Origin of the sequence: Cellulomonas palmilytica, from assembly GCF_021590045.1 — a bacterium.
Lineage (GTDB): Bacteria > Actinomycetota > Actinomycetes > Actinomycetales > Cellulomonadaceae > Cellulomonas > Cellulomonas palmilytica.
Map to the genome: position 1 here is coordinate 227,077 of NZ_CP062221.1, position 115,343 is coordinate 342,419.

At 73.0% G+C, this 115,343-nt stretch carries 99 protein-coding genes, 1 tRNA gene, 1 pseudogene and 1 other annotated feature (2 of these 102 only partly in view); of the genes and pseudogenes, 52 read left to right on the forward strand and 49 right to left on the reverse strand.

Annotation, left to right across the window (positions count from 1 at the left end):
* Both F1D97_RS01190 and F1D97_RS01195 read left to right on the forward strand, forming a co-directional pair.
* On the forward strand, positions 1-246 hold the 3' portion of the coding sequence (locus tag F1D97_RS01190) for a type II toxin-antitoxin system VapB family antitoxin (protein ID WP_236123447.1). 51 nt of this gene lie to the left of the window's left edge; 246 of the gene's 297 nt are visible here — the last part of the coding sequence; the start codon falls outside the window, past its left edge; the stop codon is at positions 244-246.
* On the forward strand, positions 243-854 hold the full coding sequence (locus F1D97_RS01195) for a LytR C-terminal domain-containing protein (protein ID WP_236121925.1): 612 nt from the start codon (positions 243-245) through the stop codon (positions 852-854). Before F1D97_RS01190 ends, F1D97_RS01195 begins: the two co-directional genes overlap by 4 nt.
* A 97-nt stretch (positions 855-951) precedes the next feature.
* Here F1D97_RS01195 and F1D97_RS01200 read toward each other — a convergent pair whose 3' ends face one another.
* The gene (locus tag F1D97_RS01200; protein ID WP_236121926.1) at positions 952-2,310 is read right to left on the reverse strand and encodes a uracil-xanthine permease family protein; all 1,359 of its coding nucleotides are present in this window, start codon (positions 2,308-2,310) and stop codon (positions 952-954) included.
* Between the two features lie 232 nt (positions 2,311-2,542).
* Between F1D97_RS01200 and F1D97_RS01205 the strand changes: the two genes are divergently transcribed.
* Complete coding sequence (locus F1D97_RS01205; protein WP_236121927.1) at positions 2,543-2,683, forward strand: hypothetical protein; 141 nt, start codon at positions 2,543-2,545, stop codon at positions 2,681-2,683.
* Positions 2,684-2,810: 127 nt separating this feature from the next.
* On the forward strand, positions 2,811-4,115 hold the full coding sequence (locus tag F1D97_RS01210) for a glycosyltransferase 87 family protein (RefSeq protein ID WP_236121928.1): 1,305 nt from the start codon (positions 2,811-2,813) through the stop codon (positions 4,113-4,115).
* On the opposite strand, the gene F1D97_RS01215 is transcribed toward F1D97_RS01210, so the two are convergent.
* From F1D97_RS01215 to F1D97_RS01225, 3 genes are all read right to left on the reverse strand, one after another.
* Positions 4,103-5,038: an LLM class F420-dependent oxidoreductase gene (locus F1D97_RS01215; RefSeq protein WP_236121929.1), complete on the reverse strand. Its 936-nt coding sequence runs from the start codon at positions 5,036-5,038 to the stop codon at positions 4,103-4,105. The two genes, F1D97_RS01210 and F1D97_RS01215, sit on opposite strands and share 13 nt — an antisense overlap.
* Positions 5,039-5,262: 224 nt before the next feature.
* The gene (locus F1D97_RS01220; RefSeq protein WP_236121930.1) at positions 5,263-6,222 is read right to left on the reverse strand and encodes an Fpg/Nei family DNA glycosylase; all 960 of its coding nucleotides are present in this window, start codon (positions 6,220-6,222) and stop codon (positions 5,263-5,265) included.
* A gap of 235 nt (positions 6,223-6,457) precedes the next feature.
* Entirely contained in the window at positions 6,458-8,350 is a 1,893-nt protein-coding gene (locus F1D97_RS01225) for an AAA family ATPase (RefSeq protein WP_236121931.1), read from the reverse strand.
* 288 nt (positions 8,351-8,638) lie between these two features.
* On the opposite strand from F1D97_RS01225, the gene F1D97_RS01230 reads away from it, so the two are divergent.
* The 5 genes from F1D97_RS01230 (at position 8,639) to F1D97_RS01250 (ending at position 13,521) form a co-directional block, all read left to right on the forward strand.
* Positions 8,639-9,553, forward strand: a complete 915-nt coding sequence (locus F1D97_RS01230) for a L,D-transpeptidase (protein WP_236121932.1) — start codon at positions 8,639-8,641, stop codon at positions 9,551-9,553.
* An 87-nt stretch (positions 9,554-9,640) separates the two neighbouring features.
* Entirely contained in the window at positions 9,641-10,144 is a 504-nt protein-coding gene (locus tag F1D97_RS01235) for a hypothetical protein (RefSeq protein ID WP_236121933.1), read from the forward strand.
* A gap of 389 nt (positions 10,145-10,533) precedes the next feature.
* Complete coding sequence (locus F1D97_RS01240) at positions 10,534-11,028, forward strand: hypothetical protein (RefSeq protein WP_236121934.1); 495 nt, start codon at positions 10,534-10,536, stop codon at positions 11,026-11,028.
* 115 nt (positions 11,029-11,143) lie between these two features.
* The gene (locus tag F1D97_RS01245) at positions 11,144-11,857 is read left to right on the forward strand and encodes a carbon-nitrogen hydrolase family protein (RefSeq protein ID WP_236121935.1); all 714 of its coding nucleotides are present in this window, start codon (positions 11,144-11,146) and stop codon (positions 11,855-11,857) included.
* A gap of 185 nt (positions 11,858-12,042) precedes the next feature.
* The gene (locus tag F1D97_RS01250) at positions 12,043-13,521 is read left to right on the forward strand and encodes an NAD-dependent succinate-semialdehyde dehydrogenase (protein WP_236121936.1); all 1,479 of its coding nucleotides are present in this window, start codon (positions 12,043-12,045) and stop codon (positions 13,519-13,521) included.
* A gap of 149 nt (positions 13,522-13,670) precedes the next feature.
* Here F1D97_RS01250 and F1D97_RS01255 read toward each other — a convergent pair whose 3' ends face one another.
* Positions 13,671-14,264: a TetR/AcrR family transcriptional regulator gene (locus F1D97_RS01255; RefSeq protein WP_236121937.1), complete on the reverse strand. Its 594-nt coding sequence runs from the start codon at positions 14,262-14,264 to the stop codon at positions 13,671-13,673.
* Positions 14,265-14,519: 255 nt separating this feature from the next.
* Between F1D97_RS01255 and F1D97_RS01260 the strand changes: the two genes are divergently transcribed.
* On the forward strand, positions 14,520-16,022 hold the full coding sequence (locus F1D97_RS01260; RefSeq protein ID WP_236121938.1) for an MFS transporter: 1,503 nt from the start codon (positions 14,520-14,522) through the stop codon (positions 16,020-16,022).
* Between the two features lie 308 nt (positions 16,023-16,330).
* Positions 16,331-16,708, forward strand: coding sequence for a hypothetical protein (locus tag F1D97_RS01265; RefSeq protein ID WP_236121939.1), 378 nt, complete (start codon positions 16,331-16,333; stop codon positions 16,706-16,708).
* Positions 16,709-16,835: 127 nt separating this feature from the next.
* Here the strand turns inward: F1D97_RS01265 and F1D97_RS01270 are convergent.
* A tRNA-Ser gene (locus F1D97_RS01270) sits at positions 16,836-16,925 on the reverse strand.
* A gap of 120 nt (positions 16,926-17,045) precedes the next feature.
* Here F1D97_RS01270 and F1D97_RS01275 point away from each other — a divergent pair.
* Together F1D97_RS01275 and F1D97_RS01280 are read left to right on the forward strand one after the other, a co-directional pair.
* On the forward strand, positions 17,046-17,951 hold the full coding sequence (locus F1D97_RS01275) for an NAD-dependent protein deacetylase (RefSeq protein WP_396022547.1): 906 nt from the start codon (positions 17,046-17,048) through the stop codon (positions 17,949-17,951).
* Positions 17,952-18,141: 190 nt separating this feature from the next.
* Positions 18,142-18,825 carry a VOC family protein gene (locus F1D97_RS01280; RefSeq protein WP_236121940.1) on the forward strand — a complete coding sequence of 228 codons (684 nt, stop codon included), beginning with the start codon at positions 18,142-18,144 and terminating at the stop codon, positions 18,823-18,825.
* A gap of 12 nt (positions 18,826-18,837) precedes the next feature.
* Here F1D97_RS01280 and F1D97_RS01285 read toward each other — a convergent pair whose 3' ends face one another.
* A complete protein-coding gene (locus tag F1D97_RS01285; RefSeq protein WP_236123449.1) occupies positions 18,838-19,275 on the reverse strand; it encodes a nucleoside deaminase in 438 nt (145 codons plus the stop codon).
* A gap of 128 nt (positions 19,276-19,403) precedes the next feature.
* On the opposite strand from F1D97_RS01285, the gene upp reads away from it, so the two are divergent.
* Together upp and F1D97_RS01295 are read left to right on the forward strand one after the other, a co-directional pair.
* Positions 19,404-20,039 (forward strand): uracil phosphoribosyltransferase, encoded by a 636-nt coding sequence (gene upp, locus F1D97_RS01290; protein ID WP_236121941.1) that lies wholly within the window; start codon positions 19,404-19,406, stop codon positions 20,037-20,039.
* Between the two features lie 90 nt (positions 20,040-20,129).
* Positions 20,130-20,795 (forward strand): NAD(P)H-binding protein, encoded by a 666-nt coding sequence (locus tag F1D97_RS01295; protein ID WP_236121942.1) that lies wholly within the window; start codon positions 20,130-20,132, stop codon positions 20,793-20,795.
* A 51-nt stretch (positions 20,796-20,846) separates the two neighbouring features.
* On the opposite strand, the gene F1D97_RS01300 is transcribed toward F1D97_RS01295, so the two are convergent.
* Positions 20,847-24,836, reverse strand: a complete 3,990-nt coding sequence (locus F1D97_RS01300; protein WP_236121943.1) for a sigma-70 family RNA polymerase sigma factor — start codon at positions 24,834-24,836, stop codon at positions 20,847-20,849.
* 143 nt (positions 24,837-24,979) lie between these two features.
* On the opposite strand from F1D97_RS01300, the gene F1D97_RS01305 reads away from it, so the two are divergent.
* Positions 24,980-25,735, forward strand: coding sequence for a hypothetical protein (locus tag F1D97_RS01305; RefSeq protein ID WP_236121944.1), 756 nt, complete (start codon positions 24,980-24,982; stop codon positions 25,733-25,735).
* Positions 25,736-25,928: 193 nt separating this feature from the next.
* Positions 25,929-26,825, forward strand: coding sequence for a phosphotransferase family protein (locus F1D97_RS01310; RefSeq protein WP_236121945.1), 897 nt, complete (start codon positions 25,929-25,931; stop codon positions 26,823-26,825).
* A 131-nt stretch (positions 26,826-26,956) separates the two neighbouring features.
* Here F1D97_RS01310 and F1D97_RS01315 read toward each other — a convergent pair whose 3' ends face one another.
* The gene (locus F1D97_RS01315) at positions 26,957-27,256 is read right to left on the reverse strand and encodes a DUF1540 domain-containing protein (RefSeq protein WP_236121946.1); all 300 of its coding nucleotides are present in this window, start codon (positions 27,254-27,256) and stop codon (positions 26,957-26,959) included.
* Between the two features lie 183 nt (positions 27,257-27,439).
* Complete coding sequence (locus F1D97_RS01320; RefSeq protein WP_236121947.1) at positions 27,440-28,072, reverse strand: GNAT family N-acetyltransferase; 633 nt, start codon at positions 28,070-28,072, stop codon at positions 27,440-27,442.
* Between the two features lie 354 nt (positions 28,073-28,426).
* Between F1D97_RS01320 and F1D97_RS01325 the strand changes: the two genes are divergently transcribed.
* The 5 genes from F1D97_RS01325 (at position 28,427) to F1D97_RS01345 (ending at position 33,377) form a co-directional block, all read left to right on the forward strand.
* Complete coding sequence (locus F1D97_RS01325) at positions 28,427-28,873, forward strand: hypothetical protein (protein WP_236121948.1); 447 nt, start codon at positions 28,427-28,429, stop codon at positions 28,871-28,873.
* 246 nt (positions 28,874-29,119) lie between these two features.
* Positions 29,120-31,315: an RNA polymerase recycling motor ATPase HelR gene (gene helR, locus F1D97_RS01330; protein ID WP_236121949.1), complete on the forward strand. Its 2,196-nt coding sequence runs from the start codon at positions 29,120-29,122 to the stop codon at positions 31,313-31,315.
* A 17-nt stretch (positions 31,316-31,332) separates the two neighbouring features.
* A complete protein-coding gene (locus tag F1D97_RS01335; protein ID WP_236121950.1) occupies positions 31,333-31,914 on the forward strand; it encodes a TetR/AcrR family transcriptional regulator in 582 nt (193 codons plus the stop codon).
* A gap of 64 nt (positions 31,915-31,978) precedes the next feature.
* The gene (locus tag F1D97_RS01340; RefSeq protein WP_236121951.1) at positions 31,979-32,821 is read left to right on the forward strand and encodes an alpha/beta fold hydrolase; all 843 of its coding nucleotides are present in this window, start codon (positions 31,979-31,981) and stop codon (positions 32,819-32,821) included.
* Positions 32,814-33,377 (forward strand): TetR-like C-terminal domain-containing protein, encoded by a 564-nt coding sequence (locus F1D97_RS01345; RefSeq protein WP_236121952.1) that lies wholly within the window; start codon positions 32,814-32,816, stop codon positions 33,375-33,377. The genes F1D97_RS01340 and F1D97_RS01345 overlap by 8 nt, the downstream gene beginning before the upstream one ends.
* On the opposite strand, the gene F1D97_RS01350 is transcribed toward F1D97_RS01345, so the two are convergent.
* From F1D97_RS01350 to F1D97_RS01370, 5 genes are all read right to left on the reverse strand, one after another.
* Complete coding sequence (locus F1D97_RS01350; protein WP_094181131.1) at positions 33,364-34,365, reverse strand: sugar phosphate isomerase/epimerase family protein; 1,002 nt, start codon at positions 34,363-34,365, stop codon at positions 33,364-33,366. The genes F1D97_RS01345 and F1D97_RS01350 overlap by 14 nt on opposite strands.
* Positions 34,362-35,552 (reverse strand): Gfo/Idh/MocA family protein, encoded by a 1,191-nt coding sequence (locus F1D97_RS01355; RefSeq protein ID WP_094182350.1) that lies wholly within the window; start codon positions 35,550-35,552, stop codon positions 34,362-34,364. The genes F1D97_RS01350 and F1D97_RS01355 overlap by 4 nt, the downstream gene beginning before the upstream one ends.
* Positions 35,553-35,619: 67 nt before the next feature.
* On the reverse strand, positions 35,620-36,672 hold the full coding sequence (locus tag F1D97_RS01360) for a substrate-binding domain-containing protein (RefSeq protein WP_094181132.1): 1,053 nt from the start codon (positions 36,670-36,672) through the stop codon (positions 35,620-35,622).
* Positions 36,673-36,761: 89 nt separating this feature from the next.
* On the reverse strand, positions 36,762-37,808 hold the full coding sequence (locus tag F1D97_RS01365) for an ABC transporter permease (RefSeq protein WP_236121953.1): 1,047 nt from the start codon (positions 37,806-37,808) through the stop codon (positions 36,762-36,764).
* Positions 37,805-39,328, reverse strand: a complete 1,524-nt coding sequence (locus F1D97_RS01370) for a sugar ABC transporter ATP-binding protein (RefSeq protein WP_198303442.1) — start codon at positions 39,326-39,328, stop codon at positions 37,805-37,807. The genes F1D97_RS01365 and F1D97_RS01370 overlap by 4 nt, the downstream gene beginning before the upstream one ends.
* 151 nt (positions 39,329-39,479) lie before the next feature.
* Between F1D97_RS01370 and F1D97_RS01375 the strand changes: the two genes are divergently transcribed.
* The 5 genes and pseudogenes from F1D97_RS01375 (at position 39,480) to F1D97_RS01390 (ending at position 43,962) form a co-directional block, all read left to right on the forward strand.
* A complete protein-coding gene (locus F1D97_RS01375) occupies positions 39,480-40,661 on the forward strand; it encodes an ROK family transcriptional regulator (protein WP_236121954.1) in 1,182 nt (393 codons plus the stop codon).
* Between the two features lie 114 nt (positions 40,662-40,775).
* The gene (locus F1D97_RS01380; RefSeq protein ID WP_236121955.1) at positions 40,776-41,210 is read left to right on the forward strand and encodes a VOC family protein; all 435 of its coding nucleotides are present in this window, start codon (positions 40,776-40,778) and stop codon (positions 41,208-41,210) included.
* Positions 41,211-41,216: 6 nt separating this feature from the next.
* Positions 41,217-41,867, forward strand: a complete 651-nt coding sequence (locus tag F1D97_RS01385; protein ID WP_236121956.1) for a winged helix-turn-helix transcriptional regulator — start codon at positions 41,217-41,219, stop codon at positions 41,865-41,867.
* Positions 41,868-42,030: 163 nt separating this feature from the next.
* Entirely contained in the window at positions 42,031-42,384 is a 354-nt protein-coding gene (locus F1D97_RS17515; RefSeq protein WP_396022548.1) for a nucleotidyltransferase domain-containing protein, read from the forward strand.
* Positions 42,385-42,723: 339 nt separating this feature from the next.
* Positions 42,724-43,962, forward strand: a pseudogene (locus F1D97_RS01390) (IS3 family transposase).
* Positions 43,002-43,115 (forward strand) — a sequence feature (AL1L pseudoknot). (Overlaps the previous pseudogene by 114 nt.)
* Positions 43,963-44,047: 85 nt before the next feature.
* Here F1D97_RS01390 and F1D97_RS01395 read toward each other — a convergent pair.
* From F1D97_RS01395 to F1D97_RS01425, 7 genes are all read right to left on the reverse strand, one after another.
* Positions 44,048-44,416 carry a hypothetical protein gene (locus F1D97_RS01395; protein ID WP_236121957.1) on the reverse strand — a complete coding sequence of 123 codons (369 nt, stop codon included), beginning with the start codon at positions 44,414-44,416 and terminating at the stop codon, positions 44,048-44,050.
* A 1-nt stretch (position 44,417) separates the two neighbouring features.
* The gene (locus tag F1D97_RS01400) at positions 44,418-45,995 is read right to left on the reverse strand and encodes a Hint domain-containing protein (RefSeq protein WP_236121958.1); all 1,578 of its coding nucleotides are present in this window, start codon (positions 45,993-45,995) and stop codon (positions 44,418-44,420) included.
* A gap of 328 nt (positions 45,996-46,323) precedes the next feature.
* Positions 46,324-47,559, reverse strand: a complete 1,236-nt coding sequence (locus F1D97_RS01405) for a transposase (protein WP_236121959.1) — start codon at positions 47,557-47,559, stop codon at positions 46,324-46,326.
* Positions 47,560-47,635: 76 nt separating this feature from the next.
* Positions 47,636-48,529 (reverse strand): glycosyltransferase, encoded by an 894-nt coding sequence (locus F1D97_RS01410; protein WP_236121960.1) that lies wholly within the window; start codon positions 48,527-48,529, stop codon positions 47,636-47,638.
* Positions 48,530-48,544: 15 nt separating this feature from the next.
* On the reverse strand, positions 48,545-49,783 hold the full coding sequence (locus tag F1D97_RS01415; protein WP_236121961.1) for an MFS transporter: 1,239 nt from the start codon (positions 49,781-49,783) through the stop codon (positions 48,545-48,547).
* 91 nt (positions 49,784-49,874) lie between these two features.
* A complete protein-coding gene (locus tag F1D97_RS01420) occupies positions 49,875-50,435 on the reverse strand; it encodes an NADPH-dependent FMN reductase (protein ID WP_236121962.1) in 561 nt (186 codons plus the stop codon).
* 36 nt (positions 50,436-50,471) lie between these two features.
* Entirely contained in the window at positions 50,472-51,530 is a 1,059-nt protein-coding gene (locus tag F1D97_RS01425; protein ID WP_236121963.1) for a LacI family DNA-binding transcriptional regulator, read from the reverse strand.
* Positions 51,531-51,778: 248 nt separating this feature from the next.
* Between F1D97_RS01425 and F1D97_RS01430 the strand changes: the two genes are divergently transcribed.
* The gene (locus tag F1D97_RS01430) at positions 51,779-52,921 is read left to right on the forward strand and encodes a glycosyltransferase (RefSeq protein ID WP_236121964.1); all 1,143 of its coding nucleotides are present in this window, start codon (positions 51,779-51,781) and stop codon (positions 52,919-52,921) included.
* Here the strand turns inward: F1D97_RS01430 and F1D97_RS01435 are convergent.
* From F1D97_RS01435 to F1D97_RS01450, 4 genes are read right to left on the reverse strand one after another with little or no spacing between them, the layout of a single operon-like run.
* Complete coding sequence (locus F1D97_RS01435) at positions 52,859-54,868, reverse strand: chorismate-binding protein (RefSeq protein WP_236121965.1); 2,010 nt, start codon at positions 54,866-54,868, stop codon at positions 52,859-52,861. The two genes, F1D97_RS01430 and F1D97_RS01435, sit on opposite strands and share 63 nt — an antisense overlap.
* Positions 54,865-55,488 (reverse strand): isochorismatase family protein, encoded by a 624-nt coding sequence (locus F1D97_RS01440; RefSeq protein ID WP_236121966.1) that lies wholly within the window; start codon positions 55,486-55,488, stop codon positions 54,865-54,867. The genes F1D97_RS01435 and F1D97_RS01440 overlap by 4 nt, the downstream gene beginning before the upstream one ends.
* Position 55,489: 1 nt before the next feature.
* Positions 55,490-57,031: a class I adenylate-forming enzyme family protein gene (locus tag F1D97_RS01445; protein ID WP_236121967.1), complete on the reverse strand. Its 1,542-nt coding sequence runs from the start codon at positions 57,029-57,031 to the stop codon at positions 55,490-55,492.
* Complete coding sequence (locus F1D97_RS01450) at positions 57,028-57,585, reverse strand: SRPBCC family protein (RefSeq protein ID WP_236121968.1); 558 nt, start codon at positions 57,583-57,585, stop codon at positions 57,028-57,030. Before F1D97_RS01450 ends, F1D97_RS01445 begins: the two co-directional genes overlap by 4 nt.
* 176 nt (positions 57,586-57,761) lie before the next feature.
* On the opposite strand from F1D97_RS01450, the gene F1D97_RS01455 reads away from it, so the two are divergent.
* Both F1D97_RS01455 and F1D97_RS01460 read left to right on the forward strand, forming a co-directional pair.
* Complete coding sequence (locus F1D97_RS01455) at positions 57,762-58,787, forward strand: zinc-binding dehydrogenase (RefSeq protein WP_236121969.1); 1,026 nt, start codon at positions 57,762-57,764, stop codon at positions 58,785-58,787.
* 93 nt (positions 58,788-58,880) lie between these two features.
* A complete protein-coding gene (locus F1D97_RS01460) occupies positions 58,881-59,957 on the forward strand; it encodes a DUF7910 domain-containing protein (protein WP_236121970.1) in 1,077 nt (358 codons plus the stop codon).
* Here the strand turns inward: F1D97_RS01460 and F1D97_RS01465 are convergent.
* The 6 genes from F1D97_RS01465 to F1D97_RS01490 all read right to left on the reverse strand — a co-directional run bounded on the left by F1D97_RS01465 (position 59,938) and on the right by F1D97_RS01490 (position 66,133).
* Positions 59,938-60,690 (reverse strand): phosphatase PAP2 family protein, encoded by a 753-nt coding sequence (locus F1D97_RS01465; RefSeq protein ID WP_236121971.1) that lies wholly within the window; start codon positions 60,688-60,690, stop codon positions 59,938-59,940. The genes F1D97_RS01460 and F1D97_RS01465 overlap by 20 nt on opposite strands.
* A gap of 250 nt (positions 60,691-60,940) precedes the next feature.
* Entirely contained in the window at positions 60,941-61,921 is a 981-nt protein-coding gene (nrdF, locus tag F1D97_RS01470) for a class 1b ribonucleoside-diphosphate reductase subunit beta (RefSeq protein WP_236121972.1), read from the reverse strand.
* 50 nt (positions 61,922-61,971) lie between these two features.
* Complete coding sequence (nrdE, locus tag F1D97_RS01475; protein ID WP_236121973.1) at positions 61,972-64,053, reverse strand: class 1b ribonucleoside-diphosphate reductase subunit alpha; 2,082 nt, start codon at positions 64,051-64,053, stop codon at positions 61,972-61,974.
* A gap of 35 nt (positions 64,054-64,088) precedes the next feature.
* The gene (gene nrdI / locus F1D97_RS01480; protein WP_236121974.1) at positions 64,089-64,505 is read right to left on the reverse strand and encodes a class Ib ribonucleoside-diphosphate reductase assembly flavoprotein NrdI; all 417 of its coding nucleotides are present in this window, start codon (positions 64,503-64,505) and stop codon (positions 64,089-64,091) included.
* Positions 64,506-64,589: 84 nt separating this feature from the next.
* Positions 64,590-64,838 carry a glutaredoxin-like protein NrdH gene (gene nrdH, locus F1D97_RS01485; RefSeq protein WP_236121975.1) on the reverse strand — a complete coding sequence of 83 codons (249 nt, stop codon included), beginning with the start codon at positions 64,836-64,838 and terminating at the stop codon, positions 64,590-64,592.
* A gap of 419 nt (positions 64,839-65,257) precedes the next feature.
* Positions 65,258-66,133 carry an SDR family oxidoreductase gene (locus F1D97_RS01490; protein WP_236121976.1) on the reverse strand — a complete coding sequence of 292 codons (876 nt, stop codon included), beginning with the start codon at positions 66,131-66,133 and terminating at the stop codon, positions 65,258-65,260.
* Positions 66,134-66,166: 33 nt separating this feature from the next.
* On the opposite strand from F1D97_RS01490, the gene F1D97_RS01495 reads away from it, so the two are divergent.
* Positions 66,167-69,601: an AfsR/SARP family transcriptional regulator gene (locus F1D97_RS01495; RefSeq protein ID WP_236121977.1), complete on the forward strand. Its 3,435-nt coding sequence runs from the start codon at positions 66,167-66,169 to the stop codon at positions 69,599-69,601.
* A gap of 3 nt (positions 69,602-69,604) precedes the next feature.
* Here F1D97_RS01495 and F1D97_RS01500 read toward each other — a convergent pair whose 3' ends face one another.
* From F1D97_RS01500 to F1D97_RS01520, 5 genes are all read right to left on the reverse strand, one after another.
* On the reverse strand, positions 69,605-70,435 hold the full coding sequence (locus F1D97_RS01500; protein ID WP_236121978.1) for an ABC transporter permease: 831 nt from the start codon (positions 70,433-70,435) through the stop codon (positions 69,605-69,607).
* The gene (locus F1D97_RS01505; protein WP_236121979.1) at positions 70,432-71,415 is read right to left on the reverse strand and encodes an ATP-binding cassette domain-containing protein; all 984 of its coding nucleotides are present in this window, start codon (positions 71,413-71,415) and stop codon (positions 70,432-70,434) included. The genes F1D97_RS01500 and F1D97_RS01505 overlap by 4 nt, the downstream gene beginning before the upstream one ends.
* 90 nt (positions 71,416-71,505) lie before the next feature.
* Positions 71,506-71,772, reverse strand: a complete 267-nt coding sequence (locus tag F1D97_RS01510) for a hypothetical protein (protein ID WP_236121980.1) — start codon at positions 71,770-71,772, stop codon at positions 71,506-71,508.
* Between the two features lie 68 nt (positions 71,773-71,840).
* A complete protein-coding gene (locus F1D97_RS01515) occupies positions 71,841-74,117 on the reverse strand; it encodes a SpoIIE family protein phosphatase (RefSeq protein ID WP_236121981.1) in 2,277 nt (758 codons plus the stop codon).
* A gap of 57 nt (positions 74,118-74,174) precedes the next feature.
* Positions 74,175-75,446 (reverse strand): MFS transporter, encoded by a 1,272-nt coding sequence (locus F1D97_RS01520; RefSeq protein WP_236121982.1) that lies wholly within the window; start codon positions 75,444-75,446, stop codon positions 74,175-74,177.
* 70 nt (positions 75,447-75,516) lie between these two features.
* Between F1D97_RS01520 and F1D97_RS01525 the strand changes: the two genes are divergently transcribed.
* The gene (locus F1D97_RS01525; RefSeq protein WP_236121983.1) at positions 75,517-76,527 is read left to right on the forward strand and encodes a GlxA family transcriptional regulator; all 1,011 of its coding nucleotides are present in this window, start codon (positions 75,517-75,519) and stop codon (positions 76,525-76,527) included.
* Between the two features lie 105 nt (positions 76,528-76,632).
* Here F1D97_RS01525 and F1D97_RS01530 read toward each other — a convergent pair whose 3' ends face one another.
* The 5 genes from F1D97_RS01530 to dnaK all read right to left on the reverse strand — a co-directional run bounded on the left by F1D97_RS01530 (position 76,633) and on the right by dnaK (position 82,378).
* Complete coding sequence (locus tag F1D97_RS01530) at positions 76,633-78,228, reverse strand: FGGY family carbohydrate kinase (protein WP_236121984.1); 1,596 nt, start codon at positions 78,226-78,228, stop codon at positions 76,633-76,635.
* A 123-nt stretch (positions 78,229-78,351) separates the two neighbouring features.
* Entirely contained in the window at positions 78,352-78,762 is a 411-nt protein-coding gene (locus F1D97_RS01535; protein WP_236123450.1) for a heat shock protein transcriptional repressor HspR, read from the reverse strand.
* A gap of 124 nt (positions 78,763-78,886) precedes the next feature.
* On the reverse strand, positions 78,887-79,855 hold the full coding sequence (locus F1D97_RS01540) for a DnaJ C-terminal domain-containing protein (protein WP_236121985.1): 969 nt from the start codon (positions 79,853-79,855) through the stop codon (positions 78,887-78,889).
* A 40-nt stretch (positions 79,856-79,895) separates the two neighbouring features.
* Positions 79,896-80,525 carry a nucleotide exchange factor GrpE gene (locus tag F1D97_RS01545; RefSeq protein WP_236121986.1) on the reverse strand — a complete coding sequence of 210 codons (630 nt, stop codon included), beginning with the start codon at positions 80,523-80,525 and terminating at the stop codon, positions 79,896-79,898.
* Positions 80,522-82,378: a molecular chaperone DnaK gene (gene dnaK / locus F1D97_RS01550; protein ID WP_236121987.1), complete on the reverse strand. Its 1,857-nt coding sequence runs from the start codon at positions 82,376-82,378 to the stop codon at positions 80,522-80,524. Before dnaK ends, F1D97_RS01545 begins: the two co-directional genes overlap by 4 nt.
* Positions 82,379-82,696: 318 nt before the next feature.
* Between dnaK and F1D97_RS01555 the strand changes: the two genes are divergently transcribed.
* Genes F1D97_RS01555 through F1D97_RS01565 form a run of 3 tightly spaced genes read left to right on the forward strand, consistent with a single transcriptional unit; the run spans position 82,697 to position 83,909 of the window.
* The gene (locus F1D97_RS01555; protein WP_236121988.1) at positions 82,697-83,221 is read left to right on the forward strand and encodes an SUKH-4 family immunity protein; all 525 of its coding nucleotides are present in this window, start codon (positions 82,697-82,699) and stop codon (positions 83,219-83,221) included.
* Positions 83,167-83,625: a nucleotidyltransferase domain-containing protein gene (locus F1D97_RS01560; RefSeq protein ID WP_236121989.1), complete on the forward strand. Its 459-nt coding sequence runs from the start codon at positions 83,167-83,169 to the stop codon at positions 83,623-83,625. Before F1D97_RS01555 ends, F1D97_RS01560 begins: the two co-directional genes overlap by 55 nt.
* On the forward strand, positions 83,622-83,909 hold the full coding sequence (locus F1D97_RS01565) for a HepT-like ribonuclease domain-containing protein (protein ID WP_236121990.1): 288 nt from the start codon (positions 83,622-83,624) through the stop codon (positions 83,907-83,909). Before F1D97_RS01560 ends, F1D97_RS01565 begins: the two co-directional genes overlap by 4 nt.
* A 172-nt stretch (positions 83,910-84,081) precedes the next feature.
* Here F1D97_RS01565 and F1D97_RS01570 read toward each other — a convergent pair whose 3' ends face one another.
* The gene (locus tag F1D97_RS01570) at positions 84,082-84,609 is read right to left on the reverse strand and encodes a hypothetical protein (protein WP_236121991.1); all 528 of its coding nucleotides are present in this window, start codon (positions 84,607-84,609) and stop codon (positions 84,082-84,084) included.
* A 975-nt stretch (positions 84,610-85,584) separates the two neighbouring features.
* On the opposite strand from F1D97_RS01570, the gene F1D97_RS01575 reads away from it, so the two are divergent.
* From F1D97_RS01575 to F1D97_RS01600, 6 genes are all read left to right on the forward strand, one after another.
* The gene (locus tag F1D97_RS01575) at positions 85,585-87,651 is read left to right on the forward strand and encodes a hypothetical protein (protein WP_236121992.1); all 2,067 of its coding nucleotides are present in this window, start codon (positions 85,585-85,587) and stop codon (positions 87,649-87,651) included.
* Entirely contained in the window at positions 87,648-88,577 is a 930-nt protein-coding gene (locus F1D97_RS01580; protein WP_236121993.1) for a hypothetical protein, read from the forward strand. The genes F1D97_RS01575 and F1D97_RS01580 overlap by 4 nt, the downstream gene beginning before the upstream one ends.
* Before the next feature lie 29 nt (positions 88,578-88,606).
* Complete coding sequence (locus F1D97_RS01585) at positions 88,607-94,081, forward strand: DEAD/DEAH box helicase (protein WP_236121994.1); 5,475 nt, start codon at positions 88,607-88,609, stop codon at positions 94,079-94,081.
* Positions 94,082-94,232: 151 nt separating this feature from the next.
* Complete coding sequence (locus F1D97_RS01590; RefSeq protein ID WP_236121995.1) at positions 94,233-95,066, forward strand: CRISPR-associated protein Cas4; 834 nt, start codon at positions 94,233-94,235, stop codon at positions 95,064-95,066.
* Between the two features lie 51 nt (positions 95,067-95,117).
* The gene (locus F1D97_RS01595; protein ID WP_236121996.1) at positions 95,118-95,813 is read left to right on the forward strand and encodes an HNH endonuclease; all 696 of its coding nucleotides are present in this window, start codon (positions 95,118-95,120) and stop codon (positions 95,811-95,813) included.
* Positions 95,814-95,865: 52 nt separating this feature from the next.
* Complete coding sequence (locus tag F1D97_RS01600) at positions 95,866-96,252, forward strand: very short patch repair endonuclease (protein ID WP_236121997.1); 387 nt, start codon at positions 95,866-95,868, stop codon at positions 96,250-96,252.
* Here the strand turns inward: F1D97_RS01600 and F1D97_RS01605 are convergent.
* Complete coding sequence (locus F1D97_RS01605) at positions 96,245-97,525, reverse strand: DNA cytosine methyltransferase (protein ID WP_236121998.1); 1,281 nt, start codon at positions 97,523-97,525, stop codon at positions 96,245-96,247. The two genes, F1D97_RS01600 and F1D97_RS01605, sit on opposite strands and share 8 nt — an antisense overlap.
* Positions 97,526-98,166: 641 nt before the next feature.
* Between F1D97_RS01605 and F1D97_RS01610 the strand changes: the two genes are divergently transcribed.
* From F1D97_RS01610 to F1D97_RS01620, 3 genes are all read left to right on the forward strand, one after another.
* Positions 98,167-100,050 carry a DUF2075 domain-containing protein gene (locus F1D97_RS01610; protein ID WP_236121999.1) on the forward strand — a complete coding sequence of 628 codons (1,884 nt, stop codon included), beginning with the start codon at positions 98,167-98,169 and terminating at the stop codon, positions 100,048-100,050.
* A 183-nt stretch (positions 100,051-100,233) separates the two neighbouring features.
* Positions 100,234-100,494 carry a hypothetical protein gene (locus F1D97_RS17520; RefSeq protein ID WP_396022575.1) on the forward strand — a complete coding sequence of 87 codons (261 nt, stop codon included), beginning with the start codon at positions 100,234-100,236 and terminating at the stop codon, positions 100,492-100,494.
* A complete protein-coding gene (locus F1D97_RS01620) occupies positions 100,446-100,592 on the forward strand; it encodes a hypothetical protein (protein WP_236122001.1) in 147 nt (48 codons plus the stop codon). Before F1D97_RS17520 ends, F1D97_RS01620 begins: the two co-directional genes overlap by 49 nt.
* A gap of 218 nt (positions 100,593-100,810) precedes the next feature.
* Here the strand turns inward: F1D97_RS01620 and pdxH are convergent, their stop codons facing one another.
* A complete protein-coding gene (gene pdxH / locus F1D97_RS01625; protein ID WP_236122002.1) occupies positions 100,811-101,479 on the reverse strand; it encodes a pyridoxamine 5'-phosphate oxidase in 669 nt (222 codons plus the stop codon).
* A gap of 15 nt (positions 101,480-101,494) precedes the next feature.
* The gene (locus F1D97_RS01630) at positions 101,495-102,010 is read right to left on the reverse strand and encodes a MarR family winged helix-turn-helix transcriptional regulator (protein WP_236122003.1); all 516 of its coding nucleotides are present in this window, start codon (positions 102,008-102,010) and stop codon (positions 101,495-101,497) included.
* A gap of 58 nt (positions 102,011-102,068) precedes the next feature.
* Between F1D97_RS01630 and F1D97_RS01635 the strand changes: the two genes are divergently transcribed.
* Complete coding sequence (locus F1D97_RS01635) at positions 102,069-102,950, forward strand: alpha/beta fold hydrolase (protein ID WP_236122004.1); 882 nt, start codon at positions 102,069-102,071, stop codon at positions 102,948-102,950.
* Between the two features lie 138 nt (positions 102,951-103,088).
* Here F1D97_RS01635 and F1D97_RS01640 read toward each other — a convergent pair whose 3' ends face one another.
* Complete coding sequence (locus F1D97_RS01640) at positions 103,089-104,768, reverse strand: cellulose binding domain-containing protein (RefSeq protein WP_236122005.1); 1,680 nt, start codon at positions 104,766-104,768, stop codon at positions 103,089-103,091.
* Between the two features lie 380 nt (positions 104,769-105,148).
* On the opposite strand from F1D97_RS01640, the gene F1D97_RS01645 reads away from it, so the two are divergent.
* The 3 genes from F1D97_RS01645 (at position 105,149) to F1D97_RS01655 (ending at position 110,376) form a co-directional block, all read left to right on the forward strand.
* Positions 105,149-106,354 (forward strand): RICIN domain-containing protein, encoded by a 1,206-nt coding sequence (locus F1D97_RS01645; RefSeq protein WP_236122006.1) that lies wholly within the window; start codon positions 105,149-105,151, stop codon positions 106,352-106,354.
* A 91-nt stretch (positions 106,355-106,445) separates the two neighbouring features.
* A complete protein-coding gene (locus tag F1D97_RS01650; RefSeq protein WP_236122007.1) occupies positions 106,446-106,808 on the forward strand; it encodes a hypothetical protein in 363 nt (120 codons plus the stop codon).
* Positions 106,809-107,007: 199 nt separating this feature from the next.
* Positions 107,008-110,376 carry a glycoside hydrolase family 3 N-terminal domain-containing protein gene (locus F1D97_RS01655; protein ID WP_236122008.1) on the forward strand — a complete coding sequence of 1,123 codons (3,369 nt, stop codon included), beginning with the start codon at positions 107,008-107,010 and terminating at the stop codon, positions 110,374-110,376.
* Positions 110,377-110,449: 73 nt separating this feature from the next.
* On the opposite strand, the gene F1D97_RS01660 is transcribed toward F1D97_RS01655, so the two are convergent.
* Positions 110,450-111,409, reverse strand: coding sequence for an AraC family transcriptional regulator (locus F1D97_RS01660; RefSeq protein ID WP_236122009.1), 960 nt, complete (start codon positions 111,407-111,409; stop codon positions 110,450-110,452).
* A gap of 176 nt (positions 111,410-111,585) precedes the next feature.
* On the opposite strand from F1D97_RS01660, the gene F1D97_RS01665 reads away from it, so the two are divergent.
* The 3 genes from F1D97_RS01665 to F1D97_RS01675 all read left to right on the forward strand — a co-directional run bounded on the left by F1D97_RS01665 (position 111,586) and on the right by F1D97_RS01675 (position 114,234).
* Positions 111,586-112,185 carry a class I SAM-dependent methyltransferase gene (locus tag F1D97_RS01665; protein WP_236122010.1) on the forward strand — a complete coding sequence of 200 codons (600 nt, stop codon included), beginning with the start codon at positions 111,586-111,588 and terminating at the stop codon, positions 112,183-112,185.
* Positions 112,186-112,303: 118 nt separating this feature from the next.
* Positions 112,304-113,293: a type IV toxin-antitoxin system AbiEi family antitoxin domain-containing protein gene (locus F1D97_RS01670; protein ID WP_236122011.1), complete on the forward strand. Its 990-nt coding sequence runs from the start codon at positions 112,304-112,306 to the stop codon at positions 113,291-113,293.
* Positions 113,290-114,234 (forward strand): nucleotidyl transferase AbiEii/AbiGii toxin family protein, encoded by a 945-nt coding sequence (locus tag F1D97_RS01675; RefSeq protein WP_236122012.1) that lies wholly within the window; start codon positions 113,290-113,292, stop codon positions 114,232-114,234. The genes F1D97_RS01670 and F1D97_RS01675 overlap by 4 nt, the downstream gene beginning before the upstream one ends.
* A gap of 146 nt (positions 114,235-114,380) precedes the next feature.
* Here the strand turns inward: F1D97_RS01675 and F1D97_RS01680 are convergent, their stop codons facing one another.
* A complete protein-coding gene (locus tag F1D97_RS01680; RefSeq protein ID WP_236122013.1) occupies positions 114,381-114,965 on the reverse strand; it encodes a TetR/AcrR family transcriptional regulator in 585 nt (194 codons plus the stop codon).
* A gap of 90 nt (positions 114,966-115,055) precedes the next feature.
* On the opposite strand from F1D97_RS01680, the gene F1D97_RS01685 reads away from it, so the two are divergent.
* Positions 115,056-115,343 carry the 5' portion of an anthrone oxygenase family protein gene (locus tag F1D97_RS01685; RefSeq protein ID WP_236122014.1) on the forward strand. The gene runs 153 nt beyond the window's last position, so 288 of the gene's 441 nt are visible here — the first part of the coding sequence; the start codon lies at positions 115,056-115,058; its stop codon lies beyond the right edge, outside the window.

A 115,343-nucleotide genomic window follows, 5' to 3' on the forward strand; every position in this document is an offset into this window, starting at 1 on the left:
GAGACGGCGAAGCAGTGGGCCGAGGTCCCGCCGCGCCAGGTGCGTCTCGACGAGCTCGTCACGACGAAGCGGACGCTGGACCTCGACGCGCTGCTCGCGGAGGACTCCACGTTCTACGGCGACCTGTTCGCGCACGTCGTGCAGTACAAGGGGATCCTGTACCTCGAGGACGGGCTGCACCGTGCCGTGCGCGCGGCCCTGCAGCAGCGTCCTGTTCTCCACGCGCGGGTGCTGGTGATCGAGTGAGCGACGCGGACCGCGCCCGGGCCCTGCGCCGGCGCCACATGCACGAGCGGCAGGCCGTGATCTTCGGCGTGCTGCTCGCGGCCCTGGCCGTGGTCGGCCTGGGTTCGGCGGCCGTGTACACGGGGAGCCTGAGCCTGCCGTTCATGGAGCAGGAGTTCGAGGCGGAGCCCACGCCGAGTGCGACGACGCGCAGCTACCCGTGCCCGCCGGACGGTGCACTGCCGGTGGCGTACGGCGAGGTCACCGTCAACGTGTACAACTCGACGTCGACCGCGGGCCTCGCGGCCGCGACTCTGAAGGCGTTCACGGACCGCGGGTTCGTCGGCGGCGAGGCGGACAACCAGCCGACGTACGCGGGCACGGTGCGCATCGCGTTCGGGCAGTCCGGCATCGCGTCGGCGTACACGGTCGCGGCGCACGTGCCGAAGGCGGAGTTCGTGCTCGACGGCCGCAAGGGTCCGGAGATCGACGTGGTCCTCGGCACGGAGTTCAAGGCGCTCGTGCCGGCCGACGAGGTCGGGCTCGACCCGGAGAAGCCGCTCGAGGCCCCCAAGGGCTGCACGAAGGTGCCGGCGGCGGGCGCGACGAGCGCGGCGCCCAAGAGCTGACCCCACGACGAGACGAAGGGGCCGGTCCCGACATGGACCGGCCCCTTCGTCGTACCGGGCGTCAGTGTCGTACCGGGTGTCAGTGTCGTACCGGGCGTCAGTGCGCGGCGACCTCGTCACCGGCGGGGGCCGAGGCAGGCGACGCCGGCTCGACGGACGTCCCGCGCCACCGGGCCACGAGGCGCATCAGGTGGTACACGCCGATCGCGGTCGCGGTGCCGAGCGCGATGCCCTCGAACCGCAGGTCACCCGCCACCCACGTGTAGTCCGCGATGCCGACGACCAGCGCGATCGCCGCGGGCGTGAGGTTCACCGGGTTGGAGAAGTCGACCTTGTTCTGGATCCAGATGCGCGCGCCGAGCAGGCCGATCATGCCGTAGAGCAGGGTCGCGGCACCGCCGATGACGCCCTGCGGCACGGTCGCGATCGCGGCACCGAACCGCGGCGACATCGACAGCAGGAGGGCGGTGAAGCCCGCGACCCAGTACGCGGCGGTCGAGTACACGCGCGTCGCGGCCATGACGCCGATGTTCTCCGCGTACGTCGTCGTGCCGGAACCGCCGCCGAGGCCCGCGAGGCTCGTGGCGACGCCGTCGGCGAGCAGCGCGCGGCCGGTCACCGGGTCGAGGTCGCGGCCCGTCATCGCGGTGACGGACTTGAGGTGGCCGATGTTCTCGGCGACGAGCACGAGCACCACCGGCAGGAACAGCCCGAGCGTCCCGACCTCGATCTTCGGTGTCACGAACTCGGGCAGGCCGATCAGCGGGGCGTCGCGCAGCGCGTCGAAGTCGACCTCGCCGCGGAAGATCGCGAACACGTACCCGATGACGACGCCCAGCAGGATCGACAGGCGGCCGAGGATTCCGCGGAACAGCACGGTGCACAGGACGATCGCCCCGAGCGTCACGAGCGCGGTCAGCGGCGCCGACCGGAACCCGCTGTCCTCGGTCTTGCCCCACGCCGCAGGCGCGAGGTTGAAGCCGATGAGCGCGACGATCGTGCCCGTCACAACGGGCGGCATCGTCACCTCGATCCACCGGGTCCCGACGACGTGCACGACGACGCCGACGAGCGCGAGCGCCAGACCGGTGACGAGGATGCCGCCCACCGCGACCTGCTGCCCGCCGCTGGCGGACGCGGCCGCGATCGGGGCGAGGAACGCGAAGCTCGACCCCAGGTAGCTCGGCACCCGGTTGCCCGTGATGACGAGGAACGCGAGCGTGCCGACCGCGGAGAAGAACAGCGTCGTCTGCGGCGAGAACTGCGTGATCAGCGGCACCAGGAACGTCGCGCCGAACATCGCGACGACGTGCTGCATGCCGATGCCGATGGTCCGCGGCCACGAGAGCCGCTCGTCGGGCGCGACCACCTCGCCCGGCGGGATCGAGCGCCCGTCGCCGTGCACCTTCCAGCCGCCCAGCCCGAGCGCGTTCCTGACCTTGGCCACCACCGCCACGTCGTCCTCCTGTCGGCCCGACACCCGGGCGTCACCACGAGCGGTCGGGCGACCGCTCGCCCCCGGGGAGAAACGTAGTGGTCGGGCTCGTCGCGCGGGGTCCGGATCCGCGTGCCATCTTCGTGGGGTAACGTCCGCATCGACTCGGGAGGCCGAGATGTCCGAGAACGACCCGACCTTCACCCCGCCCACGCCTGGCCGTGTCGTCCCTGGTGGTCGACCTGACCCGGTGGTGAGCACGGCGCCGACCGCGGCTCCGGCCCCCGACGGCAAGCCGGACGAGGACGTCGACGAGATCATCACGGAGGCGCGCCCCGTGGTGCTCCCGCCCGGGGGTCCCCAGACGGGCGTCGTCGTCCCTCCGGTGAAGTAACCACCCACGCCCCGCCGGTCCGGCGGGGCCGACCGAACCGGAGGCCCCGCTGCACCGCCTGCTGCGCTCCTCGCTGCCCGTCTGGGTCGCGTTCCTGCTGGTCCACGCCTGGTTGCTGGTCCTGGGGGTGTACCTGCGCCCCGTCGAGACGTTCTGGGACCTCGACCTGTACCGCTGGTGGATGTGGCTGGGCGTCAACGAGGGTGTGTGGCCCGTGCTCGACGAGCCGTGGGTCTACCCCGCGGGCGCGATCGTGCCGATGTTCGTCGCCGCGCTCGGCGGGACGGGGTACGGGACGGCGTTCCCGCTCACGTGGAGCCTGCTCGTCACCGCCCTGAACGCGGCGGGGCTGGTGGCGCTGCTGCACGCGCCGCGGGTCGTGGGGCATCGCCGCATCGAGCGCACGACGACGGGCGCGTGGTGGTGGGTCGCGTTCACCGCGCTGCTGGGGCCGGTCGCGATGGGCCGGCTCGACGCGGTCGTCGCGCCCGTGGTGATCCTCGCGCTCCTGGTCGCGCTGCGGCACCCGCGGCTCGCGTCGGTGCTGCTGACCGTGGGCGCGTGGGTCAAGGCCGCGCCCGGCGCCCTGCTGCTCGCGCTCGTCGTCGTGGTGCGCCGGCCGTGGCGCGAGGTCGTGCTGCCGGCCGCGCTCGTGTGCGCGGGCGTCGTCGCGCTGGTGCTCGCCGGTGGGGGGCGCGAGCACCTGCTGTCGTTCCTGTCCGAGCAGGGCGAGCGCGGGCTGCAGATCGAGGCGGTCGGCGCGACACCGTGGATGCTCGCGAGCCTGGTCTCGTCGGACCTGACCGTCGAGCTCAACGCCGAGCTGGTGACGTGGGAGGTGCGCGGGCCCGGTGCGCAGGGCGTCTCGGACACCCTGGGTGTGCTGTTCGTGCTGGGCCTCGCCGCCGCGGGCGGGTTCCTGTGGTGGTGCGCACGGCGCCTCGGTCCGCGGCTGTGGTCCGACGACACCGCGCGCGCCCAGCTCCTGCTGCGCGGGGCGCTGCTCGTCGCGACGCTGCTCATCGTCCTGAACAAGGTCGGCTCGCCGCAGTACGTCGGGTGGGTCGCGCCGCCGGTCGCGGCCGCGCTCGGGCTGCGCCTGCCGGGGTGGCGGCGCACGGCGTGGCTGGTGGCGGGCATCGCGGGCGCCACGCAGCTCGTCTTCCCGTGGGTCTACACGCAGATCACGTACGGCGACCTCGCCGCGACCGCGCTTCTCGCGGCGCGCAACGTCGCGCTCGTCGTGCTCGCGGTGGTGACGGTGGTCGCGCTCGTGCGGGACGCGCACGACGAGACCACGGCCGACGACGAGGCCGACGACCAGACCGACGACGAGACCGACGACGGGGCCGACGACGAGGGCGAGGCGCTGGTGCCCGAGCCCGAGTCCGAGCCGGCGCTCGGGCACCAGCGGGACGCTCAGCCGAGCTGAGGCGCGACCTCGCTCGCGACCAGCTCGAGGTGGTCGAGGTCCGCCAGGTCCAGCACCTGCAGGTACACGCGACGCGCGCCCAGCCCGCGCAGCCACTCCAGCCGCTCGACGACCTGATCCGGCGTGCCGGCGAGCCCGTGCTCGCGCAGTTCCGCGGGCTCGCGGCCGATCGCCGCGGCACGGCGCTCGAACTCCTGCTCGTCCTTGCCGACGCACAGCACGAGCGCCGCGGACAGCACCAGGTCGTCCGCGGGGCGGCCGATCTCGTCGCACGCGGCGCGGGCCCGCGCGAACTTCGTCTCGATCGTGTCGAGCTCCGGGAACGCGAGGTTGAACTCGCTCGCGAACCGGGCCGCGAGCGCGGGCGTGCGCGTCGGGCCGTTGCCGCCGACGATCACCGGCACGCCCGGCTTGCCGTGCACCTGCTGCGTGGGCTTCGGCAGCGCCGGGGAGTCCGTGAGCGTGTAGTGCTCACCGGCGAACGAGTACGACCCGCCGACCTCGGTGCCCCACAGCCCCGTGACGATCTCGAGCTGCTCCTCGAGCAGACCGAACCGCTTCGCCGGGAACGGGATGCCGTACGCCGTGTGCTCCTGCTCGAACCAGCCCGTGCCCAGGCCCAGCTCGACGCGGCCGCCGGACATCTGGTCGACCTGCGCGACCTGGATCGCCAGGATTCCCGGGTAGCGGTACGTCACCGACGAGACCAGCGTGCCGAGCCGGATGCGGCTGGTCTCGCGCGCGAGGCCCGCGAGCGTCGTCCACGCGTCCGTCGGGCCAGGCAGGCCGGGCGTGCCCATGCCGAGGTAGTGGTCGGAGCGGAAGAAGGCGTCGAACCCGAGGTCCTCCGTCGCGCGCGCGACGCGGAGCAGGTCGTCGTAGGTGGCCCCCTGCTGGGGCTCGGTGAAGACACGAAGTTCCATACCCGCATCATCCCTGCTCGAGTTGCTCCACCCAACCGACCCCTCCCGCACGAGACCGCCATCGCTCCGGGAATGGCCGGCCGAAGCCGGAGCAACGGCGGGGTCGACCCCAACCCTCCCGACGACCCGGGGGTTGCTCCGGGAATGGCCGGCCGGAGCCGGAGGAAGGGCGGGGTCGACGGGGATCGACGGGGGTGGACCGGGGGTCGACGGGGGTCGTCGGGTCAGGGGCGGGTCTGGCAGCGGGGGCAGCGGTAGAGCTTGCGGGCCGCCATGTCCTCGACGACGACGGGCGTGCCGCACACGCGGCACGGCTCACCGGCCCGCCCGTACACCCAGTGCCGCAGCGTCCGGTCGGTCAGCGCGGCCCGGCGCTCGTCGGGCGTGAGGTCCTCGCGCGTGAGCATCACGCCCGTCGCGATCCCGTCCGGGAGCAGCAGTGCCCAGTCGTCCCACAGCGCGCGGGCGACCTCCGCGGGGACCTGCCTGCCCGGCGTCCACGGGTCGAGGCGCGCGCGGAACAGCAGCTCCGCGCGGTAGATGTTCCCGATCCCCGCGACGACCGACTGGTCCATGAGCAGCTGCCCCACCGCCACCCCACGGGCCCGCAGCCGCCGGACCATCTCCGTGCCCGCGGCGTCCAGGTCGGTCTCGCTCGCCGGGTCGGGCCCGAGCCTCGCGACGACCGCCGCGGCCTCCTCGGGATCCAGCACCTCGCACGCCGACGGCCCGCGCAGGTCCGCCACGGTCGCGTCCGAGGCGAGCCGGACACGCACCTGGCCGACCGGCTCGGGCGGGAACGGGCCCTCGTCGTGCGGCACGCCCGCGACCAGGCCGCCCTCGTCGGCGGGCGACTCGCGCTCGTCCTCCCCCATGCGCACCGCACGGCGCAGTCGCGGCGCACCGAGCGACCCCCACGCGGCCTCGCCCGGGACCAGCGGCGACAGCCGGCCGTAGAAGTCCCACGCCCCGTAGAGCCCGAGGTGCACGCGCAGCACGTCGCCCGACGAGAACTCGCAGAACAGGTGCTTCCCCACGGCCGACGCACGTTCCATGACGTGACCGTCGAGCCGCGCGGCACCGGCCGCGAACCGCCCCTGCGGCGAGCTCACGGCCAACGGCTTCCCGACGAGGTCGAGCGTCAGCTGCCGCGCGATGCGGTGAACGGTATGACCCTCGGGCACCCCCGCAGGCTACCGACCCGGCAGCCCACCCCGACTCCACCCCGCGCGGGGGTCAGGTGGGGCGCGGGTCAGGTCGGGCGGCGGCGGACCGGGCGGGGGTTCGTCGGGCTGCGCAGCGGGTCCCTGCGCGGGGCCGGTGACGTACCGGCGGGCTCGTGGCGTGCGGGCATGACGACTCCTGGCGGGCGGGGCGGGCGACGGGGGCGGGCGGCGGGGCGGGGTGGCAGGGCGGGGATCAGGCCGCCGGGGGGCGGTTCATGCGGCCGGCCACGGCCGCCGCGAGCACCGGACGGGACGCGCGGACCTCGGCCTGGGTCTGGGCGCGCTCCAGCACGTCCGTGATCTCCGGGCCGATGAGCTCGTGCCGCTCGAGCAGCGCGTCGCGCAGCGCCTCGACGAGGTGCCGGTTGCGGGACAGCAGGCGCCGGACGGTCGAGCGCGCGTCGTCCAGCACGCCCTCGAGCTGCTCGCGCGACGCGGCGTCGGCGAGCACCGCGGACACGAGGTCCCGGTCCACGGCGAGGAACGACACGAGCGAGCCGGTCATGCCGGCGGCGCCGACCATCTGTGCGGCGGTCCGGGTCGCGGCCGCGAGGTCGCTCGCCGGGCCCGTCGTCGTCTGCCCGAAGAACAGCTCCTCGGCGACCCACCCGCCCATCGCGATCTGCACGAGCGCCTGCAGGTCGTACTGCGAGTGCGTCCACACCTCCTCGCAGTCGGTGTGCGCGAGCAGGCCGAGCGCCTCGCCGCGGCGGATGATCGTCAGGACCTCGAGCGTGCGGTTCGGCGCGACGAGCCACGCGACGGTCGCGTGCCCGGCCTCGTGCGTCGCGATGAGCTCCTGCTCGGCCACGGTGTAGCGCACGGGCTGGCCGATCCCGACCATCTCGGTGATGCGCGCCTGCTCGACGTCCTCGAACGACATGGTCACCGATCCGCGGCGCAGCGCGTTGACGAGCGCCTCGTCGAGCAGGTGCTCGATCATCACGGGCGTCCAGCCGTTGGTCGCGGCGGCGATCCGGTCCCGCAGGCCCGGCTCGTCGAGCCCGACCTCGTGCGAGCGCCTCGCGAGGAAGTGGTCGACGAGCGCGCGGCGGCCGTGCGCGTCGGGCGTGGAGAACGTCAGGTGCCGGTCGAAGCGCCCGGGGCGCAGCAGCGCGGGGTCGAGCGAGTCGGCGCGGTTGGTCGCGGCGATCAGCAGGATCGGCGCGCGGCCGGGCCGACGCTGCTTGATCTGCTGGTGCGCGGGCAGGAACAGGTTGATGGCCGCGACCGCCCGGTTGTACAGCTTGTCGCCGCCCGTGGGCTCGTCGAACGACTGCATCTGCACCAGGAGCTCGTTGACCACGCCGCCCGTGCCCTCGGACACCACGGCGTTCGTCGTCGTCCCCCCGACGCCCGGCAGCCGCACCGCGGGCGACTGGACGCACGCGGACGCCGCCGACAGCCCCGCGGGCATCCCGGACGCGCCGAGCATCCCGCCGCGGCGCAGCGCGATCGCGTCGATCTCCTCGATGAAGCCGATCGCCCCGCCCTCGCGGCGCGCGGTGCGGCGCAGCGCCTTGAAGTACGCGCGGATCTTGCGGGCCGTCGCGCCGTAGTACATCGACTGGAACGACGTCGCGGACACGAACAGGAACGGCACGCCCGCCTCGGCGGCCATCGCCTTCGCCGTCATGGTCTTGCCGGTGCCGGGCAGCCCCTCGAACAGCAGGCCGCGCCGCGGGGTGCCGCCCATCTGGTCGGCGAACCGGCGGTGCGTCTGGAACAGGTCGATCGAGCGGCGCACGTCCTCCTTGACGGGGTCGATGCCGATGACGTCGTCGAGGCGCACGTCCACCTGCTCCGGCCGGTACACGAGGTGCGGCGAGCGCGACGTCCCGACGGTCGTGAGGACGACGAGCAGCAGCATCAGGACGAAGAACACGACGATCGTCACGAGGAACGGGTCCATCGCCGGCAGCTGCGGCAGCAGCGGCCAGCCCTGCAGCGACGCGACGACCACCCAGGCCTCGGCGGCGAGCAGCACGGCCGCGAGCCGGTAGAACCGGCGTCGGCGCATCCGCTCGCGCTCGATCGCGATGTCGTGCGCGCCCTGGCGGATCGGTGACTGCAGCTCGTCGGCCACGAGGGGCTCCTCTCGGGGGGCGCGCACGGCGGGCACGCGGTCAGGGACGGTGCGCGCGGCACCGCGTGCGCCCATCGTCGAGCGGGTGAAAGACCTTCGCAATACGCGACAATTCGGACCACCCGTTCGGCCTAGACCCAGGTCGGCGGCCCGGGCGTTCCGTGCGGGCCGCGGGTGGAGCACGATGGACGGACCCCGGGACGAACCGGACGACGAGCTCGGCGGCAGCCCCGGTGACGCGTCCGGTGACGCGTCCGGCGACGAGTCCGGCGACGACGAGGAGGGCGCATGAGGCCGACGGCGACGCGACGCCTGCGACGCCCGGGCGCGGCCGCGGCGCTCGCCGGCACGCTCGTCGTCGGGTCGACCCTCGGCCTCGGCGGCTGCGCGACCCCCGAGGCGCCCGCCGAGACCGCGACGCCGCGCGCGGTCGTCGTGCGCGACGACGTCGCCGTCGCCAAGTCCGCGGTCCCCGACCCCGCCCCGCTCCCCGACCTGTCGACGCTGACGACCGTCGACCCCCTGCACGTCGTCGACGGCCTGCCCGGGCTCGACGGCCTCGACCAGCTCGAGAACGACGACCCCACGCTCGGCCGTTGGCGCACCGCGACGCTCCTGCGGGACACCGCCGCGTACGACGCACCCGCCGGCACCCCGGTCGGCGTGCTGCCGGCGCTCACGCTGCGCGTCCCGACGGTCGTGCCCGTGGTCGACACCCGGGCGGGCTGGCTGCGGGTCATGGTCGCCGCGCGCGGCGCGTGGCCGTCGCGGGACCCGACGCGCGTCAACCAGCGCACCGCGTGGGTGCGCACCGCGGACACGCTGCCGTCCGGCACGGACTGGCGCCTGGAGGTCGACACCGCCGCGCAGACGCTCACGGTCGACGACGGCGCCGGCCCGGTCACGCACCCCGTGATCGCGACGGGCTCGGCCTCCCGCCCCACACCGCCCGGCCCGCAGTTCGTCGTCGGGACGTTCTGGGAGGACCCCGGGTCGACGACCCCGCGCGTCGTCCTGCTGTCCTCGCAGAGCGAGACGATGGACGCGTACGACACGCGCACGCGCACGTCGGCCACCGCGTTCCACACCACGACGCTGCGTGGGCGCGGTGAGGTGTCGAACGGCTGCGTCCGGGTGTCCGACGAGGTGCTGGACGTCCTGTGGCGCACGGTGCCGCCGGGCACGCTCGTCGTCGTCCGCTGACCTGCGAGAGGCCCGGCGGCTCACGGCGCCGCGCGGATTGCGGCGGCTCGTCCGGCGCTCGTCGGCGTCGGCTCCTAGGGTGTGGCTGTGCGCACGGACGTCGCGACCCAGCTCCGTCGGCAGCTCGCCGCGCACCGCGCCTCCGAGCTGCTGTACGGCGCCGTCGTGAGCGCCTCGGTGCTCGCGGTCGCGAGCGTGCACAGCGACCAGGCCGACCGGGTGGCGCTTGCGACGATCGGCGTCGCGATCATCTACTGGCTCACGCACGTGTACGTCGACGCGATCGGCGGGCGCTTCCTCGACCCGGACCACGCGACCCTGTGGCGGCTGCGGCACGCGGTCTCGACGAACTGGGCGGTGCTGGTCGGCGCCGCGCCTCCCGTGCTCGTGTACCTGCTGGGCCGGGCCGTCGGGCTCGGGGTCGCCACCGCCGGGTGGGTCGCGATGTGGTCGGCGGTCGTGCTGCTCATGGTCGCCGGCGGCATCGCGGGGCACCGGGCGGGTGCGCGCGGGCGGGCCCTGGTCGCGGAGGTGGCCGTCTGCGGGTCGCTGGGCGTCGTCGTGATCGCGCTGAAGTACCTGCTCCATTGACCGCGTCCCGGACGGACCGGGTGAAAAGCCGCGCGAGCCCGTCCGCATCGTCGCAGGTAGAAGCGCTATCCCGACGAGCGAGGGCTGCGGGCAGCCCGTTGACACCCTCATGAGGCCGTGGAAATCATCGGCTCGTCGCGGCACGCCGCGACCCCGGTGACGGTCCACCCGACCGCGCCGTGCGCAGGGGCGCACCCGCCCGCGCGCAGCATGGGAGCGCAACCACGGCGCTCGTCGTCCCGCTCCCACCCCTGACGTCCGTGCGCCGCCGGTGCACGTGCGCCCGTCGACCCCCCGTACCGACGGCCTGCTTCTGCGCGCCCGCGCAGGAGGTCCCGCACGACGACGACGTCGTGCTCGACACGAAGGAGGACGCCACCGTGCGTTCCATGTTCAGAAGGTCCGTCGCGGTCCTGGCCGCACTGCTGGTCGCCGGGGTCGCGATCGCCGCCCCGAGCTCCGCCGCCAACGCCCCGCAGCCGCCCGGACCGGTCCCCACCAAGACCGTCACCCAGACCCAGAAGGTGCTCGTCCAGCGCTACACCGTGCCCACGCTGTACGGCTCGCACGAGGCCTGCGGCCGCGCGTGGCCGGGCTGGAAGTACCAGGGCGCGTGGACGGACTACACGTGCACGCAGGTCGGCATGTGGGACTGGCAGCTGAAGCTCTACGAGTACCGCACGGAGCAGGTCGAGGTGCAGGTGCCGATGGTCTGGCAGGTCGTGCAGACCTCGTGGGTCGGCTCGGCGTCCTCGATCCCGAGCTGCGAGAGCCGGGGCAGGCAGGCGCTCGCCGCGGCGGGCGCGCCGTGGAACGGCTACTCGTGCGGCAGCGCCGCACCGAGCGTGTGGAACATCTGGCTGACGAGGTCCGACTGGGTCTGAGCCCAGCAGGTCGGGGCCCGGGGCGCGTCGCGTCCCGGGCCCCGACCCCGTCCGCCCTGGTGAACCTGCTGCGACGCCGTTCTCGGCGGGCGGCAGCCGGAGTACGGTCGGCGCTGTGCTGACCGAACGAGCACCGTCCCTGTCCGTCGCGGTCGCGCAGCCCGTCGTCACCGCGGGTGACCTGCGCGCCACCGTCGCGGCGCACGCCGACGCCGTGCGCGCGTCCGGCGCCCGGCTCGTCGTGTTCCCCGAGATGTCCCTCACCGGCTACGACCTGGACGCGCCCGCGGTCGACCTGGCCGACGACGCGCTCGCGCCGCTCGTCGCCGCGTGCCACGAGACGGGCGCGGTCGCGCTCGTCGGCGCGCCGGTCGCCGAGGGCGAGCGCGAGTCGATCGCGATGCTGCGGTTCGACGCGGACGGCGTGCGGGTCGTCTACCGCAAGGTGTGGCTGCACGGCTCCGAGTCGCAGCGGTTCACGCCCGGACCCGGCGCGGCCACGACGGACGTGGACGGGTGGCGCGTGGGGCTCGCGATCTGCCGCGACACCGGCCAGAGCCGGCACACCGCGCAGGTCGCGCGGCTCGGCGTGGACCTCGTCGCGGCGGGCGTGGTCGACCTGCCCGAGGACCTGGAGGAGTGCCGCGCCCGCGCGTTCGTCATCGCGCGCACGACGGGCGCCCCGGTCGCGGTGGCGAGCTTCGCCGGGCCCACGGGCGGCGGCTTCGACGAGACCGCGGGCTGCTCGTCCGTCCACGACGCCCGCGGCGAGCTCGTGACGGAGACGGGACCCACCCCCGGCACCCTGACGACCGCGACCCTGACCTGACGCCCGACTCCGGGTCGCGTGCGGGTGGAGAAGCGCTCACCTGGCGAGCGTTTCTCCACCCGGTGGCATCCTGCCGCGACCCGCCGTGCCGGGGCGCGCGGGGCGTGGCACCCTCGCGGGGGCGGGCCTTGGCGCGCGGGTCACGACGAGCCTGCGGTCGGGCCGCCGGAGACGGAGGAGCCCGCATGACGGAGAACCCTGGCCGCGAGGCCGACCTGCTCGGGCGGGTCCCCGACGGCCTGCTCATCGGCGGGCGGTGGCGCCCCGCGTCCGACGGCGCCACGTTTACCGTCCACGACCCGAGCGACGGCTCGGTCGTCAAGGAGATCGCGTCCGCGACCGCCGCCGACGGCACCGCTGCGCTCGACGCCGCAGCCGAGGCGTTCCCCGCGTGGGCCGCCACGCCAGCCCGTGAGCGCGCCGAGGTCCTGCGGCGTGCGTTCGACCTGCTGCAGGAGCGCGCGGACGACGTCGCGCTCCTCATGACCGTCGAGATGGGCAAGCCGCTGGCCGAGTCGCGCGGCGAGGTGGCGTACGGCGGGGAGTTCCTGCGCTGGTTCTCCGAGCAGGCCACGCACGTCCAGGGCCGCTACGGCGCGAACCCCGAGGGCACCGGCCGCATGATCGTGTCGCAGCACCCGGTCGGCCCGTGCTTCCTCATCACGCCGTGGAACTTCCCGCTGGCCATGGCCACGCGCAAGATCGCGCCGGCGCTCGCGGCCGGGTGCACGGTCGTCGTGAAGCCCGCGTCCCTCACGCCGCTCACCACGCTGTTCTTCGCGCAGCTCCTGCTGGACGCGGGCGTCCCGGCGGGCGTCGTCAACGTCGTCACGACGAAGCGGACCGGCCCAGTCTCCGAGGCGATCCTGAGCGACCCGCGCCTGCGCAAGCTCTCGTTCACGGGCTCGACGGAGGTCGGGCAGCAGCTCCTGGCGCAGGCCGCGCCCGGCGTGCTGCGCACGTCGATGGAGCTCGGCGGCAACGCGCCGTTCGTCGTGTTCGACGACGCGGACCTCGACACGGCCGTCGACGGCGCGATCGCCGCGAAGTTCCGCAACATCGGCCAGGCCTGCACGGCCGCCAACCGGTTCCTCGTGCACCGCTCGGTCGCGGACGAGTTCGCGCGCCGGGTCACCGAGCGCGTCACAGCGTTCCGCACCGGACGCGGCACCGAGGAGGGCGTGACGATCGGCCCGCTCATCGACGACCGCGCGGTGTCGAAGGCCGCGGACCTGGTCGACGACGCCGTCTCGCGCGGCGCGCGGGTGCTCACCGGCGGCACGCGGCTGGACCGCCCCGGCTCGTTCTACGCCGCGACCGTCCTGGCCGACGTCCGGCCCGGCTCCGCGCTGCTGCGCGAGGAGATCTTCGGTCCCGTGCTCGCGATCGTCCCGTTCGACGACGAGGACGAGGCCGTGCGCCTCGCCAACGACACCGAGTACGGGCTCGTGTCCTACGTGTTCACCGAGAACCTGGCGCGCGGGCAGCGCATGGTCGAGCGCCTCGAGACCGGGATGATGGGGCTCAACGTGGGCGTCGTGTCGAACGCCGCGGCGCCGTTCGGCGGCTGGAAGCACTCGGGCCTCGGCCGCGAGGGCGGCGCGGAGGGCATCCACGAGTACCTCCAGACCAAGTACACCCTGACCCCCGACCCCTTCGCCTGACCACCGCGCGCCGGTGCCGGGCTGGTCCCCTGGTCGCACATCCCCCGCCAGGTCGTGCGTTTCTCGCCAACTCGTGCGTTGCTCTGCACGACTTGGCGAGAAACGCACGACTTCACGACGAACTCACGCCCGACCCGGGCGAGTGCGGGTCAGGCGGGGGTGGGGGCGGACCAGCGCAGGCCGTCGAGGACCAGGCGCAGGATGCGCACCGTGCTCTCGCGGTCAGCGGTCTCGGTGCCCGCGAGGCACACGCCGCTCACGGCGCGCAGCAGGTCGACCGCGTCGACGTCCGTGCGGATCGCGCCCTGCTCCTGGGCGGCGACGACGAGCCGTGACGTGGCGGCCAGCATCCGCTCGCGCCCCTCGGCGAACACCTGCTGGACGTCCGGACCGAGCCCGGCCTTGAGCGCCGCGGCCATGCCGCGCTTGCGGATCACGTAGTCGACGAACGACAGCACCCAGTCGTCGAGCGCCTCCGCAGCGGGCCGCTCGGCGAGCAGCTCGTCGGCGTGCGCGACGAACGCGTCGAGGCTCGAGCGGTAGACGGCGGCGATGAGGTCGAGCCTCGTCGGGAAGTGCCGGTAGAGCGTGCCGATGCCGACGCCGGCCTCCTTGGCGACGTCCTCCAGGGAGACCTCGGTGCCGTGCGCGTCGAACGCGGCGCCCGCGACCTCGAGGATCTTGGCGCGGTTGCGTGCGGCGTCCGCGCGCAGGGGGCGTGCGGTCGTGGTCTGGTCGTCCACCGGACCCTCCTCGCTCGTCCGCGCCGGTCTCGTCGTCGTGCTGGTCGTTCTCGTCGTGCCGGTCGTTCTCGTCGTGCTGGTCGTTCTCGTGGTGCTCGTCGTGCTCGTCCGCCGTGCGCGTGCCGTCGTCGTCGGACGACATGCTCCCACGGGGTCGCGAACAACACTGTTGCGAAAGCGGAGGCATCCTCCGTATAGTCATATCCGGAGGCGGGTTCCGCTTCTGCTCCCATCCTAACCCCGCGGAGGTCCGCCATGATCGCGCCCGCGTCCCCTGCTCGTCGCACCGCCGCCCGCACCCGCCCAGCCTCGTCCGCGCTCGTCCTCGCGGCGATCCTCACCACCCAGCTCATGCTCGTGCTGGACATGACGATCGTGAACGTCGCCCTGCCGGACCTGCAGTCCGCGCTCGGCTTCACCCCTGCCGGCCTGTCCTGGGTCCTCAGTGCCTACACGCTCGCGTTCGGCGGGCTCCTGCTGCTCGGCGCCCGCACCGGCGACGTGCTCGGCCGGCGCCGCGTGCTCGTCGCGGGCATCGCCGTGTTCACCGTCGCGTCGCTCGTCGGCGGGCTCGCGGCCACCCCTGGCGTGCTGCTCGCCGCACGCGCCGCCCAGGGCATCGGCGCCGCGTTCGCCGCACCGTCCGCGCTCGCGCTGCTCATGGCCCGCTTCCCCGAGGGCGCCGAACGCGCCCGCGCACTGGGCTACTTCTCCGCCGTCTCCATCGGCGGGTCCGCGATCGGGCTCATCGCCGGCGGCATCGTCACCCAGTGGGCGTCGTGGCGGTGGGTCATGTTCGTCAACGTGCCCATCGGCCTCGCGCTCGTCGCGCTCGTGCGCGCCGTGCTGCCCGAGACGCCGCGCAACCCCGGGCGCTTCGACCTCGTCGGCGCGGCCACCTCGACCGTCGGCATGACCGCGCTCGTCTACGGGTTCGTCGAGGCCGCCGAGGACGGCTGGGGTGCCACCACCACGCTCGTCTCGTTCGCCGTCGGCGCCGTGCTGCTCACCGCGTTCGTGCTCACCGAGCTGCGCGCACCCTCGCCCATCACCCCGCTGCGGCTGTTCGCCGACCGCACGCGCTCCGCCGCGCTCGGCGGGCGACTGCTCCTCATGGCCGCGATGATCGGGCTGTTCTTCTTCCTCACGCAGTTCCTGCAGGACGTCCTCGGCTACACCCCGCTCGCCACCGGCGTCGCGTTCCTGCCCATCACCGTCATGCTGCTCGTCGCGTCGCAGGCCAGCGCGCGGCTCATGCAGCGCATCGGCAACCGGCCGCTGCTCGTCGTCGGGCTCACGCTCACGACCACCGCGCTCCTGCTGCTCTCGCGCATCGACGCCGGCACCGACTACCCGCAGATCCTCGTCTCGCTCGTGCTGTTCGGCCTCGGCAACGGGCTCGCGTTCGTGCCGCTCACCGCCGCCGGCCTGCAGGACGTCGACCCGCGCGACGCCGGCGCGGCCTCCGGGCTGGTCAACGCCTCGCAGCAGATCGGCGGGGCGCTCGGGCTCGCGGTGCTCGTGACCGTCGCCGAAGCGGCGGCACGGGCGGCCACGCCCGTCGGTTCGACCGCGGCCGAGGTGGCCCGCAACGCGTTCGTCGCCGGGGCGCAGCAGGCGTTCCTCGTCGGCGCTGGACTGACCGCCGCGACCGTCGTCCTGCTCGCCGCGCTCGTCCGACCGCCCCGCCAGGCACCCGTGGTCGTCGAGCCGGTCGTCGACCCCGTCGACACCCCCGAGCTCGTCCTCGCGGACTGACGTGCCGACGACGAAGGCCCCGACCGTGGCGCAGCGGCCGGGGCTCTCGTCGTCCTCGGAGCGCCTCCACGCCCGCGTATCCCCCGCTCGCCCGGCCGCTCCTGCGAGACGCACGCACCCAGCACCCCGACACACCGGTGGGGGTTCCCCTACCCCCGGTTGGGGTGGTCCCCCGATGGTGGCGCACAGCCGCCGGGAACCACGCTGGTGCGTGCAGGGATCGATGCAGGTCCCGCCGCCGACACACGCCGTGACCTGCATCGATCCGTGCCCACGCACCGCGACCCGCACCGACCGGAGGAGACCCGATGTCCCAGCTCAGCCAGCCGACCTCGCGCGTCGTGCTCGCCGGTGCGGGGCGTGCTCAGCGGCGGCCCGCCCGCCTGTCCGCTTTCGCCGGGGTGTGCGCCGTCGTCGCGGGCACCGTGATCGCCGTCCCCTCCGTCGCCGCCGCGGGCGACCGCACCCCCGCGCCGGACGGCGACCGGACGACGTCCCGGCCCGCGGTCGTCCAGCAGGCCGACGTGCAGGAGCCCGGCCGACAGCAGCCCGCCGTGCAGCAGCCCGCCGCGCACCGGCCCACCGTGAACCAGCCCGCCGTGCACCAGCCAGCGTCGCACCGCCCGGCCGTCCAGCAGGCCGCGCCCCACCCGGACGGCGACGACCGTCCGCTCCTGACGCCGTGAACGGGTGGAGAAGCGCTCGCCTGGCGAGCGCTTCTCCACCCGTTGACCCGACCCGCCCCGCTGAGCCGAACCCGGACATGACGAAGGGCCCCACCGGCGCAGGTGACTGCGGGTGGGGCCCTTCGGCTGGCGGTAGCGGTGGGATTTGAACCCACGGTGGACTTTCACCCACACACGCTTTCGAGGCGTGCTCCTTAGGCCGCTCGGACACGCTACCTCGGTGCAGAAGGGTACCCGCTCGGGGCCGATGCTCCGAATCCGTCCCAGATCCGGTGCACGCCCGGTCCGTGCCCGGTCCGCCGCGAGCCCGCCGGTGCGGCGACGTACCGTGGGCGGGGTGACGACCCGCTCGACCCGCTACGCGGCACCGCGCACCGAGCGCCCGGACGAGCCCCGGCCGGCCGCGGGGACGCTCGCGGACGTCGTCGCGCTGCTGCGCGGCAAGCGGCTCACCGTGCTCACGGGCGCGGGGGTGTCCACGGACTCCGGCATCCCCGACTACCGCGGCCCGGACTCCCCGCCGCGCAACCCGATGACGTTCCAGCAGTTCGTCGGCGACGAGGCGTTCCGCCGGCACTACTGGGCGCGCAACCACGTGGGCTGGCGCCACGTGCACCGCACGAGCCCCAACCTGGGGCACCGGGCGCTCGCGGCGATGGAGGCGCGGCGCGTCGTCGTGGGGGTCATCACGCAGAACGTGGACCTGCTGCACGAGGACGCGGGCTCGCGCAACGTCATCGACCTGCACGGGCGGTACGACCGCGTGGTGTGCCTGTCCTGCGGGCACGTGATCTCCCGCGCGCACCTGGCCGAGCGGCTCGAGGAGCTGAACCCCGGCTTCGTTGAGTCGGTGGGCGCGGTGGGTGACGTGGAGATCGCGCCGGACGCCGACGCGGTCGTCGAGCGGACCAGCGGGTTCGTCGTCGCGGGCTGCGAGGTGTGCGGCGGGATGCTCAAGCCGGACATCGTGTACTTCGGCGAGACGGTGCCGCGTGAGCGCGTCGAGCGCGCGTACGCGATGGTCGACGCCGGGGACGCGCTGCTCGTCGCGGGGTCGTCGCTGACGGTGCAGTCGGGGCTGCGGTTCGTGCGGCACGCCGTCAAGGCCGGCAGGCCGGTCGTCGTCGTGAACCGCGGCGCGACGCGCGGCGACCGGCTCGCGACGATCACGCTCGAGGCCGGCACGTCCGAGACGCTCGCGGCGCTCAGCGACCGGCTGCCGACGCCGCGGGCGACGTCCTGACGACCTGCGGGTGTCGGGGCCTGGGTCTAGCGTCGCCCTGGGGGAGACGACGAGGGGCGGGCGAGCATGAACGAGCAGTCGAGAGCACGGTCGTGAGCGGGCGGACATGAGCGGGCGGACATGAGCGGGCGGACATGAGCGGGCGGACATGAGCGGGCGGACATGAGCGGGCGGTCATGAGCGGGCGGCCATGAGCGAGCGAGGGTGGCGGGCGTTCCTCGCCGCGGACGGCGTCGACGACTGGGTGGTGCTGCACGGCGGTGCGGCGGCCGTGTTCCGCGTGCCGACGCTCGCGGACGCCGCACGGCTGGCGAGCGCGATCGCCGACGTGCCGGACATCGAGGGCGTCGGCGTGCACCTCGGGATCAGCGACGGGCGGCTCAGCGTGCGGCTCACGCGGGACCTGTGGCTCCTCGACGACGAGCACGTCGACCTCGCGCGCGCGATCTCCGCGGTGGCCCGCGCGCACGGGGCCACGCCGGACCGTGGCGCCGTGCAGGAGGTGCAGCTCGCGATCGCGGCCAAGGCCGCGGCCCTCGACGTCGACTTCTGGCGTGCGGTCCTCGGGTACGACGAGGCGTCCGACGACAACGGCGTCGACCCGCTCGGGCACGGCTCGTCGGTGTGGATGCAGGAGCTCGACGAGTCCAAGCTGCTGCGCCACGCGATGCACGTCGACGTGTCCGTCGCGCGCGAGCACGCCCGGGCGCGCGTCGAGGCGGCGCTCGCGGCGGGCGGACGCGTCGTCGTGGACGCGGAGGCGCCCGCGACGTGGATCCTGTCCGACCGCGCCGGGAACCGCGTGTGCATCGCGTCGTGGCCCGACGGCGCCGAGCCCGCGACACCGCCGCAGTCCGAGGACCCCGTCGTCTGACCGCGCGGTGCGTCAGGCCTCGCGGTGCAGCTCGAAGAAGTGCCGCAGCAGCGCGCCGCACTCCTGCTCGCGCACGCCGCCGATCACCTCGACCCGGTGGTTGAGCCGGCGGTCGCGCACCACGTCCCACTGCGAGCCGCACGCGCCCGCCTTGGGGTCCCATGCGCCGAGGACGAGCCGCGGGATGCGCGCGAGCACCGTCGCGCCCGCGCACATCAGGCACGGTTCGAGGGTCACGACGAGGGTGCAGTCGTCGAGGCGCCACCGCCCGAGCGTCTCGGCCGCCGCGCGCAGCGCCTGGACCTCCGCGTGCCCGGTCGGGTCGGCGTCGGCCTCACGCACGTTGCGTCCACGCCCGACGACCGTGCCGTGGGTGTCGACGACGACCGCCCCCACGGGGACGTCACCGGTCGCGACCGCGCGCCGCGCCTCGTCGAGCGCGACGCCCATCGCCCACTCGTCGGCGACGTCCACCGGCCGGCCCCTGTCCACGCAGCCATGATGTCGCACGCGGGCCGGCGAGACGGATGTCCGTGGGTCCCGGCACGGCCGGGTCTACCGGCTAGTAGCCTCAGGGCATGCGCCTGCACGTCGCCGACCACCCCCTCGTCGCCCACAAGCTCGCCGTCCTGCGCGACGAGAAGACGGAGTCGCCGACGTTCCGGCTGCTCGTCGACGAGCTCGTCACGCTCCTCGCCTACGAGGCGACGCGCGACGTGCGCACCGAGCAGGTCGAGATCACGACGCCCGTCGCGACGACCCTGGGCACCAAGCTCGCGTCGCCGCGCCCGCTGGTCGTGCCGATCCTGCGCGCGGGGCTCGGGATGCTCGACGGCATGACGCGCCTGCTGCCGTCGGCCGAGGTCGGGTTCCTCGGGATGCAGCGCGACGAGGAGACGCTCGAGGCGATCACGTACGCCAACCGGCTCCCGGAGGACCTCTCGGGTCGCCAGTGCTTCCTGCTCGACCCGATGCTCGCCACGGGCGGCACGCTCGTCGCGGCCATCGACTACCTGCTGCAGCGCGGCGCGCGTGACGTCACCGCGGTCTGCCTGATCGCGGCGCCCGAGGGCGTCAAGGTCGTCGAGGACTTCGTGGGCGACCGCGCGGACGTGCAGGTCGTCGTGGCGGCGGTCGACGAGCGACTGAACGAGAAGGCGTACATCGTCCCTGGCCTGGGCGACGCGGGCGATCGTCTGTACGGCGTCGTCTGACCGGACGGACCGAAGCGCCACCCGGACGTGTGACCTGCAGGACCGCCGCAGCGGTCGCCGGAGCGGGAGTCGTTGCCTACCGTGGGCGGCATGCGTGTGGTGGTGGCCGGCGGCCACGGGAAGGTCGCCCGGCACCTGTCCCGGGCGCTGTCCGCGCGCGGTGACGTGCCCGTCGCGCTGATCCGGTCCCTCGACCAGGTGGACGCCGTCACGAGCGACGGCGCCGAGGCGGTGGTCCTGGACCTGGAGCGCTGCAACGTCGAGGACGTCGCGGGTGCGATCGCGGGCGCGGACGCCGTGGTGTTCGCGGCGGGGGCGGGACCGGGCAGCGGTGCGCGGCGCAAGGACACCGTCGACCGTGCGGCGGCGGTGCTGCTCGCGGACGCGGCGGAGCAGGCGGGCGTGCGGCGGTACGTGCTGGTGTCGTCGATGGGCGTCGACGAGCGCGCGCCCGAGGGCGCGGACGACGTGTTCGCGGCCTACCTGCACGCGAAGGCGGCGAGCGAGCAGGACCTGCGCGGCCGTGACCTGGACTGGACGATCCTGCGGCCGGGGCGCCTGACGGACGACGAGCCGACGGGGCACGTGCAGCTCGAGCAGGACGTGGAGCGTGGGAGCGTGCCGCGCGCGGACGTGGCCGCGGTGCTCGCGGCGCTGCTGGCGACACCCGAGTCGGCGGGGCTCACGCTCGAGCTCGTGTCGGGCGTGGTGCCGGTGGAGGCGGCGGTGGTCGCCGCGACCGAGCGCACGGACTGACCGAACCGACCGTCCGGGCCGTCCGGGTCGACCGAGCGGACCTACCGCTGCCTAACCGACGTTCTCGGTGCGCAGCGTGATAGCGCCGACGAGGTACTGGTCGCCGCTGGTGCTGGGCGTGAGCGAGGAGACCTCGCACGGGAGCGTCGCGGGGGCGAAACCCTTGGCGTCGATGCCGAGCGACGACGCGTGCGACCAGCCGACCGCTGACGAGTCGAACGCGTTCTCGGCGCTGCCGGGCGTGCCGTCGTACCGCAGCGGCGTGAGGTCGGTGGTCGCCGCGGTGCACAGGCCGCCGAGGCGCAGCCGGTCGCCGCTGAGCGTCCGGTCGCCCTCCCACCCGACGACGCCGACCCGCGCCTTCGAACCGGCAGGCGCGGCGAACCGGAACGCGGCGGGCTCCGCGGCCGTGCCGACCCACAGCGACCCGTCGTAGACGGTCACGCGGGCGTCGCCCGGCGCGGAGTACACGACGACGAGCGACCAGCCGCCGTAGTAGGTCGGGTCCGAGTCCTTGCGCGTCGTGCTCACGGCCATGTCGGCGAGGGACCACGTCCCGCCGCCTCGCGCGCGCACGAGGTCGGTGACGTCGGCGAACGTCGAGTAGTACTCGCGGTACTGCCCGTCGGTGCGCCGGGTGCTCTCGCCGTGGACGGGGGCGTACGCGCCGCCCGGGCCGCGCACGAGCGCGCGCTCGACCGGTGCGCTCCATCCGTCGCCGCTGCCGCGCACGGCGGACCAGTACAGCCCGGCGAACGCGATCTCGCGCCCCTGGGGGACGAGCACCGTGGTGCTCGACGAGACCGGGACCGTGGCGCGCGGCCCGCTCGGCGGCGCCTGGTCGACGGGCTTCATCTCCTGCGAGTTGTTGTCCCGCTTGCCGCTGAGCGCCTCCTGGCACTCCTTGCGTCCCGGGTCGCACGAGAGCACCGCGGCACCGGCCTCGGTCACGTCCCATCCGCCGGTCGTCGTCGTGAAGCGCTGCGCGAGCCCGCCGGACCGACCGGGCACGGCGGCGGTCCCGGTCACCGGCTCGTCGAGACCGACGGCGGTCGCCGAGAGCTTCACCGTCCCGGTCGCGGAGTACGTCGAGCGCACCGGGAGCAGGACCTCGCCCGTCTCGCCCGCCCCGAGCACGGGCCAGGTGCACTCGACCGTGCGCCCCTTCGGGTCGACCGTGCACTCGTCGGGCACGGTCACGCCACCGGTCTCGTGCACGACGAGGTTGCCCGGCAGGGTCGCGCGCAGGAGGACCTGCGCCGCGTCGGCCGCGAGCTCGTCGTCGTCGGTCACGAGCACGCCGAACGCGAGCTGCCCGAGGTCGCCGGACTGCAGCACGACGTCCGCGGAACGCACCTCGAGTCCCGGTGCCCGGCCCCGCACCTCGACCGTCGTGCTCGCGCCGTCGGCGTCGTCGGCGGACGCGGCGACGACGACCGCGCCGAGCGCGCCCACGGCTCCGGGCTCGGCGACGAGCGGCAGCCCGACGGTCACGCTCTCGTCCGCGGCGAGGCCCGGGCCGGTGCACCGCACGCGCGGCCCGTCGACGGCGCAGCTCCAGCCGTCGAACTGCCCGCCCCAGGTGAGGCCCTGCGGCAGCGTCACGTCGAGGGTGACCGCGTCGGCCGGCAGGTCGCCGGTGTTCCGCACGGCGACGTCGGTGACGCTCGTGTGGCCGCCTGCCACGGTCAGCGCCGTCGGCTCGGCCGTGAGGGCGAGGGTCGCGGGTTCCTGCAGCGTGACGGGGACCCCCGAGCGGGCCGACGACGCGGGCGCGGGACTCAGCAGCACCTCGACGGGAGCGGCGGTGGCGTCACGTGTCGCGCGCAGACCGACGGTCAGCGGCACCTGCCCGCGGCCCGGCAGCCCGTCGCGCGTGCACACCACGGTCGCGCCCGGCTCGCAGGCCCACCCCGGGGACGCGACCGACCCGGTCCACGTGAGGCCGTCCGGCAGCACGAGCTCGGCGCGCGCCCGGTCGCCCGCGGAGCGGCCCGCGTTGCGCAGGTCGAACGTCACGTCCCGCACCCGGCCCGCGACGAGCGCGAGCGACTCCTGCGCGGACGCGACCGCGAGACGCGCGGGGCTGGGCGTCACGTGCACCGCGAGCGGCGGCGGCCGGTAGTCGACGTCGACGCCCGTCACGACGAGCTCGATCTGCGCGTCGTCGGCGTCGAACGCCTCGTCGACGACCACGCGCACGACGAGCCGCGCGGCCCCGCCCGCGGCGAGCGACGGCAGCTCGCAGCTCGCGCGGCGCGTCTGCGCGCCGCGGCACGTCCAGTCGGCCTGCGCGGCGTCCTGGGCCGTGGCCTGCGACAGGGCCTGGACGCTGTCGCGCAGCGCCGCGACCGTGGCGCTGCCGCCCGTGGCCACAGCACCGGCGACCGCAGGGCCCGTGGACCGGACCGGTGCCGCGGCGGCGACCTCGCGCACGCCCTCCAGGGACACCCCCTCGGGCAGGAGCAGGTCGGCGCTCAGGTCGGTCGCGGGACGGCCGCCGGTGTTGCGCAGCGTGATCGCGAGGTCCTGCGGACCGACGCCCGCGGCGAGCACGAGCCCGCCCGCGGGCAGCGCGACGACCACCTCGGGTGCGCGCGGCGGCGGCGTGGGCTCCTCGGGCTCGGGCGACGGCTCGGTGGTCGGCCCGGTGGACGGCTCGCTCGTCGGCTCGGCGGTCGGCTCCGACGTGGGCTCGCCCGTCGGGTCGGGTGTCGGGTCGGTCGTGAGCCCGGGCGCGGGCTCGTCGGGGAAGACCCCGGGCGGCAGCGGCACGCCGGGGTCGGCGGGCTCGGTCGGGTCGGACGACGAGGTCGGCGTCGGCTCGTCGGTCGGGCCGGCGGACGCGCTGGTCGTCGGCTCGGCCTCGGTCGGCGTGGCGGTGGCGGTCGCGACGGGAGGCTCCGCCTCGAGCACCTTGGGGTCGGCACCCAGGCCGAGCACCACGGCTGCGGCCACTGCGGCGACGGCGACGGCACCCGCGACGGTCGCGACGACGGCCGCGGGCACGCTCGCGAGGAACGCCGCGACCCCGCCTGCGCCGGCGGCCGCACCACCACCGGTGAGCGCCGCGACACCGCCGCCGGCGGCGCCGGCTCCGGCGCCGCCCTCGAGCTCGGCGAGGTGACCGGACCCGGCGGCACCCGTACCCGCGGCGGCTCCGGCACCCGCGGCACCGGCCGCACCGGCCGCCCCGGCGGCGGCCGCACCCAGCGGCAGCGTGTGCGCCAGCGCCCCGAGCCCCGCGAGGCCGAGCACGAGGGGCGCGACGACCGCGCGCAGCCCGTGGTTGACGTCCCCGAGCTCGAGGACGAGCGCGCGGCACTCGTCGCAGTCCTCGAGGTGCGTGGCGACCTTGGTGCTCTCGCGCGTGCCCAGCCCGCCGCGCACGTACGCGCCGAGCGAGCCGGCCACCGCGCGGCACCCCTCGTCGAGCGGGTCGCGCAGGTGCTGCTGCAGGTAGGCCTGCCGCAGGCCCTCGCGCGCGCGGTACGCGAGCGCCGCGACGCCGTTGGCGGTCAGCCCGAGCGCGGGGGCGATCTCGGCGGGCGGCAGGCCCTCGACCTCGGTGTGCCACAGCACGGCCTGCCACCGCTCGGGCAGGGAGTGGAAGGCGCGAGCGACGACGCCGCGCTCGAAGCCCTCGAGCGCGGGCTCCTCCGCGGTGCCCGCGAGCGCCGTCCCGGCCTCGAGGGTCGCGAGGTCGTCGGTCGGCTGCACGCGCCGCGCGCCCTCGCGCCGCACGCCCGCGGTGCGCCGGACGACCGTGAACAGGTAGGCCCGGAACGCCTCGTCGGGACCGTTGCCGTTGCGCAGCGCGGAGTAGACGGCGGTGAACGCGTCCGCGACGACGTCGTCGGCGTCCGCGGCGCTGTCCGTGTACTGCCGCGCGACGACGGCCGCGGCGGCCGCGTGACGTTCGTAGAGCGCGGCGAAGCCCGACTCGTCGCCTGCGCGCACCGCGGAGATGAGCTCCGCGTCGCTGCGCACGACAGCCGCCTGCGCCTCCACCTCGACCTCGTCCCGGCTTGCTCGTGGCACGGTTGATCCGCGCGAAATCGGTACCAGGGTGACATATCGGCCCGACACACAGGAAACAGTCGAGTCACCCGCTCGATGCGCCCACCGGGTGAAAACACCCAGAAGTGCCGTCACACCTGCACCAGGAGCCGCTCTCATCCGGCGTGACGACCGAGACCGGACCTCTGCTGCCCACCCAGCCGTCGCGTCTGCTCGAGCGCTGGCGCCGCGAGAGCGTCGCCTCCGTGTGGCGCCGTCCCTCCGACTGGTACCACCCCGCCGTCGACGAGGTGGCGATCGCGCTGCTGCTCGACGACGACCCCGTGCCCGCCGCCGCGCGCCTCGGCGGCGCCCGCGGTGAGGCGGGCGTCGGGATCGCCGAGACGATCGACGACCTGGCGTGCCTGTACCGCACGACGTCGCGCCCCGAGCCGCCCCTGGACGTGCTCCGCGCCCTGTGCACGGGGTGGGCGGACGCGCAGGCCGGTGGAGTCACGATGCCGCTGGGTCTCGACGCGGGGTCGGGCCTGCCGTCCGCCGACTACCTGCGGCTTCGCCTCATGGAGTGCTATCCCGACGACGTCCCGACGGGCCGGCTGCTCGTCGTCGACGTGGCGGCGGGCGTGCCCGACGCGCTGAGCCGGCTCGCCAGGTCCGCGGCGGTGGGCGCCGCGCTGCGCGAGGTGTTCGGGCCGGCGCGCGCGATGGCGAGCATCGGCGGGGGCGCGTTCGTCGTGCTCGTGGGCGACGACGAGAGCACCGACGAGCCGGTGGCGCGTCTGCGTCGGCGCGCGGACGAGCGCGTCGTGGCGCTGCGTGTCGAGGGCGTGACGCGACGCCCCCTGCGCTGCTGGGTCGAGCCGCTGCCCCCGACGCACGAGTGCGCGGTGCGCCGTCTCGCGCAGCTCGCGCGCCCCTGACCGCGGCGTGCGTCGGTGCCCCTGCCTCGACGCGCGCCGCTTCACCCCATCGAGCGACACCCGGACGGAGGATCCGACGAGAGTTACTCACGAGTAGGCCGTTCGTCCCGATGTCACGCGATCTGCCCGGCGTGTCGCGGATCGGGGGGATCTCGACGGGTGCAAACCGGCGCGGCGGGGTTACTTTCGATGCATGACCCCGTCCGGAATCGCCGCCTCGCACGACCCAGCACCTCAGGGCTCGGAGCGCTCCGACGACCCCCCGGCGCCCGCCGGCGCCCCGGCCGCGCCGCACGGTTCGCTGCCGCAACCACATGGTCTGCACGCGGCCCCGCGCACGCCGCTACGCACCCCCGGACCGGTCCCCTCGGCCGACGTCCTGACCCTCGACGACCCGGGCCCGGTGCTCGCGTCGGGCTCGAGCGCCGACGTGTACGCGCTGGACGAGGACTACGTGCTGCGCCGCTACCGCTGCGGCCAGGACGCGACGTCCGAGGCCCGGCTCCTGCAGCACGTGTCCGCGCACGGGTTCCCGGTGCCGGCGGTGTTCGTCGCGCAGGGCCCGAACCTGCTCATGGAGCGGCTGCACGGGCCGACGCTCCTGCAGGCCCTCGCCGCGGGTGAGATCTCGATCGCCGACGGCTCCCAGCTGCTCGTCGACCTGCACGAGCGCCTGCACCAGATCCCCGCCCCTCAGGACGTGCCGCACGACGAGACGCGGTGGCCGCACCTCTCCGCCGGGCCGGTCGTCGCGCACCTGGACCTGCACCCCGGCAACGTCGTGCTCTCGGACACCCACGGCCCGTCGGTCGTCGACTGGGCGAACGCCCGCGCCGCGACGCCGGAGCTCGACGTCGCGCTCACCGCGCTGATGATCTCCGAGGTCGCCGTCGACGCCGGGGGCGACTACTCGCACGCCGCGCGCGCTTTCCTCGCGGCGTTCCTCGCGCGCAGCCCGGTCTCACCGGTGCCGGCGCTCGACGCGGCCGCCGAGGTCCGCCGGACCGACCCCGGCCTGCTCACGGGCGAGAAGGAGCTCGTCGGCGACGCCGCGGACCTGGTGCGCGAGCTGGTGCGCGTCGCGTCCTGACGCCCGACCCGCAGCCGACCCGCACGCTCGTCGTACCCCGTCCCGCCCGAGCCCTCTCGGGCCGCCCGCTCAGCGCGGCGCCCGCCACGGAGCGACTCCGGGCGGGCGGCGGCGTCCGTGGCCGGCTGACGTCAGCGCGGCGCGAACGTCAGGCAGTCGGCGATGTCATGGCCGCTGCCCACGCGGATCGAGTCCGCGGTGCACTCGAGGTGCGAGTTGTGCGAGCAGTCCTGGCGCTGGCACGCGCCGACGTGGCTGAGCACCTTGTCCAGCCCGCCCTTGACCGTCAGCGGGATGAACGTCGCGCACTGGGCGTCGCCGCCGGTACCGCCGACGGTGATGGCAGCCGCGTGGCAGTGCGAGTGGTCGTTGTACGAGCAGCCGGCCACCGAGCACTCGGCGATCGCTGGCAGCTCCATGAGCTCGGTCATGTCACGCCTCCCGGGTGGGCCGTCGAGAACCTTGCGAGATGCAGAGCCGAGGGCTCCTTCCTCGACGGTAGACCCGCCCGCGCTCTCGCGCCAGCATGACGGCTCGAGCAACATCGCAGGTCAGGGGCGGTTTTTGCGCACAGCGGTGTTGCGTAAAGCTCAACGGGCAGGCGGACCGCGAGGTCAGCGCGCTGCGGCCGGCCCGGCCGCCTCGGCCGGGGGGCGCCACATGGCGGTCGGGCGGGCCGCGTGCACGCCGCGGATCTCACCGCGGGCCTCGAACCCGTGGCGGACGTAGAGCGCGCGGTTGCGGGGCGTCGAGGACTCCAGGTACGCGCCGTGGCCGTGGTCGTCGACGTGCCGCAGCCGGTGCGCCAGCAGCCGCGAGCCCACGCCCGTCCCGCGGTGGGCGGCCCGCACGCCGATCTCGCCGAGGTACCAGTGCGGCTCGTCGGGCCGGTGTCGCGACAGCGCCTTCCAGCCCCGCAGCGCGAGCGGGAGCCGCAGCGGGCCGAGCGCCTGCAGGAAGCCGGGCGTCTCGCGGAGCAGTGCGCGCAGGCTCGCGCCGCGCGCCTCGGGGCGCTCCCACACCGCGGCGCCGAGGATCCGGCCCGAGCGGTCGCGTGCGACGTCGACCTCGATGCCGTCCGGGTCCTCCGCGCGCAGCAGCGCGGAGTACAGGGCGGTCGCCCGGTCGCAGCGGCCGTCGGCGGTGCCGATCATCCCGACCACGACGGGGTCGTCGGCGAACGCCTCGCCGAGCACGGCCGCGACCGCCGGGATCTCGTCGCGCGTGGCCGCACCGACGTCGAACATCCGCTGATCTCCCCTCCTGGACGACTGTCCAATCGTCTCGGGCGGCGGTTCGTCCGGCATGGGCCCTCGGTCCCTTTCGACCGACCTCCGCACGTCCACCCCCTCCCCTCACCACCCCTTCACAGACCCCCGACGACCCCGCGGTTGCTCCGGGAATGGCCGGCCGGAGCCGGAGGAACGGCTGGGTCGGCAGGACGGCGGTTGGCGAGGTCGTCGTTGCTCCGGGAATGGCCGGTCGGAGCCGGAGGAACGACGGGGTCGGTGGGTGGGACGGGGGTACGGGTGGGGGTGGACGGGGGCCGTCGGTGGCGGGGCGGCGACGTAGGGTGGGACGTCGTGGCTACCTTCTCCGGCGTGACGCGCCAGCACGTCCTCCAGGCGATCGCGGAGTACGACTCCCGCGGTCGTGACGGCTTCCTCGGGGTCTACGGCTACGCGCCGACGCCGGGCTACGCGATCGTGCACGAGGGCTCGAGCTACGACCTGCCGGCGGTCCTCGGGGTCGCGCACCGCTTCGCCACGGGGCGTCTGGCACCGTCCGACGAGGTCGTCGGCAGCATCGGGTCCGCGGCGGCGATCCTGCGCAAGCGTGGGTTCGAGGTCACGGAGCCGGGCGGCTCGTCGGCGGCCGGGGCACGCTCGTCGTCGCGCACCACGACGCGTGCGCCCCGCGCACCACGCACGACGACCCCGCGGGCCACCCCCACGCGCCGCACCGCGGCCCCCGAGCCCGTCGCGGCCATCTGCCCGACGTGCTCGATGACGCTGCCCGCGACGGGCGTGTGCGACTACTGCGCCTGACCCGCACGGGCGGTGGCGTGCCCGACGTGACACGCCGGAGTGTCCCGCCGGACTGGATAGGCCGGACTTGGCGGGCCGGACCTGACGGGCCGGGCACGACGAGGGAGAGCATCCGTGCGGTGCTCTCCCTCTTCAACGTATAGAGCACAGGGGGTCTTGCGGCAAGGCCCCCGTCGAGGCGGATGATCGGCGCTCGTCGCGCCCGCCGAGCCGTCCCCGGGCGCCGTGAACCCCCGGGAGCCGAGCGTGCCCACCCTTCCCCTGACCGTCTTCGACGTCCCCCACGCCGCCAAGTCCGAGCCGCGCCTGATCGCCGACGACGACGCGCACCTGGCGCGCGTCGCGGCGCGGCTCGAGCAGCAGGTCGCCGAGCTCACCGACCGCCTGGCGGAGGCCCGGCGCGCGCCGGGTGGGTCGGGCACCGCGGCGCTGGAGCGTGACCAGGAGGTGCACCGGCTCTCGGCGCGGCTGCGGACCCTGCGCCGGTACGGGCTGGACCTGTGCCTCGGGCGCACGCTGGCCGCGGACGGGCAGGCGGTGTACGTGGGCCGGGTGGGGCTGACGGACGCCGACGACACGCGCCTGCTCGTGGACTGGCGGTCCCCCACGGCGGAGCCGTTCTTCGCGGCGACGCCCGCGCGGCCGATGGGGGCGGTCGCGCGGCGCCGGTACCGGTGGACGCGCGGGCGGGTCACGGACTACTGGGACGAGGTCCTGGTGCCGGACGCGGTGCCGGCGGGCAGGGTCGCGCCGGACGACGACTCGGCGCTGCTCGTGTCGCTCGGGGCGAGCCGGTCCGCGCGGATGCGGGACGTGCTGACGACGATCCAGGCGGACCAGGACGCGATCGTCCGCGCGGGGTCGGCGGGCCCGCTCGTCGTCGACGGCGGTCCGGGCACGGGCAAGACGGTCGTGGCGCTGCACCGCGCGGCGTACCTGCTGTACGCGGACCCGCGGCTGGGGCACCGGCGCGGCGGGCTGCTGTTCGTCGGGCCGCACGAGCCGTACCTCGACTACGTGTCGGACGTGCTGCCGAGCCTGGGTGAGGACGGGGTGCGCACGTGCACGCTGCGGGACCTGGTGCCCGAGGGCGCGGCGGCCGTCCCCGAGGCCGACCCGCGGGTCGCGCGGCTCAAGGGTTCGCGCGCGCTCGTCGAGGCCGTCGAGCCGGCGGTGCGGTTCTCGGAGCGCCCGCCGACGACGAGCCTGCTCGTCGAGACCCCGTGGGCGGACGTGCCGGTCACGCCCGCAGACTGGGCGGACGCGTTCGCGGCGCCCGAGGACGGCACGCCGCACAACGAGGCGCGCGACGACGTGCTCGCCGAGCTCGTGGAGATCCTCGCGGCCAAGGTGGACGACGTGCCCGCGGACCGGGTGCGTGCGGCGCTCGCGGCGGACGCGGACCTGCTGCACGCGCTGAACCGCGCGTGGCCGCTGATCGAGCCGACGGACCTCGTCGCGGACCTGTGGTCGGTGCCGGCGTACCTGCGGCTGTGCGCGCCGTCGCTGACACCCGACGAGGTGGCGCTGCTGCAGCGCACGGACCCGACCGCGTGGACGGTCGCGGACCTGCCGCTGCTCGACGCGGCCCGGGCACGGCTCGGCGACGCGACGGCGTCCAGTCGGCGCCGGGCGGCGGCGGCGTGTGCGGCCGCGGACCGGGCGACGATGGCCGAGGTGGTGGACCACCTCGTCGCGAGCGACGACTCCGAGCTGCAGGTCATGACGATGCTGCGGGTCGACGACCTGCGCGACGCGCTCGTGGACCGCGCGGCGCTGCCGCAGGCGCCCGTCGACCCGTTCGCGGGGCCGTTCGCGCACGTCGTCGTCGACGAGGCGCAGGAGCTGACCGACGCCGAGTGGCTGATGCTCGCGCGACGGTGCCCGTCGCGGTCGATGACGGTGGTCGGGGACCGGGCGCAGGCGCGGCGGGGGTTCGCCGAGCCGTGGCAGGAGCGGCTGGAGCGCGTGGGGCTGGGCGGGGCGAGGCTCGCGACGCTGGGCGTCAACTACCGCACGCCCGCGGAGGTCATGGCGGCCGCGGAGCCGGTGATCCGCGCGGTGCTGCCCGACGCGAACGTCCCGACGTCGATCCGCAGCACGCGCCGGCCGGTGGAGCACGGGTCGGTCGACGAGCTGACGGCGGTCCTGACGGGCTGGCTGAGGCGGCACGAGGGGGTGGCGTGCGTGATCGGGGCGCCGGCGCCCGCACTGCCGGGCACGCTGCGCGGCGTGCTCGCCGACCGGGTCCGCGCGCTCACGCCGCGGACCGCCAAGGGGCTGGAGTTCGACCTCGTCGTGCTGGTCGACCCGGGCGCGTGGGGCGACGGGGACGACGAGGTCGCGACCGCGGTCGACCGCTACGTCGCGATGACCCGCGCGACGCACACGCTCGTCGTCCTGACACCCGCGAGCGCGCCGGCGGGTGGGCGGAGCCGGTGAGCGCTAACGTCCGCCTCATGTCCCCCAGGAACGACGCCGCGCGCAACCACGCGCGGCTCGTCGAGGCCGCCGCGACCGTGTTCCGCCGGGACGGGGTCGACGCGCCGCTCGACACGGTCGCCGTCCAGGCGGGCGTCGGGCGCGCCACGCTGTACCGGCACTTCCCCGACCGCGGTTCGCTGCTCGCGGCGGTGCTGCACGACCGGATCGCCACCCTGGAGCGCTACGAGGCCGAGCGCGGCGGGCCGGACCTGCTGGAGCGGCTCGTCGTGGAGATGTGCTGGTACATGGCGGACATGCACGGGCTGATGACGGCGATCGAGGCGTCGGTGATCGACGACGTGCACCTCGCGGAGGTCACCGAGCGGTCGAACGCGCTGCTCTCGCGCGCGCTGGCCCAGGCGGTCGCGACCGGGGTGGTGCGCGAGGGCACGACGCTCGAGGACGTCCTCCTGGTCGCGGTCATGGCCGGCGCGCTGATGACGAACCCGCTGACGACCGAGGACGACGTGTCGCGCGCACTGGCGATCTGCTTCAACGGTCTGCGCCGGGGTGCGCAGACGCACGAGCTGCCCGCTCCGGAGCTGCGCGCGGAGTGACCGCTTGACGAGTTCGGCTAATGCCCGTAGCTTTAGGGCTAACGACATTAGCCAAGGAGACGTCATGACCCACCAGCTCAGCGTCGACGGCGGGACCCTCGCCTACGACGTCGCCGGCACCGGGCCGCTCGTCGTGCTCGCGCACGGCATGGGCGACTCGCGCGCCGCCTACCGGTTCGTCGCGCCCCGCCTCGTCGCGGCGGGCTACCGCGTCGCGAGCCTCGACCTGCGCGGCTGCGGCGAGTCCAGCGCCGACTGGCCCGACTACTCCCGCACCGCCGTGGCCGGCGACCTGCTGGCCCTCGTGCGCCACCTGGGTGGCCCCGCGGTCCTCGTCGGGCACTCGCTCGCAGGCGGCGCCGTGACGATCGCCGCCGCGCAGGCGCCCGACCTCGTCGCGGGCGTCGTCGAGCTCGCGCCGTTCACGCGCCGCCAGACGACGAGCCTGCGCGACCTGCGCGTCGCCCGGTACCGCCGCGGCATGACGCGCCTGGCCCTGACCGCCGCGCTCGGCTCGGTCACGTGGTGGCACTGGTACCTCGACCTGGCCTACCCCACCAGGCCCGCCGACTGGGCCGAGCACCTGCGCCGCAACGCCGACGAGCTGCGCCGCCCGGGCCGGATGCGCGCGTTGCGGCGCATGGGCTCGTCCAGCCCGGCCGACGCGGGCGAGCACCTGGGCCGCCTGACCCGCCCCGCGCTCGTCGTCGCCGGGACGCTCGACCCCGACTGGGCGGACCCGCGCGCCGAGGCGGAGGCCGTCGTCGCGGCCATGCCCGACGGGATCGGCCAGGTCGCGGTCATCGAGGGCGCCGGGCACTACCCGCACACTCAGCTGCCCGACGAGACGCTCGCGCTGCTGCTGCCGTTCCTCGCCAGCACGCTCGCGGGACAGCCGCGTGCCTAGGGCGGGGCTCGACCCGGACGTCGTCGTCGCGGCCGCCGCGGACCTGGCCGACGAGGTCGGCCTGCCGGACGTCACCATGAGCCTGCTCGCGCAGCGCCTGGGCGTGCGCGCACCGTCGCTCTACAAGCACGTCGAGGGGCAGGCCGACCTCCAGCGCCGCATCGCGACACTCGCCTTGACGGAGCTCGGCGCGGCCCTGCGGGACGCCCTGCAGGGCCGTTCGGGACGCGACGCGCTCGCCGCCGCCGCGCACACGCTGCGCCGGTACGCCGCCGCGCACCCCGGCAGGTACGCGGCGACGGTCCGGGTGGACGCCGACGAGACGGAGGCGCCGCTGGTGGCCGCGGGCGACCGCGTGCTCGAGTCGCTCGCGGCCGCCGTCGCGGCCTACCCGGTGGACCCGGCCGACACCGTGCACGTGCTGCGCATGGTCCGCAGCCTGTTCCACGGCTTCGCCGTCATCGAGGCCGCCGGCGGGTTCCAGCTCGACACCGACCGGAACGCGAGCGTCGAGTGGTTCGTCGACTTCGTCGACCGGGGGCTCAGCGGGCGCTGAACGCCGCGTCGAACGCCGCCGCGGGCGCGTCGAACGCGTTGCGCCGCACGAACTCCAGCGCCTCCGGCGCGCCGACGAGGCGGTCCATCCCGGCGTCCTCCCACTCCACCGAGATGGGCCCGTCGTAGCCGATCGAGTTGAGCGCGCGGAACGCCGCCTCCCACGGCACGTCCCCGCGACCCGTCGACACGAAGTCCCACCCGCGGCGCAGGTCCGCCCACGGCAGGTGCGAGCCGAGGCGGCCGTTGCGGCCGTTGCCGAGCCGGAGCTTCACGTCCTTGCAGTCGACGTGGTAGATCCGGTCGCGGTGCTCGAGGATGAAGTCCACCGGGTCGAGGTCCTGCCACATGAAGTGGCTCGGGTCCCAGTTGAGCCCGAACGCCTCGCGGTGGCCGATCGCCTCGAGCGTGCGCTGCGTCGTCCAGTAGTCGTACGCGATCTCCGAGGGGTGGACCTCGTGCGCGAACCGCACGCCCACCTCGTCGTACACGTCGAGGATCGGGTTCCACCGGTCCGCGAAGTCCTGGTAGCCCGCGTCCACCATCTCGGCCGAGGCCGGCGGGAACATCGCGACGTACTTCCAGATCGACGAGCCCGTGAACCCGACGACCGTCTTCACACCCAGCTTCGCGGCCAGGCGCGCGGTGTGCTTCATCTCCTCCGCGGCCCGCTGCCGCACGCCCTCGGGGTCGCCGTCGCCCCACACCACGTCGGGCAGGATGTCGCGGTGCCGCTGGTCGATCGGGTCGTCGCACACGGCCTGGCCCTTGAGGTGGTTGGAGATCGCCCACACCTTGAGGCCGTAGCGCTCCAGAATCGCGAGGCGGTCGGCGACGTAGTCGTCGTCGTCCCAGCGCCACGGGTCCAGGTGGTCGCCCCAGCACGCGATCTCGAGGCCGTCGTAGCCCCAGCCGGACGCGAGCCGCGCCACCTCCTCGAACGGCAGGTCGGCCCACTGGCCGGTGAACAGGGTGACGGGGCGGGTCATCGCACATCCTCCTGAGACGTCGGGACGGGGGTCCAGCGGGACTCGTCGGCGGCGGACCGCTCGACGGCGTCCAGGACGAGCTGCACCTGCAGCCCGTCGGCGAACGTGGGCCGCGGGTGCTCGCCCGCGACGATGCCGCGCACCAGGTCCACGGCCTGGTGCGTGAACGCGTGCTCGTAGCCCAGGCCGTGGCCCGCAGGCCACCACGCCGCGACGTACGCGTGCTCGGGCTCGGTCACGACGATGCGGCGGAACCCGGCCGTCGCGGCGGGCTCGGTCGCGTCGAAGAAGTGCAGGACGTTCATGTCCTCGAAGTCGAACGCGAGCGACCCGGTCGAGCCGTTGACCTCCAGGCGGATCGCGTTCTTGCGGCCGTACGCGAAGCGCGTCGCCTCGAACGTCGCCAGGCCACCGCCCGACAGCCGGCCGAGGAACGCCGCGGCGTCGTCCACGGTCACGGGTCCGGTCGCGCCGCTCCCCGACGACGCCCCGGACAGGCCCGTGAACTCGTCGGCCACCGGACGCTCGTGCACGAACGTCTCGAGGACCGCGCTCACGCCCGTCACCGACTCGCCCGTGATGAACTGCGCGAGGTCGACCACGTGCGCGCCGATGTCCCCGAGCGCACCCGACCCGGCCTTCTGCCGGTCGAGCCGCCAGGACAACGGCACCTGCGGGTCCGCGATCCAGTCCTGCAGGTACTGCGCACGCACGTGCCGCACCTGCCCGATCCGCCCGTCGACGACGAGCTGCCGCGCGAGCTGGATCGCCGGCACGCGGCGGTACGTGAAGCCGACCATCGCCACCAGGTCGGGACGCGCCGCGGCGGCGGCCGCCATGACCCGCGCGTCCTCGACGGTGTTGGCGAGCGGCTTCTCGCACAGGACGTGCTTGCCGGCCTCCAGCGCCGCCACGGCGATCTGGGGGTGCGTGTCGCCCGGCGTGCAGACGTCCACCAGGTCGACGTCGTCGTGCCCGACGAGCGCGCGCCAGTCGGTCACCGCCGCACGCCACCCCAGCCGCTCGGCCGCCGCGCGCACCTTCGTCTCGTCACGCCCCGCGACCACCGCCATGTCGACCTCCGCCGGCAGGTCGAAGAAGCGCGGTGCGGTCCGCCACGCGTGCGAGTGGGCGGCCCCCATGAAGGCGTAGCCCACCATCCCCACGCCCAGGCGCGGTCGTCGCATCTCGGTCACGTCCCCTCCTCGGGACCCGGGTGGGGCGACCGTCGGGCCGCCCCACCCGGTGTGGTTCTCAGGACTCGAAGGCCGTCGGCAGGTACTGGTCGACGTTCGCCTTGGTGACGACGGGCGCGTACAGCTGGATGGTGCGCGGCACCTCCACCTCGACGAGGTCGCTCATCGACTTGCCCTGCACCAGGAGCCGGGCGAGCTTGATGCCGTCGGCCGCCTGCGTGGACGGGTAGACGACCGTCGCCTTGAGCACGGAGTCGTCGGCCTTGATGGCCTCCATGACGTTCTTCGAGCCCGCACCGCCGACCATGAAGAACTCGTCGCGGCCCGCGGCCTCGATCGCCGCGAGCACGCCGACGCCCTGGTCGTCGTCGTGGTTCCAGATCGCGTCGAGCTGCGGCGCGGCCTGCAGCAGGTTCGCCGCGGCGGCCTCGCCGCCCTGGACCGTGAAGTCCGCGGCGACCCGGTTGTCGACCTTGAGGCCGCACTCCGCGAGCGCGTCGGCGAAGCCCTGGCTGCGGTCCTGCGTGAGCGGCAGCGAGTCGATGCCGGCGATCTCCGCGACCTTCGCGCCCGCCTTGCCGCCGAGCTGCTCGCAGATGTACCGGCCCGCGCTGATGCCCATGCCGTAGTTGTCGCCGAGCACGGTGGTGCGGGCGGCGGTCGGGTCGTCGAACTCACGGTCGACGTTCACGACGACGATGCCCGCCTGCATGGCCTTGATGGCCACCTCGGTGAGCGCCGCGCCGTCGAACGGCAGCAGGACGATCGCGTCGACCTTGTCGTTGATGAACTGCTCGACCTGGCTGATCTGCAGGTTCACGTCGTTCGTGCCGTCGGCGACCTTGAGGTCGATGTCGTCGTACTGCGCGGCGAGGTCCTTCGCGGACTTCGTGATCGAGCCCATCCAGCCGTGGTCCGCGGCCGGGGCGGAGAAGCCGATGACGACCGTGTCGCCCTTCTCGTCGTTCTCGCCGGCCGCGACCGGAGCGGCCTGCGTGTCGTCGTCGGACTTCGTGGGCTCGTTGGACGTGCAGCCGGTGACGAGCAGCGACGCGGCGGCGAGCGCCCCGGCGGCGGCGAGCCAGCGACGACGGCTCTTGCGTGCGGACATGACGATCCTCCTTGATCGGTGGTGCGCGAGTGACGTGCCGGAGTCGGGACCGGCGGGTGCGGGGGTGTTCTCGTCGTGGCGAGGGGCGGCTACGTGCCGGCCCGGGAACGGTCGGCGAGCCGCTGCTGCAGCAGGACGGCGCCGACGATGATCGCGCCCTTGAACACGGACTGGGCGGAGATCGACAGGTTGTTCTGCGTGAACACGTTCGTCAGCGTCGTGAAGATCAGGACGCCGAAGACGGTGCCGACGATGCTGCCGCGGCCACCCGCCAGGAGCGTGCCGCCGACGACGACGGCCGCGATCGCGTCGAGCTCGTAGAGCATCCCGTTGGTCGAGCTGCCCGCGGTGGTGCGGCCGAGCATCATGACGCCGGCGATGCCCGCGGCCAGGCCGGACAGCGCGAACAGGTACATGGTGTGGCGCTGCACCTTGATGCCCGCGAGGCGGGCCGCCTCGGCGTTGCCGCCGACCGCGACGGTGCGGCGGCCGAACGTCGTCCGGTTGAGCAGCACCCACCCGGCCACCGACACCACGGCGAAGATCCACACGAGCATCGGGATGCCCAGGAAGTCCGCGCGGAAGAAGTCGAGGAAGTCGCGCACCCGGACCACCTGCGTGCGGCGGTTCGCGATGACCTCGGCCAGGCCGCGCGCGGCGACCATCATGGCGAGCGTCGCGATGAACGAGACGACCTTGCCGTACGCGACGAGGATCCCGTTGATCAGCCCCGCGCCGACGCCCACGCCGAGCGCGACGAGCACCATGACGATCCAGTGCGTGTCCTCGGCCATCGTCTGGGTCGCGAGCGTGGACGCCCACACCGACGCGAGCCCGAGCACCGAGCCGACCGACAGGTCGATGCCGCCGCCGGTGATGACGAACGTCATGCCGATCGACAGCACGCCGAGCACCGAGGCGAGGCGCAGGATCGTCAGCAGGTTGTCGACGTTCGCGAACCGGTCGCCGGCGGTGACGACCCCGACGACGCAGATCGCCGCGAGCGCGATGACCAGCCCGAGGTTGCGGCCTGCCGGCCCGTGCAGGAGCCCGGCGCCTCGGCGACGGGCCGGCGCCGGGGGTGCGTCGACGCTGCCCGGGGCGGGCGCGTCGCTGGCGACGTCGTGCTCGCTCATGCGGCACTTCCTTCCATCACGAGGTCGAGCACGCGGTGCTCGTCGATGTCGGCGGCGGGTCCGGAGTGGACCACCCGCCCTTCGGAGACGACGAGCACGCGGTCGGCCAGGCCGAGCACCTCGTCGATCTCGCTCGAGACGACGACCACGGCGGCACCCGCCGCGGTCAGCTCGGCCACGAGCGCGTAGATCTCGGCGCGGGCCCCCACGTCCACGCCGCGCGTGGGCTCGTCGAGGAGCAGGACCTTGCAGCCGTGCACGAGCCAGCGCGCGAGCACGACCTTCTGCTGGTTGCCGCCGGAGAGCGTGCGCGCGTGCCGGGCCACGTCGGCGGGCCGCACCTCGAGCGCCTCGACCTGGGCGCGTGCCTGCTCGCGCTCGGTGGCCTCGTCGAGCAGCCCGCCGCGCGCGGTGCGCGCGAACGTCGAGAGCGTGATGTTGCGGTAGACGGGCTCGTCGAGCAGCAGCCCCTGGCTCTTGCGCTCCTCGGGGCACAGCCCGATCCCGGCGGCGACCGCGTCGGCCACCGAGCCGGTGCGCACGCGCCGCTCGCCGACCCGCACGGTCCCGCTCGTCGCGCGACGCGCGCCGAACACCGTCTCGAGGATCTCGGAGCGGCCCGAGCCGACGAGTCCCGCGAGACCGACGACCTCGCCTGCGCGCACCGAGAACGAGACGTCCTCGAACGCGCCCTTCAGGCCCAGGTCAGCGACCTCGAGCACGACGGGCGCGTCGTCGGCCACCGGCTCGCGACGCGGGATCGCGTACTCGACCGTGCGGCCCGTCATGAGGCGGATGAGGTCGGGCGTCGGGGTGGTCGCCGGCAGGCCGGTCGCGACCGTCCGGCCGTCCTTGAGGACGGTGATCCGGTCGCCGATCTGGCGGATCTCCTCGAGGCGGTGCGAGATGTAGACGACGGACACGCCCTGGGCGGTGAGGTCGCGCACGACCCGGAACAGGTTGGCGACCTCCTCGGAGTCGAGGACCGCCGAGGGCTCGTCCATGACGATCACGCGCGCGTCGTGCGACAGGGCGCGCGCCATGCTGACGATCTGCTTGCCCGCGGCGGACAGCCGGCCGACCTCGCGGTGCGGCGGGATCGACGCGTGCCCGAGGCGCGCCATGAGCTCGCGCGTGCGCTGCGCGACCTCGCGGCGCCGGGTGAACCCGCCGCTCGACAGCTCGTGGCCGAGGTAGATGTTCTCGGCGACCGACAGCCCGTCGACGACGTCGAGCTCCTGGTACATGGTCGCGATGCCGAGGCGCAGGCCGCTCACGGGGTCGGCGATGGTGACCGGGCTGCCGTCGATGAGGACCTCTCCGGCGTCCGGCTGGTGCGCGCCCGCGAGCACCTTGATGAGCGTGGACTTGCCCGCGCCGTTCTGGCCGAGCAGGCAGTGCACCTCGCCGCGGCGCACCTCGAGGTCCACGCCGTCGAGGGCGCGGGCGCCCGGGAAGTGCTTGACGATGCCGCGCATGGACAGCAGCGGCGCTGTTTCCGTTCGGTCCTCGTTGACCATGCGCCGAACCTAGGGATACTTCTGCTGTTCGTCAAGCAAAAGTTGACGAGCGCGTGGTGTCGTTACAGGATCGCGACCAACAAAAGGGTGGCGCGGGCAACTGGGACGAACAGCGCCGCGACCAGCCGGAACGGGATGGTTCACTGTGCGCATGGCCGAGCCGACGAGAGCCGCGCCGCGACCCGCGGGCGTCGGCGAGCTGTTCCAGCTCCTGCGCGACGGCCGTCCGCGCACGCGCTCCGACCTCGCGACCGTGACCGGTCAGTCCCGCTCGACGATCGCGGCGCGCGTCGACGCGCTGCTCGCCTCGGGCCTCGTCGCACCCGCCGGCGAGGCGACCTCGACCGGGGGCCGCCCGCCCGCGACGTTCGCGTTCAACCCCGCAGCGCGCGTCGTCCTCGCCGTCGACCTGGGCGCGACGCACGCGCGACTCGCCGTCACCGACCTCGCGGGCACCGTCCTCGCCGAGCACGGCGAGGCGATCTCGATCGACGCCGGCCCCGAGCCCGTGCTCACGCGTGTCGTCGAGATCGGCCGCACGCTGCTGACGCAGGCCGGGCGCGAGCCGGGCGACCTCGCGAGCGTCGGCGTCGGCCTGCCCGGTCCCGTCGAGCACTCCACGGGACGCCCGATCAACCCGCCGATCATGCCCGGCTGGGACGACGCGGACGTGCCCGAGATGCTGTCCGCGCGGCTCGACGCGCCCGTGCTCGTCGACAACGACGTCAACCTCATGGCGCTCGGCGAGCACACCGCGCGCTGGCGCACCGTGAGCCACCTGCTCTACGTCAAGGTCGCCACGGGCATCGGCGCGGGCATCATCCTCGACGGCTCGCTCGCCCGAGGCGCGCAGGGCTCCGCGGGCGACCTCGGGCACATCGCCGTGCCCGGCGGCGTGGACCGGCCGTGCCGCTGCGGCAACACCGGCTGCCTCGAGGCCGTCGCGAGCGGCCCGGCCATCGCCGCCGACCTCACCGCGGCCGGCGTCACGGCCGCGACCAGCAGCGACGTCGTCGCGCTCGTCCGCTCCGGCAACATCGAGGCGAGCCGCGCCGTGCGGGACGCGGGCCGCAGCATCGGCGGCGTGCTCGCCGCGTGCGTGAGCATGCTCAACCCGTCCGTGATCGTGGTCGGCGGACAGGTCGCGGGAGCCGGGGAGCACCTCGTCGCGGGCATCCGCGAGGTCGTCTACCGCCGGTCGCTGCCGCTCGCGACGCAGCACCTGCGCATCGTCCCGACGCGCACCGGCACCGAGGCGGGCGTGCTCGGCGCGAGCGCGATGGCCGCCGAGCACGTGCTGTCCGCGTCCGCGATCGACGCGCTCGTCGGCTGATCACCCGTCCTGCACCCCGAGAGCCCGACGGGTCTCGTCGTCCCTCTTGACGGTCCACTTGCTTTTTGCAAGTGTGGCTTCGTCCACGTATGTCCGAAGTCAGGGGAACCCACGATGACCGCGATGTTCGTCAACCTGCCGGTGACCGACCTCGAGCGCGCCAAGGCGTTCTACGAGGCCATCGGTTTCACCATCAACCCGCAGTTCACCGACCACAACGCCGCGTGCGTCGTCGTCGAGGAGGACCACAGCTACTTCATGATCCTGGTCCGCGAGTACTTCCAGACCTTCACCGAGCGACCCCTCGGCGACCCCCGCCAGTCCCCCACCTCCGCCGTCGCGATCTTCCTCGACAGCCGCGAGGACGTGGACTCGACCGTCGCCGCCGGGCTCACCGCCGGAGGCACCGAGGACCAGCCCGCCACCGACCTCGGGTTCATGTACCAGCGCCAGCTCTCCGACCCCGACGGCAACATCCTCGAGCTCGGCTGGATGGACCCCGTCGCCGCCGCGCAGGGCCCCGACGCCTACGCCGCCCAGCAGGCCTGAGGGTCCATGGCCGCACGCGACTACGGGCAGTACTGCGGCGTCACCCGCGCCCTCGAGCTCGTCGGGGAACGCTGGGCGCTGCTGATCGTGCGCGACCTGCTCGTCGGGCCGCGTCGCTACGGCGAGCTCGCCGCGGGCCTCCCCCGCATCCCGAGCAACATCCTGGCGACGCGGCTCAAGGAGCTGCAGGCCGCCGGCGTCATCCGGCGCGTCCCGCACTCGCGCGTCGTCGTCTACGAGCTGACCCCCTACGGCCGCGAGCTCGAGCCCGTGGTGCTCGCGCTCGGGGCGTGGGGGTTCAAGGCGATGGGCGAACCGCGCGCCGAGCAGGTCATCACGCCCGACTCCATGACCATGGCGCTGCGCACCGCGTTCCGCCCCGACGTCGCCGCCGCCCTGCCCGCGACGACCTACGGCACCCGGTTCGGCCCCGCCGAGCTGCTGGTCCACGTCGACGGACCGCGGCTCGACGTCATCCGCGCCGACGGCGACCTCACCGCCGCCGACCTCGCGTTCACCGCCGGCCCGCAGATCCGCCACCTCATCTCCGGCGAGCTCACCCCCGACCTCGCCCTCACCACGGGCGTCGTCCAGGTCCTCTCCGGCCCCGACACCCTCCTGACCCGCTTCGCCACCACCTTCCACCTGGCCGCCTGACCCGCCCCCACCTTTTCGCCGACTGCGCACGTTCCGTACCGACCGCGCACGCCCGGCGTCCGCACTCGCGCACCAGCGTGCGCACTCGACCGAGGGGAGTAGACGGTGCAGATGGTCGACGAGCTCGCCGTTCTCTCGCGCCTCGCGAGCACTACCCTGCGCCATGACCCGGGTCGACGAGCGTCAGCGCCGCGCGCGTCGAGCTGTGCGCGCGGTACGGGTTCGCCGGGCTGGCGCGTTCGGTTCGGTCGCACGCGGCGAGGATCGCGCGGACTCCGACATCGACGTGCTTACGACCTGCTTCCCAGCCGGCACGTCACCTGCGAGATCGTCGACGCTGTCGAGGAGATGTCACAGATCCTCGGGCGCCCGGTGGACCTCGTGTCCCGCAGGGCAGTGCACCCACTGCTGCGCGAATACAGCGGGAGACCGACTCGGGGCACGTCGACGACCAACTCGCCTCAACTACGAGGCGCCGTACAGGCCGGCGATCGAGCTCAGCCTGTGCACGACCTGACACCGCAGGACCGCGGCATTGACCCCGGCATCCTCCACCAAGCCGGCGGCCACGCACCCTTGTACCCCGGCGGCGGGATCCGGGAAGTCCGGGGCAACCTTCGAACCGTTGCACCCACGCGCAGGTCGGCGAGGCATTCTCGAAGGGCATCGACGGTGCACTCCTACGCCACAAAATCCGACGGCACCTCACCGGCCAAGCCAGCCGACCTACTCGTAAGGACGAGCCCCTTCCAGCGCAGCGACCACGAGCACCCACGGGTCGTTCGGGTGTGTCATTTTCCCAATCTGAACCGCCCCGGCTTCCATGGAGGCTCTCAATCCCCGGAGGATGAGGGTCATGGCTGCACCGAGGAAGTATCCGGACGAGTTGCGTGAGCGCGCGATCCGGCTCGTGCTGGAGGCGAAGCGCGACCCGCTGACCCGTCCGGCGGCGTGTCGGCGGATCGGGGATCAGCTCGGGATCAATCCCGAGACGTTGCGGGGCTGGGTCCAGCAGGCCGAGGTCGATGCCGGTGACCGGGCGGGGACGACGACGAGCGACGCGCAGCGGATGGCCGAGCTGGAGCGGGAGAACCGTGAGTTGCGGCGGGCGAACGCGATCTTGAAGGCGGCGTCGGCTTTCTTCGCGGCGGAGCTCGACCGCCCGTCGACCAGGTAGTGGCGTTCATCGACGCCCACCGTGACCAGTTCGGGGTCGAGCCGATCTGCCGGTTGCTGCAGGTCGCCCCGAGCACGTACTACGCGACCAAGACGCGTGCGCCCTCGGCGCGCTCGGTCACGGATGCGGCCCTGGGCGAGGTCATCGTCGCTGAGCACGCGGCGAACTACGGCGTCTACGGGGCCCGCAAGATGTGGAAGCACCTGCACCGGGGAGGGCACCCGGTCGCCCGCTGCACCGTCGAGCGGCTGATGCGTGAGCGTGGCCTGCGCGGGGTGGTCCGCGGACGGGCCAGGCGCACCACGATCCCCGCCAAGGACGGGGCGCGCGCCGGTGACCTGGTCAACCGGGCGTTCAGCGCGACGGCGCCGAACCAGCTGTGGGTCGCCGACTTCACCTACGTGCGCACGTGGGCCGGCTTCAGCTACGTCGCGTTCGTCATCGACGTGTTCTCGCGGATGATCGTGGGTTGGAAGGCCGACACGCGCATGCGCGCCGACCTGGTCACCGACACCCTCGAGATGGCCGCCTGGACCCGCGGCCGAGCGGGGATCGCGGACCTGACCGGGCTGATCCACCACTCGGACGCGGGAGCCCCAGTACGTCTCGCTGGCCCTGACCGAACGCCTCGCAGCGCTCGGCATGCGTGCCTCGATCGGCTCGGTCGCGGACGCGTATGACAACGCGATCGCCGAGTCCACGATCGGGCTGTTCAAGAACGAGCTGATCCGCCGCAAGGGCCCGTGGCGGACCCTGGACGACGTCGAGATCGCCACGCTCGAGTACGTCGACTGGTTCAACAACCGGCGCCTGCACTCCGAGCTCGGCGACATCCCACCGGCCGAGCACGAGGCCAACTACTACCGTCACAACCCCGCGTCGACGACGCTGGGAACCAGAGAACCGAGCCTCCACTGAACCCGGGGCGGTTCAGCTTCGAGGTCGGCGGCCCGCGTCGGCCAATCGCAGCGATTCCGGGAGTCGGGTCGTCATGGCTTGACTCTCAAGAGAAACTGTGACGTTCCGCGTCCTCACGGGTCCCGTAGAGCTCACCCCACCCGATGATGTCGAGATCATCGGAGCGAATCGGGCTTTGGAGGACGTAGTCGTCGCGCCTGGGAATGGTGATGAAGACGAAGCACGGGAACTTTCTTACTGGATCGATCTCGGCATCCTCGTGTCGACAGGACAAGACGACGGTGTCTATGTCCGACGCCCGACTGAAGTCCTGTCCGACGATAGTGGGCGACAGCCGGGCCTCGACTGCGACCTTGCCCGAATCGAACGTCAGTCGGCGCTCAACGCGACACTCGCGCACGGGCTCGAAACGAGCGCTGTCGAGCGAGCTCAAGTAGTAGATCTCCCCGGTCATGTCAGAACCCCGGGTTGACACCGCTGACGCGGTTGATCGTGATGGACCCGTTCTCCAACCAGTTCGGGACGATGTACTCGGGCACCCCGACCTTCATGCCATCCAGCGGAAGGGCGCTGCGTTGCAGGACCACCGCTGCTGGGTCGTTCAGGGTTCCTTCAATAACGAACTGCCCTGTGTTGGTGGCTCCGCTTGCGCCACCTGATGGCAGGCCGGCTGCGTCTCTGTAGTTCCCTACACTTCGCGGGTCGACGGGCGACCAAGACGCACCGCCCGCCTTCGAATCACCGCCGTAGACGCGGAAGACCTTCTGGCCAACCGACGGCTCCAACCGGGCTACGGTGTTTGCGGCGACGTCGCAGTTGTGGACGAGAATAGCGGTGCTCGAGGCCGGTGGGCCGCGGGCCGGGTCGGTGGTGGTCGGGGTGCTGGTGAGCACGAAGTAGGTGTGCAGGTCGGAGACCGTCAGCGTGTACGCCGGGGCCAGCAGTGGCTCGTCGTCCACGACCGCGTCGACCGTGGCCGTGCGACCGTCGGACGTGAGCACCAGCTCACCAGGGCTCAGGTGGTCGGCACGCTCGTAGCGCTGGTCGCTCACCGACCAGAACGGGTGGTCCTCGGTGGTGCGCAGCTGCGCACCGTCGATCACCAGCACGATCAGCGCGTCCTGATGCTCGTGGACCGCCTCGACCTGCTCCCCGCGCTTCTCGCCGGCCTGCGGGTCTGCGGCCATGACCTCGTCGCCGACCTTCAGCTCGTCGATCCGCACGCTCGCCCCACTGGCCAGCAGCACACGCGTGTCACCCGAGAACGACAACCGGCACGCGGCACCCTCCGGCACCCTCGGCGACGAGCCCGACGGCTTCGCCTTCGCCGCCGACCCCGCCTTGGCCGCACTTCGCGCAGCAGGCGCCGCCGCCGACGACGTCTTCGCCGACACGCTCTTGACCGCCGACGACAACGACGAGCCCAGACGCCTCGCGGCAGGGGCGGCGAACTTCGCCGCCGCCTTGCCCAGGCCCGCGCCCAGCAGACCCGACGCGCCACCGACGACCGAGTCGAACGCGAGAGACCGCCACGAGAACGCCTCGAAGCCCAGTCCGTCCGCGCCCGCCGCGGCGCGCACCTGCTCGTAGGCCTCGCGGTCCCGCAGCTCGATCGCGGGCGTCACGCCCGAGCCGTCCGCGTGCACCTCGACCGTGAGGACCGGCCCGTCGACCGGCTGCCCGGTCGCCGCGAGGAGCGGATACACGACGTGCGTGCCGTCGACGCGCGGGGCACCCAGACTCACAGGAACCGTGAGCGCGACATCGCCCGCCTCGGTCTCGAACGTCACCGCGCGGCCGCGACTGGCGCGCGAGAACGTGATGGGGGTCACCGGGGCGGCCACGCGCAGCACGCCCGTGCCCGGGACGACAGCCTCGGCCACCGTCGGCGCCTCACCCGCGGCGCACCGCTGCGCCTCGATGCTCGGCTCGCGGGACGCGGCGACGACACCGACCGCCACTCCCCCCGCGAGAGCGGCCGCGACGATCGCACCCGTGACGCGACGCCTCGGCGCCCGCTTCGCTGCTCCCATGCCACCCCGTCCCAGGCAGAGCAGGAGACAGCCGCGGCAGCACCCTGCTGGTCGTGCCGTCTCAGGCGGCACCCGCGTCGTAGTCGGGCCCCATCGAGGGCCCGAGGGGACACTAGTGGTCATACGGGTCGCTACCGGTACGAACGGCTCGACGTTCACTTGAACGGACGACCGAGATGACGGACGCAGCCCCGGACGCGACGACCACGTCGTGCCGGACGAGTCGGCCCCACCGGTCTGTGGGTGGAGAAACGCTCGTCTGGCGAGCGCTTCTCCACCCACGAGCACCGCGCTCTCGTCGGACGCGGGCTCGGCCTTGCGGGGTGGGTCAGGCGTGGGCGGTGTCCGGGCGGGGGTGGAGGCGGCGGGCCAGCGCGGAGCGCGGGGGACGGGCCGTCGGGAGGCGGGAGGAGCAGACCGCGGAGCGGTCGGCGGCGGCGCGGGCGGTCTCGCGGAGGCGGATCGCGCGGGCCGCGGACTGGTGGGTGAGGAACGCCTGCGCGACGCCGACGAGCGCGGCGTGCCGGTGGAAGCCGTCGTCGGACCGGCCGCGGTAGTCGTCGAGACCCAGGGAGCCGCTGGTCGGCTCGGCGCTGGCCGGGGCGCGGTCGAGCCAGCCGGCGAGGTGCTGCGCGAGGTCCGCGTCGGCGGGCCCGCCCGCGACGAGCCAGAGCTGCTGCGGCCACGGTCGCCGCGGGTCGCCGAGGCACACGAGCTCGGCGAGCAGCGGCGGCAGCCCGCGAGCGCCCACGCCACCCGTGCGCTCGGGGACCTGGACGCCGATGCGCGCGACGGCCAGGCGCCCGGGCTCGACGGACACGGCGGTCCCGCTCGCGCGCCGCAGGTCCCGCGTCCACGCCGCGACCTGCTGCGCGGGCATCCACGCCCCGGCGGCGGGCGCGCAGCGCGCGTCCGTGACCTGCACGGCCTGGCCTGCGCCGATCCGCAGGGCCACCGGGGCGCCCGGGACGGCGGCCTCGAGGCCGCGCAGCATCGAGGAGACGGAGATCCCGCGGGCGTCGGCGACGAGCGGGACACCGCCGCGCCCGGCGCCGACCGCGTCGCGGTACGCCTCGACGACGACGGCCTCCGGCACCCGCCCGGGCGTGCGGCCGGTGCGCGGGTCCTCGTGCAGCCACCAGGACAGCGGGAGCGCCGTGCCGTCGGTCGCGGCCCACAGCCCGTAGGTGCGGCGCGGCTGCGGCAGGTCGCCGCCGCCGCGGCGGGCGGGGCGGGCGGGCGTGTCCCGGTGCCGCACGACGAACGCCTGCGGCCGGCTCGTCGGCACCACGTGCTGCGCGAGCGCGCGGCGCACGGTCCGCCACGGCCACGTGGACTCACTGACGAAGTGGTGCAGGCTCTGCTCGTTGACGTCCGCCCCCGCAGCGGCGGCGATGTTGCGCAGCGACTTGCGGCCGCTCGCGCGCAGCAGCCCGGCGACGTAGGCGGCCGCCTTGCGCTGCTGGTCGCGCCGCGGCAGGGCCGCGAACACGCTGGCGCAGAACTCCTCGAAGTCGGGTCTGCCGATCAGCTCGGCCGAGACGTGCGATGTCGTGGAAGTCATGGGTCCCCCTGCAGCTCGCCGGGCGGGTGCCCGGCACCGTCGTCCCGTCACGTGGGTCTCACGCACGGGTCCTTGCTCACGTCGTGGCGACCGCCAGGCCACGCGCGACGACCTCGTCGTTCAGCTCCCGGAAGTCGAGCGGTGGGTGCTCGGTGATCAGGTCGACGATCGGGTTGCGGTACTTGTCCGCCAGGTAGCGGTAGTTGGCAATGGCGCCGTCCTCGCGCTCGGCGTAGCGCTTGGGGTGCGGCAGGTGCAGCGCGGTCGCGGCGCGTGCGAGCACGAACGTCGCACCGTCCTGGAAGAGGCGGTACGCGAGGTCGATGTCCTCCCCGCCCCAGGTCCGGAACGCCTCGTCGAACAGCCCGACGCGCCGCAGCTGCTCCGTCGAGGCCGAGACGTTGCACGTCCAGTACAGGACCCACGGCGCGGGCAGGCCCGCGAGCTCGTCGTCGTACCGGGTGTAGGAGCGCTCCCGCATGTCGGGCCACACGCCGCGCGCGACGAAGCCTGCGAGCGTCGCGTCGAGGTCCGTCAGGTCGGTCTCGGCGCGCAGCCGCTCGGCGTCGTCGTCGTCCTGCTCGAAGCCGTGGACGTAGCCGATCACCGCGGCCGGGCCGGGCGTGGCCGCGTGCGCGTCCAGGTGGGCACGCACGGCGCCGCTCGCCAGGACGACGCCGCAGTCGACGAACACGCACACGTCGCCGGCAGCCGCCGTGATCCCCGCGTTGCGTGCGGCGGCGACGCGGTAGCCGTCGTCCTCCTGGTACAGGTACCGCAGCCGCAGGCGGGTCGCGAAGTCGGCCACGACGTCGGGCGTGCGGTCGGTCGAGCCGTCGTCGCACACGATCACCTCGAACCTGTCGGCGGGCAGGTCCTGCGCGACGAGCGAGGTGAGCGTCGCGGCGAGCAGGTCGGCGCGGTTGTAGGTGGGGACGACGACCGTCGCCGTCAGGAGCTCCGAGCGCACAGGGGCCTCCGGGATTCAGTGGGTGGTCGAGGTCATGACGGCGTCCGCGGGTCGCGGCACCGGCGGCGCGCCGCGGCGGGCGACGAGCACGGGCTCCGCCAGCACGACGACGAGCGCGAGCGCCACGAGCCCGGCGCCCATGAGCGGCACGAGCTGGGGCCCGCCCGCGTCCAGGACACGCCCGCCGAGGAACGCGCCCGCGGCGATGCCGATGTTGAACGCAGTGCTCACGGCGGCCATCGCGATGTCCGTGTTGCCGGGCGCGACCTGCAGGCCGCGGTGCATGAGCGTCGCGGCGAGCGCACCGAAGCACCCGCCCGTCAGGGCGACGCCCGCGACGACGAGCGCCGGCTGGTCGCCGAACGCCCACAGCCCGGTGTGCGCGACGACGAGCCCGACGAGGGTGACGACGCGGCACGCACGCACGTGCTGGTCGAGGAACCGGCCGACGACGGTCGTGCCCACCACCCCGGCGGCGCCGGACACCGCGAGCACCAGGCTCAGGGACCGGTCGGCGAAGCCCGCGTGGTCGAGCACGTACGGCGCGATGTACGTCAGCACTGCCATGCCGCCCGCGACCGCGAGGCACGTCGTGACGAGCAGCACGACGAACCGCGAGACGCTCGGCGTCAGCCCGCGCGCGGCGCCGCCCTCCTCGGGTGCGTAGCGCGGCACGAGTGCCAGGACCGCGATCGCGAGGACGACGCTCACCGCCCCGATCGCCGCGAACGGGACCCGCCAGTCGAGCTGCTGGCCGAGCCACGTCCCGAGCGGGACGCCGAGCACGGGTCCGAGCGCGCTGCCGATCGACAGCCGCGCGACCATCCGGCCGCGGACCTCGGGCGGGAACAGCCCGGTCGCGGCCGCCGCGGCGATCGACCAGAACAGCGCGTGGCTCACGCCCGCGAGCACGCGGGCCGCGGCGAGCACGCCGAACGACGGGGCGAGCGCGGCGAGCAGCGACGCGGTCGCGAACACCACGAGCGTCACGGTGAGCAGCCCGCGGCGCGGGACGCGCGCGGTCACCCGGGTCAGCGGCAGCGAGAACAGCACGACGATCACCGCGTAGACCGTGACGAGCTGGCCGGTCGTGGACTGCTCCACGCCGAGCGAGTCGGAGATCATCGTCAGCAGGCCGCTGGGCAGGGTCTCCGACGTCACGAAGCAGAACGCCCCGGCGGCGAGCACGGTCAGCGCGAGCACCGCGCGGCGCGGTGAGGTCAGGGGTGGTGCGTCGGCACGGGGGGAGGGCATGACGACTCCTTGGTCGGTGCGCGGTGGCTGCCGGGAGGTGGCCGCCGGGAGGTGGCCGACGGCTCGGCCGTGAAGAAGGGCGGGTGACGCGTCAGGCGACGACGGGCGTGCGGCGCGCCTCGCGCAGCGCCGCGGCCCACCACACGAGCTGGTCGAACATCGACTTCGCGGCACCCTCGTAGCGGGCGCCGTCGACGAGCCGGCCCTCGTCGTCGAACCGGTCCCACACGCCCGAGAACACGACCTGCTTGCGGATCGTGTGGACCTGCAGCTCGGTGAACACCTGGCGCAGCTGCTGGACGCTGCGCGACCCGCCCGCGGACCCGCCGTAGGAGACGAAGCCGAGCGCCTTGCCGGCCCACTCCTCGAGCACGGTGTCGACGGCGACCTTGAGGTACCCCGGGTAGCCGTGGTTGTACTCGGGCGTGACGACGACGAACGCGTCGGCGGCACCGATGCGCGCCTTGAGCGCCTCGGTGTCCCCCGAGCCGTCGAGCGTCACGGGCACGTGCACGTCGACGAGGTCCAGCACGTCGACGTCGAACCCGCCGTGCGCCTCGAGCTGCTCCCGCACCCATCCGGCGACGACGGGCCCGAACCGCTGGTCGCGCACGCTCGCGACGATCAGGACGAGCTTGAGCTGACTGGACATGCGACTTCCCCCTGGCTGAGTGGTGGCTGGTGCGGGCTACCCCTGCGGGGCGGGCCCCGTGCTGGTCCGGACGACGAGCTCGGTGGGCAGCGTCACGCGCGCGGCCTCGACGAGCGGGTCGACGAGCATGCGGGCCATGAGGCGGCCCTTGTCCTGCACCGGCTGGCGCACGGTCGTCAGGCCGAGCTCGGCCGCGCGCGGCACGTCGTCGAACCCGGTGACCGACAGGCCCTCGCCGGCGACGACGCCCCGGTCGCGCAGCTCGTCGAGCACACCGAGCGCGAGCACGTCGGTGGTCGCGACGACCGCCGTGGGCGCGAGCGGCAGGCCGAGCGCGAGCGCGGCGGCGGCCCGGCCGGCCGCGGGCGTGTTCTGGCCCGCGGAGATCGTGACCACCTGCGCGTCCGCGCCGAGCCCGACCTCGGTGCCGCGGGCCCGCAGGCGTGCGTACGGGAAGATCCGCGGGTCGTCGGGGTCGGCGAGCTGCACGTCACCGTCGTCCATGCTGTCCGCGACCACGACCACGCGGCGGTGCCCGAGCGCGCGCAGGTGCGCACCCACGGCGACCGCGGCGTCGTGGTCGTCGACGAGCACGCACGGCCCGCCGTCGTCGACCGTGCCGATGACGGGCACCCCGCGGTCGGCGAGCACGCGCAGCACGGGGTGCGTCGGGTCGACGCCGTCGGCGACGACGCCGTCGAGCGCGGCCTGGCGCACGGACTGCAGCAGGCGCAGCTCCTCGTCGCGCGAGTACGTGTGGGACACGACGTGCGGCCCGACGGGCATGAGCAGCACGTTCGTCGCGTGCTCGCTCGCGACCTGCGCGATGCCGGTGAGCAGGTCGAGGCAGTACGGGTCGCTGAACGCGTACGTGAGGTCCTGCGCGAACAGCACGCCGACCGAGCCGGTGCGGCGGCTGCGCAGCGAGCTCGCGATCGGGTTGGGGCCCGGGTAGCCCAGGCGGTCGGCGGCGGCGAGCACGCGCTCACGCACGGCGGGGGTCATCTGCTCGGGCCGGCGGTAGGCGTTGGAGACCGTCGACGGCGAGACCCCGGCCGCGGCGGCGACGGTCTTGATGCTGGGGCGCTCGGCCACCGTGACCTCCTGAGCCTGCGTGCCGGACCGCCGGCGGGATCGCCTGGCGGTGGTCGATCGAGCGCTTCTCGATCGTTCTAGTAGATCGTATTACTGGATCGTTGCACCGCCACCCGGGAGCGGTCAAGACCCCGCCGGGGCCCGACCTGACAGACGCGGCGACCGCACGGCCGCCCCACCTCGCGCCGCCGCTAGCGTGGCGGCCCGAGCCGCCGGTCCCGGCGGCGCGAGGACGACGAGGGGGCGACGTGGCGACGTTCGTGTGGGCATGCTTCGACGGCGGCGGGAACGTGCCGCCGAGCGTGGGGATCGCACAGGCCCTGGTCGCGCGCGGGCACCGCGTCGTGTTCGCGGGGCGACCCGAGATGGCGCCGCGCGTCACCGCCGCGGGACTGCCCGCGACGGTGCTCGAGTCGTCGTACGCGCGGGCCGACGCCTACGCCTGGCACCCGCGCGGCCGCCTGTTCAGCTTCCTCACCGACCCCGCGGTCGGCGAGGAGGTGCTCGCGCTGCGCGCCGACGAGGACGCCGACGTGCTCGTCGTCGACGCGATGTTCGGTGCCGCGCTCGACGCGGCCCCGCACGCGGGCGTGCCCGTCGCCGTCATGCTCCACACGTTCCTGCACCGCACCATCGACGGCTGGGAGGTCCTCATGGGGGACCAGGCCGAGGCGCGCCGCCGCGCGGGACTCGGGACCATGCCCGACGTGCGCACGCTGTGGCGACGCGCCGACGCGCTGCACGTCAACGCGCTCGAGGAGTTCGACTCCCCCGCGCTCACGCCCTGGCCCAACGCCCGGCACGGCGCGCCCGTGCTCGCCCTGGACTCGCGGGCCCGGCCGGTCCACGGCGCCGACGACGAGCGCCCGCACGTCGTCGTGAGCTTCAGCACCGCCGTCGCGCAGTCGTCGGTCTCCAAGCTCCAGCGCACCCTCGACGGCCTCGCCGACCTGCCCGTGCGGGTCACCGCGACCGTCGGCGCCGTGACGCCCGACGCGCTCGTCGTCCCCCAGAACGCCACCGTCCTCGCGTTCGCGGACCACGGTCGGCTCATGCAGGACGCCGCGCTCGTCGTGACGCACGGAGGGCACGGCACCGCGATGCGCGCGCTGCGGCACGCGGTCCCGGTCGTGTGCCTGACCGGGCGGGCCGAGGACCAGGAGGGCGTCGCCGCACTCGACCAGCCCCGCGTCGCCGCGTTCCTCGAGGAGCGGGGCGCCGGCCGGTCGCTGCCGGCCGACGCGCCCGCCGACGCGGTGGCCGCCGCGGCGTCGCAGGTGCTCACCGAGCCCTCGTTCGCCGCGGCGGCCCGCCGCCTGTCCGACGCGCTACAGGCCCGCGACGGAGCGGCGGAGGCCGCCGACCGGCTCGAAGGGCTCCTGACCGCCTGACCGCGGGCGGCGCCCGGAGCGCTCGCCCTGGCCCGCCCACGTCACCGCGTCGCGCAGCAGCCGCCCGCCGTCGAGCGTCAGCACCGACTCCGGGTGGAACTGCATCGTCGCGAAGAACGGACCCCGCAGCGCGTGCACGTCCGACCCGCGGCGGGCCACGTCGACGAACCCGACGCCCGGCACGTCGAACGAGTCGACGTGCGACCGCGCGACGTAGCTGTTGTAGAACCCGACCGTCTCACGCGCCCCGAACAGGTCGATCTCCGCCTGCTCGCCCTGCCGCGCCGAGGTGTGCGACACGACCCGCAGCCCGAGCAGCCCCGCCGTGACCTGGTGCCCGAGGCAGACCGCGACGAACGGCGAGCGCCGCGCGAGCAGCCGGGTCGCCGCCGCGCGCAGAGCGCGCACGCGCTCGTCGTCGTCCCCCCGCGGGTCCCCCGGGCCGGGACCCAGCAGCACGACGTCCGCGTCCGCGAGCGCCGCGTCCAGGTCCCGCCCGTGCGCCGCGACCTGCGTCACGGGCGCGATCCGGGTGTCCCACCCGCCGTCGGTGAGCAGGCACGCGAGCATGTGCGTGAACGTGTCCTCCGCGTCCAGGACGAGCACGCGCCCCGGCTCGGGCCGACGAGCGAGCGACCGCGCGGCCCGGCGCCCGGCGCCCGCACCGCGGCCGGGCCGCCAGAAGTCCGCGATCCGCCGCCCGCGGCGGTCCAGCGCGGCGAGGACGTCCGGGTGCGACGCGAGCGGACCCGCCGCGTCCACGTCGAACCCGCCGAGGACGCCCGCCACCTTCGCGCGGGTCTCGGCGGCCTCCGCGTGCGGGTCGGAATGGCGCACCAGGGTCGCGCCCACGCCGATCGTCAGGCGGCCGTCGTCGCGCACGTCCGCGGTGCGGATGAGGATCGCCGAGTCCACGCTCGGGGCGCCCGAGGCGTCGCGCCCGACGAGCGCGGCGAACCCGCTGTAGTACCCGCGGCCGCGGCCCTCGTGCGCGGCGATCACGCGGCACGCGTTCTCGATCGGGCTGCCCGTGACCGTGGGCGCGAACATCGTCTCGCGCAGCAGCGTCGGGACGTCGACCTCGGCCGTGCCCTCGACCAGGTACTCGGTGTGCGCGAGCCGCGCCATCTCCCGCAGGTACGGGCCGAGCACGTGCACGTCGCGGCACAGCCGCGACATCATCTTGATCTCCTCGTCGAGCACCATGTTGAGCTCGTCGGTCTCCTTGGTGTCCCCGAGGAAGTCGAGCACGCCGTCCAGCGTCGGTCCGGACGACGGGTACCGGTACGTCCCGCTGATCGGGTTCATGGTCGCGGTGCCGCCGTGCAGCGTGACGTGCCGCTCGGGGCTCGCGCCGACGAACGTCCGGGACCCGGTGTGGATCACGAACGTCCAGTACGCGCCCGCCTCGCGCAGCAGGAGCCGACGCAGCGCCGCAGCCGCGGCGACCACGGGCGGGCTGCCGTCCGCGACCTGCCCCTCCCACGAGCGGTGCACGACGAAGTTCGCGCCGGCGCCCGTGTGGATCTCGTCGCGCAGGACCGTCGCGACGAGGTCCGCGTACTGCTCGTCGGTCACGTCGAAGTCCCCGACGACGGCCGCCGGGCTGCCCGGCAGCGCGCCGACCACGTCCGCCCACGCGAGGCGGTGGTGCTCGGCGACGGTCAGGCACACGACCGGCTCGTCGTCGTCGACCGCGGCGAAGCCACGCTCCGTGACCTGCCGGTACGGCACGACGACGAGCGACTCGAGCGACCCGCCCGGCTCGCCCGGGCCGCGGCGGCTGCACGCGGCACCGTGCAGGGGAAGGTCGTGCAGCCGCCGGGCCTCGAGGACGTCGCCGACGAGCAGGTCGACGACGTCCTCGTCGTGCGCGGGGCGGTGCACGAGCGCGAACGGGCGCGTGCCGTCCGCGAGCAGCGCACCCAGGAGCTCGGCTGCCGTCATCCGACCACGTCCGCGGTGGTCGTGACGACGGCGCACCGGTCCGCCGCCCAGTCCAGCGCGAGCCGGTGGTACGCGAGCGAGAAGTCCGCGATCGCGTCACCCACGACGAACGGCTGGATGTCGTGCTGGAACGCGTCGGCGGCCGTCATCAGCACGCCGACGTGCGCGTACACCCCGCACACGACGAGCTGGTCGCGGTGCGCCTCACGCATCCGGTCGAGCAGCGGCGAACGCACGAACGCGCTGTACCGCCACTTCGTGAGCACCCAGTCGTCCTCGTGCGGCGCGAGCCGGTCCACGACGGCGCGGTCGTCGGGCTCCGCGCGCATCCCCGGGCCCCACACGTCCGCGAGCAGGCCGCGCTCCTGCGGGGTCATCGAGCCGGGCTGCGCCGTGTACGCGACCGGGACGCCGCTGCGGCGCGCCCAGGCACGCAGGGTCGCGACCCGCTCGACGAGCGTGTCACCCAGCGGCTGCGGCAGCCCGCGCACGAAGTACCGCTGCATGTCGTGGATCAGCAGCACCGCGCGGTCCGCGTCGACGCGCCACGGCATCGTCGAGACCGGGAGCTCGCCGCGCGTCGGCAGCGCGTACGCCTCCATCGTCGGCAGGCCCGGCACGTCAGCGTCCCTCCAGGAGTGCGACGAGCTCGCGGCGCCGCACCTTCGTCGTCGACGTCGTCGGCATCTGCTCGCGCGGCAGCTGCACGCGGCGCGTGACCGGCAGGTCCTGCGTCGCCAGCGTCCACCGCGTCGGGTCCAGCGGACTCCCGTCGCGCGTGCACAGCACGGCCGTGGGGCCCTCGCTGAGCTCGACGACGACGATCTCGGCGACCTCCGGCAGACGCACCAGGAGCCGGTCCTCGACCTCGAGCGTGCTCGGCACGCCGTCGATCAGGTCGATCTCCCGGTCCTGCAGGTGCAGGTGGCCGCGCGAGTCCTTGTAGCCCACGTCGCCCATGCGCCACCAGCCGTCGTTCACCTGCGCGAGCCAGCGCTCGTGCTCGGCGAAGTAGGTGACGATGCGCCCGTCGCTGCGGACCTCGATGTAGCCCGGGTGCTCGCGGCTCGGCGGGCGACCGTCGCGCGGCACCACCCGGATCGCGGTGGACAGCGGGAACCCGCGGCCCACGTCACGGCCCTCGGGCATGCCGCGGCGCTGGTCGTACACCCTCCACGCGATCGGGCCGACCTCGCTCTGCCCGTACATCTGCACGTACACCGGCCGGCGCCGGCGCGACGCGCGCAGCATCGCCTCGACGGTGCGCGGGTGCGCCGCGTCGAACGTGCTGGAGAAGATCCGGACGTCCGCGAGCGGGCGGGCCGGGTGGTCCGCCAGCACCTCCCACGACGTGAACGTGTTCGGGTGGGCCTCCACGAGCCCGGGGCGCACGCGCGCGAGCACGCGGGCGGCCAGGGCCGGGTCGTCCTCGCGCAGCAGCGCGACGCTGTGCCCGTGCAGCACCGCGATCGGCAGGGCCGTGAAGATCCGCGAGTGCACGAACGACACGTGGATCGCGACCGCCTCGCGGCGCGGCACGAGCCGCGCGAACAGCGACTGCGGGCGGTAGCGCGACTGCATCGTGCGGCGCGTGTGGACCGCGAGCTTCGGCAGGCCCGTCGTGCCGGACGTGTGCGTGACGAACAGCGGCTCGTCCGGCCCGACCTCGACCTCCGCCACGCGCGGCTGGTCCGTCATGCCCGCGAGGTCGATGCCCTCGCGCCACGCGCCGACCGTCAGCAGCGTCGCGGTGTGCGCCGCGGCGTCGGCCAGCGCGGGTGTCGCGAGCTTGCGCGGGTCCGTCAGCAGGTGCGGGCGGCCGAGCCGCTGCACGAGCGCGAACGCCGTCGCCGGCTCCAGCTTGGGCGACAGCAGGACGGGCACCACGCCGATCCGCGCGCACGCGCAGGCCAGCAGCGTCACGTCGAAGTTGTCGCTCTTGTAGACGACGAGCCGGTCGCCCGTGCGCAGGCCCGCGGACCACAGGCGCGCCGAGAAGTCCTCGACGAGCTCCTGCAGGTCCGCCATCGAGAACTCCCGACGGCCCGGCGCGAGGTCGAGGTCGTGGTCGGTGACGAGGCGCGCACGGGGGTTCGCGCGGTGACCGCGCGCGAACAGCGAGCCGAGCCGGATCCCCCGGTTGCCGATGCGTTGGTAGATCACGCCCCGGACCCCGCCCGCACCGGCTCCGCCTCCAGGACCGCCTTGATGGCCTCGAGCGTGCGGCGCACGTCGTCGACGATCTTCGCGCCCCACTCCTGCACGAAGCGCACGCGCTCCGCCTCGTCGAGGTCCGCCACGATGTGGTGGATGCCCTCGGTCGCCCGGACCATCACGTAGTCGTGCGTGAGGACGCTGCCCGTCGCACCCGGCTCGATGCGGAAGCCCCAGACGCTGTCCTGCGTCGTGCCGGCGTGCGTGCGCATCGCCCACGCGAACCGGACCGGGCGGTCGGCCTCGACGACCTCCGCCTCCGTGTACCAGGTGCCGCGCACCAGCGGCGCCCACCCGACGACGTCCTCCGCGCGGTAGTTCTCGCCGCGGAACACCGAGCCCACGGCACCGGGCTCCCCGGTCCAGACCCCGCCCCGGCACTCGGGGCTCCAGTCGCCGCTGCGGGCCAGGTCGGACACCGCGTCGTACACCTCGTCCGGGGAGAGGTCGAGCTCGATGGACTCCGCCGCCGTGAAGAGCGGGCTGCTGTCGATGATCGTCATGGCGGTCGATCGTGCGGTCGCCTCCTGTGACCGGCAAGAGGTCGGCGCGCCGCATGTCAGGTCGGGTCGTCGGCCCCGTGGCACGCGCCGCGACCTGACACGCGCGCCGCCCCGACCTGACAGACTCGCGCCCCGCCGGGCCCGCGGCCGAGCCGTGGTCGGCATGCTCGTCGGCGATGAGAGCCGCAGTCATCGACCGTCACGGTCCCCCGCAGAGCATCACGCTGCGCGAGCTCCCCGTCCCGGCCCCCGGCCCCGACGACGTGCTCGTGCGTGTCGCCTTCGGCTCCGTGAACCACGTCGACACGTTCGTCCGCAGCGGAGCCTGGCGGACCCCCTTGGCGTTCCCGTTCGTCGTCGGGCGCGACGCCGTCGGCACCGTCGTCGACGTCGGCGACGCCGCCGCCGGCGCGTTCGCCGTCGGGGACGAGGTGTGGACCAGCTCGCTCGGGTACGACGGGCGCGACGGCGCGCTCGCCGAGCTCGTCCGCGTGCCCCGCGCCCGCCTGTACCGCTGCCCGACGAACCTGCCCGCGTCCGAGGTCGTCGCGCTGGCCCACCCCGCGACCACCGCGTGGCTCGCCCTGTTCCGGCACGGGCACCTGCGGGCCGGGATGCGCGTGCTCGTCGTCGGCGGCGGCGGCAACGTCGGCTGGTCCGCCGTGCACCTCGCCGTCGCGGCGGGCGCGGTCGTCGTGACCACGTGCGGCCGCGACGACGCGTTCGACCTCGACCGCGCCGGCGCGAGGCCCGTGGACCGGTCGGTGCGGCTCGACCGGGCCGCGCTCGGCGGGCCCGTGGACCTCGTCGTCGACACCGCCGGCCGCAACGACGTCGAGGCGTACCTCGACGTGCTCACCCCCGGCGGCCGCGTCGTGCTCCTCGCCGGCATGACGACCCGCGCGACGTTCCCCGTCGGCGCGCTCTACCTCAACGCCGCGACCGTCACCGGGTTCGCGATCTCGCAGGCGTCCGTCGAGGACCTCGCGACCGCCGCGCGCCACGTCGTCGACGCCGTCGAGCGCACCGGTCTGCGCCCGCGGCGCCTGTCGTCCGTGCCGCTCGAGCACGTCGCCGACGCGCACGCGCGACTCGAGCGCGGCGAGGTGCGCGGCAAGGTCGTCGTCGCCGTCGGGGCGCACCACCCGCCCGCGGCGCCCGGCGCCGCCCCGCCCGAGGGCGCGCGTGCCCTCCCCACCTGACCCGCAGCCCGCCTGCTGCTCCCGGCGGCGCCCCCGGCGACCCGCCCGCCCTCACGTCCGAGCACCCCACGTCCCCACCCGAGAGGCCCCGCGATGCCCGCCATGCCCATCTGCCGTCAGCCGATCATCGACCACCGCGGCGGCACGATCGTCTCGCTGCACGTCACCGCGCTGACCCGCGAGGACGGCACCGGGCTGCGCGCCCCGTGGGCCTACGGCGCGCCGCCCGTCGGCCCCGACGCGCTGCGGCTCACCGGTGCGCTCACCGCGCAGGTCGGCGCCGACGGCACCGCCGAGGTCCGCACGCTCGTCGCGCAGGACCTCGCGCCCGCGATCGTCGACCGCCCCGCGGGCACGCTCGAGCGCGAGCTGCACCGCGTGTTCGTCCCCGCCGGCACCGAGGGCCCCACCGCCGTGCACGCCGCGCTGCTGCTCGCAGTCGAGGAGTGGAACGGCACGACGCGCGACGCCGTCGCGCAGGACGTCATCGACGCGCTCGCGCCGACCCTCGCCGACGCGGTCGGCAGCACAGTCCGCGCCCGCCTCAAGGACGACGAGCCGCAGGGCCTGACCGGCGGCGCCGTCCTCGGCGGCAGCATCACCGGGCTGCGCGACACGCTCGCGTCCTGGCCCCGCGAGGACTTCGCCCTCGTCCAGACGTCCCTGCTCGTCCCCGCCGCGGCCGACGCCGGGTCACTCGCGCAGGAGCTCGTCGTCACCGGACCCGCCGACGACACCTACCGTCTGCGTCTCGAGTGGCGCATCCGCCACCTGCCCGTCGCCGACGACGTCCTGCACCTGCAGGTGCACTACGGCGACTTCGTCGTCGCCGAGGCCGGCGGCCGCCAGACGCTCGTCGCGAACCGCCCTCGTCCCAGCGACTGGGAGACGTTCGGGCTCGTCCGCCTCGGCGGTGACCGCGTCGCGCTGCTCGCCCCCAACGGCGACTACATCTCCGCCGCCGGCGGCGGGGGCCGCGAGGTGCTCGCCGTCGGCGACCGGATCGGCGAGTGGGAGACGTTCCGCGTCGAGGAGGTCATGACCGACCGCATCGCCCTGCGCGCGTTCAACGGCCACTACGTGTCCGCCTACCACGGCGGCGGTCGTGAGCTCGTCGCGAACCGGCCCGTCCGCGACGAGTACGAGGTCTTCACCCTCCACCGCCCCTGACGCGCGCCCACGGCCGGGTCACCGCCAGTGCCACCGTCAGCAGCAGCGCGCTGCCGACGACGTCCAGCGCGTAGTGGTTGCCCGTGACGATGACGACGACGACCATGCCCGCCGGGAACAGCCACGCGAGCCACGCGACCCGCGGACGCTCGCGGCGCAGCGTGAACCACACGAAGTACGCCGCGAGCGCCGCCCACCCGACGTGCATGCTCGGGAACGCCGAGAAGTGGTTGCGGCCCGTCGACAGGTCGCGGGTGCTCTCGCCCGCGACCGGGTCGTTCTCCGCGATGATGTCGACGATCCCCGGCATCGCGAACCGGGGCGGGGACGTCGGCAGCAGCCAGTAGCAGACCAGCGCCAGGGCGGCGACGACGAGCAGCGTCACGCGCAGCACCCGGTACGTGTCCGCGCGCCGCAGGATCAGCCACAGCAGCACGGCCACCAGCGGCAGGTAGTACAGGCGGTAGTAGAGGACCGACGCGGCGATCAGCGCCGGCTGCCCGGCGAGCCACCGGTTCGCGCCCAGCTCGACGTCGAGCCCGACGGCCCGCTCGATCGAGTCGAGTCGCTGGGCGTTGTGCGTCGCCTGCACCTCGTCGGTCCCGACGAGGTCGTGCACGCCGAAGAACACCGCGTACCCGACGACGAGCAGCACCACCTCCACCACCGGCCGCCGCCACCGGCGCACTCGCGCGCGCCACGCGTCGTCGTCGCGCCGCTCCCCACCTACCACCAGGTCCGCCCCCGCCCGAGCCACCCGAACCGCCGTGACGGAGCCTGCCAGTTTCGCGCACGGCGCACGACCCACTTCTCTCGACCGTTCCACGGACCTTTCCGCCCAGTGCGCACGCTCGTGCGCCAGTGCGGTCGCTCGGCGTACGCGGTCGGGTGCGAACGTGCGCACTCGGTGTGGGGTGGGGTTGGTCGGGGGACGGCGAAGGGGCCCGCGCCGTGGCGCGGGCCCCTTCGCAGGTCAGGGTGGGTCAGAAGTCCCAGTCGTCGTCTTCCGTGTTGACGGCCTTGCCGATCACGTAGGACGAGCCCGAGCCGGAGAAGAAGTCGTGGTTCTCGTCGGCGTTCGGGGAGAGTGCGGACAGGATCGCCGGGTTGACGTCCGTCTCGTCGCGCGGGAACAGCGCCTCGTAGCCCAGGTTCATGAGGGCCTTGTTGGCGTTGTACCGCAGGAACTTCTTGACGTCCTCGGTGAGGCCGAGCTCGTCGTACAGGTCCTGCGTGTACTCGACCTCGTTGTCGTAGAGCTCGAAGAGCAGCTCGAACGTGTAGTCCTTGAGCTCCGCGCGCTCGGCCGGCGAGATGAGCTCGAGGCCCTTCTGGAACTTGTAGCCGATGTAGTACCCGTGCACGGCCTCGTCACGGATGATCAGGCGGATCAGGTCGGCCGTGTTGGTGAGCTTGGCGCGCGACGCCCAGTACATGGGCGCGTAGAAGCCCGAGTAGAACAGGAACGACTCGAGCATGGTCGAGGCGACCTTGCGCTTGAGCGGCTCGTCACCCCGGTAGTAGTTGAGGACGATCTCGGCCTTGCGCTGCAGGTTCGGGTTCTCCTCCGACCAGCGGAACGCCTCGTCGATCTCCTTGGTGGAGATCAGCGTCGAGAAGATCGAGGAGTACGACTTGGCGTGCACCGACTCCATGAACGCGATGTTCGTGTAGACGGCCTCCTCGTGCGGCGTGAGCGCGTCGGGGATGAGACTGACCGCGCCGACGGTGCCCTGGATCGTGTCCAGGAGCGTCAGGCCCGTGAAGACGCGCGTCGTCATCGTCTTCTCGGCCTCGGTGAGGGTCGCCCACGACTGGATGTCGTTCGAGACCGGCACCTTCTCCGGCAGCCAGAAGTTGCCGACCAGACGGTCCCAGACCTCGAGGTCCTTCTCGTCCTGGAGCCGGTTCCAGTTGATCGCCGAGACCCGGTCGACCAGCTTCAGCTTCCCCGTGGGGGTCATGTTCTCACTCACACTTCGTCACGAATCGGTCAAAACCGCAGGTCAGAGCGTCACAGCATGCAACTGACGCAACCCTCCACCTCCGTCCCCTCCAGGGCGAGCTGGCGGAGGCGGATGTAGTAGATCGTCTTGATGCCCTTGCGCCAGGCGTAGATCTGCGCCTTGTTGAGGTCACGCGTGGTGGCGGTGTCCTTGAAGAACAGCGTCAGCGACAGGCCCTGGTCCACGTGCTGCGTGGCCTCGGCGTACGTGTCGATGATCTTCTCGTAGCCGATCTCGTACGCGTCCTGGTAGTACTCCAGGTTGTCGTTCGTCATGAACGGCGCCGGGTAGTAGACGCGGCCGATCTTGCCTTCCTTGCGGATCTCGATCTTCGACGCGATCGGGTGGATCGAGCTCGTCGAGTGGTTGATGTACGAGATCGAGCCCGTCGGCGGGACCGCCTGCAGGTTCTGGTTGTACAGGCCGTGCTCCTTCACGAGCGCGGCGAGCTCACGCCAGTCGTCCTGCGTCGGGATGTGCACGCCGGCGTCGGCGAAGAGCTGAGCCACGCGCTGCGTGCGGGGCGCCCACTGGTTCTCGATGTACTTGGTGAAGTACTCGCCGGTCGCGTACTTCGACTTCTCGAAGCCGTAGAACGACGAGCCGCGCTCCTGCGCGAGCAGGTTCGACGCACGGATCGCGTGGTACGCGACCGTGTAGAAGTAGATGTTCGTGAAGTCGAGGCCCTCGTCGGAGCCGTAGAAGATCCGCTCGCGCGCCAGGTACCCGTGCAGGTTCATCTGGCCGAGGCCGATCGCGTGGCCGCCGCGGTTGGCGCGCTTGACCGACGGGACCGACTCAATGTCGGTCTGGTCGGACACGGCCGTGAGCGCGCGGATCGCGGTCTCGACGGTCTTGCCGAGGTCCGGCGAGTCCATCGACAGCGCGATGTTCATCGAGCCGAGGTTGCAGGAGATGTCACGGCCGACGTGGTCGTACGAGAGGTCCTCGTTGAACGTCGACGGCGTGGAGACCTGCAGGATCTCCGAGCACAGGTTCGAGTGCGTGACCTTGCCCTCGATCGGGTTGGCCCGGTTCACCGTGTCCTCGAACATGATGTACGGGTAGCCCGACTCGAACTGGATCTCGGCGAGCGTCTGGAAGAACTCGCGCGCGTTGATCTTGGTCTTGCGGATCGACGCGTTCTCGACCATCTCGTAGTACTTCTCGGTCACGTCGATGTCCGCGAACGGCTTGCCGTACACGCGCTCGACGTCGTACGGCGAGAACAGGTACATCGGCTCGTTCTTCTTGGCGAGCTCGAACGTGATGTCCGGGATCACGACGCCGAGCGACAGCGTCTTGATGCGGATCTTCTCGTCCGCGTTCTCACGCTTGGTGTCGAGGAACCGGTAGATGTCCGGGTGGTGCGCATGCAGGTACACCGCGCCGGCACCCTGGCGGGCACCGAGCTGGTTGGCGTACGAGAACGAGTCCTCGAGCAGCTTCATCACGGGGATGACGCCGGAGCTCTGGTTCTCGATGTGCTTGATCGGCGCACCGTGCTCACGGATGTTCGACAGCAGCAGCGCCACGCCGCCGCCGCGCTTGGAGAGCTGCAGCGCGGAGTTGATGCCGCGCGCGATGGACTCCATGTTGTCCTCGATGCGCAGCAGGAAGCAGGACACGGGCTCGCCGCGCTGCGCCTTGCCGAGGTTGAGGAACGTGGGGGTCGCGGGCTGGAACCGGCCGGAGATGATCTCGTCGACGAGCGAGGTCGCGAAGTCCTCGTCGCCCTCCGCCAGCGCGAGCGCGACCATGCACACGCGGTCCTCGAACCGCTCCAGGTAGCGCTTCCCGTCGAACGTCTTGAGCGTGTACGACGTGTAGTACTTGAACGCGCCGAGGAACGTCTGGAAGCGGAACTTCTTCGAGTACGCGTACTGGAACAGCGTCTTGACGAACGCGCGGTCGTACTGCGCGAGCACCGCCGGGTCGTAGTACTTGTTCTCGACCAGGTACTCGAGCTTCTCCTCGAGGTCGTGGAAGAAGACCGTGTTCTGGTTGACGTGCTGCAGGAAGTACGCCCGGGCCGCCTCGCGGTCCTTGTCGAACTGGATCTTCCCGTCGGCGCTGTACAGGTTCAGCATCGCGTTGAGGGCGTGGTAGTCCAGCCCCGACGTGTCTACGCGGAAATCAGTGACTGTCGCTGCCAAAACCGTTCCAATCCCTCGCGGACGCGGTGCACGTCCTCGTTCGTTCCCATGAGCTCGAAGCCGTACAGGTAGGGGACGTGGCACTTGGCCGCGACGATGTCCCCCGCGATGCAGTACGCCTCGCCGAAGTTGGTGTTGCCCGCTGCGATGACCCCGCGGATGAGGGCGCGGTTGGCCGCGTCGTTGAGGAACTTCACGACCTGCCGCGGGACGGCACCGCCCTCGTTGCCGCCCCCGTACGTCGGCACGACCAGCACGTACGGCTCCGTGACGTGCAGGAAGGGCTCGGCGGGGCGCAGCGGGATCCGCTGGGCCGGCAGGCCCAGCTTCTCCACGAAGCGGTGCGTGTTGTTGGACGCCGAGGAGAAGTAGACGAGCGCGCTCATCGTTGCCCCTCCCCGGGTCCGGAAGCTGACGTGACCGCGGGCCCGCAGGCCCGCGGCGTGGCCACCCTCGAAGGGGGCGGCGGTTCAGGCGACGGTCGCGGCCTCGAGGCGCTCGGCGAGCGCCTTGATCCGGTCGGGGCGGTAGCCGGACCAGTGGTCACCGTCCGCGATGACGACCGGCGCCTGCAGGTGCCCGAGCGACATCACGTAGTCGCGGGCGTCGGCGTCCTCGCTGATGTCCACGACCGTGTAGTCCGCGCCCAGCTTGTCGAGAGCACGGTAGGTCGCGTTGCACTGCACGCAGGCCGGCTTGCTGTAGACCGTGATCGTCATCGTGACTCTCTCCTGGGAAGTTCAGACGTGCGTGGAACGGGTGCCGCGCGGGGCCCTGGTGGAGCCCGCTGACGGCCTCGGAGCTGCCTTCTCCCGAACGCTCGTGGGGCCCTGTGCGAGGCTCCCGACGACCGCTCGGCTCCCCGGCCGACCGCGTGGTGAAGACACTACACCTAGTGTCTGACACCGCAACCGACCACTAGGTGTTGTGTTACACGCGTGTCGTTTTTCACCCCGTGGATGACTTCTCCACAGTACGACCACCCTCCGACAGAGCCTCTGAACTGCGGGTTTGCGGCAGTCGAACGACACGCGTGTGGTTCGACGCACAGGCGGCCCACAGACCGTCCACATCCGACCTCGTGTCGTCCCCAGGACCGTCCACAGCCGCTATGTCCGGGATGCTCCCGAGATGTCCGTCACACGTCTCGCGACGACTCCTGCCACGCCGCTCGCAGGCCGTCCACGAGCGGCGTCGTCGGGCGGCCCAGGAGGGTCCGCAGGGTGTCGGTCGCGTCCGCGAGCGCCCCGGACGCGATGTCCTGGTCCATCGCCACGAGGAACCCCGCGGTCCCCTCGTCGAGCCCCGCCGCCAGCAGCCCGGCGCGCTGCTCGTCGGCCGTCACGCGGCGGTACGTCACCGGGCGGCCCAGCACCTCCGCGGCCGCCGCCGCGAGCTCGTCGTACGTCCACGCGTGGTCGCCCGACAGCTCGTAGGTCCGCCCGTCGTGCCCGCTGCCCGTGACGACCGCGACGACGCCGCCCGCGAAGTCCGCGCGCGTCGCTGACGCCACGCGCCCGTCGCCGGCCGACCCGACGACCTCGCCCGTCGCGGCCGCCTGGCCGAGCGTCGCCACGTAGTTCTCCGTGTACCAGTTGTTGCGCAGCACGGTCACGACGAGCCCGGAGGCGGCCAGGAGCTCCTCGGTCGCCTTGTGCTCCGGCACGACGACGAGCGTGCTCGTGTCCGCGTGCGGCGCGCTCGTGTAGACGACGCGCCGCACGCCGGCGGTCTGCGCGGCCTCGACCGCCGCGGTGTGCTGCGGGATGCGCCGGCCGACCTCGGAGCCGGACACCAGCACGAGCGTGTCGGCACCCGCGAACGCGTCCGCGAGCGTCTCCGGGCGGTCGTAGTCGACCGTCGCGACCCGCACGCCGCGCGCCGCGAGGTCCGCGAGCCGCTCGGTGCGCCGTCCGCCTGCGACCACGTCGCCCGGCGCGACCCCCGCGTCCAGCAGACCCTCGACGACGAGACGGCCCAGGTGACCGGTGGCACCGGTGACGACGACGGACATGACTTCCTCCTCGGGACGTCCACGGCCTGGCCCGTGAGGACCACCGGCGGTGGTGCGGTGACGTGGTGCGGTGACGTGGTGCGCGACGACGGGACGGCGCCGCACGTCCAGGTCAACGACCCCGCCGACCGAGAATTCCCACCGCTCGACGCGGGAGGTTCGCTGTGGCACGTGGGCCGGGTGGGGGATGCTGGGCCGGTGCACGTGACCACGCTCGGACCGCTCGCGCTCGACGGCCGGCCCGTCCGCGGCGAGCGGCTCGCGGCCGTGGTGCGCGAGCTCGTCGCGGCGCGCGGTCGCGCGGTGTCCGTGGGCGCGCTGACCGAGGCCGTGTGGGACGGGACGCCGCCCGACGACGAGACCGGGGCCGTGCAGGCGCTCGTCTCGCGCGTGCGGCGGCTCGGCCTCGTCGTGGAGTCGGTGCCCGGCGGGTACCGGGTCCCGCGCGACGGGCTCGTCGTGGACTCCGACGAGGTGCGCGCGCTCGTCGTCGCCGCCCGGACCGCGCTCGACGCCGACGACCCCGCGACCGCCGCGGCGCACGCCGCCGCGGCCCGTGCCCTGCTCCCGGCCGTGCCCGAGGACCCGGCGACCGTGCGCCTGCTGGCGGACACCGCCGACGTCGCGGGACGCGCCGCCCTGCGCAGCGGTGGGCCGTTCGACGACGACGACCTGCGCCTGCTCGCGACCCGCACGCCGCCCGACGAGCCCGCGGTCGCGCTGCTGGTGCGCGTGCTGGCCGCGCAGGGCCGCGACGCGGAGGCGCTCGAGGTGGTCGAGTCGCTGCGCCGGGACCTGGCCGAGCGGTACGGCACGGACCCCTCGCCCGTGGTGCAGGACGCGCATCTCGCGCTGCTGCGCGGCGAGCTCGGCCGCACGCCGTCGACGCCGGTCCCGACGAGCACGACGAGCACGGCCGGCACGCCCACGAGCACGACGTCCGGCACGACGACCGCGCAGCCGCCGGGCTCGTCGTCGCGCGGCCCTGCCCGGCTGCCGCGCGCCTGGCGCCGCCCCGCGACCCCCCTCGTCGGGCGCGAGGCGGACGTCACCGCGGTCACGGCGGCGCTCGAGGACGGCCCGGTGGTCACGGTCGTCGCGACGGGCGGTGCGGGCAAGACGCGGCTCGCGGCGGAGGTCGCGCGGCTCGCGGCCGAGCGGGGCGACGCGGTGCACGTCGTCGAGCTCGCGGGTCTGCGCTCGGGCGACGACGTGCTGCCCGCGCTGCTGACCGAGCTCGGCGGCGCCGAGACCGCGCCGTCGCTGCCCGACGTCACGGAGCGACGGGTGCTGCCGCCGGCCGAGCGACTGCGCGCGGCGGTGCACGACCTGCGTGGGCTCGTCGTGCTCGACAACTGCGAGCACGTGCTCGCCGACGCCGCGCGCGCGGTCGCGGACCTGCTCGCGGTCGCGCCGCCCGACGTCACGGTGCTCGCGACGTCGCGCGCGCCGCTCGGGCTGGTGGGCGAGCGCGTGCACCGCCTGCCGGCACTGCCCGACGACGACGCGCTCGCTCTGCTGCGCGCTCGCGCGCAGGACGCGCGCCCCGGCCTGGTGTGGGACGACGAGCGGGCGCTCGAGCTGTGCCGACGCCTCGACAACCTGCCGCTCGCGCTCGAGCTCGCCGCGGCGCGGCTGAGGTCGATGCCCGTCGCGGACCTGCTCGACGGGCTCGCGGACCGGTTCGCGCTGCTCGACGACGCGCTGCGCGGCCTGCCGGAGCGGCACGCGAGCCTGTGGGCGCTGGTCGACTGGAGCCGTGAGCTGCTGCCTCCGGACGAGCGCGACCTGCTGCAGCGCCTCGCGGTGGTGCCGGGCTCGTTCCCCGCGACGCTCGCGGCCGCCGTCGCGGGGCGACCCGACGTGCGCCGAGGCCTGGCGGACCTCGTCGACCAGTCGCTGCTGGTGCTGGAGGACGCCGGGGCGGGGCCGGCCCGCTACCGGATGCTCGAGACCGTGCGTGAGTACGGCGACGCGCGGCTGGCGGCCGACGACGCGCGCGACGACGCGATGCGCGGGCTCGTCGCGTGGGCGGCGCGCGAGGCGGCGGACGTGTCGGGCCGGCTGCTGGGTGCGGGTCAGCTCGCGGCGCTCGCGCGGTGCGACGACGAGGCGGAGACGCTCGTCGCGGCGCTGCGCTGGGCCGTCGAGCGCGACGACGACGCCGCGGCGGTCGACGTGGCGTCCGCGGTGTTCCTGTGGTGGACGGTGCGCGGCCTGCACCTGGAGGTGATCGGCTGGGCGGCGCGCCTGCTGCGCGCGGACCACCCGGCCGCCCGGCGGCGCTCGGCCCTGCTCGTCGGCGCCGCGGCCCTGCCCCCGGGGGCGCGGCTGCCCGACGGCGACCGCGCCGCGTTCGTCCTGGTGCAGTGCGCGGTGAACAGCGGGGTCGCGTCGTCGACGCGCGGCGCGGTGCTCGCGCACCGGGCGCTGCGGCGCGTGCTGCGCGAGCAGGGCGACGAGGTGAGCCCGCGCGTGCGGGCGTTCGCGGACGTGATCCCGGTGCTCGCGTCGTCGGACGTCGTCGAGCTCGAGGCCGCGGCACACGGGCTCGTCACGCACGACGACGAGCACGTCCGCGCGCTCGGCCTGTTCCTGCGGGCTGCGGTGCGGGAGAACGGCGGCGACGTCGAGCGGTCCGCGCAGGACGCGCGGGCCGCGTTCACGCTGTTCGAGCGGCTGGGCGACCACTGGGGCATGGGCATGGCGGCGCAGGGGGTCGCGCAGTGGACGGCCGCGCACGCGGAGACCGGGGCCGTGGAGTGGCTCGAGCGCGGCGTGCGGCACCTCGAGCTCGTCGGCGCCGCGCAGGACGCGCGGAGCCTGCGGGTGGTGCTCGACGTGCAGCGCGCGCTCGAGGGCTCGGCCGACGCGGTCGACGCGCTGCGGGAGACGGCCCGCGCACCGCGCGCCGACGACTCCGACGTGACGCAGGCGCTGCTCGGGCTCGCGATGGTCGCGCTCGCCCGGGGCGACCGGGCGACGGCCGTGGCCCGCGCGCTGGAGGCCGCGGACCGCGTCGAGGCGAACACCGACCCCGTCGCCCAGGCGCGCGTGGTGTTCCGGGTGTCGGCGGTCGTCGTGCTGCTGCAGGCGACGCCGACCGCGCAGACCGGGCCGACGGCGCGCGACGAGGTCGAGGGGCACGTGCGGCGGGTCCTGGCCCGCGCGGCCGCCGACGTGGGCACCCTGGCGGACATCCCGGTGATCGGGTCGTTCGCGCTCGGGTGCGCCGAGCTCGCGGCATGGCGCGGCGACGTCGACGAGGCGAGCGAGCTGTGGGCGCTCGGGCGGCGCACGGGCGCGAACCTCGCGAACGCCGCGCTGCAGCTCGGTCAGCCCCTGTCCATCGCGGCCCGCGCCGCGGGCGAGGACGGCGAGCGGCGCATCGAGGAGCTGCGCGCGCTGCCGGCGGCCGAGATCCAGCGACGGATCCTGGCCGCCGGCGAGCGGGTGCTCAGCGACTGACGGTCAGACCTTGCGGCGGTACGCCCGCAGCGCGAGCGGCATGAACACCGCCACCAGGCCGACGCACCACGCGAGCGTCCACCACACGTGGCTGCCGATTGGTGTGCCGAGGAACAGCCCGCGCATGGAGTCCACGAGGTGCGTGAGCGGGTTGACGTCGACGAAGCCCTGCATCCACGTCGGCAGGTCGTCGGTCCGGACGAACACGTTCGAGCCGAAGCTCAGCGGCATGACGATCAGGAACATCACGCCCTGCACGGCGCCCGAGGTCCGCACGACCATCCCGACCCACACGGACACCCAGCTCAGGCACACCGCGAACAGCACCGCGAGCAGGCAGCCCGCGACGGCCTCGAGCGGGCTCGTCTCGATGCGGAAGCCCATCGCATAGCCCGTCACGATCGTCACCACCGCGACGATCACGTACCGCACGACGTCGCCGAGCACCGCGCCCAGCAGCGGTGCGCTGCGCGGGATCGGCAGCGACTTGAACCGGTCGAAGATGCCCTTGGACAGGTCGGTGTTGAGGTTCACGCCGATCGCGATCGCTCCCTGCGCGATGGTCTGCGCGAGGATGCCCGGCAGCAGGAACTGCAGGTAGCTGCCCGTGCTGCCGGCGACCGCGTTGCCGAAGATCGTCACGAAGATCGCGAGGAAGATGATCGGCTGCAGCGTCACGTCGATGAGCGCCTCGGGCGTGCGCCACGTCTTGATGAGCGAGCGCTTCGTCAGCGCCGCGGAGTGCCGCACGAGCGGGAACGGGCGCGGCCGGCGTGGGGCCGCACCGCGTGGGGCGTCCTGCGTGCGGGGGCGGTCCAGGGTCGCGGTGCTCATGCCGCCACCTCCTTCGAGTTCTCGGGCGCGTCGTCGGACGACGTCGTGCGGCCGGTCAGCGTGAAGAACACCTCGTCGAGGCTCGGCAGGTGCAGCGAGAGCTCGGTCACCGCGATCCCTGCGGAGCCGAGCCGCGCGACGGTCGCGGTGAGCGCCTCGTCGTCGGCCACGGGGACCGCGAGGACGCCCTTGCGGATCTCGTCGGCCGCCGCACCCGTGCTCACCTCGGACAGGATCTGCGCGGTGTGCTCCAGGCGCGCCGCGTCGCTCGGGCGGACCTCCAGCGTGAGGCCGCCGACGACGCGCTTGAGGCCGTCGGGGGTGTCGTGCGCGATCACGCGGCCGTGGTCGACGACCGTGATCTCGTCGGCCAGCGCGTCCGCCTCCTCCAGGTACTGCGTGGTGAGCAGGACCGTCGAGCCGTCCGCGACGAGCGAGCGGACCACGTCCCACATCTGCTCGCGCTTCGCCGGGTCGAGGCCCGTGGTCGGCTCGTCGAGGAAGATCACGTCGGGACGTCCGACGAGCGACGCCGCGAGGTCGAGGCGGCGGCGCATGCCCCCGGAGTACGTCTTCGCGGGCCGGTCGGCGGCGTCCGCGAGGTCGAACCACTCGAGCAGCTCGGCGGCACGCTCACGCGCGCCCGTGCGGCCCAGCTCGAGCAGCGTGCCGAACAGCACGAGGTTCTGGCGGCCCGTGAGGTCCTCGTCGACGGACGCGTACTGGCCCGTGAGGCCGATGCCGTGGCGGACCTTCTCGGCGTCGCGCACGACGTCGAGGCCGTTGATGCGGGCCGTGCCCGCGTCGGGCCGCAGGAGGGTGGACAGGATGCGGACGGTCGTCGTCTTGCCGGCGCCGTTCGGGCCGAGGACACCGAGCACGGTCCCTCGGGGCACGACGAGGTCGACGCCGTTGAGCGCCTTCGTCCCGCCGAAGTGCTTGACGAGGCCCTCGGCCTCGATCACCAGGTCTGTGGTCATGGCGACCACCCTGGGACGACGCGCTGATACGCCCCCGACACGCCGCTGACACGGACGGCACGACGCGAGCGGCCGGCCGTCAGCGCGGCGTCAGGGGACGTCGTGAGGCCGCGACGAGCTGGTCACCAGGTGGTCCACGGCGCCCGAGAGCCGCACCAGCGCGACGGCGACGAGCGCGAGGCCCACGAGGGCCAGCACCCACGCCAGGATCTGCATCACCAGCGGCAGCGCCCCGGCGGACGCCCCGCCCCCGAACAACGCCACGAGCGTCCCGAGGAGGACGCCGCCGAGAAGGATCGCGAGCCCGCGAGCGAGCTGCGGGGCGATCGGACGGTACGGCTCGGGCTGCGACGTCATGCCGAGGATCATGGCAGCGACAGCCTCCCGGCCACCAGGTCCGGTCGGTGCGTCACTCTCCGCCGGTGTCAGGACGGCTCGCGGCGCAGCACCAGGATCGTCACGTCGTCGACCGACGACGGGTCGGTGCACTCACGCACCACGTCGTCGACGTCCACGGGACCCGGACCTTGACGGCGGAACGCGCCGACGAGCCGCTGCAGGCCCGCGCGCAGGTTCGTCGAGCGCGAGTCGACCAGGCCGTCGCTGTAGAGCACGAGGCCGCCGCCGGGCTCGATCTGCAGGTGGTGCGTCGGCGGCTCGCCCGAGCCGACGCCGACGGGCCGGTCGACCGGCACGTCCTGCAGCGTCGCGTCGCCGTCCGGCCCCAGGAGCAGCGGGCGGGGGTGGCCCGCGACGGACAGCTCGACGTCCCCCGTCGCCGGGTCGACCGCGGCGACCACCACGGTCGCCATGTCGGTGGCCATCGTGCGGCGCGCGACGACGTCGGTCCAGCGCAGCGCCTCGGCGGGGGCGTCGCCGCGCAGCAGGAACGCGCGCAGCGCGTTGCGGAGCTGTCCCATCGCCGCGGCCGCGGACAGCCCGTGCCCGGCGACGTCCCCGATGACGACGGCCGTGCGCCCGTCGGGCAGCGCGAACGCGTCGTACCAGTCGCCGCCGACCTGCCCGCCCGGCGCTGGCACGTACCGCGCCTGCAGGTCCCAGCCGTCGATGGTCGGCAGCCGCTCGGGCAGCAGCGAGCGCTGGACGGTCTGCGCGGCGCCGAGCGCCCAGCGCGTGCGCAGCAGCAGCGTCTCGAGCAGCCGCCGGCGCAGGTCGGTCACCGACCGGCGCTCCTGCGGCGTCCACGGCGCGCAGCGACCACGCACCACCTCGGTCCACTTCTCGAACGACTTGCGCGGGCTCAGCCGCACCTCGTCGCCCTCGCGCCGCGCGATCGCCTTGTTGTGCGGGTCGCCGCCCCACGCGACCTCCTGCACGGCCTCGCCGCGCAGCCAGACGATCGCGCGGTCGTCGGGCAGCCGCACCGCGAGCACGCCCGCGACGCCGGGCAGAGCCGCCGCGAGCGCGGGCTCCTGCGTGGTGAGGGCGGTCCGGTCGGCGACGTCCTCGGGCTGGTCCGCGAGCCACGCGAGCAACGGCGTCGGGTCCGCCGGCACCTCGCCCTCGGTCGCCCACGTGCCGTCGCCGAACACCACGACGCCGCGCGCCGGGACGAGCTCGAGCAGCGACGCGCCGCTTGCGGTGCGGCCCACGAGCGCCTCCCCGAGCGTGTGGTCGGCGTCGCGCGACGCGATGAGCAGCCGCACGAGCGTCGCGTCCGCCGCGAGCGCGGCCTGCAGCTCGTCCTCCTCCGCGCGCGCGACGAGGCGCAGCGACAACGACGAGCCGAGGAACTCCGCGGCCGCGCGCACGCCGTACGGCGGGTGGTGCGGGCCGGAGTAGTGGTGGCACGCGACCAGGCCCCACAGTCGCCCGTCGCGCAGCAGCGAGATCGACATCGACGCGGCGACGCCCATGTTGCCCAGGTACTCGAGGTGGATCGGCGAGACCGAGCGCAGGACCGAGTGCGTGAGGTCGAGCGGCGCACCCGTGGCGGCGTCCAGGCCCGGGACGATCGCCGCGGGCCGGTAGCCCACGTCCGCGATGAGGCGGATCCAGTTCTTCTCGTACAGCGCCCGGGCCTGCGGCGGGATGTCCGAGGCGGGGTAGTGCAGGCCGTGGAACGAGTTGAGGTCCGCGCGCTTCGCCTCGGCCACGACCTCACCGTTGTACTCGGCGTCGAACCGGTAGATCATCACGCGGTCGAAGCCCGTCAGGTCCCGCACCTCGCGCGCCGCGACGTCGTAGAGCTCCGTGAGCGAGTGCGTGCCGTTGAGCCGCTCGACCGCGCCACGCACCGCCTGGTACGTGTTCGGGAACGAGAACGGGCGCGGTCCCGTGGACGGCTCGAGCTCGACGACGAGCAGCGTGCGCGTGCCGACCTCCACGCGGTGCAGCACCGCGTCGACCTCCACCGGGCCGTGCGGCGTGGCCGCGACGACGACGAGCGGGTTGCGCAGCCGCAGGTTGCCGAACGTGCGCAGGTGCTGACGGAGCTGGTCGGCGGCCTCCGCGCCCAGGAGCGTGCGCAGGTCCGAGCCGAGCACCTCCGGTGCGGTGCGGCCCAGCAGGTCCGCGACGTTCTCCGAGACGTGCTCGACGACGAGGTCGGGCTCGGTGACTGCGAGCAGCACGCCGTGCGGCTGCACCGACCCGGGCACGTGGATGGGCTCGCGCGCGCAGTTGTCCAGGTCGACGGGCTCGCCGGGGGCCAGCAGCTCGGTCGTCTCGCTCTCCGGCATCGGCTGCACCTCCTCGTCGGCCTCGTCCGACCTGCAACCTAACCCACGCCGGCGACGTCATCGTCCGCCGCGGTGCACCGGACCTCGCGCCGGTCGACGCACGAGGGGCACGACGACGACCGCGGACACCCCCGCGACGAGCGCCCCGAGCACCGGCCAGCCGGTCGTCGTCGTCGCGAGGCCCGCCCCCAGGGAGCCCACCACCGCGGCGACCGTCACGACCACCTCCGCGACCGGCTGCACGCGCCCGCGCTCGGCCGGCCGGTACGCCCCCGCGACCATCGCGGACCCGCCGCTGCTCGCGAGGTTCCACCCCACGCCCGCGAGCGTCATCGCGACGACGAACGCGACCATGTCCGGCCGCAGCGTCGCGAGCCCCGCACCGGCGAGGACGAGCGCGCCGAGCGCCGCGACCCGCCGTTCCCCGACCCGCCCGATCCACCGCGCCACGAGCAGCCCCGGCGCGTACATGCCGATCATGTGCAGCTGGACCGAGAACGCCGCGTGCTCCTGCGTGTGCCCCATGTCCAGGCCCGCGACCGGACCGGCCGTCATGAGCGAGCTCATCGCCGCGGCCGCGAGCGCGGTGACCAGCACGCCGAGCAGGAGGGTCGGCCGGGTCCACAGCTCGCGTCGGGTGCGCGCGGCGGTCGTCGCCGCCGGCTCGTCGGACCCTGGTGCGGGCACCGCGTGCGTCGGGCGGGTCGCGTACGTCGGGTGGGTGAGGTGCGCGAGGTCGTGCGGCAGGCGCGCGTTCCACACCGACGCGAGGGCCGCGAAGACCGCGACGAGCAGGTACGACGCGACGTACGGCGTGGGCCCGAGGTCGCGGACCGCGGTCGCGAGGAACGGCCCGACGAGCGCCGCGACCAGGCCCCCGGCGAGCAGCGTCGTGACCGCGCGCGCCCGCGCGTCGGGGTTCGCCTCGGCGACCGCGTACCGGTAGTAGCCCGCGCCCGCCTGGTACACCCCGACGAGCCCGGTGCCCAGGCAGAACAGCGCGAACGAGCCGCGGTGCACCGCGTACGCCGAGACGAGTCCCGCGGCGACGGCTGCGAGCGGTGCGACCGCGAACACCCGGCGGTAGCCGCTGCGGCCGATCCAGCGCGAGAGGCCGAACGTCGCGAGGGCCGCGACCGCCGGCATGAGGCTGAACGGCACGGTCGCCAGGGCCCGCGTGGGGGCGAGGTGCGCGCCGACGATGCCGGTGAGCGTGAGGTCGATCGAGATCCCGAACGTGAACAGCGACTGCGCGGGCACGAGACGCCGCGTGAGGCGGTGGCCGTCGACGAGTGGCCGGGTCGCGGCGGGGGCGAGGTCCGAGGTCACGCGTCCACCCTGGCGTCGGTGCGCTCCGCCGACGAGAGGCCGGATTGCCACCGTGCGTAAGATTCTTGCCATGCCCCGCGCCCGGTCCGTGCCCGACCGCACGCTCGTCGTCGACGACCCCGTGCCGCCCGCCGCGCGCGCACGGGACGTCGCCGTGCTCGCCCTGCCCCAGGCGCTGCCGATGGAGGTCGGCATCCCGTTCCAGGTGCTCACGAGCCGCACCGCCGAGCACTACCGCGTGACCCTGTGCGGTCGTCGACCCGGGCCCGTGCCCACCACGGGCGGGTTCCCGGTGGTCGCGCAGGCCGGGCTCGACGCCGTCGTCGCCGCCGACGTCGTGATCGTGCCCGCCTACGAGAACGTGCCGGGCCAGCCGACCGACGACGTGCTCGACGCGCTGCGCACGGCCCACGCCCGCGGCGCGCGCGTCATGTCGATCTGCGTCGGGGCGTTCGCGCTCGCCGCCGCCGGCCTGCTCGACGGGCGCCGCGCCACGACGCACTGGGCCTACGCCGACCGGCTCGCGGCGCAGTACCCGCTCGTGCGCGTCGACCCCGACGTGCTGTTCGTCGACGAGGGCGACGTCCTCACCTCCGCCGGCGTCGCATCGGGCATCGACGCGTGCCTGCACCTCATCCGCACCGACCTCGGCGCGGCCGTCGCCAACCACGTCGCGCGCGCGATCGTCGCCGCACCGCACCGCGACGGCGGGCAGGCGCAGTTCATCGCGCGCGACACCGCGCCGCAGGCCGCGAGCGCGCTCGCCGCGACCCGCGCATGGGCGCTCGAGCACCTGCACGAGCCGCTCACCGTCGCCGACCTGGCCCGGCACGCGCGCATGTCGGCCCGCACGCTCGCGCGCGCGTTCGACGCCGAGACCGGCCTGCCGCCGCTGCGCTGGCTCACCGCCGCGCGCGTCGACCGGGCGCGTGACCTGCTCGAACGCACCACGTGGAGCACCGACCGCATCGCGCACGAGTGCGGCCTCGGCACCGCCGCCAACATGCGCCTGCACTTCCACCGCACCATCGGCGTCAGCCCGTCGGACTACCGCCGCACCTTCACCAGCACCCCCGCCTGACCCCCCGCCCCGGTCGCGTCCCTCCCGCGAAGTCGTGCGTCTCTCGCCAGGTCGTGCGTTGCTCTGCGCGACGTCACGAGAAGCGCACGACTCCACGCGCGCGCGTCAGGGGGCGGTCGCGGCGGCGATGAACGACGACAGTCGCCGGTCGACGAGCGCGCGGGCGGGCGGTGCCGCGCCGTCCGCGGGCGTCAGGGCCGGCAGGACGGGGGCGGGGACGGCGAGGGCGGCGCGCTCCGCGGCGAGGAGGGCCGCGCCGGCGGCCACCGCCTCCTCGTCGGCGACGACGTCCAGCGGGACCGGGGTGCACCAGCGCTTGAGGGCCGCCCACGCGGGGTTCGCCGCGACCGGGCGGCCGAGCGCGCGCACCCTCGTCGGCGCCGCACCCGCGAGCGCCGCCTGCGCGTCGAGCATCCACCTGGCGTGCAGCACCGCCCCCAGCAGCAGGCCACGCACCGCAGCGACCGGGTCGTCGGGCACGCGGCCGACCGCGCGCAGCGTCGCCGTCGCGTCCGGTGCAGGGGTCTGCCGCCCGTGCACGTAGGGCAGCACGACGAACGGCTCGTCGTCCTCACCGGCCGCGGCGACCAGCCCGACGAGCTCGTCGTCCACGACCGACGCGGCCTGCAGGAGGCGGTGCCGCAGCTCATCGGCGTCTCCCGATGCGTGCCGCGCCCGCCCCGGCTGCGCGTCGTCGGGCGACGCCTCGTGCAGGGAGTCGGTCACATGGGCGAGCCAGGCCGCGACGGCGCCGCCCGCGCTCGACGAGCCCGCGACCAGGGCCGGGGCGTCACCGCGGACCGTGCGCACCAGGCTCATGCCCGCCGCCGCGACGGGTCCCGGCTCGGGGTCGGCCGCGAGGACGGTGCACACGACCTCCGACGTCCCGACCGAGTCCGCGACGTCCCCCGGCGACCGCACGCCCGCGGCGAACGCGCCGACCGCGTGGTCGTGCCCCGCGACCGTGACCGGTGTGCCCACGAGCAGGCCCGCGTCGGTGAGCGGGCCGGACCGCAGCGGGACGGTCTCGCCCGGGTGCAGCACGCGCGGCACGTGGCGGGGCGTGAGCCCGACCTCGGCGAGCAGGTCGGCGTCGAACGTCGACGGCAGGGCGCCGGGCGCGCCCAGCCGGTACGCCATGGTGCGGCCCGCGAGCGTGTGGTCCGTGACGAGCCGGCCCGTCAGCCCGAGCACGACGAGGTCCGCTGCCCCCGCCCAGCGCCCGTCACGGTGCAGCGGCCCTGACGGGCCGGTGACCGGTCCCCCCACCGCGCCGGACGTCGGGATGCCACGCGAACCGTGCTCGTCGCGCAGCCACGCCCACGTCGCGAGCGGCACCTTCGCCGACGACCGCACCCCGGTCGCCGCGAACAGCTCCGCGCGGCCGAGCCTCGCCGCGAGCTCGTCGGCCTGCAGCCCGGCCCGGTGCCCGTCCCACCGCAGCCAGTCGCCGCGGGGCTCGTCGTCGGGCCCGACCGGCACACCCGTCTCCGCCATCGAGGCGACACCGACCGCCCCGGGGACCGGTGCGCCCGGCACCGCGTCGAGCACCCGGCGCGTCAGGCCGGCGACGACGCGGAGCAGGTCGGCCGGCGCGGGAGTGGTCGCGGAGGCGACGGCAAGGGTCCGCGCGGCGCTGACGTCCACGAGCGCGACCTTGGTGTGCGTCGTCCCGACGTCGATCCCCAGCGCAGTCCCCACCCCACCATCCTCCCGCCCACTTCCCCACGCCGACTGCGGACGCTCCGCACCGACCGCGGACGCTCGACGGGTGCTGTCGCGCACGCACGTGCGCACTCGGCGGGGAGGTGGGTGGCGCGGGGGTCAGGGGGTGGGGCGCCAGAGGACGACGGCGGAGGTGGAGGCCGTGATCGCGCGCGGGGGTTGGGCGACGCGGGGGGCGCGGGGCGGGCGCCTCGTCGCGACGACGTCGCCGCGCGGGTCCGCGGTGAACACGCGACGGCCGGGCTCGACGAACGAGCGCAGGTAGTCGACCTGCCGCTCGAGGCGCAGCACCTGGGCCTCGAGCTCGAGGATGCGCTTGATGCCGGCGAGGTTGATGCCCTCGTCCTGCGAGAGCCGCTGGATCTCGCGCAGCGTGGCGACGTCGCGCAGCGAGTACCTCCGCCCACGCCCGGCGGTGCGCCGCGGCGAGACCAGCCCGAGCCGGTCGTACTGCCGCAGGGTCTGCGGGTGCATGCCCGCGAGCTCGGCGGCCCGCGAGATGACGAACATGGGCGTGTCCTCGTTCACGCGTCACCCCCCACGCGACGAACCCGCCGAGTGCGCACGTTCCCGCCCGAGCGCGCACGCATGGCGTGCGCGCTCGAGGTGGTGCGTGCGCGCTCGGCGGGGTGGGTCATTTGCGGGCCTGCTCCATGAGCGACGCGCGGGGGTTCTCGCCGCTCGTCGCGATGCCGAACGCCTGGACCGCCTCGCGGGCCGCGTCGGACAGGCGCTGCGGCACGACGACCTGCACGGTGACCAGGAGGTCGCCGGGGGTCTTGGCAGAGCCGGACGCGGGCACGCCCTTGCCCTTGACGCGCAGCGTCCGCCCCGACGGCGTGCCCGCCGGGACCTTGACCCGCACGCTCTCGCCGTCGAGCGTCGGCACGTCGATCGTCGCGCCGAGCGCCGCCTCGTCGAACGCCACCGGCACGGTGACCTTGAGGTTGCGTCCGTCGAGCGTGAACACCGGGTGCGGCGTGACGTGCACGGTCACGACGAGGTCGCCCGCGGGGGCCCCGGGCTCGCCGGGCCGCCCCTTGCCGCGCAGCCGGATCTTCTGGCCGTCGCGCACCCCGGCGGGGATGCGGGCGTTGACGGTACGGCCCCCGACCTGCAGCGACACGGTCGAGCCCTCGACGGCCTGGCGGAACGGCAGCTCGACCGCCGCGGCCAGGTCCGCGCCCGGCTGCGGGCCGCGCTGGAACCCACCGCCGAACATCCCGCCGAGGATGTCCTCGAAGCCCCCGGCGCCGCCGGTCGAGTAGCGGACGCGCGTGTTGCCGCCGCCACCACCGCCGAACATCCCGCCGAGGATGTCCTCGAACCCGCCGCCACCGCGGCCGCCCGCGGTGAAGCGCGCACCGCCGGCCATCGCGCGCAGCTGGTCGTACTGCTGGCGCTGCTCGGGGTCCGAGAGCACCGAGTACGCCTCGCCGATGTCCTTGAACTGGGCCTCGGCGCGCGCGTCACCCGGGTTGTGGTCCGGGTGCTTCTCGCGCGCGAGCTTGCGGTACGCCTTCTTGATCGTCGCCGCGTCCGCGTCCTTGGGGACGCCGAGGACCGAGTAGAAGTCCTTCTCGAGCCAGTCCTGCCCGGTCACGGCGCCTCCCTCCTTCTCATCAGGTCCTTCTCGTTCGTCGTCAGGCCTCCGGGTCCACGACGGCGACGCGCGCCGCCCGCAGGACCCGGTCCTTCGTCCGGTAGCCCGGCTGCAGGACGGTCTGGACGGTCGACGTCGTCACCTCGGACGAGTGCGCGTGCATGAGCGCCTCGTGCACCGCCGGGTCGAACTCCTCGCCCGCGGCGCCGTACCGCTCGACGCCGAACCGCGCGAGGGTGCCCTCGAGCTTCTCGGCGATCGACGCGAACGGACCCTCGGCGAGGTCACCGTGCTGGCGCGCCAGCTCGATGTCGTCGAGCACCGGGATGAGGGCCTCGGCCACCGACGCGACACCGCGGTCGTGCGCGGCGAGGACCTCGGCCTTCGAGCGCTTCACGTACGCGTTGTACTGCTGCTCGAGGTTGTAGTGCGCCGCGTGGGCGCGCTGCAGCTCCTCGAGCCGCTCGTCGGCCAGGCGCTGCGCGTCCGACACCTCGGTGCCCGCGGCTGCGGCGGCCTCGGCCTCCGCGATCACCGCCTCCTCGGGGGTCGGCTCACGCACCTGGCCCGTCTCCGGGTCGATGCGGCGCTTGTCCGTGAAGCGGGGCGCGTCCTCGGGGGTCTCCCCCGGGCCCTGCTCGGGCCCGGGGGTGTTCGGCTGGTCCGTCACTTCTTGTCGTCCTCGTCGTCGACGATCTCGGCGTCGACCACGTCGTCGTCGGACGACGAGCCCGCGTCGCCGGTCGGGGCGTCGGCCGGGGTCTCGGCCTGCGCCTGCGAGTAGATGGCCTCGCCGATCTTCTGCGCGGCCGTGGACAGCGCCGTCGTCGCGGACTTCACCGCGTCGGTGTCGGTGCCCTCGAGCGCCTTCTTCAGGTCGTCGACCTTGGCCTGGACCTCGGTCTTGACGTCCTCCGGCAGCTTGTCGGCGTTGTCGACGAGCAGCTTCTCCGTGGAGTACACGAGCTGCTCCGCGGAGTTGCGGACCTCGGCCTCCTCGCGGCGCTTCTTGTCCTCCGCCGCGTGCTCCTCGGCCTCGCGCACCATGCGCTCGATGTCCTCCTTGGGGAGGGCCGAGCCGCCGGTGATCGTCATCGACTGCTCCTTGCCCGTGCCACGGTCCTTGGCGGACACGTGCACGATGCCGTTCGCGTCGATGTCGAACGTGACCTCGATCTGCGGGACGCCGCGCGGCGCCGGCGCGATGCCGGTCAGTTCGAACGTGCCCAGCGGCTTGTTGTCCCGCGCGAACTCACGCTCGCCCTGGAACACCTGGATGAGCACGGACGGCTGGTTGTCCTCCGCGGTGGAGAAGATCTCCGAGCGCTTCGTCGGGATGGCCGTGTTGCGCTCGATGAGCTTGGTCATCACGCCGCCCTTGGTCTCGATGCCGAGGGACAGCGGCGTCACGTCGATCAGCAGGACGTCCTTGCGGTCGCCCTTCATGACACCGGCCTGCAGCGCGGCACCCACGGCGACGACCTCGTCGGGGTTCACGCCCTTGTTCGGCTCACGACCGCCCGTGAGCTCCTTGACGACCTCGGTCACCGCGGGCATGCGGGTCGAGCCGCCGACGAGCACGACGTGGTCGATGTCGGACAGCTGGATGCCCGCGTCGCGGATGACCGCGTGGAACGGCGCCTTGGTGCGGTCGATGAGGTCCTGCGTCATCTGCTGGAACTGCGCCCGCGTGAGCTTGGTGTCCAGGTGGATGGGGCCGTTCTCGCTCATCGACAGGTACTGCAGCGAGATGTTCGTGCTGGTCGCCGACGAGAGCTCCTTCTTGGCCTGCTCCGCCGCCTCACGCAGACGCTGCAGCGCGATCTTGTCCTTCGACAGGTCCACGCCGGAGGTGTTCTTCACCTCGGTCACGAGGAACTCGACGATCCGGTTGTCCCAGTCGTCACCGCCCAGGCGGTTGTCGCCCGACGTCGCGCGGACCTCGATCGTCGAGAAGCCGTCGTCGTCCTTGCCGACCTCCAGGAGCGACACGTCGAACGTGCCACCACCCAGGTCGAAGACGAGGATGAGCTCGTCCTCCTTGCCCTTCTCCAGGCCGTACGCGAGCGCGGCCGCCGTGGGCTCGTTGATGATGCGCAGGACGTTGAGGCCCGCGATCGCGCCCGCGTCCTTGGTCGCCTGACGCTCGGCGTCGTTGAAGTACGCCGGGACCGTGATGACGGCGTCCGTGACCGGCTCGCCCAGGTACGCCTCCGCGTCACGCTTGAGCTTGCCGAGCACACGCGCGGAGATCTCCTGCGGCGTGTACTTCTTGTCGTCGACGTCCACCGTCCAGTCCGTGCCCATGTGGCGCTTGACGGACGTGATGGTGCGGTCGACGTTGGTGACGGCCTGGCGCTTGGCGATCTCGCCGACCAGCACCTCACCGGTCTTGGAGAACGCGACGACCGACGGCGTCGTGCGCGACCCCTCCGCGTTGGCGATGACCGTGGGCTCGCCACCCTCGAGGACGGCGACGACGGAGTTCGTCGTGCCCAGGTCGATGCCGACTGCTCGTGCCATGTGTGGTGCCTTCTTTCGATCGTGGTGCAGATGCTCTGGACGCTCTTGAGTCCGCTGCGCTCAACCTTGCACCCGGGTCCCCGGGACTCGCAAGCGCAACCCAGCAAACTTGAGTCTGCTGGGCTCAACTCTGGTCGGCCGCGCCGCATTCCCGACCACGGGGACGACCTCGCTCGAACGTCAGCCGATCCCTTCAGGAAGACGCACCGACGGCCCGGAAGATCTGGATGACTCCAGCCACTGTCCCGTGCAGATGCGCTGGTCCGGACGACATCGCGCACGGCCTCGTGGGTGGCCGTGACTCTAGGCTCGACGCCTGTGACGACGACGAAGACGTGGGACCAGGAGGACCACACGATCCGCGGGCTGAGCAGGACGGACCAGGACTTCCTCGTCGGTGCAGGCCTGGCGCTCGGCACGTTCGGGTACCTCGAGGTGCGTCCGGCGATGGAGACGACGGCCGAGGGTGTCGCGCTCGCCTACGACTCCGACATCGCGATCGTCTGCACGTCCTCGGGCGTCGTCGCCGCCGAGCCGGAAGGCCCGCGGCTCGTGAACACGACCGCGGAGTCGTTCGCCGCCTCGATGCACCGGATGGCGCGCTACACGCGCGAGGTCCGGGCAGCCGAGGACGACGACGAGGCCCTGGACATCGTCCACGCGACGATCGGTGAGCTTCGAGAGATCGACCCGGCGGCCTGGGCTCGACGCCCGGAGCTACTGGCCGGTTGTCGCCGAGCAGATGGAGGCCGGACTGCTCTGATAGCAGAAGCGCTATCGTCCGGTACATGCCCTCTGGATACGGTGCGGAGCTCCGAGCTCGGCGCCTCCGCCTCGGCCTGACGCAACGTGAGCTCGCTCGCCTCTCCGGCGTCGCGCAGCCCGTGATCGAGGTCACGGAGACCGGCCGACGCAGCGCGAGCCCTGTCACACGGTCCCGCCTCGACGCCGCGCTGAGTGTGCGACCGTCCGTCGTGCTGCAGCGTCACCGCGCAGCCGTCCGTGACGCAGTTGCGCGGCACCGGGGTCACGACGCGTACATCATCGGGTCCGTAGCGCGCGGCGACGACACCCCTGCGTCCGACGTCGACCTCATGATCACCTTCGATGACGGCACCGACCTCGTGGACGTCCTCGACCTCACGGACGAGCTCGAGCAGCTCCTCGGCGCCAAGGTGGATGTGGTCTCGGGGCGGGTCCACGGCACCGTGAGCACCCACGCTCGGCGCGATGCGGTTCCGCTGTGACCGGTGACGACAAGGTCGCGCGGCTGCTCGACGACCTGGCGACGATGGCGGAAGACGCGGCCCACATCGTCGGCCTGGGCGAGGACGCGTACCTGGCCGACGACGCCCATGGGCGACTGCTGCGCAACGCGGGCGAGCGCATCGTCATCAAGGTGTCGACCGTGGTGGAGCGCCTCCCTGAGGACTTCAAGGAGCAGTATCCGGAGATCGAATGGGTCAAGATCCAGCGGATGCGGAACCTCGTCGCGCACCACCATGACAAGGTCCAGGCCGACTTCGTGTGAGCAACGCCGGCGCACCGCATTCCGCAGCTGGTCGCGATCGTGGTTGGCAGCGCCGGATGAGCGCCGAGGTGCCGTCCGTCTGACGGATCGAGTCTGACGCTCACGGCGCGGCAAGGAAGTCCTCACGGTTGCAGCGCGTCCGTCCGGGCCTGCCACACCGCGAGCAGGTCCGTCAGTCGCGAGCAGGAACCGGAACATCGCTCCCGTACCCGAAGACGTGTGCGCTCAACACATCCACCTCGCGCCGCGGTTCCCCGAAGAACGCGGCTAGCCTACGCGCGACCCGCGCGAACGGCCGCTCCCGCGCCTGCCCGGCCTCGTTCCAGTTCGCTGTCGGCACCACGAGGAACAGATGCTGCGCGTTCTGCGCGATGTGCACCTTCCAGAAGTCCTTGAGATCATGGTTGTTGGTCGTGGTACCGCCACGCTCGACCTCGGCAATGATCCCGCGACCAGGACTCAAGGCATAGATAAAGTCGGGCCGGGCGCGAGTGACGAACCCGTCCTGGGGAACCAGGACGACCTCCTCGGCGAAGCCGATCTCCCGTAGCAGATCACCCACGACGTGCTGGACAGCGGCACTCGACGCGCGGTGGACGTGGACCACGTCGATGGCCGGGCGCTCCGCCTCGAGGTGCGCAACCAGCCGCTGAGCCATTTCGTCCACAACGGCAATCTCGCGCGCGTCAGAGTCGCTCACGGCACTCTTTACAAAGCGCACATGACGACCGGGCACGACCTCTAGCTTCCGCGGGGGCGCTCCGAGAAGCTAGCTCCGATCGGGCGACATGCGCGTCGCACGCCGCCTCAGGGAGGGGGCACCGAGCAGTCCGCCCGGTCTCAGCACGACCAGGGACGCTTCCCGCAGGTCACGGCAACCTGAGTCTCGAAGGGGCGCCCGCCTGGCAGAGCGTCCTGTTCGCGCCAGTCCGGACGGCATGCGGGGGTTGGGTGCAGCGGCAGTTGCTCGTTCCGTGCCGTCGGGAAGACTGTCCGCCTCCTTAACCGCCGACTGGAGGCCCTCTGGCGGAGCCAACGGGCCGGTGAACGACGATGGCGGCGCGGTCGGCACGCGGCGCAGATCATGTCGAAACGTGCAGGCCATACAAGTGGCGATCGCCTGTGACGGAACAATCGTAGTGGCATCCCCTAGCAAACGATCAGTGCCACACCGGATACAAGTTTGCTTGCAAGGCAGTAGCCATCTATGAGATCCTGCGGCGTTCAGTCGACCCCAATTGCTTAGTCATTGTGGACGCAAGATGCGCTGCCCAAGGCATTATCACGCTTCGCCTGCGATTTGAAACGTGCCGCCCGCGCCATCGCCAAGATTGGCAAGGAACGGCGCGGTCTCATTGTTCCAGTCAAGCATCCCATGCTACCCGCGCGCCATCACGGCACCTCTAGGAAACGAGAGCATTCATGCGTGAACTAGGGACACTTGCCGGAACAAGCCTCTTGGTTGCGATCCCAGATTGCTCGCAGCGGCCGCCCGCAAATGCATATCATCGCTGCGGTTAAGCGCCGCGATCTCCGCGAGACCAGATTCAATACTCGCGGCAAGGTCAGTGTAGTCGCGCCCGGGGGCCTCGTCACGCCCGCGCGGATGAAATCTTACGGCCGGCCGCCCGTTCGGCCATCATTCCCGGAGAAGAGCGCTAGGTTCGGGCGCACCATGGATACGACCGCCGCGGGCGAGGAGCGCTACTCCTGGTGGAGCGACTCCATCCGCCGTGCATACTTTGACCAAGCGGGCAAACCGTGTGTACTTGCTGTCGACGACGCCGAACTTGGGCGGCTGGCTCCGGACCGTGACGACGCAGTGGCTGACCTCGTCCAGGCCGTCCTCCGCGTAGGCGGTGCGCCAACCTCCAGTGACTTCTTCCCTGGCGTCATGGCACGCTTCCAGCGGTGGAGGATCGGCGGACGAGTTGAGCTCCCCCCGGTGCTGCCCCTTCTTGCGCTCTCTGTGCTGGCCGCTCACCGCATGCACGGGGATGGCACCTATTCCAAGAGCAACTACTACATCCGGCTCAGCGAGCTCCTGGCAGCAGGGGGCGCACCGGGCGGACCCGAAGAGATCCGTGCGCAGGTTGAGAGGCGCTTTGGGCGGGTGGCCGAGATGTGGCAGGGCCTCGACGAATATCTCCGAAGGCACCCCGAGCACGGCGAGTCGACGATCCCCGAGCGCCCGAGGCTGACCATCATCGGGTACCCGATGTCGCAGGCACTCGTCCGCAGGTCCGACCGAGCTGTGCTCACGCAGTTCTTCTCGAGACTGCGCCTGGGCACTCAGCGCGACATGCCGCGTGACTTAGTCCTGGCGAACCTCCGCCTGTGGGCAAGCCGGCCCCGCGGCTTCAGTGAGCCCTTCGTCCGTGCGATCAACAGTGCCGACCTCGAGCCCCTGGTTATCCCGATCGTGCTCAGCCTCTTGCACTCATGGGACGGCCAGGTTCTTGGCCCGGAAGGACGCACCCAGGTCGCCGCACGGCTCGTGATCGACCCCGATAGGTGGTCCTCGTCGTGGGTCGTCCAGGCTGCGGCCGACATAGGTGACACTTTCACAGGGACGATCGACAGACGCTCGGTTGAGGTGCAGGTCTTGAGGAGCGAGGGGGCCTCATACGCCCCGCTCGAAGGCCTCCCGAGCACACCTGGATCTCTCTGCAGGTCAGGATTCGAGCTCCGGGGCGACCAGGCGACCGTTGTCGCGCGGGGCGCGCGACTGGTGTTCTTCGCCGAGGACCCCGCGCTCGGGGCCTGGCTATCACGAGGCTCCATGTCGCCGTACGAGGAGCACATCGTTGCCGCGTCAGCGGACATCTCCTCCAGCTTCCGCGAGGCACTCGAGACAGCTGCCGACCCGGGCTGGCGCGAGGTGCGGCAGCGCCCCGAGTCGCCGCTGCTGGTCGGCTACGTCATCTACCGCAAGGTCCGGTTCTCTCGTGATGCCCCACTGGACAGCACCCTCCAGAAGTTGCCCTCGCTCGCCACGGCCGGCCTGCGGCCCGACCACACCGCCCGCGCACGGTTCGTCAACGGCCTCCGCGTAGCCCGCGGCGTGAGCAGCAACTGCTACCTCACGGGCTGCGCACCAGACCTGCTGCTCCCTTCGGGCGCGGAGTCGCGGCCGGTCATCGTGACTCTCGACGGTGTGAACCAGCAGTTCCGGGCCACGGGGTTCCCCATCCCGCTTCGCCGGGTGTCCGGGCTCGAGCCTGGCCCGCACAACGTGGAGGTCGAAGGCGAGACACTGACCTTCCACCTGGTGCGCGACGACCCCGCACCGGAGAATGCAACCGGCGCAGAAGGGCTCGCCTGGGACACTGGAGGAAGCCTCTCGACCGCGACCGTCGATGCCCTCGCACGTGGCGCGGTGGTCGCGGGCGTTGACATCCTCCGGCCCATCTTCGCCCAGCGGGGGCAGGACGAGTCGGCCGTGATCCACCGCGACGGCCACTGGCAGCGTGTCATCGAGCCTGGGCGGCCCGCCTTCCTGAAAGACCAGGTCAGCCCGTCCCCCCGCTTCGAGCTCCAGGCCCCGCCATCGGCCGTCTGGCTCGCCCAGCGTCGGGGTGTGCGCTGGCGGGTGCTCAAGCTGGCTGAAGAGGCACCGGCCTTCTCAGCCGACTCGTTGTCTGCCTCAGACCGCGACGCCTGGCGCCGCCTCGTCGGCAATGGGCCGGAGCACGACACGCTGTGGTGGGCATACCTGCAGGCTGCGGGGGTCGACGCGTGATTGGCGATCTGCTGCTCTCCTGGATGTCGGCGACCGGTTCTGGTTCCGTCAGGGACCTCCGGCGGCGCGTCCAGTGGATGGCCCGCACCAGCGACGCAGACCACAGCGCGCGCGCCGCCGCGCGCTGGGTGCGTGACATGACGACCCTCGGCCACTGCGAGGTCGACTGGCAGGCGGACCGATGGTCCATCGCTCCATCTGCGCTGACCGTGCTGCCCTGCTCAGACGGGCAAGCTGCCCTAGTCGGCTCCCGCCGTGCGGCACTGCTCGAGCGGCTGGAGGACAGCAACCTCTGGATCGAGCATCTCGTGCAGGAGCCCTCCGGGGACGACCTGCCGATGCCGACAGCCATCCTGGCGAGCTACGACTCGTACGACTCGCTCGCGGCCGAGGCCGCGCGCATCGGAGCAGCATTCGCGGGGTGTGCCGCGGTGAGGCTGGCGGCACGGCTGCCGCGGATCGGCCTCGGCCGCGACGCCGCGCCGCCCTCCTGGTCCAGCACCACGCTAGAGCGGTTCGAGGGCCTGGATCACCCCTACTTCCGGTCGGCCGCGGTCCGCGGCGGAGAGCTCCTTCCAGACGGTCTGTACCGGACGGAGGTGCTGGGCCGTAACGCCTACCTGCTACTGCGGGACGGCGCCTGGCACCACTGCGGCCGCGGAGAAGGCGTGTACCTCGAGTTGGCGCGCTGGGGGGAGACCACGCTCCGCTACCGGTCCGACGCCGTCGGCTACCCGGAGTGCGGGAGCGTCTTCGTCGACTGGGGAGCGCCGCTGCCGCCACTACAGGCGCGCGCGCTGGTGCTCTGCAGTGGCAAGGTGCCCCGTTTTGGTCAGGCCGGCCAAACGACGATCTATTGCAACGTGCCCATCAAGGTGGCCCACCTGGTGGCCGACTCACTCATGCAGAAGCTGGTCCTGCTGTGACTGGCGTGAAGCAAGCGGGACGGGGACTCATGGGCAGCACAAGCGGAGGAGAGCGTCGGCTCAACCCCCTCGGCACCTTCAACAGGCTCCGCGAGGCGTACTTCAAGTATTACGACACGCCCTTCGGGCTCGCGAACCGCCAGCTGGAGGACGAGCGACGCGAGCTCCTCGACCGTGACGGCGGCGTGTTCCGCAGCCCGCACATCGAGCTCCGCCCGGAGTACGTCACAGCCGACCGTCCTCTGGGCGAGTCCGTAAGCGCTTCGGGCGCCGCGCCAGAGCTCGAAGCGTTCGCGCAGTGCGGGCTCTTCCCACCTGGAGTCGTCCTGTACCGCCACCAGGAGGAGGCGCTTGCGGCCGGGGTCGCCCAGGACGGGCACATGGTCATCACGGCGGGCACCGGCTCAGGCAAGACAGAGTCGTTCTTGCTCCCGGTGCTGTCGACGCTGCTCAAAGAGTCCAGGGGGTGGCAGGGCGGGCCTGCGCCGCAGCAAGCGTCACCTTGGTGGCGGAGCGACACCGAGCCCTTCGCAGCGCAGCGGGAGGGGGAGCACGGCCGGCGCCAGGCGGTGCGGACGCTGATCCTGTACCCGATGAACGCTCTGGTCGACGACCAGCTCATCCGCCTACGCCGTGCTCTCGACAGCGATGCGGCCCGGACCTGGCTCGACACCCACCGCAGCGGGCACCGTTTCTACTTCGGGCGCTACACGGGGTCGACGCCTGTCACGGGCGCGCCGGGCAACGGCCTCGCCGTCAAGGACCTGCGCCACTACCTCAGAGAGACCGAGACCAGGTCGAGCCGCGCAAGGGAGCTTGCTTCGTCTCCCGGGGCGGACCCAGACACCCAGTACTTCGTGCCACGGCTCGACGGTGCTGAGATGCGGTCCCGCTGGGACATGTCCGCCGCGCCGCCGGACATCCTCATCACGAACTACTCGATGCTCAACGTCATGCTCCTCCGGGAGAAGGACGATCTCTTCTTCGAGTCCACCAAGGCGTGGCTGGACGAGGACCCGGACAACAAGTTCACGCTGGTCGTCGACGAGCTGCACATGTACCGCGGCACGGCAGGCACTGAGGTCGCCTACCTCCTGCGGCAGCTGCGCCACCGGCTAGGGCTCGACAACCGGCCCGGCCAGTTCCGCGTGCTCGCAGCATCCGCCTCTCTGGACCCCTCGCGCGACCAGGAGTACCTGGCGAGCTTCTTCGACGTCGAGCCAGGCAAGTTCGAGTTCGTGCGAGGACATCTTGTGCCCTCACTTCCCGCAGCAGCGAGCACTGTGCCCCCGGCGCAGGTCCTGGACGCCTCCGACGCACCAGCGGCGGCCGCCCTCGCGCGCACCACGGGGCTCACCGCCGCCATCAGGGCCGCCCTGCACGAGGGTGAAGGTGGCGGCACCTCCAAGACTGCGGCCGACCTTGCTCAGCGCCTGTTCCCCGGAGCCCCGCCGGAGGAGGGAGAACAGGCGGTAGGGCGCATCCTCGAGGGCCTCGCAGCCGACCCGGAGCCCGGTGACCCTCGGCTCCGGGTGCACATGTTCTTCCGTAACGTTCCGGGCATCTGGGCGTGCACCGATCCCGAGTGTGGCAGGGTCCCCCCCGAGCACCGCGAGGGGCGAGGAGTCGGCTGGCTCTACGCCGAGCCGGTCAGCCGCTGCGGCTGCGGCAACCGCGTGCTCGAGCTGCTCTACTGCCAGAACTGCGGTGACGTGTTCCTCGGCGGCTTCGCGCCGGAGGGCGCCACGCAGCGGAGCGCGGTGGACACGACGCTCCTCGCCGACGTGCCAGAGCTCGCGAAGCTTCCCGACCAGGTGTCGCTCGAGCGCACCGCCGCGAACTACGTCGTGTACTGGCCCGACCCGCGGCCCACCCTCGACCGGCTGGACAAAGCGGTGTGGGGCGCCAAGAAGACGGTCGAGTTCGCGTTCAGGAGGTCCGAGCTCAAGCCCGGCACCGGCGGCCTGCGCAACACAGAGGCCGGCGCCACGGGCTGGAGCTTCCACGTGACCGCCGCCCCCGGCTCCAAGAACGGCCCGGCCGCTCACGAACTCAGCCCGTTCCCAACACAGTGCCCCTCCTGCGGGGACGACTGGGAGATCAAGTTCAGCCACGACCGCAACGGCATGCTCCCCGTGACAGACCCCCTTCGGAAGCGGTCGCCGATCCGTGCGATGCGCACCGGTTTCGAGAAGATCAATCAGGTTCTCATCACCGAGCTCGCTGGTGACCTCGACGAGGACGACCGCAAGGTGATCGTCTTCACCGACAGTCGCCAGGACGCAGCGAAGCTGTCCTCAGGCCTGGCGCTGCGTCACTACCAGGACCTACTGCGGCTGCTCCTCGTCCAGCGGCTCACCGCGGCTGGCGACCCTGCCGATGACGTGCGGCTGGCGAAGGCCCACGTGGTGGGCGGCACGAAGACTGACGCGTCATGGGAGGCGCTCGACCGGCTCGCGGAGAGGGACCCTGCCACGCTGTCCGAGCTCCGGAGCTACTGGGAAGGCAAGCCGGGTGGGACCGACGAGCTCCTGGCTCGCCTCGAACAGCGTCTGGGCTCCCAGCCCAGCATCGCTGAGATCTCAAGTGGACTGGCTAGCGACCTGCTCGCGCTGGGCATGAACCCCGGCGGGCCGCACGCCAACCTGCAGCAGACAGACGAGATCAAGAACCCACGGCCATGGACGTCCTGCTACGACTGGGACGTCACGCCACCCAAGGAGCGCGGCGGGCTTGCACCAGCACAGAAGACGCTGGTCCGAGACATCCAGCAGTCCCTGATCAAGGAGCTGCTGGACGGCTTGTTCTCCGGTGCGGGACGCGACTTCGAGTCGCTCGGGCTCGGCTGGCTCACGCTCGAAGGCGACACCGCCGGGCCCGACATCGACCCGTCCAGCTCTCTCGCGCACGTCCGCGCAGCGCTGCGCGTGCTCGCCGACCAGCGGCGGTTCTTCGGGCTCCGGGACGGCAGGCAGGACCCCACCGCTCGGCTCCGGTCGCTGTGGACGGCAGTCGAGCGCGAGGGTGGGCCTGACCAGACTTCGATGCGGGACCTCGTCCTCGGCAGGGCCGGCGGTGCCATCACCGACTACCTCATCGACCCGGCCAAGGTGATCCTGCGGCGCGGCGGGCAAGAAGGGTGGGCGTGTCCCAAGTGCAAGCGGACCCACCTCACACGGGGCTGCGCACTGTGCACCAGGTGCGGGACGCCGCTCCCCTCCGAGACTGCACCGATCGACAAGCAGGACGACTACTACGCGTGGAAGGCCACCAGCGGTGACGGCCGGTTCCGGCTCCACTGCGCGGAGCTGTCCGGCCAGACCGACCGCGTCGACGCCCAGTCACGCCAGAGCCGGTTCCAGGGGGTCTTCCTCGACCAGCGGGAGCGGGAACTCCCGGACGGCATCGACCTGCTGTCGGTCACGACGACGATGGAGGCGGGAGTCGACATCGGCTCGCTGTCGGTCGTCGTGCTCGGCAACATGCCTCCCACACGCTTCAACTACCAGCAGCGTGTCGGGCGGGCTGGCCGGAGGAGCTCGCCCGTCGCCGTCGCACTCACCGTCTGCCGCGGCCGCAGCCACGACGAGTACTACTTCGACCGGCCCGAGAAGATCACGAACGAGCCGACGCCGAAGCCTTACCTCGCCCTGAAGCAGCGGGAGATCTTCGACCGGGCCCTCCGCAGCCACGTCCTGCAGACCGCTATGCGGTCACTCGGCACCCACCTGGACTCCGACCCCGATATCGACTTCACGGCGACAGCGAACGTCCATGGCGCCTTCGGCAAGACCTCTCAATGGGAAGCCCTGCGGCCACATCTCGCAGGCTGGCTGGCCGGTCACAAGGCCGACGTCCGTGCCGGTGCAGTCGCTCTGGCGCGAAGCACTCCGTTCGAGAGCGAAGCCATGGCGATCGCCGACGAGCTGTGCGGCACCCTCGTCCCGCAGATCGACGAGGCGGTGACGACGGGAGTCCATGAGGACCTCAGCCAGCGGCTCGCTGAGGTGGGGCTGCTCCCCATGTTCGGTTTCCCCAGCAGCGTCAGGTATCTGCATCTCCGGCGCCCCGACAAGGCCTACCCGTGGCCACCTGCCGCCTCAATCGACCGGGACCTCCCGATGGCGGTCACCCAGTTCGCACCGATGAGCGAGATCGTCAAGGACGGCCGCGTCTACACCGTGGTCGGCGTCTCCTCGTTCGAGCCGCGACGGCCGTGGCCTCGCGCCTCTGCCGACCCCCTCGGCGCGTCACGTGCCCTCGCCGTGTGCCGGGCTTGCTCCTACCTGCACGACGCAGAGGCGGAGGCCAGCGAAGAGCAAGAGGTATGCCCTCGCTGCGGGGCGGGACCTGACAGCTTCAGGTCGATGCCGCTGCGCGAGCCGCTGGGGTTCCGCGCAAGCGCGAAGGTCCGCGACTTCGACGGCAACTTCTCCTGGACGGCCCGCGCCATGGCGGCCCGGGCACACACCGACCTCACGGCGCTGAGCCAGCAGCCGACGGGGGCCGGTGTCGTGTACGCCGGCCCGGGCCGCCGGTACGTCATCAACGACAACGGCGGGAAGCTCTTCGGCTTCGTCGGGACGCCTTCAGGCGGGCAGGACTGGGGTGGCTTCATCTCGACAGATGCGGTCAAGCGTGACCTGGTGTACGGCAAGGACCCGGTGGGCGAACCATTCGACGTTGCCCTTGGCGCGGTCCAGCCCACGGACTTCCTGTTCTGGGGCCCTGACCAGCCTGTGCGAGCGAAGGAGGGGGTACGGCTCAACCTCGCCGCCGGGGCTCAGCAGCCGTCGGGTGCACGAGAGTCCGGAGAGGGCCGCCGCGGGGCGTGGTACAGCCTCGCCTTCCTGCTCAGGACCGCGGCAGCGGCGTGGCTCGACATCCAGCCTGTGGAGCTGACGGCAGGCATCTACTCCGGGCTCGTCGACGACCAGCCCGCGCTCTTCGCGTTTATCGCAGACACCCTCGAGAACGGCGCGGGCTTCAGCACCTACCTCGGCACGGCGGGGCTCACCGAGTACCAGGAGGCGATTGCCAGGCTCCTGAAGGAGCTCGAACAGGAGAGCCACGCGCAGGAATGCAGCGCGTCGTGCTACCGGTGCCTGCGGGACTACGGGAACATGGCATACCACGCGCTCCTGGACTGGCGGCTGGCGCGGGACCTCTATGGCCTGCTCCAGGGTGGGACGCTGACCGTCGACACTGAGGCCGAGAAGAAGGCGATCGCGCGTTGGTCGGAGTCATTCGGCGCGCAGGTCATAGAGGGTGCGCCGGCCGCGACAGCGCACTACGGCCACCCAAAGTTCGGGAGCATCGCCGTCGTGGCCAAGCATCCCCTCGAGGCGTCGGAGACGACCCTGATCTCGCAGAGGATGCTAGACGCTCAGGTATTCGCAGAGGCCAACCTCGACGACCTTGACGGCGTGGTCTTCGTCGACACGTTCACGCTCGACCGCGAGCCACGCCGGGTCCTCGAGATGTGCGAGGAGGTCGAGGGGTAGGAGGCCCGCGATGGAGACACCTCACGGATGGCTTGCGCCGTCGTCGGCTTGGCGGCTGGCTCAGTGCGGCGCGTCCGCCGTGCCGTCTGCCGCGCCTATTGCCCCCACTCCCGGGCACGTCACCAGCGCGGGCTCGGCAGCACACGCGGCTGTGGCCGCCTGGGTGCAGCAAGGGCTGTGGAAGCGTCCGGGGCCTCATCTCGAGCGCCTATACGACGACGTCTGTAGAGCTCATGGCCTTGAGCCAGAGAGCATCCGTGACGGCCGCCTCACCCGTGGCCGCCTCGGCGCGCGGGAACAGCAGCTCCGCTCGCTGCTGCTCTCTGCGGGCCCCAACCCCCTCGTCTCGTGCGAGACGCCCGTCCGCGATGACATGCGACGGCTGTGGGGCATCCCCGACCTCGTCGCCCGGGGCACCGCGACGCTGGTGATCGACCTGAAGACCGGCACTCGTGCGACGGCTCCTCTGCCCGACCGGGTCAGGGACCAGCTCCTTATGTACGCCCACCTGGTCAGCGTGGAAGACGGGAAGTTTCCAGCCCGCGCCGTCGTCTTCAGTCTCATCAAGGGCACCATCGAGATCAGCCTGGGCGCGGCAGACTTCGACCGGCTACTGGCCGGCATCGACGCGGCGCGAGCCTCGCAGCCGAAGGCCCGGCCATCCCCAGATGCGTGCAGGTCCTGCGCACGCCGCCTCACCTGCGGGCCGCACTGGGACGCCGTGCACCTGTGGGACGAGCCAGATGGGCTCGAGGGCGAGATCCTCAGAGTCGCCGCAGCAGAGAACGGCGCCGTGTCAGTGCAGCTGTTGACGACGGGCGGGCCAGCCTGGCTCACGCACCTCGAGCCCAAGATGCTGGGCCGGGATGTAGCTGTGGGGCGCCACGCCCGCGCTGTCCGTGTCGTCCGCCGCACTTCATCACCCGAGACGTGGCGAGCGACCCGACAGACACAGGTAGCTGCTACCACCTGGCGCAGCGACTAACGGCATGTGGGTGCGTGGCTTCCAACGCACCACAACCCTCGGAGGCAACAGATGGACCTCAACTGGCAGGACGACAATCTCGGCACCCGGGTGCGGGTGGCGCTCTGGCTGACGAAGGAAGTGGGCGAGGGTGGCACGTTCCGCAAGCAGCAGCTGCGTGACGCCATGCCCGGCGTCGAGCAGATCGACCGCCGAATGCGCGACCTCCGGCCCGCCGGGTGGGAGATCCTCACCTACCGTGACCGCGCCGGGCTGGAGCCTGACGAGCTGCTCCTCAACAAGATCGGGCTGCCGGTGTGGCGGCCCGAGCACCGGGCGGCAGGGCTCCGGGTGATCCCGGCCCGGGTCCGCCAGCAGGTTCTCGAGCGGGACTCGCACAGGTGCGTGCGGTGCGGGGTCCTCGCTGGTGAGCCGTACGCCGACGACCCCGCAACGACCGCCCGCCTCACCATCGGCCACGTCAGCCCGCACAAGTACGGCTCGGCGGCCACGGCCTCGGACCTGGTGACCGAGTGCGCGCGCTGCAACGAGACGGTCAAGCACTTCACGGGCGCACGGCTGACGAAGGAGCAGGTGTGGGACCGCGTTGTCGACCTGAGCAACCGCGACAAGGTCAAGGTGCTGTCGTGGCTCGAGAAGGGCCGTCGCGAGGCGTCGCCCGCTGAGATCGCGGCGTCACTGGTGTTCCAGCTCCCCGCAGTCGAGCGTGACGAGATCCGTGACCGGCTCGCGGACGCCGTCGGCTGACCGGCCCGGAGCGAGCGGATCCTGGGCTTCGACGCCCGGGGTCCGCTCGCGCATGCAGCTCCAGCGGAGCCGCGACACCGCTCCAGAGATGGCGCTGCGCAGGCTCATGCACGCGCGCGGCCACCGGTACAGAGTTGACCGTCTGCTCCCACTCGTCGGCGTCCAAAGGCGTGCCGACCTCGTCTTCGGCCCTGCCCGCGTCGCGGTCTTCGTCGACGGGTGCTTCTGGCACGGCTGCCCGCTCCACGGCAACCCGGCCGTTAAGGCCAACGTCTGGTACTGGCCTGACAAGATCGCCCGCAATCGGGCACGAGATGCCGACACAGACCGGCGGCTCCGCGAGATCGGCTGGCTGCCGTTCCGGGCATGGGAGCACGAGACACCGTCGGACGTGGCGGACCGTCTCGAGGCTGCGCTCCGCAGCCGGAGGCTCAGCTGATCTGCCGGCGCCTCCCGTGGTCCGCGAAGGCAAGGTGCCGGTCGTGGTCCTCCTGGCCGCGGAACGCCTTGAAGTCGCCGAGCTTCCAGGCTGTGCTCCCGCCGCGCGGGGCCTCGTGGACCTCGAAGTCGTGCTTGAGACGGCTGATCCTGGCCTCGATTTCGTCGGCGGTGAGGCGCGATCCCAAGGTGCGCTCGATCCGCGCCGTGGTCATCCAGTCGTCGGCGTCCCGCAGCGCCCGGTAGACCTCGTCGTGCATCTTCCGCTCTGGGCTACGCTCCGCTGAGCTGGTAGCGGGATCGAAGGCACGGGCGATTGCCTCACCCACGGCGCGGGCGACCGGGGGCGGGAACGCGTTGCCGACCTGCCGGTAGTGCGACGTCTTGCGGCCGGTGAACGTCCACTCATACTCAGGCCCATGCCAGCCCTGCAACCGCTCCACCATCTCCAGCGTCAGCCGGGGCATGTGGTTCGGGTCAGTGGTGTTCGGAGGCTCGTTGGCGATGCCCATGCCGTCGACACCGAGCGCAGCCCACGCCCGCTTGGCACGAGTCGGCCCGAGGTCGGCCCCGCCGTGCTTCTTGCTGCCGCCCACGATGGTGGGGGCGATGCCGGTCGCACGCTCGTAAGCCCACGTGTCTGCGTGCTTCCAGTTCTTCGACATGAGGTCCAGGAGCGTCGTGCCGACAGTCTCAGACGTCGGCTTCTTCTCCGGCCACTCGAAGCGCGCCGCGTCCTCCGGCCGGAGTGCCACAAGCACGAAGCGTGGCCGCAGCTGGGGGACGCCGTAGTCCTTGGCCTCGAGCAGCTCCCAGTCGGCGACGTAGCCGAGCTCCTCGAACCGGTCAATGACCGCCTGCCGGTAGCCACCGAAGCGAGTGGAAGAGAGGCCACGTACATTCTCGAGCATCACAGCACGCGGCTGCATGCGGCCTGCCAGTTCAACCGCCCACGCGAAGAGGTCCCGCTCGTCATTTGCACCCAGTTGCTTCCCAGCGACACTGAATGGCGGGCACGGCACCCCTCCTGCCAGGAGGTCGATCCCAGCCTGGAACTCTGAGGGATTCCAGACCCGCGGATCAGCGACGTCGCCGACAGCAACAAGAGACTCCACGTCGTCACCCGGCTGGAGCCGCCCCAGGTTAGTGCGGAGGGTCGCAGCGGCCGTCGGGTCGATCTCTACTGCGAGTCTGTGCTCGAACCCCGCGAGGTGGAGCCCTAGTGACTGGCCGCCCGCTCCAGCGCAGATCTCGACGACACTCAGCTTGCTCACACCGACTCCTCAACCCGCCGACTAGGAGCCTGCACTCGGCTCCGAGAGCAGTGTGGCCCATGGCGCAGACACTGATCACGCAGCGGTAGCTTCCCTGTCGGTCGCCAGTGCGCCCGGCAGCACTCGCGCGATGCTTCAGCTCGGGTGCTCAGTTAGCTCTACGGCCCCAACCGACTCGATCGCCTTACGGGTTGCAGGAGCGTTGTGACCCGACGAAGCACGCCACAGGCATCATCGGTGCAGCCAGGCTCCCTGCTCACGTGCAGCGTCACGTGGGATCGCGCACATAAGCCGGTACTGATCGCCCTCAGGCGAGGATAGCCAGGTGGGCGAGTCAGCCCGGCCGCCTCGGCGCTACCGGCTGAGTGCTAGCCACTCGTCAGCGCCTGCTTGAGCGGGGCTCATGGCCGCCCCGGAACTCTGACCCGCTGTCGATGATGCGCCGCCGCAGCTCATCAGGCGGTCGGCAGCGACTGCACCTCCCGCCGAGGCCGCATGTGGCCCACGCACCCACCCGGCTAGAGTCCCCCACGTAAGCGGCCCGACGGACTTCCGCCCCGCGCTCTGCGCCCGCGGCGGACATGTCCCCTCCGCACGATCCTTCGTGCTGCCAGGGGACGATCTCGGTGGGTGTGAACCGGATGAGCGCCGACGCGCTCGCCGCCATGACGGACAGTGACTCCTCGGAGATCGAGCGTGTGCTCGCGGATTACCTCTTCCAGGAAGGTGTCGGCGTCCCGGGCATCGGTGAACGGCGGTCGTGGCGGAGCAGCCTGCCGGTCCTCGCGCGGGACCTGCGTGACGCAGGGCTGGGCAAGGTCGAGGTGATCCTCGAGCACCGCCTGCCGCTGACCAGCAAGCGCGCGGACGTGGTGCTGGCCGGGGTGCACCCGCGGACCGGCGCGCCGTCGTACGTCGTCGTGGAGCTCAAGCAGTGGGGCAGGGCCGCACGCTGGGAGACCAGCGACTCGCTCGTCGAGGTGGAGGGCGCTCCCTACCGTCCGTCGCTGCACCCGTCGCTGCAGGTCGCGGGGTACGTCGACTACCTGCAGGACTTCACGGCGTCGCTCGCCGACGGCCACGCGTCGGTGACCGGTGTGGCCTACCTGCACAACGCGACGGACCACGGCGTGCAGGACCTGCGGGCGATGCCTGCGTCGTCGTCCGCCCGGCTCGTCACCGGCCAGCGTCGCGGCGAGCTGCACGACCTGCTGCGGGGTCTGCTCGCGCCGGAGCCTGGGGTCCACGCCGCTGACGAGCTCCTCGGCTCGGCGATCCGCCCGTCGCGGCAGCTGCTCAGCGTCGCGGCCGCCGAGATCCGCGAGCGCGAGCAGTTCGTCCTCCTCGACGAGCAGCGCGTCGCCTACGAGATGGTGCTGGCGGCCGTCGACGAGGCGCGGTCGTCGGACACCAAGACGGTGGTCGTCGTGGCCGGTGGTCCCGGCAGCGGCAAGAGCGTGATCGCACTGTCGCTTCTGGGCGAGCTGGCTCGCCAGGGTCGCACGGTGCTACACGCGACCGGCTCGCGGTCGTTCACGCAGACCTTGCGCCAGGTGGCCGGCAAGGGTTCGACCCGGACCAAGAGCCTGTTCATGTACTTCAACAGCTTCATGACCGCGGAGAAGAACGGGCTGGACGTGCTCATCCTCGACGAGGCACACCGCCTCCGGGAGAAGTCCGTCAACCGGTACACGCCCAAGACGTTGCGTGAGCGTGCGCGCGCTCAGGTCGACGAGCTCCTCGACGCCGCCCGCGTCCCCGTCTTCCTGCTCGACCAGCACCAGGTGGTGCGCCCGGGCGAGCTGGGCAGCGTTCCGGAGATCGAGCAGGCCGCCCGCGCGCGGGGCCTCACCGTGCGGCACGTCGACCTGGGGGCGCAGTTCCGCGCCGGAGGCAGCGAGCGCTACGTCGAGTGGGTGCAGCGGCTGCTCGGGCTGCACGGCGAAGGACCCGTGCCCTGGGCGGACGAGCCGGGCTTCCGTGTCGATGTCGTCGACACGCCACACGAGCTCGAGGCCCGGCTGCGCGCGTACCAGGACGCCGGCTCCAAGGCGCGCATGACCGCCGGCTACTGCTGGCGCTGGAGCGACCCGCGACCTGACGGCACCCTGGTCCCCGACGTCCAGATCGGCGACTGGTCACGCCCGTGGAACCTCAAGGGCGACCGCGCCACCGGCGGGGCGCCGCCGTCGTCGCTGTGGGCGACCGACCCCGCCGGCTTCGGACAGGTCGGCTGCGTCTACACGGCCCAGGGCTTCGAGTACGACTGGAACGGCGTGATTCTTGGCCCCGACCTGGTGTGGCGCGACGGCAGGTTCGTCGCCCGGCGGGACCAGAACCGCGACCCCGACTTCCGCAGCAGGACGAGCGTGGACGACGCCACCTTCGACCGCCTGGTGCGGCACGTCTACAAGGTGCTGCTCACCCGCGGGATGGTCGGCACGCTGCTGTACTCGCCGGACGAGGAGACCCGCGACGCGTTGCGCGAGCTCGTCAACCGGCCCGGGGGCCCGCCTGGCAGGTGACACGCCCGTGGCCCGTCTGGACCGACCGGCGTGGGCTCCCCCGAAGGTCTGCACAACCGGGCGGTTCGCCCGCCGCGCGGCTACGGCGGCGGGGTGCTGACGAACCGCTCCGCACCGGACGCGCGGGTCGCGCCCGTGCTGATCGTCGCCGACGTCCGCGCCGCGGTCGCCTGGTACACCGAGGTGCTCGGCTTCGTCGAGCACGTCCGCATCGGCGAGGGCCACCGCGCCCAGCTCGGGCTCCCGGACGGCCCTGCGGCCGAGCTCGTCGTCGCGGAGGAGCGCCCCGGGCGCGCCGCGTCCCGAATCCTGACGGCCGGTCCCACCAGGTCATCCTCAAGGCCGTCGATGTCGACGCCGTCGTCGCGGCCGCGCTATCCCGCGGAGCCGTCCTGGTGGACCCGTCGCACGACTGGGAGTACGGCGAGCGCCAGGCCACGCTGAACGACCCGTTCGGCCGCCAGTGGGTGCTCACCCAGACGCTCGCGGACGTCGCGCCCGAGCAGTGGGGCGGACGCTCCGTGGTCCCGCGCTCGCCGTAGGGTCCCCGTCAGCGCAGGTGCCCCGACGGGCGACGCCGACGACCGCCCCGAGGCGCCGAGCGGTGCTGACCGAGGCGTCCGACGCTCGGCCCCGTGACCGAGCCCTCCTGGTGGTTGATCCTCGCCGCCGTGGGACTGTGGTTCGTCGGTCTCGGCGTCGTCGCCTACCACGACCGGAAGCAGGCGGAGGGATAGACGACGATCGCGGCGGGCCGCGATCAGGGCTGGCGGCGGCGGAGCGTCCACGCGTCGGCCGTGTCGAGATCCCCGTCGGCCACGCGGATGAAGACGAGCCGGTCGTGCAGCCGGTCGCGTCGGCCCGCCCACAGCTCGACCTCGTCGCACGCGATCCGCCAGCCGCCCCACCCGTCGGGGACCGGGACGTCGTCGGGGGACCCGGTGTCCGGGTAGAGCGCGGCGTACCGCTCGTAGGCGGCGACCAGCGTCGCCCGGTCCGCGACCGGCTGCGACTGGTCCGACGCCCAGGCGCTGATCCGCGACCCCCAGGGTCGCGTCGCGAAGTAGGCGGCAATCTCGTCGCGCCTCACGGGGACCGCCCGCCCGCGGAATCGGACCGCGCGGTACATCGCCGGCCACGTGAGGGACGCGGCGACCGACCCCGTGGCGACGATCTCCCGGCTCTTGGCGGACCCCAGGTCGGTGACGAAGCCGGGCCCGCGCTCGTCGAGGAACCGCATGAGCACGGTGCGGACGTTCGCGTGCCCGTCGGAGTCGACCGTCGCGACGGACAGCGCGGTGGGCTCGACGACGTCCCCGAGCTCGGCCTGCCGCGCCTGCGCGTCGGCCACCCACGCCCGGACCTGCCGCAACGGCGTCGGCGCGACGCCGTCCTCGCTCAGCCCCTCACCTGCGTACTCGCTGCGCACGCCGCCCTCCTTCGCTCACTCGTGCTCGATCGCGACCGCGTCCCGGCCGACCCAGCCGGGCGCGCCCGGGTCCACCGCGGAGTCCCCGACGAGCGTCGCCAGGTCCGCCTCAAGGCGCGCGAGCTGCTCGGCGCCCAGCTTCGCCTCCCACCGGGCGCGCAGGTCCTCGAAGACTGCTTCGCCCTCGCGCAGGACGTCGAGCCCGCGCGCGGTGACCTGGAGGCGGTTGCGTCGGGCGTCGGACGGGTCCGGTTCGCTCGACACGTAGCCGCGCGCGACGAGCACCGCGACGGTCTTCGCTGCCGCCTGCTTGGAGACGGACAGACGTCGTGCGACGTCGGACGCGCTGTCGGCGCCGGCGATGATCGCTCGCATCGCGAACTCGTGGGTCGGGCGGAAGTCGTCGTAGCCGCGGGCGGCGAGCTCGACCATCGCGCCGTCCACGAGCGTGCGGAACCCGCCGAGCAGCAGCAGGGCGAGGTCGGCGCCGGACCGGGACATGACGACGAGCCTAGACACCCCGATGGACATGGACAACTAGGTTGTCTACCGTGATGGACAACCACGTTGTCTATTTGAGGAGTCGACGATGAGCACCACGCAGGCGACCGTCCCCGCCGTCGAGCACCACACCGCACGGATCAACGGTGCGCAGCTCCACTACGTCACCGCGGGGGCCACCGGGTCGCCCCTCCTGCTCGTGCACGGCTTCCCGGAGACCTGGTGGACGTTCCACAAGGTCATCCCGCTGCTCGCCCGGACCCACCGGGTCGTCGCCGTGGACCTGCGCGGCTTCGGCGACTCCAGCACCGCCGAGGACGGCCACGACAGCACCACCGCCGCGGCGGACCTGCACGGGCTCATCGAGCACCTCGGCTGGGGGCCAGTGCACGTGACCGCGCAGGACATCAGCGGAGGGGCCGTGTTCCGGCTCGTGGCCGCGCACCCGCAGGACATCCTGAGCCTCACGGCGATCGAGATGGGCCTGGCCGGGTTCGGCCTGGAAGGGCTGGCCGACGTCACGCACGGCGGCTCCTGGCACATCGGCGCCCTGACGGCGGCCGGCATCCCGGAGCTGCTGTTCGCCGGCCGCGAGCGCGAGCTGCTCGGCCAGTGGGCCTTCCCGGGCATGACCGCCGTCGCCGGGTCCGTCACCGACGCGGACGTGGCCGAGTTCGCCCGCACGTACGCCCGGCCCGGCGGCTGGCGCGGGGCCGTCGGCCTCTACCGCTCGATGCTGGCCGAGGGCGTCGACCTCAGGGCCTTGGCGGCATCGCGACCGCTGACCGTGCCCGTGCTCGCCGTCGGCGCAGGCGGCGGGCCGTTCACCTCCGCGACGCTCGGTCAGGTCACGGCGGGTGAGGTCACCGCCGTCCAGCTCGACGGCGTCGGTCACTACGCAGCGCTGGAGGCTCCCGATGCGCTCGCAGCGGCGATCCTCGACTTCACCAGCTCGGTCGACGCAGCCTGACCCGGGGCGACGGGGCGGCTGCCCGTCTCGCCGCGGGCGCTCGTCGGGCGGGCTCCACGACGACGACGACGGTGCCCCACGCCCGCTCGGTGTGGGGCACCGTCGTCGGATGGTCGCGTCCGCCGGACGCTCAGAGGTTCAGAGCGTGATGACGACGGTCGAGATGCTCCTGGCGGGGACGTCGACCGTCACCTGGCTGCCGTTGACGCTCGTGGTCCGCGCCGCGCGGCTCGAGTACTGCGACGTCATCGTCTGGAGCGCGGACCTGACGCCCTGCGGTGCCTGGATGACGGCGCCGTTCACCGCGCTCGTCGAGCGGTTCAGGATGACGAGCGTGATCTTGCCGTCGCCCTGGTAGGCCGTGACCTCGAGCGGGGAGGCCTTCGAGCTCTTCGTCAGACCGACCCGCTGGTAGCCGGGGCGGACGTACTTGGAGTACTGCGAGAACGCCCAGCCGCGCTTGAGGACCGCGCCGCCGGTGGTGCCGTACGCCGACTCGCCGTCGCCGATGAACGAGTAGTAGCGCCGCCCGTACCACCAGACGTACGCGCTCCAGTTGGCCTGCATCGAGCGGTCCACGGTGTACATGACCTTGTCGAGGGTCTCGTTCCAGGCGGCGGCGTTCGACGGGTCGCCCCAGATGTTCGAGCCGTTGCCGTCGGCCTGGTGGTAGTTCCACTCGGTCATCCACTGGTTCTTGCCGTACTGCGCGGCCAGCGGGTACGGGGAGAGGTTCGGCCCGTTCTCCTGGCCGTAGATGTGCCCGCCGACGTACCCGATGTTGTTGCGGGCGGTCGCGTCGTTGAGCGTCGGGTCGCTGTAGGAGCGGTTGAAGCCGAGCGACTCGGCCACCATGAGCTTGGTGTTCTGGACCTTGGCGCCCTGGTCGCGCACGAACGTGCGCAGCTGGTCCCCGGTCCAGGCCATGGAGTCGTAGTCGGGGTGCCAGTCGGGCTCGTTCTGCACCGACGTCACGTCGATCGTCACGCCCTGGTTGCGCATGTACTGGACGTAGCTGTTGAGGTGGTTCGCGTAGTCGCCGTAGCGGTCGGTCCGCAGCGACCCGCCGTTGACGCGGCTGTTGTTCGTCTTCCAGGCCGCGGGCGCGGTCCACGGCGAGGCGAGGATCTTCACGTCCGACCCGTACGACTTCGCGGTCTTCAGGGCGTTGACGTGGGCGCTCCACTCGCTCGACACCGGCGAGATGCCGGTTCGGATGATCGACAGGCCCAGCTGGTCGTCGCCCATGCCGACGAGCGTCTGGGTGTCGGCCGTCGACCAGCCGCTGCCCCAGATCGACACGGCGGCGCCGAAGCCGTCGACCGTCTGGTACGTCGTGCCGGTGTTCACGGTGAGGTCCGCCGGCAGGTTCGGCGTGGGTGTCCGCGTCGGGGTGGACGTGGGCGACGAGGTCGGCGTCGCGGTGGGTGTCGGCGTCGGGGTGGGGCTCGACGTCGGGCCGGTGGTCGACCCGGTGCAGGTGGTCCCGTTGAGCGCGAACGCGGCGGGGACGGGGGTGGAGCCGCGGTGGCTGCCGTTGAAGCCGAGCTCGACCGTCGTCCCGGTGCCGAGCGCGCCGTTGTACGACGCGTTCGTCGCGGTCGCCGCGGCGCCGCTCTGGGTGAGGGTCGTGTTCCAGGCCTGCGTCACCGTCTCGCCCGCGGCGAACGTCCAGGTGAGCTGCCAGCCGCTGAGCGGGTCACCGAGGTTGGTGACCTTGACGTTCGCCGTGAAGCCGTCGTTCCACTGCGACGGGACCGTGTAGTCCACCCGGCACCCGGTCGCGGCGGTCGCCGCGGGTGCCACGGCCACGGTCATCCCCGTGACCAGCGTCGCCACTGCCAGAGCCGCGGACACGGTCCGCCGGCGCCATGAAGTTCCTCGCATGATTCGTCCGATCGCCCGGTGGTCGTTCGATGCACGCGGACGACCCCCGCTGGAAGCCGACGGACGGGGATCGGGAGCACCGCTCGGCGCGAATATCTCGACCCGGATCGGCCTTGTCCAGCGACCCCACCCCTAACCGATTGGGCCGATTTCGGGCAGTCATGCCCGGTGCGAGAGTGGGCAGATCTCTGCCGTGTGAGCGCTCACACGAACCGAGACGCACGGCGCCCACCGGGCTCGAGGACGTGCCCACCCACCGCGACGCCGCGCTGGGCGGACGGACGCCGCGCACCCATCTCCAGGAGGCAGACATGCATCGAATCGGTCGACGGCTGCTGCTCGCCGTCACGCTCTGCGTCGCACTGGCCGGCGGTGTCGCCGCCACCTCCGTGCCCGCCACCGCCGAGAGCAACGGAGGCACGCGCGTGATGCCCCTCGGCGACTCGATCACCGAGGGGATCGGCTACCCGGGAGGCGGCGGCTACCGCGTCGGGCTGTGGCAGCGCCTCGCGCAGGGCGGCTACACCACGGACTTCGTCGGCTCGGGCTTCAACGGGCCCTCCAGCCTGTGGGACCACGACCACGAGGGCCACTCGGGCTGGCGGATCGACCAGATCGACGCCAACGTCGTCAGCTGGGTCCGCACGTACCAGCCGCGCACCGTGCTGCTGCACATCGGCACCAACGACATCAGCCAGAACCGCGACCTGGCGAACGCCCCGAACCGGCTCGCCGGCGTCATCGACAAGATCACGAGCACGTCCCCGCAGACCGACGTGTTCGTCGCGACCCTCATCCCGATCTCGTGGGGCGACTCGCAGGTGCGGTCCTTCAACTCCGCGATCCCCGGCATCGTGTCGAGCAGGGCCGCCGCCGGCAAGCGCGTGCACCTCGTCGACATGTACCGCGCGCTGAACACCGGTGACCTCAGCGACGGCGTGCACCCCAACCAGAACGGCTACGACAAGATGGCGGCCGCCTGGTACAGCGCGCTGCTCGCGGTGCCGGGGAGCATCGGCAACGGGTCGGGCGGCACCAACCCGACCCCGACGCCCACGCCGACCCCCGACCCGGGCAACGGCACCGTCGACACCTCGGCCTGGTACGCGCTCGTCAACCGCAACAGCGGCAAGGCGATCGACGTGTACAACTACGCCACCAACGACGGCGCCCGCATCACGCAGTGGTCGCGCCACGGCGGGGACAACCAGCAGTGGCAGTTCGTCAGCTCCGGCAACGGCTACTACAGGCTGAAGTCCCGGCTGTCCGGCAAGGTCCTCGACGTCAGCGGGAACTCCACCGCCGACGGCGCGGCGATCCAGCAGTACGGCGACCACGGCGGCAACAACCAGCAGTTCAGCATCCAGACGATCGACGGCTACATCCAGCTGATCGCACGCCACAGCGGCAAGGCGGTCGAGGTGCAGGGCGCGTCGACCGCCGACGGCGGCAACATCGTGCAGTACTCCGACTGGAACGGCACCAACCAGCAGTGGCAGCTCGTGAAGGTGGGCTGAGCCCCGCGCACGTCCGCCCTCCGCACCGCACGGGACGAGCCCGCGGTGCGGAGGGCAGCACGACCACTACGCGCTGTTCGGCCTCGCGGCGGTGAGCGCGCTGGGGTTCTGGAGCATCGACGCGCTCACCAAGGTCCACCAGGTGCGCTACTACGCGCGGATGCGTGACCTCGAGGTCGCGGCGTTCCACCTGAACCGCGTCGACCTGCCGACCGGGCTCGGCGGGTTCTCCTCACCGCGGATCGACGTGTCCTGGTCGTACACGGGCAGCGTCCCGGACTACCGCGGTGACCCGCCGTGGCGACTCGAGCCCGCCGTCGTCCGGCGCCTGATCCGCCGGTCCTGGCACATGCCGCACGTCGTCCTGCCGCATGCCGTCGCGGTCGTCGTCGGCGCGGTCCTGTTCGTCCTGGCCGCGGCGGGCGTCGGCGCGCTCGGCGCCATGCAGCCCTGAGCGGACGGGCCCGGCACCGCCCGCCGAGCGCGCGTCCGACATGTCCGATAGGTTCGCGGCAACCCCCCATGTGAGCGGTCACACCATCCGGTGCTGACTTGGTGATGTCCGTCGGGCGGCGACGACGCCGCCCCTGACCCGTCGTCAGCCGCGCGACGCGCGACAGCCGCCGATCGGTTGACGAAGAACGGATTGCCCCATGGTGAGTTCCTTGCGCGCGCGCCGGTCGACGACGCGTACCGGCAGAGCACGACGAGCATCCCTGGTCACGTTCGTCGCGACGGCGCTGGTCGGCAGCGGCCTCGTCGTCGGCACCGGGAGCGCGTCCGCTGCGCCGCCCAGGCCGAAGCCGCCCGCCCACCAGCCGGCCTACACGAACACCGCGCTGCCGTTCAGCGTGCGGGCCGCCGACCTGGTGTCGCGCATGACCTGGGAGGAGAAGCTCGACCAGCTCCGCGCGATGCAGCCGCACGCGACGTGGGCACCGAAGCCCGCCGCGATCCCGCGGCTGGGCGTCCGGTCGTACGGGTACTGGGGTGAGGCGAACCACGGGATCTACTTCCCGACCCTCCCGGGGAACGACGAGTACACGCAGTACCCGCAGAGCACGGCGATCGCCTCGACGTGGAACGCCCCGCTCACGCAGCGCATCGCGGGCGGCATCGCCGACGAGGCTCGGGTCACCTACAACACGTCCTGCCCGCCGGGCAGCGCCGAGCCCGTCCTCCCCGGAGGGGCCTGCTACGGGCTGACGTACTGGTCGCCGAACCAGAACCTCAACCGCGACCCGCGCTGGGGCCGGGCGGACGAGTCGTACTCCGAGGACCCCGAGCTGACGGCGGGCATCGCGAGCGCGTTCGTCAGCGGGTTGCAGGGCGGCTCGTCGTCGCGCCCCGACACGGTCCCGACGAGCGCGGACGACTACGTCCAGGCGGTCGCGACGCCCAAGCACTACCTGGCGAACAACTCCGAGGCGAACCGGGACTTCGGCACGTCGAACCTCTCCGAGCGCTCGATGATGGAGTACTTCGTCCCGCCGTTCGCGGACTCCGTGGGCGAGGCCGGCGCGCGGTCGATGATGACGGCGTACAACGCGGTCAACCTGGTCGAGGACTACACGACCGACTACCCGTCGGCCGCGGGATTCCCGACGACGTGGAGCCCGGACGACCGGGTGACGCCCGGCGGCACGCCCGGCACGCCGATGGCAGCGAGCCGCTACGCGATCGAGACGCTCATGCGCCGCTCGTTCGGCTTCGACGGCTTCGTCGTGTCCGACTGCGGCGGCATCACGCGCGTGCACGCCACCGGGCGGCAGGGCCACTCGTGGCACCCGGTGCAGCTCGGCGGGGACACGCAGGTCGACAAGGCGACGGGCACCGCGTGGGCGCTGAAGGCCGGCACGGACCTCGACTGCTTCGGCCCCGACTACCCCGCGCCGGACGGCCTGCCCGCCGCGCAGGACCAGGGGGCCGTGACGGAGGCCGACGTCGACAACGCGCTCGTCCGCGCGTTCACCGCGCGCTTCCAGCTCGGCGAGTTCGACCCGCCGGCCGACGTGCCGTGGTCCGACGAGTCGTACTCGCTGTCCGACGAGGGCGACCCCGACGTGAAGCTCGCGTCCCCCGCCCACCGCGCCGACGCGCACGAGGCGGCGCTCGAGGCACCCGTGCTCCTGAAGAACGAGCGCTCGACGCTCCCGTTCGCCGGCGCCACCACGGGCCGGACCGTCGCGCTCGGCCACGTCGACACCCTCAACACGTTCCAGTCGGGGTCGTACTCTGGCCCGACGGCCCTGCGCACCACGTTCGCGCAGGCGCTCGCCGCGCAGACCGGCGGGGACGCCGCGGACATCACCGCGGGCTCGTCGGACCCGTACCTGTCCGACCACCTGGCCGTGTTCCCGGACGTGCTCGACGCGGCCGGCACCGCGATCACCACGTCCACGTGCTCCAGCGACCCGTGCGACCCCGAGCAGGACGCCGACACCGCCGAGTACCGCATCTCGCAGGCCGACAACGTGGTCGTCGTCGTCGGGCACCGCAACGACGACGGCGGTGAGGGCACCGACCGCGCCACCGTCACGCTGCCGCGCCTGCAGGCCGAGCTGGTCCGCGACTCGATCGCGCCGCTCGCGGCGAAGTACGGCAAGAAGGTCGTCGTGTGGATCCAGGCGAAGACGATGGTCGACGTCAGCGCGTTCCAGGACCTGCCCGCCGTCGGCTCGATCGTGTGGTCGTCGTTCAACGGGATGTACCAGGCCCCCGCGATGGCGGAGCTGCTGTTCAACGACACCGTGACGCTCGAGGACGGCCGCCGCGCGGTCGCGAACTTCTCCGGGAAGCTGCCGCTGACCTGGTACTCGGACGTCGACGCCCAGCTGGGCGAGGCGACCGCGCCCGAGCTCGCCGTGCAGGACTACCGGATGACGCAGGCCGAGGGCGCCACGTGCGGCCGCACGTACCTCTACTACCAGGTGGGGGCCGGCTGCGCGCCGCCGGACCACGCGTTCGGCGCCGGGCTGTCGTACTCGTCGTTCGACTACGGGAAGCCGACCCTGTCGTCGTCGCGGGTCACGCCGAACGACGCCGTGACGGTCTCGGTGCGCGTCTCGAACCGCGACGCGCGCCGCCCCGGCAAGGCCGTCGTGCAGGTCTACGCGAAGGCCCCGAGGGGCGCGGACGGCGACGAGCGTCCGCTCAAGCAGCTCAAGGGCTTCGTCAAGACCGACGTCATCCGAGGGTCCGCGACGGCGAGGGTCACGATCGAGCCCGGTGACCTGTGGTTCTGGGACGACGAGGCGCACCGGAAGGTCTTCCCGACGGGGCGCTGGACCATCCTGGCGGGCCCGAGCTCGGCGGACGCCGACCTCAAGGCGACGACGCTGCGCGTGACCGGGCACCGCAAGGCCGGCGTCGAGGTCGTCTCGGCGCAGCCCGACGGCACCGAGCTGCGCCTCGACACCCCGGGCAACCGGATCAACGCGCAGCTGTCCGTCACCAAGCACGACCTGACGTTCTGGGACCTCGACGACCGTGCGCTCAAGGTCGCATACACGTCGTCGAACCCGAAGGTCGCGACGGTCGACCGCCACGGCACGGTCGCTCCCCGCGGCATCGGCGCCGCGCTCATCACGGCGACCGCCACCGCCCACGGCGAGAAGGAGTCGACGACCTTCCCGGTCGTCGTCACCGCGGGCGCGTTCGCCGCACCCGGCACCGTGTTCCCCGACGACCACCGGGCCGCCGTGGACTTCGCCGACCGGAGCGTGCCGCTGCGCGAGGCCATCCACCGGGGTGTCCGGCTCTCCGCCCGGCTCGTCCCGGCGGCCGTCGGCACGACGTACACGTTCCGGATCGCCCCGATGGACACCAACACCGCCGGGGCCTCGGTCACCGCCGCGGGCGTCCTGACCGCGGCGCGTGCGGGGCACGTGAGGGTCACGGTCACCGCGACCGTGGGCGGCGTGAGCACGTCGGAGTCGGCACTCGTGACCGTGACGGGACCGAAGGGACGGGGCCCCGGTCCCGGGCCCGGGCCGGGGCATCCGCACCAGGCCGGTCAGTAGCGGCGCGCCGGGAGGGCCGGGCACGAGCTCGGCCCTCCCGGCGTCAGACCGTCACGTGGCGGCGGGGGCCTGGTCAGGCTCGTCGGCTCGCACGACGCCACGCGCCGGGGGACATGCCGTGCGACCGGCGGAACACGCGCGCGAAGTACGCGGGGTCCGGGTACCCGACGCGGGTCCCGACGACCCCGACGAGCGCGTCGCCGGACTCGAGCAACCGGCGCGCCTCGGCCATGCGGTACTCGACGAGCCACTGCTGGACGGTCCGCCCGGTCCGCTGCCGGACGACCGTCGTGACGTGACCCGGGGTCAGCCCGAGCTCGGATGCGACGTCGCGGAGCGACAACGGCTCGGCGAACCGGCGTGCGAGCACCTCGAACGCGGCGGCGAGGAGCGGGTCGTCCCAGCTCTCCCGTGCGGACGGGGCGTCGACGAGGCGCGCGACGTCGACGAGCAGGAGGGTCAGGTGCGCGACCGCGGCCTCCGCGGCCCCCGCCAGACCTTGGGACCCCCGTTCGACCTCGGCCTCGAGGTCCGCCAGGCGGCGCACCCAGCGGGGTCGCTCGGCCTCCGGCACGCGCAGCAGCCGCACCGTCGTCGTCCCCGGCCCGACGAACGGCAGGAGGAGGGGGTGCCGACGCCAGGAGCGCAGCGCACCCGGGCTACGACCCTCGATCGCGTCGGGCGGGAAGAACACGGCCCGGACGACCCCGCCGAACACGCCCACGCCCGCGGGCCCGATGTCCTGCCCGGGCGGCACGACGAGCACGTCGCCGGTCGTGACCTCGAGCTCGACGTCCCCCGACCGGATCCGGTCCCCGCCCCGCTCGACGAACGCGAGCACGAGGAAGTCGTGCGCGTGCCGGTGCTCGACGGGCACCGTCGGGTCCAGGCTCTCCCGGCCGTGGAAACGCCGCGTGCTGACCGGCGGCCGGCCGGGGTGCCCGACCCACCCGTAGACCGGGACGCCGTCCGGCCGGTGGCGGCGCAGGCGCGTGGGCGCGTCGGACGCAGCGGTGCGCGGGTCGGCAGCCATCCGAACATCGTCCTACTCCTCCCCCTCCGTCGTCATGGCCGAGCGGGCTTGAGCCGTCCACGCTGGGAGAAAGCCGCTCGACCAAGGGCGGACCACCGAGGGGGAGAAGTCCTATGTCGACCCGAAGCACGGCCACCACAGGCGGGCGCCCCGCGCGACGCGACTACATGCCACCCATGGGCAAGACGTGGCTCCTGCCGCTCTACGACCCGTACTCGCGGCTCGTCGGAGCCGAGCGGCTGCACCGGCGCCTGCTCGACGAGGCGGCCCTGCGTCCCGACGAGCAGGTGCTCGAGATCGGCTGCGGCACCGGCAACCTGCTGCTGCTCGCCCACCGCCTGACACCGGGCGTCGTCACCACCGGCCTCGACCCGGACCGCGCCGCCCTCGCGCGTGCGGCACGCAAGGCCCGCCGACGCGGCGTCGACCTCCGGCTCGACCTCGGGTACGCCGACGCGATGCCCTACCCGGACGAGAGCGTCGACGTCGTCCTGTCGTCGCTCATGCTCCACCACCTGCCCGACGAGGTGAAGGTCGCCGCGTTCCGCGAGGTCCGTCGCGTGCTGCGACCCGGGGGCCGGCTCCACCTGTTCGACATCGTCGGCGAGAACCACGGTCACGGCCTCGCGGCACATCGAGCCCGGCGCAACCGGCAGCGCGACGCGGACGCCGACACGATCCCCGCGCTCGTACGCGCCGCCGGCCTCGACGTCGGGCACGCGACCCGGCTGCAGACCCGACTGGGCTCCTTCATCCTGGTCGCCGCGACCCGGTGAGACCCGAGCCCGGCCGCTGCTGCGGATGTTGCAAGCATGTGCAACATTGGCAGCACTTCTGGCACATCCGTCGAACGTGGCTACTGCGTTAGTTGCATCTGGCTGCTACATTCGAAGCATGCCAGCCACGAGTGCGCGGGTTCTCGCGATCCTCTCCGACCTGGCGGCCGGGCAATGGGGTCTCCTCACCACGGCTCAGGCGGCCCGGGCAGGGGTCACCCGCCTCCAGCTCGCCCGCCTGGCCGATGCCGCAGTGCTCGAGCGCGTCGCGCAGGGCATCTACGCGACGACAGCGGCACCCGCGGAGCACCGCGAGGTCCGGGCCGCGTGGCTCTCCCTCGACCCGACCAGCACCGCGGAGGAACGCCTCGCAGACCAGGTCGCCGCCGGAGTCGTCTCCCACACGTCCGCTGCCGCGCTGCACCGCCTGGGCGACCTCCTCGACGACGAGCCCGAGCTCACCCTCCCCCACCGCAAGCAGTCCCGCCGCGACGTCCGCCTGCACCGGCTAGACCTGACCGAGGACGACGTCACTCTTGTCGACGGCCTGCCGACCACCACCGTGGAGCGCACGGTCGCCGACCTCCTGCGTGACGGCCACGATCCTGAGCACGTCGCCCAGATCGTCGGACAGGGCGTACGCCGGGGGGTCATCGACATGCACGGCCTCGCACAGCACCTCGAGCCGCTCTCACACCGGCACGGGCAGCCCGACGGCCGCACCCTCGTGGAGCACCTCCTCGATCTCGTCGGTCTCAGCTCAGCGGCACTCGCACGCGAGCTGGCGGCAAGTCCCGCCGGCAAAGAGCTGGTCGCGGCAGGCCGGTACGAAGGCTTCCTCAGCGCCCTGAACGCGATGTCGACGATCACCGGGCTCCTTCCCGATCTCAACTTCGACCTCTCGCGTCTGCCCGAGCCGTACGCACGAGCGCTCGAGGGCGTCGACGCCGCGTCGGCGTACCCGGGCCGAGACGTCATGGCGTCGGCCTTCATCCCTGCGATCCAGGTGCTCACCGCGGCTCTGGAAGCGGTCGAGACCTCGCCGACAGCAGCAGGAGGGACGGCCCGGGACCGATCTGAGGTCGACGACGACGAGCACGACCGATGACCGACCTCCCCCACAGGTACGGCAGCGGTGTCGCGTTGTGGACGGCGATGACAGCCCGCGCGAAGGCCATGGCCAAGCAGACCGGTGTGGACACCGGTGCGCTGGTCCGCCAGTTCGTGTTCGGACGGTTCCTCGCCCGCGTGTTCCACGACCACACGGTGCCGTGGGTGCTGAAGGGCGGCACCGCCGTTCTCGCTCGCGTGAGCGACGCCCGGACGACCAAGGATGTCGACCTCCTCCTTGAGCTCGGAAGTCTCGACGCCGCGGTCCAGGCTCTTCGGGAGGTCACCGCGATCGACCTCCGCGATCATTTCCGGTTCGTCATCACGGGCGTCGAGCCCAGCCTCGGGGGCGCGGGGCAGCCGGCCGTGGACGGGTGCCGTGTCAACGTCGACGCCTACTGCGGCGCGATGCGCAAGGACCGGTTCGGTGTCGACCTCGTGACGGGGTCACTGATGACGGCCGCACCTGACATCCACGTCGATCGTGTCCTGGAGCTGCGGGGCATCGAGCCGCAGCTCATGCGTCTGTATCCGGTCGTCGACCACGTCGCCGACAAGCTCTGCGCGACGCAGGCGACGTACGGCGCCGACCGTGACCTCCCCTCCAGTCGAGTACGCGACCTGGTCGACCTCGTCGTCCTGGCCCGCTCACAGGATGTCGACGGACCCGCGCTCATCGGCGCCGTGCGCGGCGAGTGGGCCCATCGAGGCCTGCCGGGAGCACCGGTGTTCGCACCACCGCCTCACTGGGATCGCCTCTACCCGCGCGAGGCACGCAAGACCTCGGCGGTCGCGGACGTGACACGCTTCGAAGACGCGGTCGCGCTCGTCAGCGCATTCCTCGCTCCTGCACTCGACGGCACGGCATCCGACAGACGGTGGATCGCGAGTGAGCGTCGTTGGACGAACGCCCACTCGGGGGATCTTCGACTGCCGTGACCAAGCGCTCGGTTCGCGGGCCGCTACGAGGGTCGGCTCGGCCGTCGTTGGCGATCTGCGCGGAGAGGGCCGTGGTCGACACCATTCCGCGGTCGTAGCGAGTCACGGAGGTCCGGACCGTGTTCGCGGGTCCGACGAGCGGGAGGTCAGGGGGCGAAGAGGCGGACGAGGGCCTCGACGCGATCGTCGGTCGCGGCGGAGAGGCGGCCGGCGCGGTGCAGCGAGGCGAGGCCGTGCATCGCGCCCCACAGCATCTCGGCCGTCGTCTCGGGCTCGGCGGGCAGACGCTCGAGCCGCTGCAGCGTGTCGACGATCGCGGCGAAGCCGGCCTTCATCACCTCCGGGGTGTCGTCCTCGGCGAACGGGACGACGAGCGGCAGCAGGAACATCGCGTCGTACGTGGCCGGGTTCCGCGCGGCGAAGTCCAGGTAGGCCGTGACGAGTGCCCGGACCCGCTCGTCGTCGGACAGCTCCTCCCCGCGCGACGCGGGCGCCAGGGCCGCCGCGATCTCCTCGAAGCCCACGAGCGCGACGGCCGTGACGATCTGCGCACGCCCCTGCGGGAAGTGACCGTAGAGCACGGGCTGGCTGTACTCGATCGCGTCCGCGAGGCGCCGGGTCGTCACGGCCTCCCAGCCCTGCTCCTCGGCGAGGGTGCGTGCTGCGGCGACGATCCGGTCCCGGCGCTCCTGGACCTCGCGCGCTCGTCGTTCGGCGGCGGGGGTCGGCATGCGGCGAGCCTAGCACCGCTAGATTGTCGGTGCTACCTTGCCTAGCACTGCTAGATACTGCGTTGTCGACTCACGGATGGAGCACATGTCATGGAGTGGTTGCCGATCGTCGCCGTCGTCGTCACCGGCCTGATGGTGGGGGTGGAGCTGTCCGTCGCGTTCGTCGTCAACCCGATCACCGACGCCTTGCCGGACGACGCCAGGATCCTCGCCCGCGCCCACGGCGGGCGCATGCTCGGGCGTGTCATGCCGTTCTGGTACATCGGCTCCACGCTCCTGGCCGCCGCCACGGCGCTCGTCGAGCCCGACGCCGCGGCGCTCGCCTGGACCGCCGCCGGGCTGCTCGTCGTCAGCGTCGTCCTGTCCGTCACCCTCCTC

Coding starts and splice junctions, on each gene's coding strand:
- F1D97_RS01660 (WP_236122009.1), bottom strand. CDS start 111,409: ATGGCTGCCGACCCGCGCACCGCTGCGTCCGACGCGCCCACGCGCCTG.
- F1D97_RS01400 (WP_236121958.1), bottom strand. CDS start 45,995: ATGGGAGCAGCGAAGCGGGCGCCGAGGCGTCGCGTCACGGGTGCGATC.
- F1D97_RS01655 (WP_236122008.1), top strand. CDS start 107,008: ATGGTGAGTTCCTTGCGCGCGCGCCGGTCGACGACGCGTACCGGCAGA.
- F1D97_RS01450 (WP_236121968.1), bottom strand. CDS start 57,585: ATGACGATCATCGACAGCAGCCCGCTCTTCACGGCGGCGGAGTCCATC.
- F1D97_RS01645 (WP_236122006.1), top strand. CDS start 105,149: ATGCATCGAATCGGTCGACGGCTGCTGCTCGCCGTCACGCTCTGCGTC.
- F1D97_RS01670 (WP_236122011.1), top strand. CDS start 112,304: ATGCCAGCCACGAGTGCGCGGGTTCTCGCGATCCTCTCCGACCTGGCG.
- F1D97_RS01415 (WP_236121961.1), bottom strand. CDS start 49,783: ATGCCCTCCCCCCGTGCCGACGCACCACCCCTGACCTCACCGCGCCGC.
- F1D97_RS01310 (WP_236121945.1), top strand. CDS start 25,929: ATGACCCCGTCCGGAATCGCCGCCTCGCACGACCCAGCACCTCAGGGC.
- F1D97_RS01365 (WP_236121953.1), bottom strand. CDS start 37,808: ATGAGCGAGCACGACGTCGCCAGCGACGCGCCCGCCCCGGGCAGCGTC.
- F1D97_RS01240 (WP_236121934.1), top strand. CDS start 10,534: ATGTTCAGAAGGTCCGTCGCGGTCCTGGCCGCACTGCTGGTCGCCGGG.
- F1D97_RS01630 (WP_236122003.1), bottom strand. CDS start 102,010: ATGTCCATCGGGGTGTCTAGGCTCGTCGTCATGTCCCGGTCCGGCGCC.
- F1D97_RS01435 (WP_236121965.1), bottom strand. CDS start 54,868: ATGACGGCAGCCGAGCTCCTGGGTGCGCTGCTCGCGGACGGCACGCGC.
- F1D97_RS01285 (WP_236123449.1), bottom strand. CDS start 19,275: ATGGGCGTCGCGCTCGACGAGGCGCGGCGCGCGGTCGCGACCGGTGAC.
- F1D97_RS01635 (WP_236122004.1), top strand. CDS start 102,069: ATGAGCACCACGCAGGCGACCGTCCCCGCCGTCGAGCACCACACCGCA.
- F1D97_RS01525 (WP_236121983.1), top strand. CDS start 75,517: ATGCCCCGCGCCCGGTCCGTGCCCGACCGCACGCTCGTCGTCGACGAC.
- F1D97_RS01395 (WP_236121957.1), bottom strand. CDS start 44,416: ATGACCGGGGAGATCTACTACTTGAGCTCGCTCGACAGCGCTCGTTTC.
- F1D97_RS17515 (WP_396022548.1), top strand. CDS start 42,031: ATGACCCGGGTCGACGAGCGTCAGCGCCGCGCGCGTCGAGCTGTGCGC.
- F1D97_RS01370 (WP_198303442.1), bottom strand. CDS start 39,328: ATGGTCAACGAGGACCGAACGGAAACAGCGCCGCTGCTGTCCATGCGC.
- F1D97_RS01375 (WP_236121954.1), top strand. CDS start 39,480: ATGGCCGAGCCGACGAGAGCCGCGCCGCGACCCGCGGGCGTCGGCGAG.
- F1D97_RS01405 (WP_236121959.1), bottom strand. CDS start 47,559: ATGACTTCCACGACATCGCACGTCTCGGCCGAGCTGATCGGCAGACCC.
- F1D97_RS01575 (WP_236121992.1), top strand. CDS start 85,585: ATGGATACGACCGCCGCGGGCGAGGAGCGCTACTCCTGGTGGAGCGAC.
- F1D97_RS01260 (WP_236121938.1), top strand. CDS start 14,520: ATGATCGCGCCCGCGTCCCCTGCTCGTCGCACCGCCGCCCGCACCCGC.
- F1D97_RS01280 (WP_236121940.1), top strand. CDS start 18,142: ATGAGCGAGCGAGGGTGGCGGGCGTTCCTCGCCGCGGACGGCGTCGAC.
- nrdE (WP_236121973.1), bottom strand. CDS start 64,053: ATGCTGAACCTGTACAGCGCCGACGGGAAGATCCAGTTCGACAAGGAC.
- F1D97_RS01315 (WP_236121946.1), bottom strand. CDS start 27,256: ATGACCGAGCTCATGGAGCTGCCAGCGATCGCCGAGTGCTCGGTGGCC.
- F1D97_RS01215 (WP_236121929.1), bottom strand. CDS start 5,038: ATGGAACTTCGTGTCTTCACCGAGCCCCAGCAGGGGGCCACCTACGAC.
- nrdF (WP_236121972.1), bottom strand. CDS start 61,921: ATGACCCCCACGGGGAAGCTGAAGCTGGTCGACCGGGTCTCGGCGATC.
- F1D97_RS01460 (WP_236121970.1), top strand. CDS start 58,881: ATGCCCGCCATGCCCATCTGCCGTCAGCCGATCATCGACCACCGCGGC.
- F1D97_RS01295 (WP_236121942.1), top strand. CDS start 20,130: ATGCGTGTGGTGGTGGCCGGCGGCCACGGGAAGGTCGCCCGGCACCTG.
- F1D97_RS01320 (WP_236121947.1), bottom strand. CDS start 28,072: ATGTTCGACGTCGGTGCGGCCACGCGCGACGAGATCCCGGCGGTCGCG.
- nrdI (WP_236121974.1), bottom strand. CDS start 64,505: ATGAGCGCGCTCGTCTACTTCTCCTCGGCGTCCAACAACACGCACCGC.
- F1D97_RS01675 (WP_236122012.1), top strand. CDS start 113,290: ATGACCGACCTCCCCCACAGGTACGGCAGCGGTGTCGCGTTGTGGACG.
- F1D97_RS01535 (WP_236123450.1), bottom strand. CDS start 78,762: ATGTTCGTCATCTCGCGGGCCGCCGAGCTCGCGGGCATGCACCCGCAG.
- F1D97_RS01265 (WP_236121939.1), top strand. CDS start 16,331: ATGTCCCAGCTCAGCCAGCCGACCTCGCGCGTCGTGCTCGCCGGTGCG.
- F1D97_RS01640 (WP_236122005.1), bottom strand. CDS start 104,768: ATGACCGTGGCCGTGGCACCCGCGGCGACCGCCGCGACCGGGTGCCGG.
- upp (WP_236121941.1), top strand. CDS start 19,404: ATGCGCCTGCACGTCGCCGACCACCCCCTCGTCGCCCACAAGCTCGCC.
- F1D97_RS01665 (WP_236122010.1), top strand. CDS start 111,586: ATGGGCAAGACGTGGCTCCTGCCGCTCTACGACCCGTACTCGCGGCTC.
- F1D97_RS01500 (WP_236121978.1), bottom strand. CDS start 70,435: ATGAGCACCGCGACCCTGGACCGCCCCCGCACGCAGGACGCCCCACGC.
- F1D97_RS01360 (WP_094181132.1), bottom strand. CDS start 36,672: ATGTCCGCACGCAAGAGCCGTCGTCGCTGGCTCGCCGCCGCCGGGGCG.
- F1D97_RS01585 (WP_236121994.1), top strand. CDS start 88,607: ATGGGCAGCACAAGCGGAGGAGAGCGTCGGCTCAACCCCCTCGGCACC.
- F1D97_RS01350 (WP_094181131.1), bottom strand. CDS start 34,365: ATGACCCGCCCCGTCACCCTGTTCACCGGCCAGTGGGCCGACCTGCCG.
- F1D97_RS01600 (WP_236121997.1), top strand. CDS start 95,866: ATGCAGCTCCAGCGGAGCCGCGACACCGCTCCAGAGATGGCGCTGCGC.
- F1D97_RS01380 (WP_236121955.1), top strand. CDS start 40,776: ATGACCGCGATGTTCGTCAACCTGCCGGTGACCGACCTCGAGCGCGCC.
- F1D97_RS01680 (WP_236122013.1), bottom strand. CDS start 114,965: ATGCCGACCCCCGCCGCCGAACGACGAGCGCGCGAGGTCCAGGAGCGC.
- F1D97_RS01510 (WP_236121980.1), bottom strand. CDS start 71,772: ATGACGTCGCAGCCCGAGCCGTACCGTCCGATCGCCCCGCAGCTCGCT.
- F1D97_RS01595 (WP_236121996.1), top strand. CDS start 95,118: ATGGACCTCAACTGGCAGGACGACAATCTCGGCACCCGGGTGCGGGTG.
- F1D97_RS01610 (WP_236121999.1), top strand. CDS start 98,167: ATGAGCGCCGACGCGCTCGCCGCCATGACGGACAGTGACTCCTCGGAG.
- F1D97_RS01335 (WP_236121950.1), top strand. CDS start 31,333: ATGTCCCCCAGGAACGACGCCGCGCGCAACCACGCGCGGCTCGTCGAG.
- F1D97_RS01560 (WP_236121989.1), top strand. CDS start 83,167: ATGCCCTCTGGATACGGTGCGGAGCTCCGAGCTCGGCGCCTCCGCCTC.
- dnaK (WP_236121987.1), bottom strand. CDS start 82,378: ATGGCACGAGCAGTCGGCATCGACCTGGGCACGACGAACTCCGTCGTC.
- F1D97_RS01455 (WP_236121969.1), top strand. CDS start 57,762: ATGAGAGCCGCAGTCATCGACCGTCACGGTCCCCCGCAGAGCATCACG.
- F1D97_RS01230 (WP_236121932.1), top strand. CDS start 8,639: ATGAGGCCGACGGCGACGCGACGCCTGCGACGCCCGGGCGCGGCCGCG.
- F1D97_RS01250 (WP_236121936.1), top strand. CDS start 12,043: ATGACGGAGAACCCTGGCCGCGAGGCCGACCTGCTCGGGCGGGTCCCC.
- F1D97_RS01490 (WP_236121976.1), bottom strand. CDS start 66,133: ATGTCCGTCGTCGTCACCGGTGCCACCGGTCACCTGGGCCGTCTCGTC.
- F1D97_RS01355 (WP_094182350.1), bottom strand. CDS start 35,552: ATGCGACGACCGCGCCTGGGCGTGGGGATGGTGGGCTACGCCTTCATG.
- F1D97_RS01515 (WP_236121981.1), bottom strand. CDS start 74,117: ATGCCGGAGAGCGAGACGACCGAGCTGCTGGCCCCCGGCGAGCCCGTC.
- F1D97_RS01385 (WP_236121956.1), top strand. CDS start 41,217: ATGGCCGCACGCGACTACGGGCAGTACTGCGGCGTCACCCGCGCCCTC.
- F1D97_RS01505 (WP_236121979.1), bottom strand. CDS start 71,415: ATGACCACAGACCTGGTGATCGAGGCCGAGGGCCTCGTCAAGCACTTC.
- F1D97_RS01420 (WP_236121962.1), bottom strand. CDS start 50,435: ATGTCCAGTCAGCTCAAGCTCGTCCTGATCGTCGCGAGCGTGCGCGAC.
- F1D97_RS01340 (WP_236121951.1), top strand. CDS start 31,979: ATGACCCACCAGCTCAGCGTCGACGGCGGGACCCTCGCCTACGACGTC.
- nrdH (WP_236121975.1), bottom strand. CDS start 64,838: ATGACGATCACGGTCTACAGCAAGCCGGCCTGCGTGCAGTGCAACGCG.